Genomic DNA, 99,194 nt, shown 5'->3' with positions numbered 1-99,194 from the left:
AAACGATCGACCATCCGAATCATCCCTCTTCATTCCTTACGCACGGAATCACCAACCCGGTTCCGTGCAAAGGCCTCCTTGTGGGAGAAGGTGGCCTCGCGAAGCGAGGTCGGATGAGGGGTGCGCTTCGGGATGCTCACCTCTCTCGTCTGCCCTAGCGCGTCTTCCCCCTAAGGGCAACGATCGCCGCCGCCGTCTCCTCGATCGAGCGGCGGCTGACGTCGATCATCGGCCAGCCATGGCGGGTGCAGATCTGGCGGGCATAGGCGAGCTCTTCGTTGATGGCGGCGCGGTCGACATAGTCGGTCGGCACGTAGGTGCTCGAATTGCCGAGGATGCGGTTCTGGCGCACATGCGATATGCGCTCGGCGGTGGCGATCAGTCCCACGATCAGCGGTGTCCTGGCGTTGACTAGGCTTTCGGGCACCGGCACGCCGAGCACGATCGGGATGTTGGCGGTCTTGATGCCGCGGTTGGCGAGATAGATGCTGGTCGGCGTCTTCGAGGTGCGCGAAATGCCGATCAGCACGACATCGGCGTCATCCATGTTTGCCGGTAGCTGGCCGTCATCATGGTCCATGGTGAAGTTGAGCGCATCGATGCGCCGGAAATATTCGGCGTCGAGAACATGCTGGGCGCCGACGCGGCGGCCGGCCGGCGTTCCGAGATAGGACTGGAAGACGGTCAGCACGGGCTCCAGCACGGACACGCAAGGCAGGCCCATGGCCGCGCAGCGTTCGTCGATGCCGTGCGCCAGCTTCTGGTCGACCACCGTGTAGAGGATGATGCCCGGCTCCTCCTCTATGTCCTCGAACACCTTGGCTATCTGCTTTTCGGTGCGGATGAGCGGGTAGATGTGCTCGATGGCGCGCGCATCCTTGTACTGCGCCGAAGCGGCGCGGCCGGCGGCGAGCAACGTTTCCCCCGTGGCGTCGGAAATCAGATGCAGGTGAAAGAAGCTTTGGGGTTTGTTCACAGGGTCACCTGGGGCTGTGGGCGGATGTGGATAAGATCGAACGGGCAGGCATGCCGGCGAAAGGCGACTGTATCAGATGCCGGTTTGTCCACAATTCGATGCGCTGTCAGCTTCGCCGGACGGCTGGGGACAAGTCCGTGGACGAAGCGCTTTGCCTTTCGTTCGTCCACAGGGCAGGTCTCGAGGGCGGTCGATCTAGCGCATTGACTCCTCTGCGAGATTCCTGATTGTCCCCAGAACCCTGCAAACCGCGATCGGCAGTGCGCGACAATATGCTTGCTGGCGTTTTGGCGGCCAAAGCGGGACAGGTGACAACCACCACAACCAACAGACTCTTAGAATCAGAAGACTCTTTTAAAATAAGATATTTGATTAAGAGGAAGCCGGGAGAGGCGAGCGTTCGATGCCTGCAAGACGGATCATGCTGGATGTCCTGAAGGGCAAGACGGTGTTTCCTCCTCCGCTCTGGATGATGCGCCAGGCAGGGCGCTATCTGCCGGAATATCGTGAGACGCGAAGGCGTGCCGGTTCGTTCCTTGATCTCTGCTACAGCCCCGACCTTGCCGTCGAAGTGACGCTGCAGCCGATCGAGCGTTTCGGCTTCGACGCTTCGATCGTGTTCTCGGACATCCTTGTCGTTCCCCATGCGCTTGGCCGCGACGTGCGCTTCGAGGAAGGGCGCGGACCGCTGCTGACGCCGATTTCAGCGGCGGAGATCGCGGCGCTGGGAAGCGACATGTTTCACGTGAATCTCGAACCGGTCTACGAGACGCTTCGCCGGCTGCGGGCGAAATTGCCCGACGAGACGACGCTGATCGGCTTTTGCGGCGCGCCTTGGACGGTGGCGACCTATATGATCGCCGGCCACGGTACGCCGGACCAGGCGCCGGCGCGGCTGTTCGCCTACCGCGAGCCGGCGGCGTTTCGACAGCTGCTGAAAGTGCTCGCCGATCATTCGGCTTCCTACCTGATCCGCCAGATCGAGGCCGGCGCGGATGTCGTGCAGATCTTCGATTCCTGGTCGGGGGTACTCGACGATGCTACATTCGAACAGTTCTGCGTCGAGCCGGTCGCAGAGGTCGTCAGGCAAGTTCGGGCCGTCCATCCCGACGTGCCGATCATCGGGTTTCCCAAGGGCGCCGGAGCCCGCTACCAGAGTTATCGCGAGAAGACCGGTGTGACGGGGCTGGGCATCGACTGGACGGTGCCGCTCGAGGCAGCGAAGGCGTTGCAGCGGCAGGGAGCCGTCCAGGGCAATCTCGATCCGTTGCGGCTGGTCGCCGGCGGCCAGGCATTGGCCGACGGGGTCGGGGCGATCCTTCGGGCGTTGGGGAACGGGCCGCTGATCTTCAATCTCGGCCATGGCGTCACGCCCGACACGCCGGTGGCGCATGTCGAGGCGATGGTGAAACAGGTGCGGAGCGCGGCGCGCTGATGACTGACAGAAGTAACACCAATAGCACCGGTCAGGCGATGAAGCGCATGGTCATCGGCATCGCTGTCCTGATCGTTCTCACCGCGGTCTTGTTTTTCTTCGCACCGGAAAGCTTTTATCCCTGGGCAAAGGCGATCCATATTCTCGCCGTCATCTCCTGGATGGCCGGCATGCTTTATCTGCCGCGCCTGTTTGTCTATCACGCCGACGCGGAGAAGGGCTCCGTTCAATCCGAGACGTTCAAGGTGATGGAGCGGCGCCTGCTGCGCGGCATCATCAATCCGGCGATGATCCTCACCTGGGTGTTCGGGCTGTGGCTGGCCTGGAAAATCTTTGCGTTCCAGGGCGGCTGGCTGCATGCCAAGATCGGCCTGGTGCTGATTTTGTCTGGCATTCACGGCTATCTGGCCGGCGCGGTGCGCAAATTCGCCGAGGACCGCAACGAAAAACCGGCAAGGCACTGGCGGATCGTCAACGAGATCCCCACATTGCTGATGATCGCAATCGTGATCCTGGTCGTCGTGAAGCCCTTCTGAGGCTTCATCGGACCCGCTCAAAAGGCGGCTTGCTCTTTCAGCCGACCGACGATACAAGACGGGTCTTCCTTCCCGTCATGCGCCGCCCGTCATTGCTTTCGGCCGCGCCCGGCATTTGTCGCATCCCGCCGATCTTTTCCCCAAAGCCTACCCAGAGTCCGTCTAATGCAAGAAATGAAACTCACCGAGTTCAAGAACAAGAAGCCGCCAGAGCTGATCGCTTATGCCGAATCGCTCGAGGTCGAGAACGCCAGCGTCATGCGCAAGCAGGAGCTGATGTTCGCGATCCTGAAGAAGCTCGCCGCCCAGGACATCGAAATCATCGGTGACGGTGTGGTCGAGGTGCTGCAGGACGGCTTCGGCTTCCTGCGCTCCGCCAATGCCAACTACCTGCCAGGTCCCGACGACATCTACATCTCGCCGTCGCAGATCCGGCGCTTTTCGCTGAAGACCGGCGATACGGTCGAAGGACCGATCCGCAGCCCGAAGGAGGGCGAGCGCTATTTCGCGCTGCTCAAGGTCAACACGATCAATTTCGACGATCCCGAAAAGATCCGCCACAAGATCCACTTCGACAATCTGACGCCGCTCTATCCGACCTCGCGGCTGAAGATGGAGGTCGACAATCCGCCCAGCAAGGACATATCGCCTCGCGTGATCGACCTGGTGGCGCCGATCGGCAAGGGCCAGCGCGCGCTGATCAACGCACAGCCGCGTACCGGCAAGACGGTGCTTTTGCAGAACATCGCGCACTCGATCACCGCCAATCATCCGGAATGCTATCTGATCGTGCTTCTGATCGACGAGCGTCCGGAAGAAGTGACCGACATGCAGCGCTCGGTGAAGGGCGAAGTGGTCTCCTCGACCTTCGACGAACCGGCGGTGCGCCACGTCCAGGTCGCCGAAATGGTCATCGAGAAGGCCAAGCGCCTGGTCGAGCACGGCCGTGATGTGGTGATCCTGCTGGATTCCATCACCCGCCTCGGCCGCGCCTACAACACCGTCGTGCCGTCCTCCGGCAAGGTGCTGACCGGCGGTGTCGACGCCAACGCGCTGCAGCGCCCGAAGCGCTTCTTCGGCGCCGCCCGCAACATCGAGGAAGGCGGCTCGCTCACCATCATCGCCACGGCGCTGATCGACACCGGCAGCCGCATGGACGAAGTCATCTTCGAAGAGTTCAAGGGCACCGGTAACTGCGAAATCCAGCTCGACCGCAAGGTGGCCGACAAGCGCATCTATCCGGCCATCGACATCCTCAAGTCCGGCACTCGCAAGGAAGACCTGCTGGTGTCGCGTCAGGACCTGCAGAAGATCTTCGTGCTGCGCCGTATCCTGGCGCCGATGGGAACCACCGATGCGATCGAGTTCCTGATCGACAAGCTGAAGCAGACCAAGACCAACGGCGATTTCTTCGATTCGATGAATACATAATCGAAGCGAGGCGGGCTTTCTCTTCGTCATCCTCGGGCTTGAGCCGAGGATCCATCCCGTGACGTCCTATGGTCCGCGGTGCGTCGCGTCGCTCCTTGCTGCGCTATAGGATGACGAACTGCGCAACATCCCTTCCAGCTCATCGGGATCCGCAACCACCGGCAGGCAGACCTGGCCGGTGCACAGCCAGGCGCCGCGCCGGTTGGTCGGCGGCAGAATTCCCCCGGGCAGCAAGGGTCGATTCGCCGCCATACCGATCGGCACGACAATATCGACGCGGCGGGGATCAGGGTTTCGATTAACGACCGGAACGAGTTTTTGATCTTCCGGCTCGTCCACGACGACCAGTTTCAGCGGTTCGATGGCAAGCGTGCAGGCATTGACGATGCCCGCCTGGCCGTAGGCCTGGTGCGCGGCTCGGCCGGCAGCGTGCTCGGCGGTTTTCCACGCCTTCTCCTGCAAATCGAGATTGCCGGTGACGGAGGCGAGCCGCACCTGCGCCTCGATGATCTGGCTGGTGGCTGACGGAATGGCCTCGTCGACATCGCCCCTGATGCGGATCGGCACATCGGTGCTGTCCGAGGCGGTCAGATAGTAGCCCGTGCTCTGCGCGTCGGCGTGCCAATGGTCGAGCTGTTCGAGGAACCGGCTGGCCTGGTCGACATAGTTCCAATCGCCTGTGGCTTCAAACAGCGAGATCGCCGCGTTGGTCATGGCGGCATAGTCGCTCGATAGAGCGGGAAACAATTTCCTGACACCAAGCATGGAATGCGGCAAGCGATTGTCGCGGCTGGCGGCGCTGATATGGGCAAACGCCTTTGCCGCGGCCTCGATCCAATCCGGCCGTGCCAGCGAGCGGCCGGCCTCGGCGAGTGCTGCGATCATCAGGCCGTTCCAGTCGGTAAGGGTCTTCGCGTCCAGCCCAGGCCTGACGCGTTCTTCCCGGGCGGCGAGAAGCCTTGCCTTGAGCGGCACCAGCTGTTCGCGGTCGGTCGCCCCAAGCGCTTGCTGGGAAAGGGTTTGATGGACAACCGGCTTGCCCTCCCAGCCGGGTGGGCTGGAAAGCGTGAAGTATTTGAAGAACAATGATGAATCTTTGCCAAGGACAGCTTCGATCTCTTCCCTGCTCCAGGTGTAGAACAGGCCCTCCTCGCCGTCGCTGTCGGCGTCGAGGCTGGCGGCAAAGGCGCCGCCATTGACGCGCATTTCGCGCAGCAGCCAGTCGACCGTGTCTTCGATTCGTACCCGGAACAAATCATCGCCGGTCGCCGCAAGAGCCCAATTGCAGAAGCGGATGAGCTGGGCGTTGTCGTAGAGCATCTTCTCGAAATGCGGCACCAGCCATTCGGCGTCCGTCGAGTAGCGGCTGAGGCCGCCGCCGATGTGATCGTAGATGCCGCCGCTCAACATATGTTCGAGGCTGATGAGCACGTCGTCGCGATGCGCGGCATTGCCGTCGCGCAGCCAGGACAGCCACGGCGTTTGCATGAACGGCGCGTTCGGGAATTTCGGCGCGCCGGCGAGGCCGCCGCGATCGCGGTCGATCATGCCGCTGACGCGGCCGGCGAGGTCGGACAGCGCATCGCGAGCGAGGAGCGCCTTGGAATGCGTGGCGGAGAGCCGCGCCTCGACATGGGAGGTCAGGCCGTCGGCGCTCTGGTGCAGGCTCGCCCTCTTTTCGCGCCAGGCCTTGTCGACCGCCTCCATCACCTGGATGAACCCCGGCCGGCCATAGCGCGGCTCGCGCGGGAAATAGGTGCCGCCCCAGAACGGTTTGCCATCGGGCGTCAGGAACATGGTCAGCGGCCAGCCGCCTTGCTCGCCCATCGAGGACAGTGCGGCCATATAGATCTGGTCGATGTCGGGGCGCTCCTCGCGGTCGACCTTGATATTGACGAACAGACGGTTCATGACGGCGGCGACGTCGTCGTTCTCGAAGCTTTCATGGGCCATGACATGGCACCAATGGCAGGCGGCGTAGCCAATGGAGAGCAAGATAGGCCTGTCCAGCGCCTTTGCCTCTTCCAGCGATGCCGGTGACCATCCCCGCCAATGTACGGGATTGCCGCTGTGCTGCTGCAGATAGGGGCTGGCCTCGTCGGCAAGCAGGTTTTGCGCGGGCAATGTCACAATGGCCAACTTTCGCGGCACTCGGGATGGGTGATGACACGATAGCTAGGGCGGTTCGGTAGAGCGGGCAAATGATTTCAGGCGATTCGATCGTGGCGTTGTCGAGCGGCCGGCTTCCGGCCGGTATCGCCGTGCTGCGTATCTCCGGCCCTCGGACTCGATTCGTTGTCGAAACGATTGCCGGCGGCATGGTTAAGGAGCGCACGGCGGTGCTGCGCAAGCTCAGGGCTCCAGATGGAACGGTTCTCGACACCGGGCTGGTTGTCTTCTTCCCCGGGCCGGCCAGCTTCACCGGTGAGGACGTCTCCGAGTTCCATATTCATGGCGGCCGCGCCGTGGTGGCCAGAATGTTGGAGACAATCGCTGGATTTGACGGCGTCAGGCACGCCGAACCCGGGGAATTCACGCGCCGTGCCTTCCTCAACGGCAAGGTCGACCTGGTCGAGACGGAGGCGCTGGCGGATCTCATCAACGCCGAGACCGAAGCGCAACGGCGCTTCGCCGTCCAGAATGCCGAGGGCGCGCAGAGTGAGCTTTATCTCGGCTGGCGTCGGCGCCTGATCCATGCGCGGGCGATGATCGAAGCCGAGATCGACTTTGCCGACGAGGATGATGTGCCGGGTTCCGTTTCGGATACGGTCTGGTCCGACGTGCGGTCGATGATATTAGAGATTGACCGGCACATAGCCGGATTCCACGCCGCCGAAGTCATTCGCGACGGCTTCGAAGTCGTCATTCTCGGCGCGCCCAATGCCGGCAAGTCCAGCCTGTTCAACGCCTTGGCGCGCCGCGATGCGGCTATTGTAACGGATGAACCCGGCACCACCCGCGACCTGCTGGAGGTCGTGCTGGATCTCCAAGGTCTGCGTGTCAGGTTGAACGACACGGCGGGGTTGCGGGAAGCGCCCGGCAAAATTGAGGCGATCGGCATCGAGAAGGCGAAAGCCAAGGCGGGTCGCGCCGATCTCTTGCTGTTGCTCGAGGACGCCGCGGACCCCAGGAACGCCGGTTCGCTTCCTGCTGCGATACCGGCATTGCGCGTCGGCACCAAGCTCGACCTGCTCGATGGCGGAGCGGCCTACGATGCGGCCCGGCGCTACGAGTTTGGCATATCAGTGGTGGAAGGGACGGGTGTGGATGAATTGCTGGCGGAGATCGGGCACCGCGCCACACAGGCGGCGGGCGGTGCCGGCGATGTGCTGCCGTCACGGCTGCGTCATGTCGAGTTGCTAGGGGCGGCGAACCGGCATCTGCATCGCGCCGCCGACGACGGGACGCCACAGGAGCTACGCGCTGAAGAGCTGCGTCTGGCAGCGGACCGCCTGGGGCGGATCGTGGGCGCGGTCGACGTCGAAGACTTGCTCGACGTAATTTTTTCCCAGTTCTGCATCGGGAAATGACTCACGTGAAACACGCATGGCCGCTGGCAGGGGCCCCGATTGACTCACGTGAAACATCTTTGGCGGTGATTCACGTGAAACGCCGACAGAAGCAGGGTTTCCCTGTTTCACGTGAAACGTCGCGCGGAAGTTTTCTTGACAGTCCCGTCTCGCGGGGACATGTGTCGCTGATCTCTTTTGAGTCCGGGACTTATGTAAGATGACCGATCACTATGATGTGGTTGTGGTGGGCGGCGGCCATGCGGGTTGCGAGGCGGCCAGTGCCGCGGCGCGCGCCGGCGCCAGCACCGCACTGGTGACGCTACGTTTCGACACGATCGGCGTGATGTCGTGCAACCCTGCCATCGGCGGGCTGGGCAAAGGGCATCTTGTGCGCGAGATCGACGCCATGGACGGGCTGATGGGCCGCGTGGCGGACGCCGCCGGCATCCAGTTTCGTCTGCTCAACCGCCGCAAGGGTCCGGCGGTACGCGGTCCGCGCACGCAAGCCGACAGAAAACTCTATCGCCTTGCCATGCAGGAAGCGATTCGGCAGCAGAACGATCTTGAGGTTGTCGAGGGCGAAGTTCTCGATTTCGAGATTTCCGATGGGAAGATAGAAGCGGTTCTCCTGGCGGACGGCCGCCGGCTTGCCTGCGGCGCCGTGGTGCTGACGACTGGGACCTTCCTGCGCGGGCTCATTCACATCGGCGAAAAGAAGATTGTCGCCGGCCGCATGAACGAGAAGGCCAGCATGGGACTGTCGGCGACAATGGACCGCGCCGGCTTCAGGCTCGGGCGGCTCAAGACCGGCACGCCGCCGCGCCTGGACGGGCGGACCATCGACTGGGCTGCGCTGGAAAGCCAGGCGGCGGACGAGCATCCGGTGCCGTTCTCGCTGATGACCGACCGCATCGTGACGCCGCAGATCGATTGCGGCATTACGCGCACGACCACGGCCACACATGAGGTGATTCGCGCCAATCTTGGCCGTTCGGCGATGTATTCCGGCTCGATCGAAGGCGTTGGGCCGCGTTATTGCCCGTCGATCGAGGACAAGATCGTCAAGTTCGGCGACCGCGACGGGCACCAGATCTTTCTCGAACCGGAAGGGCTCGACGACCACACCGTCTATCCCAACGGTATTTCGACCTCGCTGCCGGAAGATGTTCAGCTCGCCATCCTGAAGACCATTCCGGGGCTGGAGCGCGCTGTCATGCTGCAGCCGGGCTATGCCATCGAATATGATCATGTCGATCCGCGCGAACTGCATCAGACGCTGGAGACCAAGCGCGTTGCCGGGCTTTTTCTCGCCGGGCAGATCAACGGTACGACCGGCTATGAAGAGGCCGCCGGGCAGGGCCTGCTCGCCGGCCTCAATGCAGCGCGCCGCGCCGCGGGCGGCGAGCAGGTCGTGCTCAGCCGCACCCAGGCCTATATCGGCGTGATGGTCGACGATTTGACCAGTCGCGGCATCAGCGAGCCCTACCGGATGTTCACCTCGCGGGCCGAGTTCCGGCTGTCGCTGCGCGCCGACAACGCCGATGAGCGGCTGACGCCGGTGGCGCAGACGCTGGGGATCGCTTCGGCGCGGCGGCTGCAGCGCTATGGCGATGTCACCCGTCGGCTTGACGAAGCGCGCCAGTTGGCGCTTTCGCTGACCATGACGCCGAACGAGGCGGCACGGCATGGCCTGGAGATCAATCGCGACGGCGTGCGCCGGTCCGGCTTTGAATTGCTGGCTTATCCCGATGTCGATATTGCCTGGCTAAGCCGGGTCGAGCCTAAATTTGGCGACATCGACGCCAAGACCGCGGAGCGCCTCGAAACGGAAGCGAAATATTCGGTTTATCTTGACCGCCAGAGCACGGATGTCGCGCAGATACGGCATGAGGAGAGCCGGCTGATCCCCGATGCCATTGATTTCGCCGGCGTGCCCGGCCTGTCCAATGAATTGAAGCAGAAGATGCAGGCGCGGCGGCCACGCTCCGTTGCGGATGCACAGCGCATGGAAGGCATGACGCCTGCGGCGCTGGCGATCATTGTCGCGCATGTCCGTCACTGGGAAACAGCGCAGAAGGGGGAAACAGCACAGAAGGGGGAAACCGCTGAAGAGGCCGAGCAGAGGGACGTTGCGTGAGGTCTTTCTCCCGCGAGAGCCTGCAGGAGGCCGCCGGTCCGGTTTCACGTGAAACATTCGATCGCCTGGTGGCGTTCGAAGAGATGTTCCAGAAATGGAACCGCAGCATCAATCTCGTCGCGCAATCGACCTCCGGTGATGTCTGGCAACGCCACATCCTGGACAGTGCGCAGCTTGCACGGATAGAGTCCGAAGCCACGCATTGGGTCGATATCGGTTCCGGCGGCGGATTTCCCGGGCTTGTCATGGCCTTTCTGCTCGCCGAGCGCCCGGGGGCCAGCATCGATCTGGTCGAAAGCAACCGCAAGAAGGCCTCGTTCCTGCAGACCGTCATCGGTCAGTTCGGCTTGCCGGCGCGAGTCGTGGCGCGCCGCATCGAGGACAGCCATGTGCTTGTTTCGAAGCCGCAAATCGTCACGGCGCGGGCGCTGGCCCCGCTTTCGGTCCTGCTGGACCTGTCCGCGCCATGGCTGACCTCGGGGGCGCGGGCGCTGTTCCACAAAGGCCGGGATTACCGCGCCGAAGTGCAAGAAAGCGTTAACCGGTGGACTTTCGATCTGGTAGAACATCCAAGCGTGACCGACGCCAGCGGCGTCATCCTCGAATTGTCCAATGTGCGACCCGTCTGAACCGAGACCGGTCTGATTATTCGGCGACCCAAAGATGAATTTCTGGCATAAACCCATGATGAAGAACGGCCCTCGAATCATCACCGTAGCCAACCAGAAGGGCGGTGTCGGCAAGACCACCACCGCCATCAACCTGGCCACCGCGCTGGCGGCAATCGGCGAAAAAGTGCTGATCGTCGACCTCGATCCGCAAGGCAATGCAAGCACCGGCCTCGGCATCGACCGCAAGGACCGGACGGTCTCCTCCTATGATGTGCTTACGGGCGAACTGGAGCTGGAAGCCGCCGCCATCCCGACCGCGGTGCCCGGCCTGTCGATCGTGCCCTCGACGCTCGACCTGCTCGGCATCGAGATGGAGATCGCTTCGGCGCCGGACCGGGTGCTCAAACTGCGCAATGCACTGCGCGCGGCGACCGAGCGCGGGGCGCCCTTCGGCTACGTGCTGATCGATTGCCCGCCGTCGCTCAATCTTTTGACTTTGAATTCAATGGCGGCAGCTGATTCCGTTCTCGTGCCGCTGCAATGCGAGTTCTTCGCACTGGAGGGTCTTAGCCAGCTGCTCGAAACGGTCGAGCAGGTGCGTCGCTCGATCAATCCGGATCTTACCATCCAGGGCATCGTGCTGACCATGTATGACGGCCGCAACAACCTCGCCAACCAGGTGGTGCAGGATGTGCGCGAGCACATGGGCGACAAGGTCTATGAGACCATCATTCCGCGCAATGTGCGGGTGTCGGAGGCGCCGTCCTATGGCAAGCCGGCGATCCTCTACGACCTGAAATGCTCCGGCAGCCAGGCCTATCTGCAACTGGCCTCCGAAGTGATCCGCCGCGAGCGTAAATTGCGCGCTGCTTGATTAGATCGGCCGCATAATCAACAGCCGATTCGATACCGAAACGATCTGAAATAGACATGGAATAAAGATGAGCGAAGATCTCTCGAGGAAAAGACTGGGACGCGGACTGGCGGCACTGATCGGCGAGATCGATCGTCCTGCCGCACCGGAAAAGCCCGGCATGAGCGCCGACGGCAAGGTGCCGATCGAGTTTCTCAGCCCAAACCCGAGAAATCCGCGCCGGCATTTTGGCGATGCCGAACTGACCGACCTCGCCCAGTCGATCCGCGAGCATGGCGTGGTGCAGCCGGTCGTGGCGCGGCCGTCGCCGACGCAGGCGGGCCGCTACGAGCTCATCGCCGGCGAGCGGCGCTGGCGTGCGGCGCAGCGTGCCGGGCTGACCGAGATCCCGGTCATCATCCGCGAAGTCAACGACCGCACGGCGCTGGAACTGGCGATCATCGAGAACGTCCAGCGCGCCGACCTCAATCCGGTCGAAGAGGCACAGGGTTACCAGCAACTCATCGACGACCATGGCTACACCCAGGCCGATCTCGGCCAGGTGATCGGGAAGAGCCGCAGCCATGTCGCCAACACTTTGAGATTGTTGAAGCTGCCCGACGTGATCCGCGACATGCTGGTCGACGGCGCGCTGTCGGCCGGGCATGCCCGCACGCTGGTCACGGCGGAGGATCCGGCCGGCCTTGCCAAGCGCATTGTCGAGGAGGGTCTTTCCGTGCGCCAGGCCGAGGCGCTGGCGCAGATGCCGGCCGGCACCAGTTCCAACGGCACCAAGTCAGCCGCGCCGGCCGTCGAAAAGGACGCCGACACGCTGGCCCTGGAGAAGCTGCTGACCGATACGACCGGCATGATCGTCACGGTCGACCACAAGGGCAAGGGTGGCGTGCTACGCGTTGCGTATCGGAGCTTGGAGCAGCTGGATGAGCTGTGCCGCCGGTTGAAACAGGATTAGAGCGGCCCGGCGATTGATAGAATCGCGGACCTGCTAAACTCTTGCTTTTGCGCAGTTCGGATGGAAGACTGCGACACACTTTTCTAGGGATTGCTTTTGGTATTTAGCCGGCGAATGTTTCGCGCGGTCTTCCCTTCTCCCACAAGGGGGGAAGGAAGAGGCGCCTACCTTTGCGCCAGCCGCGCGCTTTCCACGGCGATCCCCAGCAGCGCCTGCCTGGCCAGCGCCACCGACAGGTCCGGCCGGCGCCGCGTCTGCAGCACGGCTGATTGCAGGCGGGTCAGCGCGCGGCCGAGCGCTTCGCTGTTCCAGCGCTCCAGCGCTCTCTCCACCAGCTTGCGGCGCGCGAAAAAGACCGGCGGCCGCGCGGCGGCAACGACGGAAGCGGCGTTGCGGCCGCCGGAGTCCATCTGGCCGCGCATGACCTGTATCTGCTGTATCTGCCGCATCGCCGAGGACAGCACCAGGAAGGGCTGGCCGCCGCCCTGGCAGTGGCGCGTGAAGGCGGCGTCGAAGTCGCCGATCTTGCCTTCGAGCAGCGCGTCGACGGCATCGTCATAAGAGGCACCGGACACGTCGCCCGACATGGCTCTCACCTCTTCCAGCCCGATTTCCTTCTGGCCGTGGGCGTAGAGGACGAGTTTTTCGATCTCGCCACGCGAGGCCAGCCGGTCGCCGCCGAGATTGCGGCGCAGCGCCTGTCTGGCCTCCAGCGTCATCGACATGCCGGCCTTGCGCAGCTCGTCGTCGATGACCGTGTCGATGTCGCGGGCCTCATCGGCGTAGCAGGGCAAGGCCATGGCGTTGTCGGCGCCCTCGACCACCGCGCGCAGCCCGACCCCTTTCTTCAAGTCGCCGGCCTCGATCAGGATGATGGCGTCCCGCACCGGCTCCGCCGTCAGCGCCTTGACGTCGTCGGCCAGTGCCTTCTGGCCGCTGGCGTTGCGCACCCAGAGCAGCCGCCGGTCGGAAAACATCGGCACGGTGCGGGCTTCGTCGAGCAGCCGGCCCTCGTCGCGGTCGACCTCCGAACCCTCGAGCCTGACCACGCAGAACGGATCGTCCAGCGGCAGACCGGTCTTTCCGGCAAACGCCTTCGCCCGCTCCGAGACAAGGCCGCGATCGGGGCCATAAAGCAGGACGATCGAGATGCGCGGATCAGGCCGCGCGAGCCAGGAATCGACCTCGAAAGCTTTCTTCTGTGCCATGGAGGGTGGTTAGCATGATGCGTGCGCGGGGTGAACGGCGATCGGCACCGAGCACTCTTTTCCTTCTCCCCCTGCGGGAGAAGGTGTCGCCGAAGGCGACGGAAGGGGTGTTCCAGCGGGGTGAGACGCTGGTTTTGATGCAGCCGATTGGCACGCGCCAAGCTGGAGCACCCCTCATCCGGCCTCGCTTCGCGAGGCCACCGCCCTGGGCGAGTCCCGGGCCTCGCCCGCCCTTCGGGCACCACAAGGGGAGAAGGAAAAGCGGCCACGCTCTGCACCCAATCACCTTATCTGGCGACAAACACGGCGCAACCATGCGCCAAATTGCGTGCCGCCGCCCAACATCGACAAGAAATTTCGCCGACATATCTTCATCTTGAGCGGGGGAGGCGGATCGGCCGGCGCGGCCGGAACCGACCCCGACGCATTCGCACTGGCGGCGCGGATATGCAAATATCCGCACCCAGGCGACATTGGAGGAGTTTTGGTCATGGCCGATGCTGGGATGTTGCGTTTTCACGTTCCGGAGCCGGAAGTGCGGCCGGGCGGCACGCCTGATTTCTCCAACGTGACCATCGCCCAGGCCGGCTCGGTGCCGCGTCCCGATATCGATGTCGATCCGCGCACCATCCGCGACATGGCGTTTTCGATCATCCGCGTGCTGAACCGCAATGGCGAAGCCGTCGGGCCATGGGCCGGGCTGCTTTCCAGCGAGGAATTGCTGGAGGGCCTGCGCAACATGATGACGCTGCGGACCTTCGATGCGCGCATGCAGATGGCGCAGAGGCAAGGCAAGACCTCTTTCTACATGCAGCATCTGGGCGAAGAAGCGGTGAGCTGCGCCTTTCGCAAGGCGCTTGCCCCGGGCGACATGAACTTCCCGACCTATCGGCAGGCCGGCCTGCTGATCGCCGACGGCTATCCGATGGTCACGATGATGAACCAGATCTATTCCAACGAGGCCGATCCGCTGAAAGGCCGGCAGCTGCCGATCATGTATTCGTCGAAAGAGCACGGCTTCTTCTCTATCTCCGGCAATCTGGCGACGCAGTATATCCAGGCGGTCGGCTGGGCGATGGCCTCGGCGATCTCGAACGATTCGCGCATCGCCGCCGGCTGGATCGGCGACGGCTCGACGGCCGAATCCGATTTCCATTCGGCGCTGGTATTCGCTTCCACCTACAAGGCTCCGGTCGTGCTCAACGTCGTCAACAACCAGTGGGCGATCTCGACTTTTCAGGGCATTGCGCGCGGCGGCTCGGGCACTTTTGCAGCACGCGGCCTCGGCTTCGGCATTCCGTCGCTGCGCGTCGACGGCAATGACTATCTGGCGGTCCATGCGGTGGCCAAATGGGCGGCCGAGCGGGCCCGCAACAATCTCGGGCCGACGCTGGTCGAATATGTCACCTACCGCGCCGGCGCCCATTCGAGCTCGGACGATCCCTCCGCCTACCGGCCAAAGACCGAGTCCGACGCCTGGCCACTCGGCGATCCGGTCGTGCGGCTGAAGAACCATCTGATCAAGCTCGGCGTCTGGTCGGACGAGCGGCACGCACAGGCCGAGGCGGAAATCCTCGACACGGTGATCGCGGCGCAGAAGGAGGCGGAAAGCCACGGCACGCTGCATGCCGGCGGCAAGCCGTCGACGCGAGACATGTTCGAGGGCCTCTATGCCGAGATGCCGCCGCATCTCAGACGCCAGCGCCAGCAGGCGGGAGTCTGAGCCATGCCAAGGCGGACCATGATAGAGGCCATCCGGGACGCCATGGACGTTTCGATGGAGCGCGACAGCAAAGTCGTCGTGTTCGGCGAGGATGTCGGTTTCTTCGGCGGCGTTTTTCGCGTCACCCACGGCCTGCAGGCCAAATACGGCAAGAGCCGCTGCTTCGACGCGCCAATCAGCGAATCCGGCATTGTCGGCTCGGCCATCGGGATGGCCGCCTATGGCCTGAAGCCGTGCGTCGAGATTCAGTTTGCCGACTACATGTATCCGGCCTACGACCAGCTGACGCAGGAAGCCGCAAGGCTGCGCTACCGGTCGAACGGTGATTTCACCTGCCCGATCGTGGTGCGCATGCCGACCGGCGGCGGCATCTTCGGCGGCCAGACGCACAGCCAGAGCCCGGAGGCGCTGTTCACCCATGTGTCCGGGCTGAAGACGGTGGTGCCATCCAACCCGCATGACGCCAAGGGGCTTTTGATCGCGGCGATCGAGGATCCCGACCCGGTGATCTTCTTGGAGCCGAAGCGGCTCTATAACGGCCCGTTCGACGGCCATCACGACCGGCCGGTAACGCCGTGGTCGAAGCACGAGCTCGGCGAGGTCGCCGACGGCCATTATACCGTGCCGCTCGGCAAGGCGGCGATCCGCAGGGCGGGTTCCGCCGTCACGGTGCTCGCCTATGGCACCATGGTCTATGTCGCCCAGGCCGCGGCCGAGGAGACCGGCATCGATGCCGAGATCATCGACCTCAGGACGCTGCTGCCGCTCGACCTCGATACGATCGTGGCCTCGGTCAAGAAGACCGGACGTTGCGTGGTCGTACACGAGGCGACGCTGACGTCAGGCTTCGGCGCCGAACTGTCGGCGCTGGTACAGGAAAACTGCTTCTACCATCTGGAAGCGCCGGTGGTCCGCGTCGCCGGCTGGGACACGCCCTATCCGCACGCGCAGGAGTGGGACTATTTCCCCGGCCCGGCCCGTGTCGGCCGTGCGCTCATCGAAACATTGGAAGCTTAGAGAGGCCTGAAATGGGCGAACACATCATCAAGCTGCCCGATGTCGGCGAGGGCGTCGCCGAGGCCGAGCTCGTCGAATGGCATGTGAAGATCGGCGACATCGTGCGCGAGGATACGTTGCTGGCCGCCGTGATGACCGACAAGGCGACGGTCGAAATCCCGTCGCCCGTCGATGGTGAGATCCTGTGGCTGGGCGCCGAGATCGGCGACACGGTGGCGATCGGTTCGCCCATCGTGCGGCTGAAAGTGGCGGGCGAGGGCAATGTGAAGGCCGCCGGGCAAGGGACGGCACCGGCCGCCGAAGCCGAAGCGCTCGCCAAGCCGGCGAGCCCAAAGCCCGAAGCCGCACCGGCCCCCAAGGCAAAGCCCGTCGAGGCACCGGCGAAACCCGCGCCATCGCCGGCTGCCGCCAAGACCATGGCACAGGCCTCGGCCGGCGCACCGCGCCCGGAAGGCGAAAAGCCGCTGGCCTCGCCAGCCGTCCGCTTGCGCGCCAAGGAGGCCGGCATAGATCTCAGGCAAGTCGCAGGCAGCGGCCCGGCCGGCCGCATCGGCCATGAAGACATCGAGACCTTCCTGGCGCGCGGGCCGCAAGTGGCCAAGGCATCGGGCCTCGCCCGCAACGATGCCATCGAGGACATCAAACTGGTTGGCCTGCGGCGCAAGATCGCCGAGAAGATGACGCTGTCCAAATCGCGCATCCCTCACATCACCTATGTCGAGGAGATCGACGTGACGGCGCTCGAGGAATTGCGCGCCGCGCTCAACAAGGAAAAGCGCGCCGCCAAGGGAGGCAAGGAGAGGCCGAAGCTGACCTTGCTGCCGTTCCTGATGCGGGCGATGGTCAAGGCGATCGCGGACCAGCCCCAACTCAATTCGCTGTTCGAGGACGAGGCCGGCATCATCCACCAGCACGGCGGCATCCATATCGGCATCGCCGCGCAGACGCCGTCTGGGCTGGTGGTGCCTGTCGTCAAGCATGCCGAGGCGCGCGACATCTGGGAGTGCGGCGCCGAGGTCGCCAGGCTGGCCGAGGCGGCCAAATCGGGCACGGCGACGCGTGACGAGCTGTCGGGCTCGACCATCACCATCACCTCGCTCGGCGCCATGGGCGGCGTCGCCACCACACCGGTCATCAACCATCCGGAAGTCGCGATCATCGGCGTCAACAAGATGATGGTGCGGCCGCTGTGGGACGGCACGCAGTTCATCCCGCGCAAGATGATGAACCTGTCGTCGAGCTTCGACCACCGCGTCATCGACGGCTGGGATGCCGCGGTGTTCGTCCAGCGGATCAAGGCGCTGCTGGAGACACCTGCGCTGATTTTCGTGGATTGAGAGGATGAGAACGGACGCTGCCCCTTTGCCTTCGTCATCCTCGGGCTTGACCCGAGGATCCATGCCGCGACCTCAGCCTAAGAGCGTTGCGGAGCAGGTTTCTGAACCGTTGCAACGCCTTCCCGTCACGGCATGGATCCTGGGGTCTGCGCGCGTCGCTACGCTCCTTGCTCCGCCCCAGGATGACGACGGCAGGGGCGTCTCGGCCATTCTTCAAGGTTGGCGGTCTGCAGGTGCAATGCCGGAACGAACCAGGGTCCCATCATGAAAGAAATCTCCTGCAAGCTTCTGGTCATCGGCGCCGGGCCCGGGGGGTATGTCTGCGCCATTCGTGCCGGGCAGCTCGGCGTCGATACGGTCATCGTCGAGGCGGGCAAGCCCGGCGGCACCTGCCTCAATGTCGGCTGCATCCCCTCAAAAGCACTGATTCATGCGGCGGAGGAATTCGAGAAGGTGTCTGACATGGCCGGCGGCAAGAGCCCGCTCGGCATTTCGGTCACGGCACCGGTACTCGATCTGGCCAGGACCATCGCCTGGAAGGACGGGATCGTCAGCCGGCTCAACAGTGGCGTCGCCGGCCTGCTCAAGAAGGCCGGGGTGAAGACCGTGCACGGCTGGGCGAGGTTTCGCGACGGCAAGACCGTCGAGGTCGAGACCGAGACGGGAAGCCAGGTGATCCGCGCGGAAACGATCGTGATCGCGACGGGCTCGGCGCCGGTCGAACTCCTGCCCTTCGGCGGACCGGTGATTTCATCCACTGAAGCCCTGGCGCTGAGCGAAGTGCCGAAGAGGCTTGCGGTCGTCGGCGGCGGCTATATCGGCCTCGAACTCGGCATGGCCTTCGCCAAGATGGGCGCCAAGGTGACCGTGGTCGAGGCCCTGCCGCGCGTGCTGGCACAGTATGATGCGGAGTTGACCCGGCCGGTGGTCAAGCGGCTCGCCGCACTTGGCGTCGAAGTGATGCTCGGCGCCAAGGCCAAGGGACTGTCGACAAAAGGCGATGCGCTGCTGGTCGAGACATCCGACGGCAAGAGCGCCAAGGTCGCGGCGGACAAGATCCTGGTGACGGTCGGCCGCAAGCCGGTGACCGAGGGCTGGGGGCTCGAGCAGATCGATCTCGACAGGGCCGGAAAATTCATCAGGATCGATGACCAGTGCCGCACCTCTATGCGCGGCGTCTTCGCCATCGGCGACGTCACCGGCGAGCCGATGCTGGCGCACCGGGCGATGGCACAGGGCGAGATGGTCGCCGAAATCGTCGCCGGCCATAAGCGCAGCTGGGACAAGCGCTCGATCCCCGCCGTCTGCTTCACCGATCCCGAGCTGGTGACGGCGGGTCTGTCGCCTGAAGAGGCCAAGGCCCGGGCCGAGATCAAGATCGGCCTGTTCCCCTTCGCCGCCAATGGCCGCGCCATGACGAAGCTCGGCGAGGATGGCTTCGTCCGCGTCGTGGCGCGCGCGGACAATCACCTGGTGCTCGGCATCCAGGCGGTCGGTCAGGGCGTGTCGGAGCTGTCGGCGGCGTTTGGGCTGGCGCTGGAGATGGGGGCAAGGCTGGAGGACATCGCAGGCACGATCCATTCGCATCCGACGCAAGGCGAAGGGTTCCAGGAAGCCGCGCTAAAGGCGCTCGGGCACGCGCTGCATATTTGAGGTGTCGCGCCGACGCAGATCGGCAATGCCGGCGGGACAGCGCCCCGGGCGCTGTCCCGCCGGCGTATCCGAAAAGCTTACCCCGCCAGCCGGCTTACCATCTCATGTTGGGCATAGGCGCGGCCGAAGCGGTTGGCGAGGAAGGCTTCGAGCGCGATTTCCTCCTGCTTGACGAAGCCGGTCGCCGGCAAGCTGCCATCGGCCAGCATGTCGAGCACGGCGCAGATGCCGGAGGCGGTGGTGATCTGGATGGCGCTGCGCACGGTCTGGCCGACGCGCCTGGAATAGATCTTGTTGGCGTAGGTCTCCTGCAGCAGGCGGCCGTTCTTGCGGCCGGAAACGGTGACGAACACGATGACCACGTCCTGCAGCGTCGCCGGCAGGGCGCTTTCGAAAATGTCCTTCAGCACGTCGCGGCGGTGGCGCAGGCCAAGGTCGTTGAGCAGCGCCTTCATGATCGCGGCATGACCGGGATAGCGGATGGTGCGGTAGTTCAGCGTGCGCACCTTGCCCTTCAGCGTCTCGGCCAAGGTGCCGAGCCCACCCGAGGTGTTGAACGCCTCATAGGTGACGCCGTCGAGCGAGAACTCCTCGCGCTCTTCCAGCGGCGGCACTTCGACCAGCTCGCCCTCGACGATCGCCTCGCAGGGCTCGCAATATTCGTTGATGACGCCGTCGGTGCTCCAGGTCAGATTGTAGTTCAGCGCGTTGGACGGGTATTGCGGCAGCGCGCCGACGCGCATGCGCACGCTTTCCAGCGTGTCGAAGCGGCTGGCGAGATCGTTGGCGACGATCGAGATGAACCCCGGCGCCAGTCCGCATTGCGGGATGAAGGCGCTCTTGGCGGAACGTGCCAGCTCCTTGACGCGCCTGGTCGAGACGACATCCTCGGTGAGATCGAGATAATGCACGCCGGCGCTGGCCGCCGCCTCGGCGATGCGCGTGGTGAGATGGAAGGGGGCGGCGCTCAGCACCGCGAACTTGCCGACGAGTGCGGCTTCAAGCGCACCGACCGCCGCGATGTCGAGTTCGAGTGTCTCGACGCCGTCGGGCACTTCGGCGGCAGTGAGTTGCGCGGCCGAGCGGTCGACGAGGGTGACGTGGTAGTCACCCGTTGCGGCGAGCATTTCGGCGATGGTCGAGCCGATCTTGCCGGCCCCGACGATAACGATGTTGTTCATGGTCAAATACCCCTGCCATTTGCGTTCGCCGGAATCATCGCAGCTTGCCTGTCGAAAGGAAGCGTGAGATCCTGCAAACCGCACCCTATCTTTAGTTAATTTGCCGAAGAGTTTCGTCGAAATGCTCAGTGATGCCGAACAGGCCCTGCTTTCCCTGCTGCGCGCCAACGCGCGCGCCTCGACGGCCGAACTGGCGCGGCAGCTCGGCGTTTCGCGCACCACGGTGCAAAGCCGGATCGAGCGGCTGGAGCAGCGCGGCATCATCACGGGCTATGGCGTCAGGCTGGCGCCGGACTATGAGCAGGGGCTGGTCAGGGCGCATGTGCTGCTCACCGTCACGCCCAAGCTGGCCGATAGGGTGGTGCGCAGCCTGCAGGCATTGCCGTCCGTGCGGACGCTGCATTCGGTCAGCGGCAATTTCGACATGATCGTCATCGTCGACGCACCGTCGATCCGCGACCTCGATACGCTGCTCGACCAGATCGGCGCCATGGACGGGGTGGAGCGGACCGCGTCGTCGATCATCCTGTCGACGCGGATCGACCGCTGAGGAGCGTTCTGAGCATTTACTTCCGCCTAAGAACAATTTTGTCGTTGTGGACAACACATAAATCTACATAAACATACCCGGCTTGCATGTAAGTTGGTATACCGAAAAAGGGGGCGTATACAATGAAGGCGTTTCTGTCTCACTCGACCGTCGATAGGAGTTTCGTATCTGAGGTAGCGAAATCCCTGCATCGGGAATTTGTTACCTATCAGGAGTTCTCATTTGATCACGGTGAAGCTTTCAGGGATGAAATTCTGAGAGGTCTCGACAAAAGCGCAATATTCGTTCTTTTTATCTCTCGGAGCTCGCTCGATAGCTTCTGGGTTAATTTCGAATTGGACCAGGCCGGAGAGAGGTTGCTAGAAAAGAAGCTCGCCAAGGCAGTCGGCGTGAGAATTGACGCTTCCGTTGGATTCGACGAATTACCGTCCTGGTTGCGGTCCGTAAATACACCGCTACTCGAACATCCAGCCGCTGCTGCGAGAATGATCCGAGATCACATAAACAGGGTCAAAAGTGAGTCTGTGCCGGATCTCTTCATTGGCCGAGGGAGAAGCCTTGAACAAGTCGAAGAGCGAATGACGCCCGCGGATCATCGTCCGCCAGGAGTTGTCGCGTTGTGGGGCCTGCCGGGCATCGGTCGACGGACTCTCGCAAGAAGGGTTGTTCAGAACGTCCTCGATTTTCGACGTGCAGTCCAAATAAAGGTCGAGCCAGGTGATACTGCTGCGGATTTGCGTGTAAAAATCGCTGCCCAATATAATGAGGTGAAAAACCCGGAATCTTACGAGCAGGAGCAAACTCAGGCTGACTCCTCCACAGTTGAAGATAATATATCCGCTATTGTTGAATATTTATCAATTGCACAGGCTAACCGTGAGGCGATAATACTTGTGGACCACGGCGGTATGCTGGATGACGAAGGAGCCTTCTATCAAGAAATACAAGATCTGGTACGGGCAGTTTTCCTATCGGTTGATCAACGCATGATATTAATATCTAGGCGCAAACCTGAGCAGATACTACTTGAGCCTGGGCTTCTCCTACCGACGGTTAAACTAGAGCGACTTAGCGAGGATGGTACTAAGACGTTGATACGACAGCTCGCGGGACGCGAGAGGTTTGACATGACTATGCAGGAAATCGACACGCTGTCGTCTCGCGTGAAGGGGTATCCGCCAGCCGCGTACTATGTGGTAGAGCTTGTCAAAGAATATGGCAAAGATATGGTTCTACGAAATGGCCGCTTCTTAATTGAGTACCGAGAGGGCGCGTTTCTCAGATTATTGGAAAAGGACAGTAAGTTTTCTAATATTCAAAAATCCATACTTTCTATACTTCCGCAGTTTGAGGAGCTTCCTTTATCTGTCATCGGTAACGCTCTGGATATAGATCACAATGACTTAGATAGCGAGATGATGAGACTTGTTGATTTGGCGATAGTCTCGGTGAGCATGAATGGCTACTACTCGGTAGCAGATCCTATACAGGAAGTCACTCATAAAGTATTCGGAAAGCTCAATATACCGTTTGCCCGGATAGCTGACGAGATTGACAGCTTTCTGAACGATCGGGCTGCTGGCGACACATACGGTGGGGACATCCCGCTCTCACTGGTGAGAGCACGGTACAAATCATATGTACTCGCGGGCAGGAATAGAGCGGGTCTGTTCCATATGGTGAGCGATCTGACTAACGTACAGCAGGAGCTTTACCACGGCCAAGATTATCAGCGGTCGATAGAAATCGGGCTTCAGGCGCTCGACATGAGGCCGGACCATCTCGATATTCTGAAGTTTCTAGCTCGGGCATATACTCAATTGGAAATGTATACCGATGCGCAGCCGTTAATTGAGCTTGTAAAGAAAAAGAGCATGAAGGAGGCTCGTTTTCTAGAAGGGTTCCTCCAGAGAAAAAGGGGAGATACCAAGGCGGCGGCAGCTAGATACAAGGAGGCTATCGCGCTCGGCATGCGCGGGGCCGCCGTTCACCGCGAGTTGGGCCAATGTTTGTACGAGGAGAACGATTTCAAGGGTGCTGCCGCGCACCTTCAACGTGCACACGAAGCTGATCCCGACAATAAGTATGTCATCGATTTTGAAGTAAAGGTGGCGGTAGCCGAAGAGCGGTTTGAAGACGCTTTGGCGCTGCTGGATAAGTTGAGCAAAGTCGAGGATGAGTCACGAGTTGAGCATCGGCGCTCCACTATTCTTCTAGGTCAGGGCAAATTAGAGGAGGCATTTTTAGCTGCAAGGCAGGCGCTGGATTTGAATAGACATCCGCAGTTCGAGATGATCACTCAATTCATAACGACCGCGATTCGGACTAGAAAATTTGAAGATGCTCAAGCTGGATTTGAGCAACTAAGCCACCGCTTCAAAGGTATACGGTCAGATATTCAGAACGGGTTGTGGGCCAGATATTTTCTGGCAAAGGGCGAGCCTGAAGAAGCGTACAATTTCTGGCAGAAGATTTTGGAAAAGGGTACTTCTGTACATCGAAGAATTGGCGACGATATCCTGCAAGAATTGGTTAGGCTGCCCGGTCTAAAGCTCTCTCGGAAAGAGGAGTTGGAAACCATGTTGAAGCATTTGAGGGGTTAGCTGCAACCCGGAAAACTCACCACCACGGCCAGCCCAGGCCGGCAGTCCTCGAGCGTGATGGTCGCGCCGTGCAGGTCGGCGATGGCCCGGACGAGGCTGAGGCCGAGACCGCTGCCCGGCGTCGACCGGCTGTGGTCCAGCCGGTAGAGCCGCTGAAACACTTTTTCGCGCTCGCCGGCGGGAATGCCGGGGCCATTGTCGGCGACGCTGGCAAGGACGCGGTCACCCTGGCGCGTCACCGACAGTTTGATCGAGGTGCCGGGCGGGCAATGGCGCAGCGTGTTCTCCACCAGATTGGCGACCATCTGCGTCAACAGTTCGCGATCGCCGTGGATCCGGCCCGTCGTCTCCTCCAGCCGCGGCGGCAACAGCGACTTGCCGTCGTCCTCGGCCACGTCGGTGTAGACCTCGGCGATGGTCCGCAGGATCTCGCCGGGATCGACATCGGTGAAGCGCGCCTTGCGCGCACCGGCCTCGATCTGCGCGATCCGCAGCAACGCGTCGAAGGTCTCGTTGATTTGATGGCCTTCCGTGCGGGCGTCGGCCAGATCGTCGGAGACGTCCTGGTGCCGCGCGGCCTTGTCGGCCGCACCCTCCAGGATCATCTGCAGGCGGTTGAGCGGCGTCTTAAGATCGTGCGCGATGTCGGCGCTGACCTGCTTCATGCCTTCGACCAGTGCCGACAGGCGATCGAGCGCCGCGTTGACCTGGCTGGAGACGATGTCGATGTCGTCGCCCTTGCCGGTCAGCGGGATGCGGGTGTCGAGGCGGCCATGCGAAACGTCGACCATCGTGACGGCAATGCCGTCGAGACGGCGCTGGACGCGCGCGGCGAGCAGGGCGCCGCCGGCGACGGCCAGGCCGGTGATGATGAGCGTCGCCCAGCCGAAGCTCATCAGCATGATCGTTTCCAGCTCCTCCGTTTCGGAGAGGCTGAAGGCGATGGTCAGCGTGTTGGCGCCGACCGGACCGGAATAGGCGCGGTATTCGGTGCCCGGCGGCAGGCCAGGCATCTCGGCGCCGAACATCGAGAAACCATCGGGAAGCCCCGCCGCGGTGAAGTTGCCGGCGATATGGTTGCCGGTTGCGTCGGTCAGCGAAAAGAGCTGCTCCTTCCCAGGGCTGCGCGTGGAGTGGCTTTCGACGGTCTCCACCAACTCCCTGAGATCCTTGTCGGCATAGGTCGCGGCGATGACGGAATAGGTTTCCTTGATGGTGTCGTCCAGCTGCTCGGCAAGGTCGGCGCTCATCATCTGGTAGACGATGGCGCCCGCCAGCACAAAGGCCAGCATGAACAGGAAGGCGAACGTCAGGGCAAGCCGGAACGGCGTGCTGCGCAGCAGGCGGGTCCACGTTGCGGTCATGAGAAAGTCGCGGTCATCGGGATGGCGCGATCACTGGGAGAGCGGCGCGTGCAGGCTGTAGCCGGTGTTGCGGATAGTGTGGATGAGCTGGGTACCGAACGGCTTGTCGACCTTGGTCCGCAACCGGCTGATATGGGTTTCGACAACGCTGGTCTTGGGATCGAAATGAAAATCCCAGACGCGTTCCAGCAGCATGGTGCGGGTGATGACGCGGCCCTCGCCGCGCATCAGCACCTCGAGCAGGCTGAACTCCCTCGGCTGCAGGTCGATCGGCTGGCCCTGCCTGACGACGCGCCGCATGATGAGGTCCATTTCGAGGTCGGCGACCCTCAGAACGGTCTTCTGCTCCTGCGCGGCCGGCCGCCGGCCGAGCGCGTTGATGCGGGCAAGCAGCTCGGAAAAGGCGAAGGGCTTGACCAGATAGTCGTCGCCGCCGGCCTCGAGCCCCTCGACGCGGTCGTCTATGCCGCCGACGGAGGTGAGGAAGATCGCCGGCGTGCGCACGCCGGCGGCGCGGACAGCCTTGACCATCGACAGGCCGTCGAGGCCCGGAATCATCCGGTCGGCGACGATCACGTCGTAGCCGCCGCCGGTCGCGGCGAAAAGCCCGTCATGGCCGTTGCGCAGGAGGTCGCAGACATGGCCGGCCTCGGTCAGGCCCCTGACGATGTAGTCCGCCGTCCTGTGGTCGTCCTCGACGAGAAGTAGCCGCATCGCTGTTCCGGTTGATTGCCGATATCGGGGACAGGCTATCACCGGCACGGGTCCGTTCCTAGGATGGTCGCAAGGCCGGCTGCCGCCGCAGGGCCCGGCGGCGGCTCAGTCCGATTCCAGCAGGATCTCGTCGGCATCGCCGGCGGTTTGCCTCAATGTCATGGAGAGGACCAGGGCGATGATGCAGCCGAGGAAGATCAGGCTGGTGAAAATGGTGCCGAAACCCAAACCGCCATGTTCGGCCGGCCGCGACAGCCAATCGCCGAAGGAGGCACCCAGCGGACGCGTCAATATATAGGCCAGCCAGAACGCCAGGATGGCGTCCAGGTGGAACAGGTAATAGGCGAGCGCGATGAGCGCGATGACGCCGCCGAACAGCAGCCCCGTGGTCAGATAGCCCATGTCGAAAGTTTCGGCGACAAGATCGCCGGCGGCGGTGCCGAGCGAGAAGGTGAAGAGGATCGCCAGCCAGTAGAAGATCTCGCGCCTGGTGGTGAAGATGGTGTGGATCGAAAGCGTATGCTCGCTCGCGTACCAGACCGCGAATGTCGCCGCGAGCACAACGGAAAAGGCAATCGTCGTGGTCTGCAGGCGCACGCCGAAATTGTCGACGAGGTTGTCGGTGATCAACGTGCCGACGACGCTGATCAGCACCACCGCCAGCCAGTAGGCCCAGGGCACGTAGCGTTTCCGCGTGAACTGCAGGACGAGGGCGACGATCAGGACGCCGGTCATGATCAGCGAGGTGGCGGTCAGCCCAAGGCCGAGGTTGACGGCGAGATAATCCGCCGCCGTCTCGCCCATGGTCACCGCCATCAGCTTGACCAGCCAGAAGTCGAGGGTGACGTCGGGAACCCGGTTGTGGCTTGGTGCGGCGGGGTGTGTGTTGGGCGCGAGCATGGCAAGTGTCCCGATGTCGATGTTGCGGCGGCGATCCGGCATCCGGACAATAGGCAAGCGACTTCACTCCAGCCTGTCTGGCGGCATACAAATTCGTAAGGATGGCTTTGCCTGGCGCAAAAGGTCTTTACGAATGCCGCGTGGTGCGCTGTTAGAGGATGAATGCCTTGCATCCGCCATCAATGGCGTGCCCCAGTGGCCGGGCTCGTATAGAGCGCCCCAGGAAAACACCAATGACCTACGCCTCCCTCAAGCCGGTTTCGAAGGCTTTCGTCCAGCGCAAGCGGCTGATTTTCATCCGCGTCGCGGCGGCGCCGGCGGTGCTGCTGCTGTTCCTGACCAAACCGGCGCTCAGCGAAGGCTCGAACGGCCACGAAACGCTCGAATTATTCGGCTTCTGCCTGGTGCTCGCCTGCGTCGCCGGCCGGCTGTGGAGCATCCTCTATGTCGGCGGCAAGAAGAATGAGGAGCTGGTTTCGGCGGGTCCATTCTCGATGACCCAGAACCCGCTCTACTTCTTCTCGACGGTCGGTGCGGTCGGTATCGGTCTGCTCTATGGGTCGCTGGTGGCCGCCGCCGCACTCGGCGTCGCCAGCTTCCTGATCTTCCGCGTCACGGCGCGCAAGGAAGCCGAATATCTCCTGGGCAAGTTCGGCCCGGCCTATTCAGCCTATATCAAGGCGACGCCCCGGTTCTGGCCGAACCCGCTGCTCTACCGCGACAGTGACGAGCTGCAGTTCTCGACGCGCGCGTTGAAGCGCACTTTTTTCGACGGGCTCTATTTCCTCGCCATCTTCCCGATCATCGAACTCATCGAGTATCTCCGGGAAAGCGGACTGCTGCCGGCTATCATCACGCTGTACTGATTGCCGTGCGGGCGCACGGCAATCAGCCGGCGCCTCGGCTAGCCGCCCAGTGGATACGGCATGTAGCCGACGAAGCCGGCTATCTTCCAGTTCGCCCCGACCTTCCGGCAGAAATACAGCGTCTGCCATTTCAGCCGGTCGACGCTGCCATCCGCCTTGGCGACGCTGCCGTCGAACTTCTTGTGCAGCACGGCGCGGTCGCCGTCGACATCGATGTCGCGCAGATTGGTGACGCGAAACAGCGCCTCGCGCAACGGCTCGGCGAATTTGGTCGCCGCCGTCTCCTTGGCCTGGCGCAGCCACTCGTCGCGATAGATCTCCAGCCGCGGGAATTGCAGCCGCCAGGCATCGGCGTTGCCGAGGAAATGCGCGTGCATGCCGAAGAAGCTTTCGGCGACGAAGTCGTTCTCGACCATGGACCAGTCCTGACCGATGAAGGCGTCGATGTCGCGCCGCACCAGCATCTCCCACAGCGCGTGGCGGTCGGCGTCGCCGGAAGGAAACGGGTTCTTGTCGAAGGTCATCGTCGGGGTCTCCGGTCTCGCAAGGGCGTCTGTCCGTCGTGGCGTCGAGCCCGTCCGGCAGCGCACGATGCAAGCGCTTCTGTAATAAAGCAACACGGATTTAGAAGGATGTTGCTTTCCAACAAGGGCCCTATCGGGATCACCCCGATCGCGGTAAATCTCGTCCCGAAGCGGGCGCCGCCTCGGTGCCTTGCCATGTCACCGGAGGAGGCCATCCCTTGCCCAAGCAGACTTTTGGAACGTCCCATGTGCCGCTGTCGCCCGCCGTGCGGGCCGGCGATTTCGTCTTTGTCTCGGGCCAGGTTCCGGTCGGCGGCGACGGCATCGTGGTCAAGGGCGGCATTGCGGAACAGACCGAGCAGGTGCTCGCCAATGTGAAGGCCGCGCTGGCGCTAGCCGGCTGTACGATGGAGGACGTGGTCAAGACCACCGTCTGGCTGGAGGACGCGCGCGACTTCGGCGGCTTCAACGCGGTCTATGCCAGGCACTTCCCGAAGAACCCGCCGGCGCGCACCACGGTCGAATCGCGGCTGATGATCGACATCAAGATCGAAGTCGAGGCCGTCGCGTACAGGCCGGTCTGAAAGGCAAAGTAACAAGGCGGAGGCATCTCCATGCAATTCGACCTCCTGCTGAAGGGTGGACGGCTGATCGATCCGGCGTCCGGCATCGACGCGCCACGCGATGTCGCCATCGCCAACCGCCGTGTCGCCGCTGTCGATGCCGACATCCCCGTGACCAGCGCCGCGCAGGTGGTCGACGCGTCCGGCTGCATCGTCGCGCCCGGTCTGGTCGACCTGCACAGCCACGTCTATTGGGGCGGCACCTCGCTCGGCGTCGATGCCGACAGGCTCGCCGCCAAGAGCGGAACCACCACCTTCATCGATGCCGGCAGCGCGGGTGCGGGCAATTTCCTCGGCTTCCGCCGTCATGTCATGGAGCGCTCCAAGGTGCGCATCCTGGCCTATGTCAACATTTCCTTTGCCGGCATTTTCGGCTTCTCGCAGACTGTGTCGGTCGGCGAATGCAGCGATCTCCGGCTTTGCGAACCGCGCGAGGTGGTGGCGGCGGTGCGCGAGCACGCCGACGTCGTCGTCGGCGTCAAGGTGCGCTCCGGCAAGCATGCCGGCGGCACCAGCGGCATCGCGCCGGTCGATCTGGCGCTGGAAGCCGCCGACAAGGCCGGGCTGCCGCTGATGGCGCATATAGACGAGCCGCCGCCCGGCCGCTCCGAAGTGCTGCCGCGCCTGCGCCGGGGCGACATCCTCACCCATTGCTTTCGGCCGTTCCCCAATGCGCCGGTGTTCGCCTCCGGCATGGTGCGGCCCGACATGTGGCTGGCGCGCGAGCGCGGGGTCATCTTCGATCTAGGTCACGGCATGGGCTCGTTCGATTTCGACGTCGCCCGCGCCATGCTCGCAGAAGGTCTGGCGCCCGACGTCATCTCGAGCGATGTGCATCTCTACTGCGTCGACGGGCCGGCCTTCGACATATTGGTGTGCATGTCGAAGCTGATGGCGCTCGGCATGCCGCTGGTCGAGGTTTTGCGCGCCGCGACGCAAGCGCCGGCGCGGGCGATCGCGCGGCCCGATCTCGGCACGCTGGCGGTCGGCACGGCGGGTGATGTCGCCGTGCTGCGGCAGCGTCCGGGCCGCTTCACCTTCGTCGACGCGGTCGGCGTCTCGCTGGTCGCCGACCAGCGGCTGATGTCGGAAGGCATCGTCATTGGCGGCACCTGGTGGCCGAACGAAGCGGCGAATGACCTTGGCGAGACCGAGCGTTTCGAAGCGCATGCCGCGCATACCCATGTCGAGGTGGCGACCCGGCATTTCGGGCATGGGCATGAGTGAGGCTGTGCGGTCTTCCCTTCTCCCCCTGTGGAAGAAGGAAGAAGCTAGAGGCCCGGCGCCCCGTACACCGGCGTCTCGATCCCCTCCATCCGCGCCTTGATCTGCAGCGCCACGTATTTCGAATAGAACCGCGACAGGGCCAGATTGCCGCCGTGGAACCATAATGCTTCCTGCGCCGTCGGTTTCCACATGTTGCGCAATTCGCCTTGCCAGGGGCCGGGGTCGCCCTTGACACCGGAGCCGAGGCCCCAGCACGGGCCGACCTTGTCGGCGACCTCGCGCGAGACGAGAGCCGCCACGTTCTCGTTCATCGACTGGTAGCCGGTGCAGGCGATGATGGCATCGGCCTCGATCTCGCTGCCGTCCTCGAACAGGATGCCTTTGGCTGCCAGCGATTTTACCGCGACGCCGCTGCGGATGCCGATCTTGCCGTCGATGATCAGGTCGGACGCGCCGACATCGATGTAATAGCCCGAGCCGGTGCGGTAGGCCTTCATCAAAAGGCCGGTCTCGTCGTCGCCGAAATCCAGCGCGAAGCCGGACGCGGCGAGACGCTCGTAGAATGCGGCGTCGCGCGCGCGGATGACGTCGTAGAGCGCGCGCTGGCCCTTGGGCACCAGCGCGAACGGCGTCGAGGCGACGATCATGTCGGCCTTTTCCGTGGTGATGCCGCGCGCCAGCGCATCCTCGGAGAAGATTTCGAAGCCGACCTGCATCAGCGTGTCCGACTTCACCACCGTGGTCGGCGAACGCTGGATCATGGTGACGTCGGCGCCGCTTTCCCAGAGGTCGACGCAGACATCGTGCCCGGAACTGGCCGCGCCGATGACGGCGACCTTTTTGCCGCGGAATTTCTCGCCGCTCGAATACTGGCTGGAATGCAGCAGCTCGCCCTCGAACCGGTCCGCGCCCAGCAGCTCGATCTTGCGCGGCGGACCATAGGCGCCGGTGGCGAAGACGATGTGCTTGGGCTTCAGCGTGAGGCGCTGGCCGGCGCGGTCGACCACCACGGTCCATTCTTTCTCCGCCTCGTCGTAACTGGCGCTGAGGCACCTTGTGGCGCCCCAGTAATTCAGCTCCATGACGCGCGTGTACATTTCCAGCCAGTCGCCCATCTTGTCCTTGGGCGTGAAGACGGGCCAATTGTCGGGGAACGGAATGTAGGGCAGATGATCGTACCAGACCGGATCGTGCAGCACGAGCGTGCGGTAGCGGTTGCGCCAGGAATCGCCTGGCCGTTCGTTCTTCTCGATGACGATGGTGGGCACGCCGAGCTGACGCAGCCGTGCGCCGAGCATGATGCCGCCCTGGCCGCCGCCGATGACCAGGCAATAGGGTTGCTCGGAGGCGCCAAGCTCGCGCGTCTCGCGCGCCCGCGCCTCCGACCAGGTCTCGCGTTCCGGGTCCGCCTTGTGGCGCACGCCGAGCGGCCGCGTCGCGCCCTTGCGCTCCTCGAACCCTTTCAGGTCGGTCATCGCCGTGAACAGCGTGCGGCAGCGGCCATCGCGCAGGCGCATGATGCCTTGTCCCGTGGCCACCGCCGTTTCGAAGGTGAACCAGGCCTCGATCGTGCCTTCATCCGAGGTCGCCTCGCCGGTGATCTGCCACGAGGCCGGCCTGGTCGTCGCCAGCGTCGACTTCAGCATATCGGCGATGGCGTCGCGGCCTTCCATGGTGGTGATGTTCCAGGTGAAGGTCAGCAGGTCGCGCCAGTAGCAATCGTCGACGAACAGGTTGCTTGCGGCCGACACGTCGCCGGATTCAAGCGCGTGCGCCAGGGATTCGAGCCATGCGGCCGCCTGTTTGGATGGTGACATTTCGAGCATTTCTTCCCTCTTGTATAAGTCCAATCCGTGTATTGGGACGGTCGAAGTCGGCGCTGCCCCTCTTCCGCCTGCCGGCACCTTCTCCCGGCATAGTGACGGGGAGAGCGACTAGTCTCCCAACGGCTCCATTTCCTTCCCCGTACGGTGGATCTGGGCGTTGTATTTGATGCGGCGGACCGTCTCGTGGGCCGAGCCGTCGAGCTTGTAGGCCGAGGCTACCGCCAAGACGTCGATCATTGCCAGGAAGGCGAAGCGCGAGGCGGTCGGCTTCAACGTGTCGGCATATTCGGGCATGGCAATCGGATGTCTGGCAGCTCCGGTCATGAAGTCGATCTTCCCTAGCCCGCTTTCGACCCGATTTCTTATCATGTCTGTACGCTGTCGTTCCATGCACCCGGCACCGTTGCAGCCGATGCGTGCCCAGGCATCGCCGCCGAGTTCCGCCGTAGAGTGCTGCCTCGCAATGGGCAACGCAAGCGCGCCAACCCCTGCCTCCCTATCCAATCACCTCTAGCCGCCTCGGCAGCCGGTTCATCACTATCGGTCCATCCGGCGTGATCAGGAACTGATCCTCGAGATTGAAGCTGGCGAGGCCGTCGATGTAGAGCGGGATCTCGAAGGCCAGCACCATGCCGGCCTCGATCGCGATATCGCTGTCGGCGGCGATGAACGGCCATTGTTCGGAAAAGACCGACTGGCCGACGCCGTGGCCGAAATGGCCGCGACGGTAGGAGCGCAGGCCTTGCCGCGCCAGGCTTTCGGTGGCGACGCGGTGGACATGGGCGAGCGTGTTTCCGGGGACAAGCTCGGCCAGGCCATCCTCGAAGGCGCGCTCGGCAATGGCGTGCAGCTCCGCTTGATCCGCCGGGGGCGGGCCGAAGGTGAAGTTGCGCGACATATCGGAGGCGTAGCCGCCGACCGTGCAGACCATGTCGCATTTCAGCGGATCGCCAGCCACGGCCCTGGCGTCGGCGCCTTTGGCCCGGGCACCGAGCGTTATATATTCGGCCGTGATGACCGGATGAGACAAGCCGGCCGCCGCAGTGGCGACGCCTTGCCGGTAGAGCGCGACGAGGTCGCCCTGGCGCATGCCGGCCATGGCGTCGACCTGCAGCCGCTCCAGCCCGGCTTCGGACAAGATGATGCCTTGCCGCAGGAGGTCGATCTCGCGCTGCGACTTGACGGCGCGCAGCCGGTCCAGCACGGACGACCCGTCGACAACAGGGCAATCCGGCAGCAGCGCCTGGATGGCCGCAAAATCGGCGGCGGGAATGAAGTCGAGGTCGAGGCCGAGCGTGGCGCGCTCCAGCCCGAAATCGATGAGCATGGCTTGCAACTGGCGCACCGAGCCGGCGAGGTCGAAGGTGGCGGGACGCGAAAAATCGGGCGCGCGACCGAGCGAGGCCAGCCCGGCCTCGATGCGCTCCGCCAGCCCGGCAGGTCCTGTCCCGACCGGCGCGGACTCGATCCAGATCGGGTGCGAACGCACAACCATCTCGGGCGCGGCGGTCCGCAACTGCGCGGGGTTGAAGTCCGCGACCACGAGGCCGATCGGCAGGTCCTGTCTGGCCGGGATGACGACGAAGCCGGCGCCGGCGCGCCGGAACAGGCCGGCCGGGCCGATCGACGCGCCGGTCGCATAGTGGAAGGCCTCGGGCGCGCAGAGCACCAGCGCCGCCATGCCGGCGCGTTGCATCAAATGCGTGGCGCGCTGGCGGTCGACAAAACCCGTCATGAAAGTCTCCATATGCCTCAATCGGCAACGGAGCACTGCGGGTGCAGACAATCAAGCTGGTTGCTCGATGATATTGATCCCTGCGCACGGCCTGTTTTCGCCGCGCGAGAGCAAAGTGACGCTGGAAGGCGGCGAAGTGCTCAACCTCACCGAATTCCAGGTGATCGACGAGGCGGCCTTCAACACATTGAGCGACGAGGCCTTCTCGACCTCAGGAAGTCAGATGCGCTCGGCCTGCTCTATTGCCACCTCGCCTCGACCAACAGCTGGACCTCGCTGGCGCACAGTGCGCAAGGGGGAGCGGGCGAAGAGCGCCTGAAGGCAAGAAGCGTATCGAATCGCGGTCTTGGATGAAGTGTTCGACTTGGCCGAGTTTGACGACATCCGGGTTGGAACATTTCAGGCGCTGTCCGGTTGCTTCCTCAGGAAATCCAGAGGAATACGGCCATGGTGATCAGCCAAGAAGAACGTGTCGCGCATATCAGGAAGCGGGCCCACGAACTTTGGGAACGGGAAGGCCTGATGCCCGACCGTGAAAAGGCCTGCTGGGACAAGGCGGTCGAGGAGTTCGAGTCCGGTAAACTGACCGCCGGACGAAAGCAGGCTGGCGCGGATGCCGCCGGCGACACGTCGGGTGCCAAACACTGACACGCGGCTGCCTGGCGGGAGGCGAGCTTCCTGCGATTCCATGTTATTCCCGGGGGATTGTCGGGCTGGGTTTGGGCCGCAGCATCTCCTCCGCCTATGAAATGTGGCGTCAAGTATCCGAAGGCCGCGAACGGGAGACGCGCGGGAAAGCATTATCACGTTAAGCATCAGATAAAGAACGTTCATTGCTTTGCCATGGCTCTATGGTGGCCAGCGTTTGCCCGTTCTGCCTGGAGGTACTGCACTGCCGCACACCTTCGACGCTACGATTGCGCGCTGCGCCGAATCCGCAAATTGGTAACCGGGCGGTGACCACGGCCTTTTCGCAGGCCCTGAGGTAGCTGTGGTTCCGGTGCCCTAGGAAATGAAAAAGCCGCGGCGAACCGCGGCTTTTCGATGCTTGATTCCCCGGAGGAAACTGGAGCGGGTGAAGCGATTCGAACGCTCGACCCCAACCTTGGCAAGCGAGAAATTACGCCGTCCAAGGGGTTCACGGTAGTATGCTCGATACCCTCCCAATGCGCGCCAGAACGCGATCCCTGCTCATTCCATTTTCAACTCGGAACAACTCCGATGGACTCAGGTGAATTTCAGTGCACGCCAGAGACGGTAACCGCGCGGTGACCTTAGACGGTTTATGCTTTTGGACATGTTGCACAAACTCCGGCAGGTTGCAGATGGGAACCCCAATTCACTACAGCGTGGAAATACCACAACGGTGCTTGCAGCTGATCGAGCAGTTGTGGCCAGAAGTGGAGCGAACGCGCCAGCTGGACGCTCCTCACTTGGGGCCACTTTCAACAACGTTTCTGATTTCCATGTCTATGCCGATCATCAATCTTCCGATTGAGCGCATTGAGCGCCGCAGAAGCAACGAGGCGGGGGCGTATGCGGACGACCGCCACATAGATGCCGAGGTATCTGCAGCCGTCGATAGGGAATTGGGCGGACAGGCCTTCAGCACGGCCCGTTTTTACAGAGAGGGTGAATGGCGATTTGTCACAACCTCCCGATCACCCCTCCCAAACCTGGCAAATGCGCTTCCGGACGAGATTGTAGATCAACTCGAAAGCGATGAAGCTGCATCGGCGGCAAGTAAAATGTCTACCTCGCAATGGTGCGGAATTCTACGCAATGCGTTAGCGCACGGCGGAATAGCTTATCTTGATGTGTACGGAAGGAGTTCTTATGGCAGCCCTGTTGCGATGCTGCTCTTTGGTAGTGGGAGATATGATCGCGAGACTGGTGAGTTAGTCGGCGTCAATTTACTTCGAATCAAACAATCGGACTATCGAGCGTTTCTCCACCGTTGGGTTGCGTGGCTTTCAGATTCGGGCCTGTCGGCTCTGTTCGCCGCCGCGTAGCCGGCACTACCAGATGAACTTGTGTCCTAGCCTGTCGAGCCTTCTCAACTGCTCTTCGAAGTCCGGTATAATCGTTTCGAGCGCTCGCCAGAAGCGCCGAGAATGGTTGTGTTCAAGGATGTGGCAGGTTTCGTGCGCAATGACGTAGTCGATGAGCGGTACTGGTGCCATGACCAACCGCCAATTCAGGCGGATATGTCCTCGCGCGTCACAGCTCCCCCACCGCTTGGATTGGTCCACTATGTGGATCGGTGGTCGACTGATTCCCAAAGCTTCGGCCACGAGGCGCACGCGCTCAGGGAAATGCTTCTTCGCTTTATCGCGGTACCAGTGCCTCAGCGCGCTTCGAACAGCGGAGCACTGTATGGCGGCCTGCATGTCCGGCAGGGCCGGCGCTATTAACGTCGACCCGCGTGCCACGATCCGCGATACGATGGCGTCTGCATCATGCACAATGCGCAGGCGATATGGGCGGCCGAGACGGTGGTATGAATGATCGAGTTGCTCGTGCAGGCTCGCAAAGATGCGGGCATGACCCAGGTGGAACTCGGGAAGCGGCTCGGTCAGCGCCAGACGTTTGTGTCGAAGTTTGAATTAGGTGAGCGTCGGCTGGAGGTGGCGGAATTTATTGCTGTGGCAAAGGCGATAGGGGCCGATCCGTACGAGATAATGCGGGCGGCGGCGGGACGGTAGACATACTTTGATGTCTTGTGTGCTATCCCCGCCAGTGTATGAGTATGCTCGCATTCGAAGGGGGTGGCCGAATGGCTGTTGTGGGATTCGTCAGTGAAAAGGGAGGCGTCGGAAAGACGACGGCTTGCTATCATATTGCAGTTGGACTGCACCGCTTTCATAAGAAATCAGTTCTCGTGATCGACGCTGATTACCAGCGCGGCGGAATTACCGGTCGGCTCTTTCCGGATCTTATCGAGCAATTCCGTCAGGGCACACTGCCCGACGTAACGCTATTCGCCAAGTTCCAGCAACTATATAGCGCCAGCACGTTTGATCCGAGCGTGACCATCCGCACAGCATCAGTTGGTGTGGATGCAATCGTTGCAGATACCCGGCTGGCGAACGTCACGACAGACAAGCTGCCTTCAACAAACAACATAGTTGAGAACAATTTATCCTTGCTTCGGCACCTAAAGGTAATCCGTGAGGTCATCAACCACCTCGGACAATCTTACGACTATGTATTGATTGATTCTCACCCGGAGATTTCAGATGTTCTTCGGTCTATAATATATGCGTCAGACTATTGCGTGTCTCCCGTTAAGCTGGATTTGCAGTCTTCCGTCGGTGTTCCAACCGTTGTGGCGGAAATTGGTACCGTAAACAATGATGTAGCGTTGATGAAAGCGACCATCGACAAATCCTTAGTCTATAATCCTACCGTGTTCGCGGGAGCGATGGGTATGATGGCTAGAGAATATGGCGGCGCTCCAAAGCAGACGGAGGCCGACGAAATCCGCCGACTGCGTCGTGCTGGCACCGTGTTCACCGAATATGTTACTGAGGGCGACGGAATCCGTCGCGCAGCGCAGGAGCGGTTGCCAGTGTATGACATCGGCGGCGCTAATGCGGCAAAACAGTCTGCGCAGTTCCGCAGTCTGACATCGGAGTTTTTGACAAAATGCCCCTGAGTCGAGAGCAAATCCACACACTGATCGAATGGCTCGGCGAGGACGGAGCAAAGGGTGGGCTGGACCGAAGCCATTACACGGTGAAGGACCTCCGCACGCTCGCGAGTGAACTTAACGCTGATGTGCCAGCAAAGGCCGCTCGCAAAGACGTCGTTTCTGCGATCGTTTCTAAGGTAGATCAGCGTATTGATAAGCCAGTGCAGGAACTCCTCACGATGTCGGTGAGCGATTTGCTGGAGTACTTCGAGAGGGTTCGTCCAAACAAAGCGGAGTTGCTCACCATTCTGGGTGATTTGGATTTTCACCCCGGCAGTGAGGCTCAAAAAAGTCTCTATAAGTACGCGGCTCGCCAAATTTCGGAGACAGGCATGTTTCAGCGGGTTGCGTCGAGGAGTTAGGGCGCCAACTACGCCTAGTGGCACAACGCATGGACACGTTCGATCCGGCCGTCTTTGTTGGGACGCCAAATTTCAACGCGTTTGGTCGATCAAGCTCAAAGCCACCGTATGGAAGCAGCGGATTTAGATCTCGATTGGCCACCCTTCTGGAGTCATCGATTCGCAGGTGCGCGAAGGGGCCCGGCAGTCCTAGGCGGCGAGTTGCGAGCACTTGTCTTCTGACTTCCCGACAGGATTGAGCGAACTGTACTGCACTCCGGCGGCGCCGCGATTTCATGCTGCGTCGAATCCGCGAACTGGTAACCCGCGTGTAACCCTGATCTGAGGCCCATCAGTCGGCTGCGATCTCCATTAGGCCCAGAATTGCGAAAAAGCCGCGGCGAACCGCGGCTTTTCGATGCTTGATTCCCCTGGAGGAAACTGGAGCGGGTGAAGCGATTCGAACGCTCGACCCCAACCTTGGCAAGGTTGTGCTCTACCCCTGAGCTACACCCGCTCACACGGCGTCTTGGCCGCAAGCCGGGCCTATATGGCTGAAGAGCGCGGCGATTGCAACAGGGAAATAGCAGGCTTTTTGCAACTCTCGAACGATGCCGGCAAACCGTCCGCGACGCGCCGATTTCATCGCTCCTTGCGCGACGGTCTTGTGTCGGCCGCCGCATTGGCCGTAAACGGCAAGGCCAAGAAACGGACGAGAAGAAGATCGATGCCGAAGACCGAAGCTGAACTGATGGCCTTTCTTGCCGAACTCGGCATCGCCGTTTCGACAATACGCCATCCGCCGCTCTATACGGTGGCTGATTCGCAGGCGCTGCGCGGCGAAATCGCCGGCGGACACACCAAGAACCTGTTCCTGAAGGACAAGAAGGACAATTTCTTCCTGGTCACCGTCGGCGAGGATGCGATCGTCGATCTCAAGCAGATCCACCAGTCGATCGGCGCCGCCGGCCGGGTTTCCTTCGGCAAGCCGGAGATGCTGATGGAGCTTTTGGGCGTCACGCCGGGCGCGGTCACCGTCTTCGGCGTCATCAACGACGGGGAAAATAGGGTCAAGCTGGTGCTCGACAAGGATCTGATGGACCATGCCGTGATCAACGCGCATCCACTGACCAACGAGGCGACGACATCGATCGCGGCGGCCGACCTCATCAGATTCGTCGAGGCAACCGGGCACGATGCTGCTATCTTGAAAGTCTCGGCATGATCGCCACATGGATGGCGAAGCCGAGTTCCAATTGAGACATGGCGCCGAGCCGCGGGCCGGGGGCGCGACCGAAAGGGTGACGAGATGAGCGACAACAATCCGTTTGGCGGATCATTCGGAAACACTGGCGGCCAGTATGCCACCACGGTCCAGTATGGCGGAACGGCGCCGGCGCCGGCGAAGGCCGCGCTTGGCGATGCGCCCGCGGGCCCTGCCGGCGGCGATGTCATCAAGGACACGACGACCGCCGCCTTCGCCGCCGACGTCATCCAGGAATCGCGGCGTCAGCCGGTGCTGGTCGATTTCTGGGCGCCATGGTGCGGACCTTGCAAGCAGCTCACCCCGCAGCTGGAAAAGGCGGTCAAGGCCGCCGGCGGCAGGGTCAAGCTGGTCAAGATGAACATCGACGACCACCCCTCGATCGCCGGCCAGCTCGGCATTCAGTCGATTCCGGCTGTGATCGCCTTCAAGGACGGCCAGCCGGTCGACGGCTTCATGGGCGCCATCCCCGAGAGCCAGATCAACGAGTTCATCACCAAGGTGGGCGGCAAGGGCAATGGCGCGCCGCCGGTGGCCGAGGCCCTGGCCGCGGCAACCGAGGCCCGCGATGCCGGCGACATGCAGGCAGCCGCCGACATCTATGACGCCATCCTGGCGCAGGCGCCGGAGACGGTCGAGGCTATTGGCGGGCTGGGCGACCTGTTGTTCGAGACCGGCGACACCGAGGGTGCCGAGGCGCTCCTGGCAACGGCGCCGGAGGCCAAGAAGGATGCACCGCCGCTGGCTGCCCTGCGTGCCAAGATCGCGCTGGCCGCGCAGGCGGCGGCGTTGGGCAATCCGGCCGAGCTCGAACGGCGCTTGGCCGAAAACCCCGCCGACCATCAGGCGCGTTTCGATCTGGCCATGATCCAGAACGCCAAGGGTGATCGCACGGCAGCCGCCGACAACCTGCTGGCCATCATCAAGGCCGACCGGAGTTGGAACGAGGATGGCGCCAGGACGCAGTTGCTGCAGCTGTTCGAGGCCTGGGGCATGACCGACGAGGCGACGCTTGCCGCGCGCCGCAAATTGTCGGCGTTGCTGTTTTCCTGAGCCGGTTATCGGTTGTTTTGTCGCACGGGCTTGTGGTGTCGGGCCTGAGCGCCAGATAGGACAGGGCAGGTTGACGCTTCACAAAGGAAGCGATCGGGAGGAACGAGGTGCAAGCGGGAAACGCGCATTACCGGCTCGCCAAGGATTTGCCGCCGACGATCCCGCTTTTTCCGCTCGAGGGCGCGCTCCTGCTGCCGGGCGGCCGCATGCCGCTCAACATCTTCGAGCCGCGCTACCTGCAGATGGTGGACGAGGCGGTCGCCGGCTCGCGCGTCATCGGCATCATCCAGCCCGGCCTCAATGGCGCCTTGCGCGAGGATGGCGAGCCGGAACTTTGCAATGTCGGCTGCATCGGCCGCATCATCGCTTTTTCGGAGACCGGCGACGGCCGCTACCTGATCTCGCTGCAAGGCGTGTGCCGGTTCCGCATCACCCACGAGCTGACGGTCAAGACGCCGTTCCGCCAGTGCAAACCGGCGCCCTTCCTCGCCGATCTCGACGAGGAGCAGGCGGCTGATGAAATCGACCGGCCGGCGCTGCTGCGGGCCTTTCGCGCCTATCTGCAGGCCAATGATCTGGAAGCCGACTGGGAAAGCGTCAGCCGCGCCGAAAACGCCATGCTGGTCAACGCGCTGTCGATGATGGCGCCCTACGGACCAGCCGAGAAGCAGGCATTGCTCGAGGCCGCGGACCTGAAAACCAGGGCCGAGACGCTGATCGCCATCACCGAGATGACGCTGGCGCGCGAGAATGAGGATTTTGGCTCGAGCCTGCAGTGAGGTGAACGCAGGCCTGAAAGCTGGAAAGGGGACGCAATGGCGGATGGGCGTGATGGAAAGAAAGCCAAGGTCGACCCGAAGCTGCTGGAACTCTTGGCCTGCCCGCTGACCAAGGGGCCGCTGGCCTGGGACCCCGAACGTGGCGAGCTGGTCTCGCGGGTCGCCAAGCTCGCTTATCCCGTGCGCGACGGCATCCCGATCATGCTTCCCTCGGAAGCGCGGACCATCTCGGCCGAGGATGTGCTGTCGCCGCCAAAGCTGGGCGGGCCGGGCAGTTCGGCGTCATAGAGTGTGGCCGGACATTGAGGTTGGTGTTCTACGGCGCTGTCCCGCCAGCGCTTGATGGTGAGGGGCCACGCCTACTGAAAATTACGCCCCTTGGGCATGACCCTTTCCGCTTCTTCCGACAGCGTTGCGAGGTTCTGACCGACCGGCGCGTTGCGGGGCACAGGTAGGGCATCGCGATCCGGACCCTCTGCCGTGGCGGCCAGCGGTGCGGCCGCACTGACCTTTTCCAGGAGCACGGTCAGCCAGGGCGTCAGGTCCTCGATCTTCTCGGCGACGATGTGGACGACACCTGATTCCGACTGAAGTTTTCCGCTGACCTTGACGAAGCGCGCACCCATGACGATGGGCCGGAAGCGGGTAAAAGTTCTTTCCCAGAAGATGACATTGGCGACGGCCTTGTCGTCTTCCAGCGTGAGAAAGATCGCGTTGCCCTTGCCGGGGCGCTGGCGCACCAGCACCAGACCGGCAACGGAGACCCGCCTGCCGTCGCGCACGGACGGCAGGCTGGCATTGGGGGTGACGCCGGCGCGGTCGAGCCGTTCGCGCAGGAAGGCGACCGGATGCGCCTTCAGCGACAGGCCGAGCGAGCGGTAATCGTGGATGACATGCTCGCCGAGCGGCATTTTCGGCAGCTTCGTCTGCGGCTCCAGCTCGCGCAGGCCGAGCGCCGGCTGGTCGAACAGCGGCAGCTTCTCGGCGGCACTCTTGCCGTCGAGCGCGCGCACCTCCCAAAGTGCCGCGCGGCGGTCGAGGCCGATGGACCGAAAGGCATCGGCCTGCGCCAGCTTCTCGATCTCGTCGACATTGAGGCCGGAGCGCAGCCAGACATCCCTGACGGTCGAGTAGCCGGCGCCGCGCCGCTCGACGAAAGCCTCGATGCGTTCCTTGGAAAGTCCCTTGACCTGCCTGAAGCCGAGCCGCAGCGCATGACTTGTCTCGATGACACCGCGCATGTCGGCATGGCGCGGCAGGATACGGGCCGGGTCGAAAGACGCCTTTTCCAAAGTGCAGTCCCAGACGGAGAAATTGACGTCGACCTCGCGGATGTCGACGCCATGGTCGCGGGCGTCGCGCACCAGCTGCGCCGGCTGATAGAAGCCCATCGGCTGCGAGTTCAGGATCGCGGCGCAGAACACGTCGGGATAGAAGGTCTTGAACCAGCAGGAGGCGTAGACGAGCAGCGCGAAGGAGGCGGCATGGCTTTCGGGAAAGCCGTATTCGCCAAAACCCTCGATCTGCTTGAAGCAGCGCTCGGCGAAGTCCTTCGTGTAGCCCTTGCCGACCATGCCGTCTATCATGCGCTGGCGGTAATTGCCGATGGTGCCGGTACGCTTGAAGGTGGCCATGGCGCGGCGCAATTCGTCGGCCTCGCCCGGTTTGAAACCGCCGGCGACGATCGCGATATTCATCGCCTGTTCCTGAAACAGGGGCACGCCAAGCGTCTTGCCGAGGATCGCTTCCAGCTCCGGTTTTTGATACTCGGCCGCTTCCTTGCCTTGCCGGCGACGCAGATAAGGGTGGACCATGTCGCCCTGGATAGGGCCGGGGCGTACGATCGCCACCTCGATGACGAGGTCGTAGAATTCGCGTGGCTTGAGACGCGGCAGCATCGACATCTGCGCGCGCGATTCGATCTGGAAGACGCCGAGCGTATCGGCACGGCAGATCATGTCGTAGACACGTTGGTTCTCCGCCGGGAGAGTGGCCAGCACATAGGGCCGGCCAAATTCGTCCCGCGCCTTCGGATAATGGTCCGTGAGCAGGGTGAAGGCGCGTTGCAGGCAGGTCAGCATACCGAGCGCCAGCACATCCACTTTCAGGATCTTCACCGAGTCCAGATCGTCCTTGTCCCATTCGACCATCTTGCGCTCGTCCATCGCCGTCTTGACGATGGGCACGATCTCGTCGAGCCGGTCCCTGGTGATGACGAAGCCGCCGACATGCTGGGAGAGGTGACGGGGGAAGCCCATGATCTCGTTGGCGCGTTCCATCACATGCCGCGATATGGGGTCGCTGCGGTCGAGGCCGCCGGCCCTCGCCTCCTTCTCGCCGAGTTCCGAGGTCGACCAGCCCCAGATCGAGCCGGAAAGCGATGCCCGGACATCCTCCGACAGGCCCATCGCCTTCGACACTTCGCGCAGCGCCGAACGGCCGCGATAGCTGATGACGGCGGCGGCAAGGGCGGTACGCTTGGAGCTGTATTTCTCGTAGATGTACTGGATGACGGTTTCGCGCTTTTCGTGCTCGAAATCGACGTCGATATCAGGCGGTTCGTTCCTTTCCTCGGAAATGAAGCGCTCGAAAAGCGAATTGATCTTTTCCGGCCCCACTTCGGTGATGCCGATGCAGAAACAGACGACCGAGTTGGCGGCCGACCCACGCCCCTGGCAGAGAATATCCTTGCTGCGCGCGAATTTGACAATGTCGTAGACGGTCAGGAAGTAACGGGCATAGTTGAGGCGCTCGATCAGAGCGAGCTCTTCCTCGATGCGCTTGGTCACGGATTCAGGCACACCTGCCGGGTAGCGGTTGACTGCTCCCTCCCTTGCCAACCTTTCCAGCTCCGCCTGCGGACCGAGGCCCGATTCCGTCGGCTCGTCCGGATAATTGTACTGGAGGTCGCTGAGCGAGAAGGTCAGCTCTTCCCCGAAACGCAGTGTCTCCGCCAGCGCTTGCGGGTGCCTGCGGAACAGGCGCGCCATTTCCAGCGGCGGCTTCAAATGGCGTTCGGCATTGGCGGTCAGTTCCAGCCCCACCTCGGCGACCGGAACATTGAGGCGGATCGCGGTCAGCACGTCCTGCAGCGGGCGGCGTTCGGCCGTGTGATAGAGCACATCGTTGGTCGCCATCAGCGGTATGCCGGCGCTCTCGGCAAACGCCGCCGCCTGCTCGATCCGGAAGCGATCATGGCCGGCATAACAGGGTGAGACGCCGAGCCGCAGGGCCCTGCCGAAGCGGTCCTGGAGTTGGCGGAGCAAAGCCAGGCTGTCCTGCGCGCCGGCCGCCAGATCGGGCAGGACCGCCAGCGACATCCGGTCGCCCCATTCGAGCAGGTCGTCGCGCCGGAGCAGGGTGGCGCCCTTTTCGGTCTCGTCACGCAGATTGGCCTGGGTGAGCATGCGGCACAGATGCCCCCAGCCCTTGCGGTCCCTTGGATAGGCGAGAATGTCCGGCGTGCCGTCACCAAAAACCAGCCGGCAGCCGGGGTGATAGGCAAGCTTTTCGACCTTGGCCTGCTGCCAGGCGCGCACCACGCCGGCCACGCTGTTGCGGTCGGCGAGCCCGATCGCGGAGAAGCCCATGAGCTTGGCCGCGACCACCAGTTCCTCGGGTTTGGAGGCGCCGCGCAGGAAGGAGAAGTTCGACTGGATGCCGAACTCGGCATAGGGAATGACGGTCAGCGCGTTCATGCGAAGACCCCGTGCATGAACCAGCGCGGCGGGATCTGCGAGACGCCGTACAGGCCTTGCCGGTAGAGCCAGTAGCGGCGGCCATCGGCATCCTCGATACGGAAATAGTCGCGTGTCGATGCCGCCGGATCACCTGGCGCCTCGCGCCACCATTCGGCGGCGATGCGCTCCGGACCTTCGGCACGGGTAACGCGGTAAAGTGCACGGCGCCAACGAAAATGCAGCGGCGGTCCCTCCGGCATTTCGGTGGCCGGCACATCGATGGGCTCGGGCGCGCGGAACAGCCGGATCGGCCGTTCCGGCGGGAAGATGGTCATCGGCACCTGCATCCTGTCCGGCTTCTTCGGCGGCGTGGTCCGGCGCGGCGCCTCGCTGAAGGGGACGATGGCGACGGCGCGTTCGGGCAGATGGCTTTCCACGGGAACCGGCTGCAGAACCGCGCCCTCGCCGAGGCGGGCGCGGATACGGTCGGCGAACAGGGCGATGTCGGCGCCATCATCCACCGCCTCGCCGGTCAGATCGGTCTGCTGCGTGTCGAAAGCGGCGACGGCCAGCACCGAGAGGCGCACCAGGTCGAAGCCAAAGCCGGCATCGATATGCTGCTCGAGTGCTGCCAGCCTTTCATGGAACAATTTCCGGATCAACGAGGGTTCGCGCATCGGCCGCGAGGTGCCGAGCGCGATGCGGCTGACGGCGCCGTCGACGCGAAAGAGCAGCAGCGCCAGCGTCCGAGCACCTTCGCCGCGGCGTTCGAGGTCGGTCTTCAAGGTCGTCGCCAGCATGCCCACCAGCCGTTCTATCTCCTCCGTCAGCGTGACGGGCTCGGCGAGATGGCGTTCGACGGAAAGCGGCGCGACGGGAAGGCGCGGTGAGATCGCTTCGTCGAGACGGCCAAGCGCCTGGTCGAGGCGCTGGAGCAGCAAAGCGCCGAAGCGGCGGGCGAGCGGCGCGCGCGGCGCGGCCATGACGGCGCCCGCCGTGCGCAGCCCCACACTTTCCAGGCTGGTCCGGGTTTCCGGCGCTATGCGGAGGGCGGCCAGCGGCAAGGGGGCAAGCAAGGCTTCCTCCTCGCCCGATACAACGATGCGGCCGCCGCAAAAGCGTGCCGCCGCCCAGGCCGCCCCGGGCGTACCGGCAAGCCCGGCGCGGACGTCGAACCCCTGGTGGAAGAAGCGCGACAGGATCTCGTCCAGCATGGCGCGTTCACCGCCGAACAGATGGGTGCAGCCGGTGACGTCGAGGAACAGGCCGTCGATGCTGTCCAACGCGACCAGCGGCGTGTAGCGGTCGCACCAGTCGGCAAGGCCCGCGAGCAGGCGCCGGTCGGCCTCCGGATCGGCTTCGACGATGTCGATCGACGGATGCATGGCGCGCGCATCGGCAATCCCCATGTCCCGCTTCAGGTGCAGCGCCTCAGCTCGCTCGTCGAGGGCCGAGATGCGCTGCGCGTTGCCCTGGCGGTGGCTGATCACGAGCGGTGGGTGAGATGGCCGCGGATGATCCGGCGGCCGGGAACGCCAGGATTTCCCCAGACGCTGCCGCAGGATTCTTTCGGTCGCCAGATAGGGAAACCACAGGGACAGGATTCTCTGCCCATTCGCTGCCTCCACCGTGTCTTTCCTCGCCCCTTCTTTCCTCGAATCTGCATTCATCGGGGTTCCACTCCAGTGTGAATTGTCCAGGCAGGGCCGTGCGGCTCTTGCCGATGCTGATGGTGAAGGCGGGATAGCCGATCGAGCCGGCGAGCGGCCCGGCGACCGTGGCGCGCGGCACGGCCGGCGCCGACGCGGCGATCAGACGGACAGGCGCCGCCGTCGGTTCCGGCTCGGCCGCCTGCCGCAGCAGGAACACCGGCCGGCCGGTAGCTTGCGCCCGCGCATGCAGGCGGCGTGTCGCGGTCAGGTCGAGCCGCTGCGGATTGCCGCGGATTTCCAGGATAACGGCGGCAAGCGCGGTCATGCGGGCCGCTTCCTCGGCGACCCACAGCGCATCGACAAGCCTGGGCGCCTCGGAAAACAGCAATTGCCCGGGTTCAATGCCAAAGCAGCCATGCAGCCCCCTGGCGTAGGGAAAGCCGGCCTCGTGGAAAATTTCCGATGTCCCGATCCATAGGATGGGCAGCCCCTGCGCCCGGTTGAGGATCAGGCTGACGAGCGACAGAGCGAAGCCGGCGACGGCTCCCGCATCGCGGGTCTCCAGGCCATGGATTTCGGTCAGGGCGGCTTTCGGCAGGCCGCCGCTGAGCGCGGCATCGAGCCGCTCGATGCCGATGGGCAGGAAAGCATCCGGCAAGGCCGCGGCAAGGCCGCGCCGGACGATCGTCAGATCGCTGCCGGCGCCGGCATCAAGGGTTGCCGCCGCCGGCGCCTGCAGACGCTCGGGCAGCGTTCCCTCTATTTTCGCGATCTGGCGGCGCAAGGAAAAAACAGTCTCCCGCGCCACGGCGGTCATCGCCATGACGGTCAGCTTCCACTCACAATTGTTCCTGTTATGTTCTCTAGGATTCCAGAGGCGATCCGAAGAGTCAAGCAGAGTCATGAGGAATTTATTCCTCCCCTGGGCGACACCGGCCTATAGGCGTCATTTGCCTCGATCAGTGCGAAAGCCTATATGCCGGGATCAAAGGACAAAGCATGGCCCGCATTTACAAGACCCGCACCTGGCATGGCGAACTTGCGCCCTCGATGGAGGAACTGGAGTTCCTGGCGCTGGAGGCCTACGCCCATCTGCCGGAGGAATTTCGCAAGCTGACCGGCGAGATCATCATCCAGATCGCCGAATTCCCGACCGACGAGATCATGGACGATTTGTCGCTGGAGACGCCGTTCGACCTGCTCGGCCTGTTCGAGGGGCGCGGCATCGCCGAACGCTGGAACCCGCAAACCGGCGAAGGCCCGAACCGCATCACCCTCTATCGCCGCGCCATGCTCGACTACTGGGCCGAGAACGAGGAATCGCTGGGCGACATCGTCACCCACGTGCTGATCCACGAGATCGGCCACCATTTCGGCCTGTCGGACGATGATATGGAGAAGATCGAAGAGGCTGCTGAGTAGACCACTTTCGTCACCCTAGGGGTCTGCGCCGCCTCGCTTGGCTCCTTGCTTTACCCTAGGATGACGAAAAGAGAGGAGCCTCCGCGCTTTCCACCTACCAGTCGCTGAGCTTGGTATCCGGCCCGTATTCCTGGCCGTCGACATCCTTCACCACGGCCTGGCCGCAGCGCATGGTCTTGGCTTTCTTGTCATAGGCGTAGGTCGGCGAGCCGAACAGATGCCAGCCTTTGTTCAGCGCCGCCGTCACCTTATGGCAGAAGCTGGCGTCGTCCGGGGCGGTGAGAAAGCGGTAGAGTTTCATCGTCCAATTCCTGTCATGTATCCCAAGTCGACGAATATCATGCGCCGATGGCGGCGGCCTTCGCCAGCAGTTTTTCGGCCTGCGCCAGGTGCAGTCGCTCGACCATCCTGCCATTCAGCGCGATGACGCCCTTGCCGCTGTTTTGCGCCAGCGCGAAGGCATCCTTCACCGCGCGCGCCTCGGCCAGCGCCTGCGCCGACGGGGCGAAGGCACGGTTGGCGGCCTCGATCTGCGATGGATGGATCAGCGTCTTGCCGTCAAAGCCCATGGCGGCGGCCTGAGCGCACTCGCGCGCAAACGCATCCGGATCGCGAAAGTCGTTGAACACCCCGTCGAGCATGTCGAGGCCGCCGGCGCGCGCCGCCAGCAGCATCTGCATCAGCCATGGCAGGAGATAGGCGCGGTCCGGCGTTGCCAGCACGCCGGTATCCTTGATCAGGTCATTGGTCCCGGCAATGAAACAATCCAGCCGCGAGGCGGGGTCACGGCCGAGTTCGGCGATGGCGCCGATGTTGAGCATGGCCTTGGGGGTCTCGATCATCGCCCATAGTTTCACGGTGTCGGGAGCAAAATTGTCGTCCAGCACATCGCCGACCTCGAGCACGTCGCGCGGTGTGTCGACCTTTGGCAGCAGGATGCCGTCCGGTTCCGCCTTGGCGACGGCCGCAAGATCGTCAGTGCCCCATTCGCTGGACAGCGCATTGACGCGCACCACCATCTCGCAGCGCCGGCCATTGTGGTCGGCATCAGGACGATTGGCGAAAATGCCAGCCAGTTTTTCGCGCGCGGCGATCTTGTCGGCGGGGGCAACGGCGTCCTCCAGATCGATGATGACGGCGTCGCAGGCAAGCTGGGCGATCTTGGCCAGCGCCTTCTCGTTGGAGGCCGGGACATAGAGCACGGAGCGGCGCGGGCGGTAGGGTTCCATGTCCGATCTATGCCGCGTGTGGTTGGTCGAGGCAAGCGTCCGCCCGGTACCTGACACGCGCCAACCGCGAAAGCTTGCGCTGCGACCCTTTGGGCGCAAGGCGATGCGAGGCTTGCGCCTAGTGCCCTATGTCCGTTTGCGGCGGTTACCAGGTGGTTCCCCGCTCCGTCTCGGCTTCGCCGAGCCACCTCTGCTCCCTCCGGAGGGAGAGGGAAAGGAGCCTGGCTGGGGCGGCGCCAACGTCTGGAACCGATGGCGGGCAGCGCACCAGCCCTGCACGAAAACTGCACTCGCCTGCGGAAAACCTCCTCCGATCCGCCGCATCGCTTCCCTGCCAGCTTGCGAGACAGGCGGCATGCACAAGCGAGCAAAACCCGTCTGCCCTATCGGCTGCGCAGTGAAGGCTGGTGGCTGGTCGACCCGCCACGCGCCAAGCCCGCCGCAATTGTCATCCCCTTTGTCCGCCCGCATCGCGCTCGGAAAATCCATGGCCGCGGTCCGCCAATCTTCCGACGTTATCCCTAGCGCTTATGCCTGCTGTTTCATCAACTTCGCCGTGCTGATCGCCAACTACAATGTCGACCATTCCGTTGAAATGACCGGCCAGGGCATTCCCCTCGACGCCTGGTATCTGCGCTCGCTCGGTCCGGGCGCGTTTCCGGCACTCGATCGCTTCTTCGATCATCAGAACAAGACCCCGGACGCGGGCGCTGTCCGCGAACTTGAAGGATTGCGGGCCAGCGACAGCGTCCAGCGGAACTGGCGTGGCTGGAGCTTTCGTGACTGGCGCCTGCTTCGATATCTCGACAGCAAGGGGTCGCTCGTGCTTCCTCAGCCTTCGCTACCTTCCTTGCCGGACCGCTGACCGATGCCGCATCACATTCTTGTCGCCGACGATGACCCGCATATCCGCGAAGTGATCTGTTTCGCGCTGGAAAAGGCCGGCATGAAGACGGCTGCCGTGTCCGATGGCGCCGCCGCCCTGCAGGCGATCGAACGGCGCACGCCCGACCTTGTCGTGCTCGACATCGGCATGCCGGAGATGGACGGGCTGGAGGTCTGCCGGCGGCTGCGCCAGCGATCAGACGTGCCGGTGCTGTTCCTGTCCGCGCGCGACGAAGAGATCGACCGCATCCTCGGGCTCGAAATGGGCGGCGACGATTATGTGACAAAGCCGTTCAGCCCGCGCGAACTGGTCGCCCGCGTCAACGTCATCCTGCGGCGCGCCCGCCCGGCAGGGCCCGAACCGGTTAACGACAGGCAGTTTACCCATGGCAAGCTCACGCTAGTGCCGGCCAGCCATAGCGCCGGCTTCGACGGCCGGCCGCTTGCCCTGACCGGAATAGAATTCTCGATCCTGAAAGGGTTTCTGGCGCGGCCCACCCACGTGCTCGATCGCGACGCGGTGATGGCCAGTGCCTATGCCGGCAAGATCCATGTCGCCGACCGCACCGTCGACAGCCATATCCGCAACATCCGCGCCAAGCTGGCGGCGGTCGGATGCCTGGATGCCATCGAGACGGTACACGGCGTCGGCTTCCGGCTCGGCCGATGCGGCTGACGACCTCAAGCAAGTGGAGCGGCCGCAAATGGCGGCCGCGCCTCGCCACGGTCGTCGTCGCCATCCTGATCCTGGTCATGGCCTTGCCGCTGGTCGGCCTGTTCTTCTTCCGCCTCTACGAAAACCAGTTGATCCGCCAGACCGAGGCGGAGCTGATTGCGCAGGGTGCGGCCATCGCCGCCATCTATGCGCAGGAGGTGCGCGACGCCGGCATTTCACCGGAGAAGCTCGGCGTGCCAATGCCTGGGGCCAATGGCAGCGCGAGCCGAGGCGCCGATTCGCCTTATCGGCCGATCGAGCCGCAGCTCGATCTCGCCTCGGATTACGTGCTTGCGACCCGGCCGGCGGGGACGCCCGCGACGGCCGATCCAGCCTTCGCCGCGATCGGCGCGCGGCTGACCGGCATTCTCGACGCGACGCAGAAAACCACGCTGGCCGGCTTCCGGCTGCTTGATCCCACAGGTGTCGTCATTGCCGGGCGCGACGAGATCGGGCAGTCGCTTGCCGAGGTCGAGGAGGTGCGTGAGGCGCTCGCCGGGCGCTATGCCAGCGCGCTCAGGCTGCGCATCCCCAACCAACCGCCGCCGTCGCTCTATTCGGTCAGTCGCGGCACCAGGGTGCGCGTCTTCGTCGCGCTGCCGGTTGCCGTCGCCGGCAAGGTCGCCGGCGTGGTCTATGTCTCGCGGACGCCCAACAACATCATAAAACATCTCTATGGCGAACGCGGCAAGGTGACAGCGGCGGCGATCGCCATCCTCGGCGGCACGCTGCTCATCGGCCTCGTCTTCCTGCGCACCGTCAGCCGGCCGATCTATGCGCTGATCGACCGCACCCAGCGCATTGCCGCCGGCGAGCGCGGCGCGATCCGGCCGCTCGACCATCATGGCACGCGCGAAATGGCCGAATTGTCCGCCGCCTTCCTCGACATGGCCGAAAAACTGCAGGCGCGCTCGGACTCGATCCAGACCTTCGCCACCCATGTCTCGCATGAACTCAAGTCGCCGCTGACGGCGATCCAGGGCGCTGCCGAACTGCTGCGCGATTCCGGCTCGGCGATGGACGATGACGAGCGGCGGCGCTTCTCCAACAACATCGTCACCGATGCCGGACGGCTTAATTTGCTGGTGCGGCGGCTGCTTGACCTGGCACGGGCCGAAAACCTTGCACCGAGCGGCGAAAGCACCTCGGTCGGTGCAGCGCTGGCGCTGCTCCCCGTCGACACCAGGCTCGCGGTTCGCGTCGAGGCCGGCGGCGATCTGGCCTTACGCATCTCGGCCGAGAACGGAGCAATCGTATTTGGCAATCTCATCGATAATTCGGCCAGGCACGGCGCGACGCAAGTTTCGATCACTGCCGCAAGCGCCGGTGGCAAGGCGACGCTGCTGGTCAGCGACGATGGCGCCGGCATTTCGCCAAGCAATCGGGCGCGCATTTTCGAGCCGTTCTTCACCACGCGCCGCTCTACCGGCGGCACCGGCATGGGGCTGGGCATCGTGCTGGCCCTCCTGAAAGCGCATGATGGTACGATCCGGCTGGTTGACACCGAGCGCGGCACGCGCTTCGAGATCACTTTGCCGGTCGCGTAAGACGGACGGCGGATCGGAGAAAAAATGCGCTACGACATCGTCATCATCGGCGGAGCCATCGTCGGATCCTCGGTCGCCTACTATCTGCGCGAGGAAGGGTTTTCCGGCTCGATCGCCCTGATCGAACGCGACCCGCAATTCGCCCATGCGGCGACGACGCTGTCCATGGCCTCGATCCGCCAGCAATTCTCCATTCCGGAAAATATCCGCCTGTCGCAATTCACGCTGAAACTGTTCCGGCGGCTGAAGGAAGAATTCGGCGCCGAGGCCGATATCGGTTTTCGCGAGGGTGGCTATCTCATCCTTGCCGGCGAGGCCGGGCTGCCGATCCTGAAGGCCAATCACGCGGCGCAGGTCGCCGAGGGCGCAGACATCCTGCTCGAGAACGCCGACCAGCTGACGCGCCGCTTCCCCTGGCTGTCGGCCGAAGGCATCACCGCCGGCGCCTATGGCCGAAGCGGCGAAGGCTGGTTCGACGCCCATGCGATGCTGATGCTGTTCCGCAAGGCGTTGCGGGAGAAGAAGATCGACTTCATCAGCGCTTCGGTCTCCGGCATCGAGCGGCAGGGCGACCGCATCACCGGCGTCAGCCTCGACAATGGCGATCGGCTGGAGGCCGGCACCGTCATCAATGCCGCAGGGCCGAATGCCGGCAAGGTCGCCGCCCTTGCCGGGCTGGCGCTGCCGGTCGAGCCGCGCAAGCGCAACGTCTTCGTCTTCGAGGCGCGCGAGAAATATGCCGACATGCCGCTGCTGGTCGATCCCTCCGGCATCTATGTCAGGCCGGAAGGCTCGGTCTACCTCACCGGCGGCGCCGAGCCGGAAGAGGGTGACGGCCCGGCCAATGCCGGGGATTTCGAGGTCGACTGGCCGCTGTTCGAGGAGGTGATCTGGCCGGTGCTGGCGACCCGCATCCCGGCCTTCGAGGCCATCAAGCCGACGCGCGCCTGGGCCGGGCACTATGACTACAACACGCTCGACCAGAACGCGGTGATTGGCCCGCACCCCGAGGTGGCGAATTTCCTCTTCGCCAACGGATTCTCCGGCCACGGCCTGCAGCAGGCGCCGGCGGTCGGCAAGGCGCTGGCCGAGTTGATCGTACATGGCGGCTACCGGACGATCGACTGCTCGACGTTTGGGTATAGCCGGGTTGCCGAGGGAAGGGCGTTCCGGGAATTGAACGTGATTTGAGGCGGGGCGGGCATGCCTCTCCCTTCTCCCCTTGTTGTGGGAGAAGGTGGCCTCGCGAAGCGAGGTCGGATGAGGGGCGTTCCAGCTTGGCAAGGACGGCGATCCGTCACCCACCCCTCAACCGTCTCGGCGCTGCGCGCCGATCCACCGCCCTGGGCGAGTCACGGGCCTCGCCCGCCCTTCGGGCCCCACAAGGGGAGAAGGAAGAAGCGTCTACGCCATCATCGCATCAACCTTAAGGGCATCGCCAAGCGCATTGCCTCCGGCCGTGTTGTCGAAGATGCCCCAGACCTCGGCACCCGCAGCGGCCGCTGCCTCCAATTGTCGGCTAAATCGGGCGAGATTTTCGGCGTCGTAATCGGAGTAATAGACGCGCGGCGCGCCATGCCAGCGGAAGTAGGCGAGGCCAGGCCAGCCGCCCGGCACCGCGGCAGATGGCACCGGAGCGGGGTCGGCGGCGACACGCGCAATCCGGCGATCGGCCAGAAGCGCTTCAGCGTCCGGTTCGAACCAGCCGGGATGCCGCGGCTCGCAGACCAGCCTGGCCTTTGTTCGCCTGCTGTCGAAGAAGCGGCGCGCGACAACCGGCTCGAAGGGCAGGCTCGGCGGCAGCTGCACCAGAAGCACGCTCAGCTTTGCGCCGAGACCTTCGACCTGCTGGAGAAAGCTTTCCAAAAGCTCGTCGCAGTCGACGAGACGGCGCTCATGGGTGATCGCCTTCGGCAGCTTGACGGCGAAGCGAAAGTGCTCCGGCACGGCGCGCGCCCAGCGCTCGTAGGTCTCGCGGCGATGCGGCTTGTAGAAGGACGTGTCGATCTCGACGATCGGAAAATGCCGGCCGTAGCGTTCGAGATGCGATCCGGGTTGCGGAAAATCTTGCTGGTATCGTGTCGGAATGCCCCAGCCGGCCGTGCCTATGAAACATGCCTGTTTTGCCAGGCATTGGATGTGGACCGGACGAGGTCCGGGTCAAGGCGGACAAAGGATGCAAAGCAGCGACCCGCGGCTCACGCAGCAACCCGCCTTCCGGCCTCGACGTGCGCTTGAAGCCAGGCCAGCACCTGTGCCCAGCCCTCGGCATGTTCGGTCGCCGCCTCATGCAGCCCGGCAAAGCCGCCATGGCAGATGGTGACGCGCGTGCCATTGGCGACGGGCTGCAGCAGCCAGGCGGCCGTGGTTTGCCGCCGGCCAAGCGTAGGATGGTCCCACTCATAGGCCCGCGTCTGCACGATCCGGCGCGGCGCTTCGATTTCGAGGAACTCGCCGCTGGCCGGCAGGTCCATGCCGTCAGCCGTGCGGACAATAACGGTCCAACGGCCGCCGACGCGCGGGTCGGCCGACCAGTCTACCATCCGGTAGGTCTCGGCTGACCCCCACCATTGCTCTACCTCCTTGCCGATCAGCGCCTCGAAGATGCGTTCCGGAGGTGCTTTCATCTCGGCGGACGTCATGACAGTCTCGCCATTGGTCATGCTCCGTACCCTGAGAGCGTGCATCATGGATGTCTCCACGGATTTGTTTCGCTAGCGAAACGAGCCCTCACCCTTTCGATGGCGGGCGCTCGAACCCCTTGCCGGTCTCGAGCAGGCTCTTGAGGCTGGCCAGCACCAGCGGCCAGCCCATGGCAACGTTGCCGATCAGCTTGTGCGGCCCGTCCGCTTCATGGGTGACGGCAAGCTTCATCAACTCGCCTTCCTGTTCGATGGTGAAGGTGCAGCGCGTATAGCCGTCTTCCCTGATCTCGGGCATCCATTCATTACGCCATTTTATGACCAGGCGTCGCGGCGGGTCGATCTCGAGGATCTCGCCGCTGTCGGCGACTCGCCCGTCAGGGAAGATCAGCTTCCAGCTGGAGCCCACTTTCCAATCGCTCTCCTGATAGGAGCAGAGGAAAAACTGCCGGTTGAACTCCGGGTCGGTCAACGCTTCCCAGAGCTTTTCGGGCGTGGTTCGGATATAAGTCACATAAACGAAGCTGTTGCTCATCAGTCTTCCCTTTCGAGGCGTTTCTTCAGCTCGCTGAGGGCTGTCAGCCGCCCCCGCTCGAATTTGCCGATCCAGCGTTCGGCGATCTCATTGATCGGAACCGGATTGAGGTAGTGCTCCTTCTCTCGGCCCCGGCGGATGGTGGTGACGAGGTTTGCTTCCTCCAGGATCGCCAGGTGCTTGGCCACCGCCTGGCGGGTCATGGCCATCTCAGCGCACAGCGCATTCAGCGTCTGCCCATTCCTGGCATGGAGGCTGTCCAGCAATTGCCGGCGTGTCGGGTCCGCCAGGGCGCGAAAGGCTGCATCCATGCTCATGGCTTTAATATGCAACCAAATGGTTGCATGTCAAGCGGCAAGATGCCCGTTGTTGGCCGTAGGCGGGAGAAGAAATCAGCGCTTGCGGGAGATCCAGAAGGCGTCGGGCATACGTTTCATGCCGACGCGTTCGTAGAAGCCGACAGCGTCGGGCATCGAGATCAGGCTGATGGCGACCGACGGTCCGAGCTGCCGGGCAACCTCGTCCATCAGCCCCTTGCCGATGCCCAGGCCTTGCGCCTTGGCCGAGACGGCGAGATCGGATATGTAGCAGACCCAGGAAAAGTCGGTCAGGCAGCGGGCAACGCCAATCAGCGGCTTGGCTTCCCTGTCGAGAGGGGCCATGTCGAGAGGGGCCATGTCGAGACGGGCGGTCACGATCAGGTTGGCGCCTTCCATCATCGCCTTCAGCCTTGCCTCGTCATCGACGGGCCTGACTTCGCCGAGACCGGATTCCACCAGCACGCGGCGGAATTCGGGAATGCCGAGCGTCGGTTCGCGCGCGTAGAGGACGTGGGCGTTTTCTGCCATGGGACCAGACTGCACCATCGGGCGGCGATTTCGAAGCCGTTTTTGTGCGGCACCCTCTTGCCGGCACCCACAAACAGTTGCCTTTTATTTGCGCGCGGCTTTGTGTAAACCGGGCCTCAGCAAATCCCCCGCAACGAAAAACACGGGCCAAAGCCATGGAAAAATTCACCAAGCTCACCGGCGTCGCCGCTCCCATGCCGATCGTCAATGTCGACACCGACATGATCATCCCGAAGGATTATCTCAAGACGATCAAGCGCACCGGGCTTGGCACCGGCCTGTTCGCCGAGATGCGCTACAATGACGACGGTTCGGAAAATCCGGATTTCGTGCTCAACAAGCCGGCCTACCGCAAGGCGCAGATCCTGGTCGCCGGCGACAATTTCGGCTGCGGCTCGAGCCGGGAACACGCGCCATGGGCGCTGCTCGATTTCGGCATACGCTGCGTCATCTCGACCTCGTTCGCCGACATCTTCTACAACAACTGCTTCAAGAACGGCGTGCTGCCGATCACCGTCAGCCCCGAGGACCTGGAGAAGCTGATGGACGACGCCTCGCGCGGCTCCAACGCCACTCTGTCGGTCGATCTCGAAGCCAAGGAAATCCGTGGTCCGGACGGCGGCGTGGTCACATTCGACCTCGACGATTTCAAGCGGCACTGCCTGCTCAACGGGCTCGACGATATCGGCCTGACCATGGAAAAGGCCGGCGCCATCGCCTCGTTCGAGAAGAAGAACGCCGAACTGCGCCCCTGGGCCTGAGCGGCGAATAGACCGGTCCTTTCGGGCCGAGCGGCGACCGAGGGAGGGACAGTCATGACACGTTTGCTTCTGGCCGGCGTTTGCGCTTCGGCGGTGATGTTTCTGACGATCGCGGGCGCGCATGCACAGACCGGCACTGACGATGCGTCCGGCGCCGCTGACCAGGGCGCGTCAAGCACGGGCAACGTGGCGCTGGCCGAGGATGACAAGCAGGCGCCGATCCCGTTCGAGGGCGGTCAGCTGACCATCACGCAGCCGGAGCAGGACGGCGAAAAGGTGCTGGCCTATGACGGCAAGCAACTGGCCAGCAACTACGATGTCTTCTTCAACAAGATCGTGGAGGTCGGCGGCATCAAGGTGGCGCTGTTCAATGTCGGCGATGGCGGCAATCAATGCGGCCCGGCGACGGTGATCGTCTGGAAGCCAGAAGGCGGCGAGATCCAGGGCACCACGGTCGAGCAGGACGAGTGCGGCGCGCCGCCCTCCGCGGTGTCCGACAACGCCATTTATTTCGTGCCGTATCTCCTGCCGGGGGACCAGAAGCCGGCGCTGCAGTGGTCGCCGACGGATGGGCTGACGATTTCGGGCAATCTCACCTACATGCCGGAACCCGGCACCGACTGGAAAGACATTGATCCGGAAAAGTACCAGAACATCATCGACGCCTTCCACAATGAGGCCGTCTACAAGGAAGCCGAAAAACTGCTCGGCAAGGACATGCCCGACATGGCGACCAGCCTGCTGGTCGGCGGCGGCACGGAAAAGACTGCGTCCGGCGCCTTTTACGCCAGCGGCTGCGTGCCGCATGATTGCGGCGGCAATGACGGTTTCATGGCGGTCGACCCGGCCAAGCATCAGCTCTATTTCGCCCGCCGCGGCGACAATGGCCAGCCGAACGCCTGGCCGGCGGTGGCGACATGGCCGGCCGACGTGAAGGAGGCGCTGGACAAGGCGCTGGGGTCGGCGAATTAGCTAGAGCATTTCCGGCGAAAACAGGGCGAGGCGAATTTCCTCCGGCTTACGCGCGACAACCGTCCATTGTTGCCGACGCCCGCAGGACTGCGGTTTATACGCCGTTCTTCCTATGAGTGCCGCCGATCGCCGGCGCGGAGATCGAGGATCGCCTTCTGCCCAACCCGCGTCAACGGCGATATTCGCTGGGACAAATGGAACCAGATCGGCCGCGCGGCGTCATAGAAGCAGCTTCGCGCTGCAGTGCCTGGAGTAAATTGATGGTCAGGCTCATTCTTCTGGCGCTTGTTTTGTTCGCCTTCGCAGCTGGCGCCACGGAGGCGGCAAAGCTGGACGCAGCCGCCGTCAACAATGCTCAATTCGGCGACGCCGCAACGAACGGCGTCGATGCGACCGCGCTGAAGGCGCAGATCCTTTTGGATCGCGCGCGGTTCTCGCCTGGCCTCATTGACGGCCACCAGGCGGAGAACTTCACCAAGGCGGTTCGGGCATTTCAGGCGGCCAACGCTCTGCCCGCCGATGGCAAGCTCAACCGGGAGACCTGGGACAAGCTGGTCGCAACCTCACCAGGCCCGGTTCTTGTGAATTACGAGCTGACGCGCAAGGACGTGCGTGGACCGTTTACCAAGCGCATTCCGGCCGGTATGGAAAGAATGGCTCGCCTGCGCAGGCTCGGCTATCGCAGTTCGCTGGAACGGATCGCAGAGCACTTCCACATCAGCGAACAATTGCTGCGAAGGCTCAACCCGGGCATCAGCTTCAGGGGGGCGGGCGCAAAGTTGCTGGTGCCGGCTATCGCCCGAGGCGATCCGCCCTCAGCCGTTGCGAACGTCGAAGTCGACAAGGCCGCGCGCGAAGTTCGCGTTCTCGACAATTCCGGCAAAGTGGTTTCGGTCTACCCCGCCTCGATTGGAAGCGAAGAGAAGCCGGCGCCGAGCGGCGAGGCACAAGTCACACGCGTGGTCCACAATCCCACCTATCACTATGATCCCAACTTCGCCTTCAAGGGGGTCAAAACCAAAAGACCCTTCACCATCGCTGCCGGGCCTAACAATCCTGTCGGATCGGTCTGGATCGATCTGTCCATTGAAAGTTACGGGATTCACGGCACGCCCGAACCAGGCAAGATCGGGAAGACTTTTTCGCATGGTTGCATCAGACTGACCAATTGGGATGCCGAAGACCTGGCCCTTGAGGTGCACAAAGGCACAAGGGTTGTCTTCACCGGAGAAACGGCTGAATCGGCCAACGACCAACCGGGCTGACGCATGACGGGCAATGCGGACCCCTGAGCCGGTGCCGGGGCCGCACGGAGAGCACCTCACGTTAGCCGGCGCACGAGCTGGCACATCGACGTCACAGGTCCTGCACCGTCGATCCATTCGTCTTGGCCCTTGGCGGGATCGCGTTTTCCCCACAGAGTAGCTGCAACCATGCGAGGTCCTTCATGCGCAAGCTCATCTCCACCGGTTCGCCGTTCGAAAAGACCGCCGGCTATTCGCGTGCGGTGGTACAGGGCGACTGGTGTTTCGTCTCCGGCACCACCGGCTATGACTATGCGACCATGACGATGCCGGACACGCTTGAGGCGCAGACGCGCAACTGCCTGGCGACGATCGGCAAGGCGCTGAAGGACGGCGGCTTTGACATGGCCGATGTGGTGCGGGCGCATTACTACGTCACCGACCAGGCTTTCGTGGACGTGGTCTTCCCGATCCTCGGCGAGACGTTCGGCGACATCAGGCCGGCGGCGACCATGATCGTGTGCCAGCTCAACAAGCCGGAAATGAAGATCGAGATCGAGGTGACGGCGCTACGGCGTACGGCCTGAGGAGACCTACGCCATGAAGGTCAGGCGCATCGTGGCCAATATCGAGACACTGAAGGCGACGGCAGCCAACCGTTTCTATCATGACGTGCTTGGCCTCGACATCCTGATGGATCAGGGCTGGATCGTAACCTACGGTTCCGAGGAAACGATGCAGGTGCAGGTCAGTTTCATGGCGCAAGGCGGGTCCGGTACGCCGGTGCCGGACCTGTCGATCGAGGTCGATGACGTCGATGCGACGCTCGAGGCCATGAAGGCCGCCGGTTTCGCCATCGAATACGGACCGGCCGACGAACCCTGGGGCGTCCGGCGCTTCTATGTGCGAGATCCCCTTGGCCAGCTGATCAACATTCTCTCGCATCGGTGAGGGCATGTTCCGTGGGGCTATGGCTTGGATTCCGTGACATGTCGGCGGGACAGAGGGGGGCGCGAAGGATCGCTGCTTGGCCACTGTTCAGCACCGCTGCGTCCTTACGGCTTGCGCTGCAACCGCTGGGCGTTTAGCAAGGCCGCGGTCGCACAGCGCCGCGCGCCTCCTTGGCGCGCAAAGAACGCTGTGCAAAATCGAAACGCAATCTTTCTGGGACGGCTCTCCATGGCAACGAAGCATCTTTTCCTGCTCCCCGGCGACGGCATCGGCCCCGAGGCCATGGACGAGGTCAAGAAGCTGATCGCGGCCATGAACGCAAAGCTCGGCAGCGGCTTCGTCACCGATGAGGGCCTGGTCGGCGGCTGTGCCTACGATGCGCACGGCGCGGCGATTTCCGATGCCGATATGGAAAAAGCGATGGCCGCGGACGCGGTGCTGTTCGGTGCCGTCGGCGGGCCGAAGTGGGATGCCGTGGCTTACGAGGTGCGGCCCGAGGCCGGCCTGCTTCGGCTGCGCAAGGACATGGAGCTGTTCGCCAATCTGCGCCCGGCAATCTGCTACCCGGCGCTGGCCGCCTCTTCCTCGCTGAAGCAGGAAGTGGTCGAAGGCCTCGACATCCTGATCGTGCGCGAGCTGACCGGCGGCGTCTATTTCGGCGAGCCCAAGCAGATCATCGATCTCGGCAACGGCCAGAAGCGCGGCATCGACACGCAGGTCTACGACACGTTCGAGATCGAGCGCATTTCGGGCGTCGCTTTCGAGCTCGCGCGGACCCGCAAGAACCATGTCACCTCGATGGAAAAGCGCAACGTCATGAAGTCGGGCGTGCTGTGGAACGAGGTCGTCACCCAGACCCACAAGGCACGCTATTCCGACGTCAAGCTCGACCACATGCTGGCCGATGCCGGCGGCATGCAGCTGGTGCGCTGGCCAAAGCAGTTCGACGTCATCGTCACCGACAATCTGTTCGGCGACATGCTGTCCGACATCGCCGCCATGCTGACCGGCTCGATCGGCATGCTGCCGTCGGCCTCGCTCGGCGCGCCGGATGCCAAGACCAAGAAGCGCAAGGCGCTGTACGAGCCGGTGCACGGCTCGGCACCCGACATTGCCGGCAAGGGCATCGCCAACCCGATCGCCATGATCGCCTCCTTCGCCATGTGCCTGCGCTATTCCTTCGGCATGGTCGATGAAGCCGACAAGCTCGAAGCTTCAATCGCCGCCGTGCTCGACCAGGGCTGGCGCACCAAGGATATTTTCTCACCCGGCATGACCGAGGTTGGTACCGTCGAGATGGGCGACGCGATTATCGCAAAATTCCTGGGATAATCAGCGGATCTCGCCGGCAAGCTGCTGCAGCAGGCCGACGAGCTGCGCCTCCTCCACAGGTTCGAAGAAGGCCGCGTCGGCGGTCTCGACGGCGACGATCGCTTGCTGTGCCGCAGCCACCCCGGCGGCGGTGACGCGGATCACCTTGGCTCGGGAATCCCGGGGGTCGGCCTCGCGTGCAATCAATCCCTTGACTTCCAGCCGGGCGACGACGTCCGAGGTCATCTTGACCTCGGTGCCGGCCTGGGCGGCGAGCTGCACCTGGTTGGGCGGCTCGCCATTGCGGCCAAGCCACATCGCCGAGGCGAGCAGCACGAACTGGACATGTGTCAGGTCGAGCGGCGCCAGCGCCGCCGTCATGACACGCTGCCAGCGCATTGTGGTCCGCCAGAGCAGCAATCCGGGGCTCTCCGATGGTCCACCCTTGAAGCGCGTGTCCAGTTCAGCCACGGTTCGCCAACGCCTCCGCCTGCTCGAACAGCCTGGCCATCGAGACGTCGAAATCGCCACTAATCTTGGGCCCGAGTTCCGGGCCGACCTCGGCGGCCGAAGGGCCCGAGATATCAAGCCGGTGCGTCACCTGCGTGCCGCCTTCGACGGGCACCAGCGTGTGCCGGAACAGCAGCGTGGTGTCACCGAACGAGGTTTCATCGGCATAGGTCAAATTGTCGACGAGATCGACGATGGTCGATTCGAACGTGTCCTGTCCAACCGGTGTCACCGAGACGCGGGTGCCCTTGGCGAACGGCCCGTGCAGCACGAAAGTGTCGGACCCCTCATAGGTCAGGCGGCCTTCATGCAAGGCCTTGAGCGCGTTCCAGATGGCTCGCGCCGGAAGCGGGGAAGTCGCGGTGTATTCATTGGTCCACATCGTCTTGCTCCACTGGTTTATTTAATCTGCACACAGACTATCTGTGCGCGGATTAAATTGCAAGCGGAATCTTCATCTGTGACGAAGATCGGCTGAACCGTCGTTTTTGGAGTGACTTTTCTCGGGACCTGACCGCTAAATCCTGACCCCAGCAGGCACCGGTCCCCACTGGTTTTCATGCGCCTGGGTCGGGATCAGCGCGAACACCAGGATGATCAGGCTGCCGATGCTGGGGATCAGGATCACCAGATAGAGCCAGCCCGAAAGGCCGATATCATGCAGCCGGCGTACGGTCATGCCGAGACCGGGCAGGAGCGTCACCAGGAGGAAGGTGCCGCAGAGGCCGACCGTCACCGCCGCCGAGACATCTGTGTCGAAATTGCCCATTTCGATATCGGTGAAGATGCCGATGCCGCCGGTGATGAGCAGGCAGACCACCCAGAACAGGCAGTAGCCCCAATATTCCTTGCGGCGGGCGCGGCCGGCGAAGTTGAAGTAGTTCCGCGTCAGGCCACGCCAGAAATAGCCCCAGAGATCACTGGGTTCGGCGGTTGCGCTCTCGCTGGATCGGCCGAAATGCTGTGCCTGCGGTGCGCGGGCCGCGGGTGCGGTGCCGGCTGGAGCCGGAGCGGCGTTTATGCCGGCGGCCACGGTCGAGCTCGCGGTGGTTTGGCCGGCGATCGAAAAGACGTCTCGCGCCTGGCCGCCGCCCGCCTGGAACTCCACCACTGTCCCATTGGGCATCGCGGTTTGCCGGCGCAGGTTCTCGCGGGTGAAGGTGTAGCGGCTGCCATCGGCGCCGGTGATGAAGCCGAAGCCCTGACCCTCGTCATAGTGAAGCACTTCGCCGCGCATCGCCCGCTCCCTTGTCGCCACGTCCCTGCCAAGATGTGGCACAGGGCCGAACAGATGGGCAAGCCGCCCATAAGCTACCGCCTTCGCGGCAAATGACGCAAAAATCAGCAGCGAGGCTTTCGCGTCGGTCTTACGACGGCCGCTTCTTCGTCTTCTTGTGCTTAGGCGCGCCGGTATTTTCGAATTTCGGCTTGCCCGGCTTTTTCGCCCACGGCTTTGCCTCATGCGCGGCTGCCGGGCGCTGGTCGGCGGAAGCCGGTGCACGCTTCTCGAACTTGCGCTTCGGCGCGTTCGGGTCGAACGGCGCCTTGCCGCGATGCGGTTTCTTGTCGGGGCTGGGCGGCTGATAGCCGGCCCGCGACAAGTCAGGCGTGCCGTCCAGCCGCCTCACCACGATGTTGCCCTGCAATTTGCGGTCGGGGCCGATCGCGGCGAGAAAACGCTCGGCCCAGTCGGCGGCGATCTGCACGAACGTCTCTTCCGGCTGCATCTTGATGGCGCCGATCTCACGCTTGCTGATGCTGCCGGCACGGCACAGCATCGGGATCAGCCAGCGCGGCTCGGCATTTTGCCGGCGTCCGACCGACAGCGAGACCCAGACGCTGTCGCCGAAATCGTCGCGGCGGCTGGGCGCCTCGTCGCGGTGCGCAAACTTCTCGCCCGCCAGCCTTTCGCGCGAAGGTGTGAAAGGCGCGACGTCCATCAGATCCTCGGGCGCGGAGCGGCTGGCGCGGCACTGGCGCACAAAGGCGGCCGCCACCTGTTCGGCACCATGCCGGCTAAGAAGCGCGTCGATGAACGCACGCTCGTCGTCCTTCACCGGTTCGTCGAAAGCCGGATCGGCAAGGATGCGCTCGTCGTCGCGCCGCATCACGTCGTCGGCCGAGGGCGGGCTCGCCCATGTCGCCGTCAGCTTGGCGCTTTGCAGCAGCCGCTCGGTGCGCCTGCGGGCGCTATTGGGCACGATCAGCGCACTGACGCCCTTGCGTCCGGCACGTCCGGTGCGGCCGCTGCGGTGCAGCAGCGTTTCCGGATTGGTCGGCAGGTCGGCGTGGATCACCAGTTCGAGGTTGGGCAGGTCGATGCCGCGCGCTGCCACGTCGGTGGCGATGCAGACTTTCGCGCGGCCGTCGCGCATCGCCTGCAGCGCATGGCTGCGTTCGTTCTGGCTGAGTTCGCCCGAGAGCGCGACGACGGAAAAATTGCGGTTGTTGAAGCGGGCCGTGAGATGATTGACGGCGGCACGGGTGTTGCAGAACACCAGCGCGTTCTTGGCCTCATAGAAACGCAGCACGTTGATAATGGCGTTCTCGCGGTCGGCCTGGGCGACATTCAGCGCCCTGTATTCGATGTCGAGATGCTGCTTTTCCTCGCCGGCGGCCGAGATGCGCACGGCATCGCGCTGATAGCCCTGGGCGAGCGTGGCGATGGAGCGCGGCACGGTGGCGGAAAACATCAGCGTGCGACGGTCGGCCGGTGCGGCATCGAGAATGAATTCGAGGTCCTCGCGAAAGCCGAGATCGAGCATCTCGTCGGCCTCGTCCAGCACCACGGCCTTGAGCGTCGACATGTCGAGTGAATTACGGGTGATGTGGTCGCGCAGCCGGCCGGGCGTGCCGACGACGATATGGGCGCCGCGCTCCAGCGTCCGCCGTTCGGTGCGCATGTCCATGCCGCCGACGCAGGATGCCACCGTGGCGCCGGTCGGCTCGTAGAGCCATTCGAGCTCGCGCGTCACCTGCAGCGCCAGTTCGCGCGTCGGCGCCACCGCCAACGCCAGCGGCGCCGCTGCCGGGCCGAAACGTTCCGCGCCGTCGAGCAGCGTCGGCGCCAGGGCAAGGCCGAAGGCGACGGTTTTGCCCGAGCCGGTCTGTGCCGACACCAGAGCGTCGGCCTGCCCGAGCTCCAGCACCGCCTTCTGCACCGGTGTCAGGTCGGAATAACCGCGTTTCTCCAGCGCTTGTGCCAGCGCGGGAACAATACCTTCGAAGTTGGACATCTCATTCTTTCGGAATTCAGGGTTCTGCGCTCATCATGGAGCACAAGCCGGGGCTGGCGCCGTGCCAGCCAAACAATCTTGGCCGTTCGTACTTCCTGCCGCCCTTTTTGTACAGGGCAGGCGCGCAGCGCCAAGACGGTTGAGGGGTGTTCCAGCGGAGTGAGGCGTTGGTGTTCCCTGGAGCACCCCCATCCGACCTCGCTTCGCTTCGCGAGGCCACCTTCTCCCACAAGGGAGAAGGGAGAACCGCATTGCGCCCCGCGATTGACTCCTGCCGCAAACCGCGTAAAAGCCGGCATCGAACGGGATCAATCTCGATGCGCGGCCTTTTGATGGCTCTTCTTGCCTTCGACGTCCCCGGCCACATCAGTGGGGCCGGACGCGTTGGTGCATCTTACCGTTCGACCAAAACTATGGCCAAAACCACCACCAAAACGGTGTGATTCCCTTGGCCTAACCACCCTCTCCCGGGTCCGGCCCGGGGGACGGAACCCGCACTTGGCCGGCGGGTTTTCTCCAAGAACCAAGCGGAGAGGGACAGGAGATTTCTATGAGTTTCAAGGTTGCAGTCGTCGGCGCCACGGGCAATGTGGGCCGGGAAATGCTCAACATTCTGGAAGAGCGCGGCTTTCCGGTCAGCGAAGTCGTGGCGCTCGCCTCGCGGCGCAGCATGGGCACGGAAGTGTCGTTCGGCGACCGCACGCTGAAGGTCAGGCCGCTCGACCAGTATGATTTTTCCGACACCGACATCTGCATCATGTCGGCCGGCGGCAACGTCTCCAAGGAGTGGTCGCCGAAGATCGGCAAGCAGGGCTGCGTCGTCATCGATAATTCATCGGCCTTCCGCTACGACCAGGACGTGCCGCTGATCGTGCCCGAGGTGAACCCGGACGCGATCTCGCTGTTCACGCGCAAGAACATCATCGCCAACCCGAACTGCTCGACGGCGCAGCTCGTCGTGGCGTTGAAGCCGCTGCATGATGCCGCCACCATCAAGCGCGTCGTCGTCGCCACCTACCAGTCTGTATCCGGCGCCGGCAAGGAAGGCATGGACGAACTGTTCACGCAGACGCGCGCCGTGTTCGTCGCCGACCAGGTCGACGTCAAGAAGTTCACCAAACGCATCGCCTTCAACGTCATCCCGCATATCGATGTCTTCCTCGACGACGGCTTCACCAAAGAAGAGTGGAAGATGGTTGCCGAGACCAAGAAGATGCTCGACCCCAAGATCAAGCTGACGGCGACCTGCGTGCGCGTGCCGGTGTTCATCGGCCATTCGGAAGCGGTCAACATCGAGTTCGAGAAGCCGATCACCGCCGACGAGGCGCGCGACATCCTGCGTGAAGCGCCTGGCTGCCAGGTCTTGGACAAGCGCGAGGATGGCGGCTACATCACGCCGCTGGAATCAGCCGGCGAGGATGCCACCTTCATCTCGCGCATCCGCGAGGATTCGACCGTCGACAACGGCCTGTCGATGTGGATCGTCTCCGACAACCTGCGCAAGGGCGCGGCGTTGAACGCGGTGCAGATCGCCGAACTGCTGGTCGAACGCGGGTTGATCCAGCCGAAGAAGAAGGCGGCTTAGTTTTCGCTCACGGGCCGTATCGCCGCTGCCGCGGCGGGCCCTCCGCGAGGGCGCCGGACGACCGGCGGCCCGCCGTCGCGGGCTTGGCCTTTCGGCCGGATGCCTTTCCTTCTCCCCGTTTACGGGGAGAAGGTGCCCGAAGGGCGGATGAGGGGCAGCGCCGGCCATACCGATTTGGCACTGCCGAGTCATGAGATTAGCCGTCAAAGCCGCTCTGCGCCGATTTCAACTCGCGCTATCCATACTCAGTTCGCGCAGCACCGCCATCGCCTCCTCCGCCCGCCCGGCCGGCACAAACAGATGGTCGTGGTAAAACCCCGAGACTGGATTGACGCCCATGCCGGCGGCGGCGAGGCGTGCGGTGATGGCGGCGAGGAAGCCGACGGCTTCGAGCGATGAGTGGATGTTCAGCGTGATCATCCGGCAGCGGAACGAAGCCTCCAGCCCCGTGGTCCGGGCGGCTTCCTCGGTCACGATCAGCGTCGTACCCTCGCGCTCGCGAAACACCATCACCGGCTCCAGGCCTTCGGGCTGCGGCACGTGCGGCGCCAGCGTGGCAAAGACATAGGTGCCATCAAGCAATTCCGGCGTCATCGACGCCAACAATGTCCTCAGATCGGTCTCGCCGGTCATTTGTCGTCTCGCCTGGTGCACTGCCCGCTCCTCAATAGCCCGCCATGGACGAATGCCGATAGCTCTGCTGGCAGCAGAGTCGCAGCATGGTGGAAATCGGCGCCAAGACAAATCCAGACACGTGTCGGATCGCCGCCTCACGGCACGTCCTTGGTTCGATCCCGCTGAACACGGGGCTAACCATCAGGAGGGACCACCAATGAGCATTTCTCAAACCGCGCCTGTCTCGTCCGGCGCCCTGTGGACCGGCCGCGTGCTCAGCGGCCTCATCATCCTGTTCATGATCTTCGACGGCGCCATCAAGCTGCCACCGCTCGATATCGTCACCCAGACGATGGTGCCGCTCGGCTGGCCGGCCGACGCCAATGTCGCGCGCATGCTGGGCATCATCGGCCTGGTCTCGACCGCGCTCTACACCCTGCCGCGCACCTCCGCGCTCGGCGCCATCCTGCTCACCGCCTATATGGGCGGCGCCATCGCCACCAATGCGCGTATCGGCAGTCCGCTGTTTTCGCACACGCTGTTCGGCGTCTATCTCGGCATCATCCTTTGGGGCGGCCTCTATCTGCGTGACCCCAAAGTGCGCGCTCTGATCCCGTTCAGCCGGTAGCCGTTCCGCGCCAATCGCTGCCAGGTGTCGTCGCGATCTTCATTCTTCTCGGGATCAAATTAGCCGTCTGAGAGTTAGGGATTTGGCGGCGAGACGGCGATCCGCATGTGAGAGGAACGACAAATGAAGAGAATCCTGACTATTCTGGTACTGACGACGGCGCTCGGCGCCTGTTCGCAAACGGAAAAAGGTGCTGCCGTCGGTGGCCTCGGCGGTGCCGCGGTTGGCGCGGCGGTCGCCAATAATCCGGTGCAAGGCGCGGTTGTCGGCGGTGCCGTCGGGGCCGTAGCCGGTGCGCTGATCGGCCGGGCCAGCGAACCGGGCCGTTGCCGCTATCGCGACCGCAATGGCCATACCTATGTCGATCGCTGCCCAAGCGGTTATTGAACGACCGCATGCCAAAAATGAAGAGCAAACGGCGGGCTTTTGACCCGCCGTTTTCGATCGATGAATTGGCTGCAACTCGTTTGAGGCACTATCACGGCGCGCGCTACAGGAGCTCCCGGACGTATCGCCAGGCGTCCCGCCCCAAACCCGCGTCGGCGCGGTCATTGCCGCCATGGGCATGCGAGCTTGAGCGCGGCGTGTTTTCACCCGGCAGGAGAATGCGGTGGCCGGCGTCGGGAGCCGAAACGAGGCGCGTGGCCTTTCCGGCGTCTTTTCGACGCCGGACGATCGATCGAGCAAAATCCAGGGATGGCCACAGGGCGTCGCCGCCGCCCGCGACCAGCACGATCTCCGCCGAAATAACCTCGACGGGAATGGCGGCCCTGTCCGCTTCCTGTTTGAATCTTGCCAGGCAGTGTTCGAAAAGCCCTCGATAGGACACAAGGCCATCGAGGTAGCATGCCTTCCAATCCGGGTCGGTTGGAACAAACGGGCATGGAACCCCGTTCAGCGTCCATGACGACCGCTCGGGCCAACTGATGCCGTCGCGGCCCGGCCCGATGTTGCCCCAGACCACCGATGTCGGGCTGATCGCGACCACGGCATCGATGCGCGGGTCATGCGCTGCCGCGAGCAAGGATGCCTCGGCGCCCTTGGATGTGCCGACATAGACGATGCGCCGGCACCCCAATCCGACAAGCCAGTCGGTCGCGGCGAAAAACGTCTCCAGGGGGATTTCGCATATGCCTGGGACCTGGCCTTCGCCGCCGAACCAGCGGAGGGCAAGGGCAGAGACGCCCACATCGGCAAACAGTCGTGCGCGCTCGACATCGACGCGGCCGCTCGATCCGCTCAACACCACGACACCTGTCGTGGCATCGACGCATCGCAACAGGGTTCCGGCGACGCCGCCGGACAGGATTTCCTCCGCGACTGCTCGTTCGTCCATCCGATCCTCAGCCGGAAATCAGAAGCTTTCCCAAGGAAAAATCAGAAGCTTTCCCAAGGAAACAGCAAAGGGCAGGTGAGTGACAATTGCAAACAGCAAAACGGCGGGCACAGGCCCGCCGTTCTGTTTGCGCAAGGAATAGGAAGCGATTACTCGGCGGTGGCGGCTTCCGCTTCGGCTGGTGCGGCAGCGGCCGCGGCGACGGCGGCAGCGGCGTCGTCCTGGGCCTTCTTCAGCAGGGCGGCGCGTTCTTGCGCCTTCTTGCCGGGCTCGGCCTTCTTCGGGTTGGAGCGGGCTTCGCGCTTGGCAAGGCCGGCTTCATCGAGGAAGCGCAGAACGCGGTCGGTCGGCTGGGCGCCGTGCGACAGCCAATGCTTGACGCGGTCGGCGTCAACCTTGATGCGTTCGCCGTCCTTCGGCAGCAGCGGGTTCCACGAGCCGAGCGACTCGATGAACCGGCCGTCGCGGGGCGAACGGGCGTCGGCGACGACGACGTGGTAGTAAGGACGCTTCTTCGAGCCCGCACGGGCCAGTCTGATCTTCAGTGCCATTTTCTTTTCTCCTAAAAGCTCTGATTTCGTTGATTGTTCAGGCTGGTTGTCAGCCGGTTTTCGTCACGCCGTTGGCAGCGGCGATCTGTTCGTGGTGCCGGATCACTTCGCGGACGACGAAGTTGAGGAATTTTTCCGCGAAATCCGGGTCGAGATGCGCATCTTTCGCAAGCTGGCGAAGACGGGCGATCTGCTGCTGCTCGCGCGCCGGGTCGGCCGGCGGCAGGCCATGCTCGGCCTTGAGCATGCCGACCGCTTTGGTGCAGCGGAAGCGCTCGGCCAGCATATGGATGAGGGCGGCATCGATGTTGTCGATCGAGGCGCGATAGCCGGCCAGGATGGTGCGGGCGTCGGCCATGTCCTTTTCTTCGTTCATAGCGTCCTCACTTTTTCTTGCCGAGACCGGGCAGGCCGCCACCACCGCCAAGGCCGGGAAGCTTCATGCCGCCAGGCAGGCCGGGCAAGCCGCCGCCTGGGGCGGGCAAGCCCTTCATGCCACCGAGGCCGGCGGCCTGCGCCTGTTTCTGCAAGGCTTCGAGCTGCTTGGGATCCATCTTCGACAGGTCGGGCATGCCACCGCCCATCATGCCGCCCCCGGGCACCATGCCGCCAAGGCCCATCTTGGAGGCGAGGCCGCCCATCATGCCGCGCATCAGCCCGCCGCCTTTGCCCTTGCCACCCATCGCCTTCATCATGTCGGCCATGCCGCGATGCATCTTCAAGAGCTTGTTGATCTCGGCCGCATCGGTGCCGGAGCCGGCGGCGATGCGCTTCTTGCGCGAGTGTTTCAGTATATCGGGATTGGCGCGCTCGGCCTTGGTCATCGAGGAGATGATGGCGAGCTGGCGGCCGAACATCTTGTCGTCGAGGCCGGCGGCGGCCATCTGGTCCTTCATCTTGCCCATGCCGGGCATCATGCCCATGATGCCGCCCATGCCGCCCATCTTCGACATCTGCTGAAGCTGCTGGGCGAGGTCGTTCAGGTCGAACTTGCCCGACTGCATCTTCTTGGCCATCGCCGCCGCCTGCTCGGCGTCGATGTTTTCCGCCGCCTTCTCGACGAGCGAGACGATGTCGCCCATGCCCAGGATGCGGTCGGCGATGCGCTTGGGGTGGAATTCCTCCAGCCCGTCCATCTTTTCGCCGGTGCCGATCAGCTTGATCGGCTTGCCGGTGACGGCGCGCATCGATAGCGCGGCACCGCCACGGCCGTCGCCGTCCATGCGGGTCAGCACCAGGCCGGTGATGCCGACGCGCTCGTCGAAGCTTTTCGCCAGGTTGACGGCGTCCTGGCCGGTCAGCGAATCCGCGACCAGCAGGATCTCGTGCGGGCTCGACACCTTCTTGATTTCGGCCATCTCGACCATCAGCGGCTCGTCGATATGGGTGCGGCCGGCGGTGTCGAGGATGACGACGTCATGGCCGCCGAGCTTGGCCGCCTGCACGGCGCGCCTAGCGATATCGACCGGGTTCTGGCCTGCTATCACAGGCAGCGTCGCGACCTTGACCTGCTCGCCGAGCTGGCGCAACTGCTCCTGCGCGGCGGGGCGCCGCGTGTCGAGCGAGGCCATCAGGACCTTCTTGTTCTGCCGCTCGGTCAGGCGCTTGGCGATCTTGGCCGAAGTCGTCGTCTTTCCGGAGCCCTGCAGGCCGACCATCATGACGACGACCGGAGCAGGCGCGTTGAGGTCGATGGCGACGCCCTCGGCGCCCAGCATGTCGACCAGCTCGTCATGGACGATCTTGACGACCATCTGTCCGGGCTTGATCGACTTCAGCACGGCGGCGCCGACGGCCTTCTCGCGCACCTTGTCGGTGAAGGAACGCACGACCTCCAGCGCCACGTCGGCCTCGAGCAGCGCACGGCGCACCTCACGCAACGCCGCCGAGACATCAGCCTCGGAAAGCGCGCCGCGGCCGGTCAGGCCGTTCAGGATGGAGCCAAGGCGCTCTTGCAGGGACTCAAACATTGATCAACCCACCGCGCGAGAGCGCCTTGGAATCATAGTGATCCCTGTCGGGCCGATGGCCCTCCACGCCTCTTGTGCGCTGCTGCAGCGATTCAAACATTCGTTTTCCTTTCCCTGGCACCCGGATGGTGCCCGAGAGGTAATGCGTTCGCGCCCAGTCTCCAAGCAAAAGCCAGTCCAAGCAAAAGCCCAAAACCAAAAAGCACCCGGGGGCGCACAGCGCTGCCGGGTGTTGGCCTCCAGGATCTGTTTACAGCACTTGGCCTCAAGAGGCTTCGGCGTCCTGGTCGGCTTGCTCGGAGGGATACTCGTCGCGGAATTGGTGGGCTGTAGACAGGAAATCGACGCGAGAGTCAAGGCAAGGCCGGTGTCGCGCCGTTTCCCGGACCGCGATCAGGCCGTACCCACGGCGTTCGGGACCTCGGCCGAGACCCTGAGCGGCGAGCGTGGGTGCAGCAATAGAGCAATCGTCAGCAAGCTGCAGGCGATGCCGATGAGGGCGATGAGAATTGCATCCGACATCATCCATCCCGACCCTTCGAGCGGCTTGGCGGTGAACAAGGCGAAGGAATTGTAGCTCTGCTGATGCGAGATCAGCAGGAAGCCGGTGAGGTTGTTGCCGAGATGGGCGCCAAGTGCTGCGCCGAGATTGCCGGTGGCGTAGACCATGAGTGTCAGAAGCAGCGCGAAAGCGGCGATCGAAACCAGCACGCAGGCATTGATGGCGGCCGACGAACCGCCGCTCCAGTGCAGCGAGGTGAACAGCAGGCCGGGCAGCAGCGCCCAGATGAAAGGGCTGCGGAACCGGCTGGCGAGGCCGCGCAGCAGATAGCCGCGAAACAGCACCTCTTCCGACGAGGTCTGCAGCAAGGTGAGCGCGACGATCGGGATCGCGAACAGCAGCCAGGACGACAGGCTGATCGTGCCGCGAGCGATCCCCGGCGCTAGCAAATAGAGCAGGATTTCGGACAAAGCCGAGGTGATCAGCACCGCGATCAGACCCTTGAGGAAGTCCGGTCGCGATACGCGGCGGCCGGTGCCGAGGAGGGCCGACAGCGGCTCGTCATGCACCCAGCGCATCGCGATCCACAGACCGATCCAGATCCCGGCGAAGGAGGTGAGCGCGCAGACGATGCCAATGGGCGAGGCGAGAAAACCCTCCATGCCATATGGCGAAGCCGTCACCTGCCAGGCGAAGTAGACATGTGTGCCACCCAACAGCACGGCCGCGGTGGTGGCGCCCCAGAGCAGGACGACGATCAGCGTCCCCAGAAATAGACGCAACAAAGTCGTCCTGGCGTTCGGCGTGTTGCGATAGCGCTCGAAGGCAGTGTCGTCGATTGTCACGCTTGTCCTCGATCCGAATCCATCGCTGCTTGATCCAGCTGTCCTTGATCTAGCCGATGGCCTCGGGAATCGGAATCGATATCGCAAACGGATCGTGCGGCACCCAAGCGCCGTCCGGTGCCGGCACGGTCTTCCTAGTGTCGTCAGCCGCCGCTTCGGCGACCTCTGGCCTCTGTCAACGCACCACGTACATGATGCGCCGGGTCTGCGGGTCGACCAGCGTCGGCTGACCGTTCACGTAGACATAGCGATACTTGTAGTCGGGAATTTCGCGCAACTCCACGGTGTCGGGCAGGGTTGCGCCGGTCACCACCTCGCCTTCGAGATAGACGGGGTCGAGGCGATGGGTGTCGACGTAGGTCCTGACCTCGGCCGGAGGCCGGACGACGGTGTCGATCGGCTCGCCGGTGACGATCGCTCCGGTGTACTCGGTGGAATAGTTGCCGATGTCGTCCGGCGGCGAGACGACGGCAACGGCGGAGCGACGCTGCGTCAGCACCACGCGGCTGCCGCCGAAATCGGCGGTGACGTAGTCGGAATAGACCCAGCCCTGGCCGCCGGCTTCTGCGATCGTGCACCATTTGCTGTTTTCGATGCAGCCATTGAGCGTCGCCGACTGGCCGGCGGCCAGCACGCCGATCACCGGATATTGCGGACCCGGGCCAGCGCGCACGTTGAGATCGGTGACCGCCGATACGGCGGTGTCCGCCAATGCGGCGCCCGACATCATGGTGAACACTCCGGCGATTGCGGGAAACAATACGGATTTCATGGTTTCTCTCCGTTTTCGTGATCCCTCGGCTGTGAAAACGGGGCAGCGGCGCATGCGTTCCGGTTAAAACGCGCGAGCCAACTCACGATTTCCCGTGTCTTTCGGCAAGCTGGTCACAAGATCGTGAACAAAGGCCAGTTTCTGCGCCGTCACGTCCGAAATGACGAAGGGGTAGAGGTCGGGCAGGCCCATGCAGCGGTTGATCGAATTGGAGGCTTCCGACAGCACCAGCCAGCGGGCAAGAATCTTGTCGAAGGGCTCGGGCGTCTTTGCAGGCTCCGACGGCGCTGCCTGCAGCCCGCCACCAGTATCGCCCCGGGGCAGTTCGGCCGCCTCCACCGTCTCCAGCCGGCCGAGCGGGAAGTTCAACGCATGGACCATCTCCAGCGTGTCGGTGATGTGCAGATGGTGAGCCCAGGTCTCGGCCCAGTCCTCCCACGGATGCGAGGTGGCGTAGGCCGAGATGTGGTCTTGCTGCCAGTCGGGCGCGGCGCCATTGGCGTAGTAGGCCTTCAGCGCCTGTTCGTAGTCGGCGCGTTCGTCGCCGAACAAAGCGCGGAACGCTTCCAGCCCTTGCGGATCGTCGCGGATCAGGCGGTCCCAGTAATAATGGCCGAGCTCGTGGCGGAAATGGCCGAGCAGCGTGCGGTAGTTCTCGCCCATCTCGACGCGACGTTTTTCGCGCTCGGCTGAATCGGCCTCGGCGACGTTCAGCGTGATCAGGCCATTGTCGTGGCCGGTGAGAATCCGTTCGCCGCCCGGGCCACCGCCGATCGGATCGGCGAGGAAGTCGAAGGCCAGCCCGATCTCGTCCGTCGGGCTTTGCTTGGGCGCCACCGGAAGGCCGAAGGCGAGCAGCGAATAGATGGCGCGCTTCTTCGCCGCCTCGACGCGGATCCAGCGGCGGCGGTTGCCGTCGACCGAGAGGTCGGGGATCAGCTGGTTCAGCACGCAGGCACGGCAGAAGACCTGCCCCGGCTCGGCCATCCAGTTGCAGGCGCATTCGTCGGCATTGGTGCACTGGATGGCGCCGTCGACGCCGGACAGGACAAAGCGCGCGCGCTCAGGATCATAGAGCACGAGACTGCTGCAGTTCAGGCACTGGGCGTTCTCGAAATAGAGACGGTGGCCGCAATGCGGGCAGTCGAAAAGTTTCATCTCGGTCTCAATTCATCAGAAGGGCACAGGATGCATGGCGGCCCGTGCCCAAACGCGAGCCACCGGCCGGTGTTCCGCGGTCCGGCGAGACTATCTCGCTTCGCTGGTCCAGGCGCTCCGATGCGGTCCACGGCCGGCATCAACGTCTTTCATGCATGGCCTCGCCATAATAATCACTTGATCGTAGGCAAATTCCCCGGCATTCGCCAGCATCGCGCCACAGACGGTGACAAATGTGCCTTTCGCTGGCAAATTCGCAATCGGGACGTGAATCAGGCAACCAGGAGAACAACATGGCATTTCTTGCCAAGGGTAGGATTTTAGCAGCCGCGGTGGTGGCGGTGCTGGGGCTGGCAACGGGCGCGCAAGCGGCGGCCAGCTGCGGCAAGACCGGCGCCGGCTTCGATGCCTGGAAACAGGATTTCGCCGCCGAGGCCAAGTCCGAAGGTGTCGGGTCGAGGGGGCTGGCCGCTCTGGCCGGCGCGACCTATGCAACAAGGACCATCTCCGCCGACCGCGCTATCCACAAGGCGTTCAGCGGCTCGGTGGACGATTTCATGAAGCGCCGTGGCGGGTCCGCTATTATTTCCAAGGGCCGTTCGCTGAAGAAGTCGAACGCGGCGCTGTTCAACCAGATCGAACAGAACTACGGCGTGTCGCCGGGCGTGCTGCTCGCCATCTGGGGCATGGAGACCGGCTTCGGCGCCTCGATGGGCAACCAGAACACGGTCTCCGCCATTTTGACGCTTGCCTATGATTGCCGCCGCCCCGACTATTTTCACCCGCACGCCATCGCGGCCCTGAAGCTGGTTGATCGCGGCGCGTTGACCGCCTCGTCGGTCGGCGCCATGCATGGTGAGATCGGCCACACGCAGTTCCTGCCCGGAAACGTCCTGAAATATGCGGTCGGCAGCGGAAACCTGCGCGACAAGGCCACCGCTTTGGCCTCCACCGCCAACTTCCTCAAGGGTCACGGCTGGCGGGCTGGCGCCAGCGCGCAGTCGAATATAGGCGCGATCGCCGGCTGGAATTCCGCAAGCGTCTATCAGCAGGCCATCGCCCGCATCGCCACCGCGATCGACGCCGACTGATCGAAATCTCTCAACAATTCCAGGGAAGGTGTGAAACGATTTCCGTCAGGAGTTGTGTCTAAGCAACATCTCGATGGCGAGCCCGGTCACGGGCTCTCTTCGAGCGTTTGCGCTGCCCCTCATCCGCCTGCCGGCACCTTCTCCCCGTATAGTGACGGGGAGAAGGGATTTGCGGCGATGTTGGCGCTCGTTCTGCAGCGCTGGCGATTGACGAAAGCGTTGATTATGGCGTTTTTCTCCCCGTCACTATACGGGGAGAAATGCCCGGCAGGGCAATGAGGGGCGGCGCCAACATCGACAATTAACGAGTTGGCGGGACGCGGTTCCTGCCGCCCAGCGGCACCAGGCATCGACCGGGACAGCGCATTCCGTCTAGCTGTTGCGGTTGCGCGCGGCCAATGTCCGCAGCCTCAGCGCATTGAGGCGGATGAAGCCGGCAGCGTCCTTCTGGTCGTAGGCGCCACGGTCATCCTCGAAGGTGACCAGCGCGTCGGAATAGAGCGTCTTCCCAGACTTGCGGCCGGTGACCATGACATTGCCCTTGTAGAGCTTCAGCCGCACCATGCCTTCGACGTCTTCCTGGCTCTTGTCGATCATCGCCTGCAGCATCAGGCGCTCGGGCGAGAACCAGAAGCCGTTGTAGATGAGCTCGGCATAGCGCGGCATGAACTCGTCCTTGAGGTGCGCGGCACCGCGGTCGAGCGTGATCGATTCGATGGCGCGATGGGCCACGATCAGGATGGCGCCGCCGGGCGTCTCATACACGCCCCGCGATTTCATGCCGACGAAACGGTTCTCGACAAGGTCGAGCCGGCCGATGCCATTATCACGGCCGAGATCGTTGAGGGCGGCCAGCATGGTCGCCGGCGACAGTTTCTTGCCGTTGAGAGCGACCGGGTCGCCCTTCAGGAACTCGATCTCGATCTCGGTGACGGCATCCGGCGCGTCCATTGGCGACACGGTGCGCTGATGCACGAATTCCGGCGGTTCCACCCATGGATCCTCCAGCACCTTGCCCTCGGACGAGGAGTGCAGCAGATTTGCGTCGACCGAGAACGGCGCATCGCCCTTCTTGTCCTTCGGCACCGGGATCTGGTGCTGTTCGGCGAAGTTCATCAGGTCGGTGCGCGACTTGAACGACCAGTCGCGCCACGGCGCGATGACCTTGATGTCGGGGTTGAGCGCGTAGGCGGAAAGCTCGAAGCGAACCTGGTCGTTGCCCTTGCCGGTGGCGCCATGGGCAATCGCGTCGGCGCCGGTCTCCCTGGCGATCTCGACCAGGTGCTTGGAAATCAGCGGCCGTGCGATCGAGGTTCCCAGCAGATAGGTGCCTTCATAGACGGTGTTGGCGCGGAACATCGGGAAGACGAAGTCGGATACGAATTCCTCGCGCACGTCGACGACGCGGATGTCCTTGATGCCCATCATCTCGGCCTTGCGGCGCGCCGGCTCCAGCTCGCCGCCCTGGCCGAGATCGGCGGTGAAGGTCACGACTTCGGCGCCGAGTTCGGTCTGTAGCCATTTCAGGATGATGGATGTGTCGAGGCCGCCGGAATAAGCGAGCACGACCTTCTTGACGTCTTTGATCTTGGACATTTGGCAGTTCCACGACAGGAGTTCTAGGCGCGCGAGGTATCACGCCGCTTCCAGGCTGCGCAAGGGATGAACACGAGGCAGGTGGGTGACCCAGGATCGAGCAGGGCTGGATCAGCACGCTTGCCGTTCGGCCGCTGGCAAGAAGGGGCGGCATCCTCTATAGCCTGACGTCCCCAACCCAAAGGCCTGCCCATGTCCTTCATTCCCGACACCGCCACGCTGGTCCAGTTCGCCATCGCCACCGTGATCCTGGCGATCACGCCAGGCCCTGACATGACGCTGTTCGTGTCGCGCACGCTGAGCCAGGGTCGGGCCACCGGCTTTGCCTCGATGGCCGGCGCGCTGTGCGGCACGCTGATCCACACCACGCTGGTGGTGGTCGGCGTCTCGGCGCTGATCGTCGCCTCGCCTATGGCTTTCTTCGTGCTGAAGATCTTTGGCGCCGGCTATCTCGTCTTCCTGGCCTGGCAGGCGATCGCCAAGGGCTCGGCCTTTTCGCCGGAAAAGAAGACGGGCCCGCAGATCTCGCTGCTGCGCAGTTGGGCCGCGGGGCTTGGCGTCAACTTGCTCAATCCGAAGATCATCCTGTTCTTCATGACCTTCCTGCCGCAATTCGTGTCCGCGCACGATCCGAATGCGCCCGGGAAGCTGTTCTTCCTTGGCTCCATGTTCATTGTGCTGTCGATCCCGGTGACGGCACCCATGGTGCTGGCGGCGGAAAAATTCTCGGCGGCGATGAAGGCCAGCCCACGCGTGACGCGGGTGGTCGACTATCTCTTCGCCGGCGTGTTCTCGGCCTTCGCGCTCAAGATCCTGACGGCCCAGGCGAAGTAGGAGCTTTCTCGTCCTTCCACCAGCTTCCGGCCCAGCGGCCGGCGCTGAGCCAATAGAAGATGCCGCCGACCATGCCACCACCGAGCACCGCCATGATCGCGCTGGTCTCGGTGACGGCAAAAGCGGAATCGCGGATATTGTCGACGAGGCCCAGGAAAACCCCCGACACCAGCGCGCCCGCCAGCGCGTAGAACAGCCAGTCGCGCCGGCCGAGGATTTCGGCAATCAGGATGACGACCGCGGCCGGCATGAAGCCGAAATAAGCGACAAACAGGGCGACGAAAGGAATTGAAAAATAGAGCGATGCCGTCGCCGCCGGATGGGCTTGCGCCGGCGCGTAACCGAGCGAGGCCAGGAACAGGATGTTGAGGAAGGCGCTCGCCGCCAGCGAGGCGATGGTGTAGCCGAATAGGATGACGGCGAAGCGCACGATATAGGCGACGAGACGGTTCATCAGGGATCACGGCCCGTGAGATGACCGGACTTGTGTCCAGCCAGAAGCCAGTAGACCCAGCCGGCGGCAATACCGGCCGCGGCCAGAAAACCGAGGAAGCCCGGATTGAAAACGAAGCCGCCGGCGGAGCCTGGGACAAAAACACCGAAGGCGATCGACGTGACCGCGCCCGTGACGGCAAAGTAGAACCATCCTCGCAGCGCCAGCCGTTCGGCGACGAAGATCGCTGGGCCGACGATCAGCAGCGCGCAGATCGCCACGGTCAACACGGCGAGCGGGAAGGAGGCCAGCCAGTCGAATGTGAAAATGATCGACCAGTTGCCGTCCTCGATCCCGGCCAGAAGAACGATCAGCAGCACCGGCACCAGGATGGAGGTGAGCACAGCGGCGACGTAGCCGACTGTTATGATGGCGAAGCGCTTCGAGCAGGCGACGAGACGGCTCACACCTCGCCGTGCCCCGCGATCATCATGGCTTCCAGCGCCAGCCGGTCGACCTTGCGCATGCGCTCCGATTCCGACTTCAGCTGGCCGCAGGCGGCCAGGATGTCGCGGCCGCGCGGCGTGCGGATCGGCGAGGCATAGCCGGCATTGTTGATATAGTCGGCGAACTTCTCGATCGTCTCCCAGTCCGAGCACTGGTAGTTGGTGCCAGGCCACGGGTTGAACGGGATCAGGTTGATCTTGGCCGGAATGCCCTTGAGCAGCTTGATCAGCCCCTTGGCGTCCTCGATGGAATCGTTGACGTCCTTCAGCATCACATATTCGAAGGTGATGCGCCTAGCGTTGGACAGGCCGGGATAGGCGCGGCAGGCGGCGATCAGCTCCTTGAGCGGATACTTCTTGTTGATCGGCACCAAGAGGTCGCGCAGGTCGTCATTGGTGGCATGCAGCGAGATCGCCAGCATGACGCCGATCTCCTCGCCGGTGCGGAAAATCTCCGGCACGACGCCGGAGGTCGACAGCGTGATGCGGCGCTTCGACAGGGAAAGTCCGTCGCCGTCGGAGGCGATCAGCAGCGCCTTCTTGACCGCCTCGAAATTATAGAGCGGCTCGCCCATGCCCATCATGACGACGTTGGATACTTTCCGGCCCTCGGCGGGCACGATGGCGCCATCCGGCGTGCCGCGGTCGGGGAAGTCGCCAAGCCGGTCGCGGGCGGTGAGCAACTGGGCGAGGATTTCCTCAGCCGTCAAATTGCGCACCAGCTTCTGCGTGCCGGTGTGGCAGAACGAGCAGGTCAGCGTGCAGCCGACCTGCGAGGAGATGCAGAGCGTGCCGCGGCCTTCCTCGGGGATATAGACGGTTTCGATCTCGACCGGCCGGCCGGCGCCGCGCGGCGGAAAGCGGAACAGCCACTTTCGCGTGCCGTCGGCGGAAATCTGCTCCTCTACAATCTCGGGCCGGGCGACGGTGAAATGCCTGTCGAGCTCGGCGCGTAGGTCCTTGGAGATGTTGAACATGCCGGCGAAGTCGGAAACGCCGCGTACATACATCCAGTGCCAGAGCTGCTGTGCGCGCATTTTTGCCTGACGCTCCGGCACGATGCCTGCAGCGACCAGGGCCTCCGCGAGCTCGGCCCGTGTCAGGCCAATCAGCGACGGTTTTTCGGCCGGCATGGCGCGGGTACGCAAGGCGTCACGGGCACCTTCGGCGGTGAGGTCGAGTGAAAGGGTCATGGTTGCACAGATATAAGCGGTTTACGGCCGATTTCATCCATCGTGCCTGATCTCAAGCGGGGCGCATAGCACAGCTTGGCGGCAGAGTCATGCCGCGGGCGATCGGGCGGCCTGTCCCGCCGCCGGGCAGTGGTGCTCCCCCAGTGCGCGATCGATCACATATTCGTGTCAGCGTAACGGCCGGCGCGCCATCCGCGAACCCAGAGTGGGGCAACTGTGCCCCTGCACAATGGGAGTATGCGGAATGAAATCGATCAAGCTCGCCGTCATTGCCGGCCTCGCCGCCCTGTGCGCCTCGCAGGCGTTCGCCGAGGACACGATGGGCACCATGACCATGATGAAAGGTGGGCAAGTAACGGCGATCATGCCGGACGGGCACATGGGCACCATGATGCCGGACGCGAAGATGGGCGCCGATATGATGAAGATGGCCAAGCCGATCAAGCACTGCATGATGATAATGACCGACGCCAAGGGCAAGGCGTATATGATCGACACGTCGACCAAGAAGGCCCAGGCCGAATGTGAAAAAATGGCCATGTGACGATCTCGCAACGATTGCCCGCCGGCCTGGAGGTCGGCGGGTCGCGGAGCTTTCACTTCGATTGACGGAGGCGCTCTCTGGATCATCCTCACGAGCGGACGCCCAACACCGCGGCCCGTTGATCCCGGCCGATCGTCAGACTCTTGCTTGATCGGTGTCATGCCTGTGTTAGGGCTGGGTTTTCCCCGCGAGGACAGACATGGCCGGCCAATCGCGAAGACATCCCATGCTGCGGCGTTCGCGCGCCATGTGGGCCTCGCGCCGCGTCTGGCAGCCGCGCCTGGTGTTCTGGGCCGGTGCGATCTCGATCGGCCTGATCAGCGTGTTGTTTGCCGTGCTGGCCGACAAGGCACAGGCGCTGTTTCATGTGGTGATCGGCAATGATGGCGGCTGGCGCTTCTATCTGCCACTGGCGATCACGCCGCTCGGCTTTGTCCTGTGCGCGTGGCTGGCGCACGCCTTCTTTCCGGGCTCGCAAGGCAGCGGCATTCCGCAAGCGATCGCCGCCCGGCACCTGCGCGACGACGACGACCGCAGCCATATCCTGTCGCTCAGGCTGGTGGCGGGCAAGATAGCGCTCACCCTTGTCGGCCTGTTCTGCGGTGCGTCCATCGGCCGCGAGGGGCCGACCGTGCAGGTCGGCGCGTCGCTGATGCTGCAGGCGGCGCGCTGGGGCGGCATGGCGCAGGCGCGGGGCCTGATCCTGGCGGGATCGGCCGCCGGCATCGCCGCCGCCTTCAACACGCCGCTTGCCGGCATCGTCTTTGCCATCGAGGAAATGGGCCGCACCTATGAGGCGCGCACCAACGGGCTGGTGCTGACGGCGGTCATCCTGGCCGGCCTCGCCTCGCTCGGCGTGCTCGGCAACTACACCTATTTCGGCCTGTCCAAGGAGACGATCTCGTTTGCCGTCGACTGGCCGCTGGTGATCGCCTGCGGCGTCATCGGCGGCGGCTTTGGCGCCTTGTTCTCGTTGCTGGCGTTGAAGGCGACGCGGCGTATCCGGCGCTGGAGCGCACTGCAGCCGCTGTGGCGCGCGCTGCTGGTGGCGGCGGTCTGCGGACTGGTGGTGGCGGTGATCGGCATCGCGTCGGGCGGGCTGACCTTCGGCACCGGCTACGCGCAGGCGCGCAGCGCGGTCGAAGGCACGCCGCTGCCCTGGTTCTTCTTCGCCGAGAAATTCGCGGCCGGGCTGCTGTCGATGATTTCAGGCATACCCGGGGGCATCTTCGCGCCCTCGCTGGCGGTCGGCGCCGGTATCGGCAGTTCGCTCGGCCTGGTGTTCGGCAGCGGCGCCGGCGTCGCGGCGCTGCTCGGCATGGCCGGCTATTTCGCCGGCGTGGTACAGGCGCCGATGACGGCCTTCGTCATCATCCTCGAAATGACCGGCAATCACGACAATGTCATCGGCCTGATGCTGGCCTCGATGCTGGGTTACGGCACGGCGCGCCTGATTTCGCACGAGCCGCTCTATCACGCCCTGTCGCGGGTCTTCATCGCCGAAGCGATCCGGCGGCGGCGGGCGGAAGCCGCACCGGAATCAGGCCACGGCTGAAAAAGCAAAAGGCCGGGGTTGCGGCCCGGCCTTTGGTTCAAAAACGAAGATAGCCTATTTGCACTTGGCGATCGAGGACAGCGCCGCCGAAATGCCCTTCAGCGAAAAGACATAATTCGTGGGATTGCCGCGGCCCGACTTCGCCGACACCTTCATGTCGGTGCCGGTCTTCATCGCCGCGATCAGCACCGGTTCCTCGGCGGCGTTCTCGACCCAGGCCGATTTTCCGCGCGTGAACATCGAGAAGCTCTTCTTGTCGATGGTGACGGTGGCCTTGGAGCCTTCCTGGAAATTGTAGCCGGCGATGAACTGCGGCTCATAGGATACCTGTTGGCCGGGCCGCTGGCTGACGAAGAAGAACATGTCGCCATGGTCGAGCGTCGGCGGCTGCTTGTCGGTCGGCACGGTCAGCACGTAGCAGACCTTGCCGCCCGACGCCTGGTAACTGTAGGTGCCCCAGGCATTGTGCTGGCCGATCTTGGTCGCCTGCTGCGCCAGCGCCGGCGCTACCGAGGCCGCCAGGACCAGGCTCGAAACTAGTGCAATCAATCCGCGCATCGTTTTTCCCGTATTCCAAATGGTGCGGAGGCGGGCCGCGTGGCGTCCTGCCGTCGCTTCATTTTGATTTAATCTGGGTTACCAAACGGTGAAGTTCCCAAGAGAAAAGGACCTTCACCCCAGGAAACCGCCGCCATTTCCGCGCCGCCGCCTTGTCAGCGGCCGGCACGGCGTCCCTTTGGCGACTTGGAGGCCACGAAAACGGCAAGAGTTTGACTTTTGACCCGCCGCTGAACGCCCCTGTCCAGGGGCTGAGCCGACGTGGCGGGTTCGGCGGGCGGGACTTTAGCCCTTGTCGGCGATGGCGTCCTTGGCGGCCTGCCGGTGCGCCGGCGTGATATGGGCGCTGACGGCGGTGATCGCGGCGGTCAGCACGGCGATGTCGTCGGTGAAGCCGAGGCCGAAGATGAAGTCGGGGATGAGGTCGACCGGCAGGACGAAGTAGCCGAGCGCGGCCACCAATATGCCCTTGGCGCGCAGCGGCGTTTTCTTGTCCATGGCGCAGTAATAGGCGGCGACGACGTCTTCCATGAACGGAATCTGCCGCGCGGCCTTCTTGGCAGTGCGCCAGAACTTTTCGCGCACTTCGCCCTCGCCGCCCAGTCTGTCGCCAAAGCCGAAGAAGTCAAAACCGGATTCTTGCGCCATCAATCTCTCCCGGCGGGTCCCATGCCCATACTGGCGCATGCCCGCGGATCAAAATGTGGTGAAAGCCGAACCCGGCTGCAAGATGCGGGCGCCGATTTGGCGGGTCCGCGCCGGGCCCGTGAGCATGGCCAGTCCGCGCTCAGCCGCCGAAATAGCGGTTCATCTTCTTGGCCAGTTCGATATCGAGCGCCGTGACGCCGCCGGCGTCATGCGTGTTCAACGTCACGTCGACGGTCTTGTAGACATTCGACCAGTCGGGATGATGGTCCATCTTCTCGGCGGCCAGCGCGACACGGGTCATGAAGGCGAAGGCTTCGGAGAAATTCTTGAAGGTGAAGGTGCGGGCGATCGAGGCGCCGTCCTTTGCCAGCGCCCAGCCGTCAAGCGCCGCAAGCGCTGCTTCGGCGGCTTCCCTGCCCAGTTTCTCTCTCGTCATGTCCGCTTCCCGTGCTATTGCGCTGGAGTAGCCAGCATAGCGCCGGATCCATGATAGCGAAGCCCATAAATTCCATTCTTTTCGTCTGTCTCGGCAACATCTGTCGATCGCCGCTGGCGGAAGGCGTCCTTCGCGCCGTGCTTTCGGAGCGCGGATATGGCGGGGATATCGTGCTCGATTCGGCCGCGACCGGTGGCTGGGAGGTCGGCTCCGCTCCCGATCCGCGCTCGATTGCGATCGCGTCGCGCCACGGCATCGACATCTCGCGGCAGCGGGCGCGCAAGATCGTGCCGGAGGATTTTCACCGCTTCGACCTGATCTTCGGCATGGACCGGTCCAACGTCCACGACCTGAAGGCGCTGGCGCCGGCGGCAGTGCGCGATCGCATCCACCTGTTCCTGGACTTCGCCGAGGGAAGGCCACGCGATGTGCCGGACCCCTATTATGGGGACCGGGAAGCGTTTGCTTCGGTTTATCGCATGATCCGCGAGGCGTCGGAGGCGCTGGCGACACGGCTTGCGGCGCGCGTATCGACGCCGGACAGCGGCCAGGCTTCCTCGACGACATAAGGGCCGCCGCCGACCGAATCACGCGACGACATCAGGACGAAGCGGCCGATGCGGAACGGCAGCGTCGAGAAATTGCCGCGCGCCGACAGATATTGGGCGACGTCGAGCGGGCTCGAATTGCGCAGGCGCGCCAGCGTCACATGCGGCATGAACTTGCGCGGATCGGCGGGAATGCCGAGCCGTTGGCAAATGCGCTCGATCTCGGCCTGAAGGGCGGCCAGATCGGGCGAGGGGGAAGCGCCCGCCCACACCGCATGCGGCTTCTTCTGGCCGAAAGCGCCGACACCCGACAGGGCCAGCGAGAAGGACGGTCGCTGCACCCGGTCGAGCGCATTGGCGATCTCGTCGGCGACATGGCCTTCGACATCGCCGATGAAGCGCAGCGTCAGATGGTAATTTTCGACGTCGATCCAGCGGGCCCCGGGCAGGCCGCCCCGGAGCAGGGACAGCGAAAGGGCGGCATCACGCGGAATTTCGAGGGCGGTGAAAAGACGCGGCATGAAGAGCCTCCCTTCCTCGAATCGAACTGTCATCCCTAGCGAATCATCGATAATCAAATGGAGCAAGTGGTTTGTTGGTCGCAGACCTTCGCTAAACGTTTCCCCAACGGAAAGCGGCTTTATCGGACGTTATGAATCTCCCGGCACCGCCGCGATGGCCTTCTCCACCGTCGGCAGGATGCGCTCGACCATCTGATCGACCCCTCTGGCGTTCGGATGCAGGCCGTCTCCGAGTTGCAAACTGGGCTGGCCGGCGACGCCGTCGAGAAAGAACGGATACAGCGTAACGCCGTATTTCGCGGCGAGTTCCGGAAAGACGGCGTCGAAGGCGCTCTGGTAGTCGGCGCCGAGATTGGGCGCGGCGCGCATGCCGGCCAGGAGCACGGCGATCTTGCGCCCTTTGAGCTTGCCCAGCATCGCGTCAAGGTTCTTCCGGGTGATGTCGGGTGAAACGCCGCGCAGCATGTCGTTGGCGCCGAGTTCGAGGATGACAAGCTGCGTCCCGTCCGGCACCGACCAATCGAGCCGCGCCAGGCCGCCGCTGGAGGTATCGCCCGACACCCCGGCATCGGCGACGGCGACGTCATGGCCCCTGGCGCGAAGGGCGGCCTGCAATTTGTCGGTAAAGCCCTCACCCGGCCCAAGACCGAACCCCGCCATCAGGCTGTCACCGAAGCCGACGATCTTGAATGGCTCGGCGCGCGCCGACGAAATGGCGCCGCAAATGGCGAGGAAAACGATCAGGCCTGCGGCAAAGCGGCGTTTGAAAGACATGCGGCAGGCCCCATATGACAGAGAATTCTTCCGGCGATGGCTTCCGACAGGCAGAGCCTCCCTTTCCATATAGGACGCTTTCATTTTGACAGAAGCCGTCATCGCGCTGAAAGACGTATCCCTGACACTCGGCGAAGGGGCTTCCTCCGTCCATGTGCTGAAGGGCGTCAGCCTCGAAGTGGCGCGCGGCGAGGCGACGGGCATCGTCGGTCCGTCGGGGTCCGGCAAGTCGACATTGCTGATGGTGCTGGCCGGGCTGGAGCGGGTCGACTCGGGTACGGTACGAATCGCCGGCGAGCTGCTCAACGACAAAACCGAGGATCAGACCGCTTCGTTTCGTGGCCGAAACATTGGCATCGTGTTCCAGTCCTTCCACCTGATCCCCAACATGACCGCGCTCGAAAATGTCGCGGTGCCGCTGGAACTGGCCGGCCACGCCGATCCGTTTTCGGTGGCGGAGCGGGAACTGGCGGCCGTGGGCCTTAGCGACCGCGTCACCCATTACCCCGGCGAACTCTCGGGTGGCGAGCAGCAGCGCGTGGCGATCGCCCGGGCGCTGGCACCGTCGCCGCGCATCCTGATCGCCGACGAGCCGACCGGCAATCTCGACCAGGCGACGGGGCGGCAGGTCGCCGATCTTCTATTCGCGAAGGCCGCCGAGCGCGGCATGACGCTGGTGCTGGTCACCCATGATCCGGCGCTCGCGGCGCGCTGCTCGCGCCAGGTATCGATGCGCTCCGGGCGGATCGAAGCGCCGGCGCCGGTCAAGGTCACCGCCTGATGCCGCTGGCGCGGACCTTGAAGCTTGCGATCCGCTTCTCTGTGCGCGAGATGCGTGGCGGCCTGTCCGGCTTCCTTATTTTCCTCGCCTGCATAGCGCTCGGCGTCGCGGCCATCGGCGGCGTCAATTCGGTGGCCCGCTCCATTACCGCCGGTGTCGCCGATCAGGGCCAGACGCTGCTCGGGGGCGACCTTCGCTTCCAGATCAACCAGCGCGACGCCAACCAGGCTGAGCTTGGCTTTCTCGACGGGCTGGGCGTCGTTTCGCATACCGCAGGCATGCGCTCGATGGCGCGCCTGGCCGACGGATCCGACCAGGCGCTGGTCGAGGCCAAGGCGGTCGACGAGGCCTATCCGCTCTATGGCGCGCTGGAAACCGAACCGGCGCTGACGAAGCAGGAACTGTTCGGCGGGCAGTTCAGCGTTTTCGGCGCCGCTGCACCCGACCTCTTGTTCGAACGGCTGCATCTCAAGATCGGCGACCGGCTGAAACTCGGCACCGCCATCTTCGAACTGCGCGCCAAGCTGGTGAGCGAGCCCGACGCTGTTTCCGACGGGTTCGGCTTCGCGCCAAGGCTGATGATCTCGACCGAGGGCCTCGCGGCCAGCGGGCTGATCCAGCCGGGCAGCCTGGTCGAGAACGCCTACAAGGTCCGGCTGCCCGCCGGTGCCGACGAGGCGCGGCTCAAGGCCGTCCAGGACCAGGCGACCAAGGATTTCCCGGAGGCCGGCTGGTCGATCCGCACGCGCAGCAACGCAGCACCGGCGCTGTCTTCCAACATCGAACGCTTCTCGCAATTCCTGACGCTGGTCGGGCTTACCGCGCTGGTGGTCGGCGGCGTCGGCGTCGCCAATGCGGTGCGGGCCTATCTCGACGGCAAGCGCGGCGTCATCGCCACCTTCAAGAGCCTGGGGGCGTCCGGCGGCTTCGTCTTTGCCGTCTACCTCGTGCAGATCCTGATCATCGCCCTGCTCGGCATCGGCGCCGGCCTGGTGCTGGGCGCGCTGATGCCGTTTGTCGCAAGTGCCGCCCTGCAGTCCGTCATTCCGGTGCCGGCGCAAGGCGGCTTCTATCCCGGCGCGCTCGCCATGGCGGCGCTGTTCGGCCTGCTTGTGACGCTCGCCTTCGCGCTGCTGCCGCTCGGCCGCGCCCGTGACGTGCCGGCGACCGCGCTGTTCCGGGAGATGGGGCTGGAAGGCCGCGGACTGCCGCGCCCCGTCTATGTCGTTTGCGCGCTCGGCATCGTGCTTTTCCTGGCGGCGCTGGCGATCCTGTTTTCGGGCGACCAGCGCATCGCCTCGATCTTCGTCGGCGCCACGATTTTTGCTTTCCTGGTGCTGCGTCTCGTTGGCGGACTGGTGCAATGGGCAGCCAGGAAAAGCCCGCGCGTGCGCTTTGTCGCGCTCAGGCTCGCCATCGGCAACATCCACAGGCCCGGCGCGCTGACGCCGTCGGTGGTGTTGTCGCTGGGGCTTGGACTGACTCTCCTGGTGACGCTGGCGCTGATCGACGGGAATCTCCGGCGCCAGATCTCCGGCAACCTGTCGGAGCGGGCGCCGAACTTCTTCTTCGTCGACATCCAGGGCAGCGAAGTCGATGCCTTCTCATCGCTGATCGCAAAGGAGGCGCCGCAGGGAACGCTGGCCAAGGTGCCGATGCTGCGGGGCCGGGTGATGGCGCTCAACGACGTCGATGTCGACAAGGTCAACGTGCCGGCCGAAGGCGCCTGGGTGCTGAAGGGAGATCGCGGCCTGACCTATGATATCAGGCAGCCGGAAAACGCGACGCTGACCGAGGGCAAATGGTGGCCGGACAATTATGCCGGCGAGCCGCTGGTTTCGTTTTCCGACAAGGAGGGCAAGGAAATCGGGCTGAAGCTCGGCGACACCGTCACCGTCAATGTGCTCGGCCGCAACGTCACGGCGCGGATCGCCAATTTCCGCCAGGTCGAATGGGAGACGATGGGCATCAATTTCGTCATGGTGTTCTCGCCCAACACATTCGCTGGCGCCCCGCATGGCTGGATCGCGACGCTCACCGAAAAGAGTGCTTCGAGCGCCGACGACGCGCGCGTCCTCAATGCCGTGACCCGCGCTTTCCCGGCGGTGACGACGGTGCGGGTCAAGGACGCGCTCGACATCGTCAACCGGTTGGTCGGCCAGCTCGGCACGGCGATCCGGGCGGCGGCCGGCGTGGCGCTGATTGCCTCGGTCCTGGTGCTTGCCGGCGCGCTTGCCGCCGGCAATCGGGCGCGCATCCACGACGCGGTGGTGCTGAAGACGCTGGGCGCGACGCGCACCACGCTTATAACGGCCTTCTCGCTGGAATACATGCTGATCGGGCTCGCCACCGCGATCTTCGCGCTTGCCGCAGGCAGCGCCGCAGCCTTGTTCGTCGTCGCGCGCATCATGACCTTGCCGTCGCATTTTATGCCGGAAGTCGCGGTCGCCACGATTGCCTTTTCGCTGGTGATCACGGTCGGCATCGGCCTTGCCGGCACCTGGCGGGTGCTTGGCCACAAAGCGGCGCCCGTGCTGCGAAACCTCTGATTCGCCGCCTTGCGCCGCCTGCCCGGGTTAAATCTTTGTAAGAATGCCGTCTAAAACGGCCGGCGGAGCGGCATTTTTAGCCTGTCACGAACCGTTACAACAGGTTACGGTCTTGTTCTCGACGCGAATAACCATCATATTTCGGCGCAGGCATGCTGGAGCCCCGCCAGCGGCGCCTGGGTCCGCAAGAGGCCCGACACCGGACGGGGCAGAAGCAACAGAGGATTTCCAATGGCTGATCCCATTCGCAATTATCAGACGTCGGCGGTGCCCGGCGTCCGCGCCGACATCGACCAGGGTCTGCGCGCGTACATGATCAAGGTCTACAATCTGATGGGGCTTGGCTTGCTCATCACCGGCCTTGCCGCCATCGGCACGATCATGCTGGCCACCACCGCCGACCCGGCCTCGGCCGTCGCGACGCTGCCGAGCGGCGAGATGCTGACCTCGTTCGGCTATGCGATCTTCGGTTCGCCGCTGCGCTGGGTTGTCATGCTGGCGCCGCTGGCCGCCGTGTTCTTCCTGTCGTTCAGGATTCAGTCGATGAGCGTCGCCGCCGCGCAGACGACCTTCTGGGTCTATGCCGGCCTGGTCGGCCTGTCGCTGTCGTCGATCTTCCTGGTCTACACCACGGCAAGCATCTCGCAGACCTTCTTCGCCACCGCCGCCGCTTTCGGCGCGCTGTCGCTGTTCGGCTACACCACCAAGCGCGACCTGTCGGCGATGGGCTCGTTCCTGATCATGGGCGTGTTCGGCATTATCATCGCGTCGGTGATCAACATCTTCCTGCAGTCGTCGGCGCTGACCTTCGCCGTCTCGGCGATCGGCGTGCTGGTGTTCGCCGGCCTCACCGCTTACGACACGCAGAAGATCAAGGAGATGTATTTCGAGGGCGACGCATCCGATGTCGCCGGCCGCAAGGCCATCATGGGCGCGCTGTCGCTCTACCTCGACTTCATCAACCTGTTCATGTTCCTGCTCCAGTTCATGGGCGACCGCCGCTAAGCGGTATTGGACCATCAACTCTTGGAAGGGCGGCCCAATGGCCGCCCTTTTCTTTTATGTGGGCCTCTGCTGTTGTCGAGGGCACATAAGAGGGCTGCATTGAGAATGAGCAATATCGTGATCAGGCCGGCAACCCCGATCGACCTCGACATAATCACGGAAATCTATGCCGACGCGGTGACCAACGGCACGGCGAGCTATGAACTGGAGCCGCCCAGCCGCGCCGAGATGGGGACGCGATTCGCCACGCTCGCGGCCGGCGGCTTTCCCTATCTGGTGGCCGAGAAGGACGGCGCCGTGCTCGGCTATGCCTATGCCGGCCCCTTCCGGCCGCGCCCGGCCTATCGCTTCATCGTCGAGGATTCGGTCTATGTCGCGCCCAATGCCAAGGGTCAGGGCGTCGGCCTCAAGCTGATGCAAAGCCTGGTTGCGGCGGTGCAGGCGGCAGGCTTTCGCCAGATCGTCGCGGTCATCGGCGATGGCCACGCCCACAGCGCCTCGGTCAGGCTGCACGAGAAGCTCGGCTTTCGCCATTCCGGCCGCCTCGAAGGCTCCGGCTACAAGCATGGGCGCTGGCTGGACACGGTGTTCATGCAGCTATCGCTGAACGGCGGGGCATCGGTGCCACCCGATCCGGATTCGTTGCCGGAGCGGAAATTCCGGAAGGGGGAATTGAAGAATTGAGGAATTGAGGAACTGAAGAATGAAAGAAAAATGGCGCTTACGTCAGACGCCGAGTGTTTTATTCCTCAATTCCTCAATTCCTCAATTCCTCAATTCCTCAATTCCTCAATTCCTCAATTCCTCGTTCAAACCTGGACCAGCTTCAGCTTGCTGTCGAAGACGCCAAGCACGCGGCCAAGCTCCTGGCCGCGTTTGAGGATGCGCCCGCCCGCCGCGATGACGGCGAAGGCGCCCTGCTTGCGCGCCAGTTTCGGATCCTTGACGATCTGGAACAGCGGTACTTCGCTGGCGCGACGAAAAACGGAAAAGACAGCGCGGTCGGCGAGATGATCGATGGCGTAGTCGCGCCATTCATTGGCGGCGACCATGCGTCCATAGAGCCTCAGGATCTGGTCCAGTTCACGCCGGTCGAAGCGGACCGGCTGGTCGAGGCGTTCACGTCGCGCCTCGTGTAGCGGGATCAATATTGCGGATGCGTCTCCATCCCCCATCCCGCCGCCGTCATCAGTCATGCCTCGATCCTTCAAAATGAATCTTTGCCAACCAAAGTTGGCCCCTTCGCAACCCAATTGCAAGAGCCGGCGAAGCGAAGCCGGCGGCGAGCCGTTTCCGTCGCGTCCAGTCACGTTTGTGAAACGCATGTTGGAATTGGTGATGCTTCGCCACATTTCTGCCTTTTTTTATCCGCGCTCATGCCCCAATGTCCGACGAATTTACCGGCGTTGCCTGAGACGGTTCGGTCCGGCACCGGCTCGTAAACCCCAAGCCCCCCGCCCACGGGTCTGCGTCGGATCGAACCAACCTCGGCCTTTTCCATGGAAAAGCGCCAGGTGCGACGATCCCAAAACCTAAATGACCGGCGTCAGAAGCAAGCTGACGTCGGTTTTTTCGTTTTTGCACCTTTTTACGCAACTAAGGCGACCCGTGGAACTCGGCGTAAAGCCCCGAGGCGGCCATATCGACTCAATCCGCCGACGTGCTTGCCATTTGCCGCCTCACTTAATAGGGTGTTAAGTGAAACGGAGACGGCAATGCCAGGCGCATCGGACTCCACGGCAAAACAGGTGAATGGTGGGACGGTCGCGCCAGAGACCGGCGGCGTCGGCCCTCGCATCAAGGCATTGCGCACGGCGCGGCGCGTCTCGCTGCGCCAACTCGCAGACATGGCCGGCACGACGGCGAGCTTCATCAGCCAGCTCGAGCGCAATCTGTGCGGCGCCAACACCGGCACGCTGCTCAAGATCGCCGCCGCTCTCGACCTCGGCATCAACGATCTGTTCGAGGACAATGCCCGCCCCCTGCACAAGGTGCTGCGGCGCGAGGAGCGGCCGGTCGTTCCGGTCGGCGTGCAAGGCCGCAAGATGCTCCTGTCGCGGCGGCCGATCCACCAGTTCGAGGTCTATGCCGGACATTTCGAGGTCGGCGGGTCGACCGGCGACGAGACCTATGTCCATAGCGGCGAACACGAAATGTTCATGGTGCTCAAGGGGACGGTCGAGCTGACGCTTGCCGACGAGCGCCATGTGATGCGCGAAGGCGACAGTGTCGAATACGCAACATCGGTGCCGCATCGCACGGTCAATGTCGGCGACACGCCGGCTGAGGTGCTGTGGATCATCGCGCCGCCAACCGCCGGCGCGCTTGAACTCGATCAATACAGGCCCGGAAACCGCTCGCATCCGGGTGAATGAAAACAAATGCGAGTTCAGCAATGGGAGAGTTGATCATGAGACTGAGATTTGGACATGCGGCGTGCGTCGCCGTGCTTATGGCTGCTACCGCCGCGCTCGCACAATCCAAGCCGGTGGCGGGAGAGGTGGCTGAAGGCTCGCTGAAGGGCAAGACGCTGACCTTCGTGTCCTATGGCGGAATCTACCAGGACGGCCAGGTGGCCGCGCTCAAGGAGTTCGTCGACAAATCCGGCGTCAAGCTGCTCAATGACGGCCCGACGGAGATCGCCAAACTGCAGGCGCAGGTCGAGTCGGGCAATGTCACCTGGGACGTCGTCGATACCGACGACCTGCCGCCCTATGTATATTGCGGCAAGCTGTTCCAGAAGCTCGATCTGACGAAGCTCGACGTCTCGAAAATCCCGGAAGGTCAAGTCGGCGAATGCTCGGTGCCGGCGATGAACTACGGTGTCGTGCTGATGTACAACAAGGAAAAGTACGGGGATAATCCGCCCAAGAGCTGGGCCGACTTCTTCGATACCCAAAGATTCCCAGGCGTGCGTGGGATCGACGGCTCCGGCAGCCCGACCGGCGGTTTGCTGGAACAGGCGTTCAAGGTCGCCGGCGGCGACCCGAAGGCGATGACGGTGGCCGACATCGACAAGGCCATCGATGTGGTCCGCAAGCTCGGCCCCGACACCATTTTCTGGAAGACCGGCGCCGAATCGCAGCAGCTCGCCGAATCCGGCGAGGCCGACATGCTGATGATGTGGACGGGCCGCGCCATGACGGCAGTCAAGAACGGTGCCAAATATGCACCCGCCTGGCAGGACTGGCTGGTGGTGATGGATCAGATGACGATCCCGGTCGGCGTCAAGGATACGGATGCATCCTACGCGTTGCTCAATGCCTATCTCGGCAAGCATGCCCAGGAAATATTGGCGGAGAAGACCTCCTACACGCCGATCAACAACGACGCGCAGCCCAAGGTCGACGCTTCCGTATCCGCCTACCTGACCAACACGCCTGAACGCCAGAAGCAGGGCTACAAACAGAATTTCAAGTTCTGGGTGCCGAACTTCGCGGTGGCGCAGGAGAAGTGGTCGGCGCTGATGGCCGGCAACTGACCGGCTGACGGGAATACAGACCGTGAGCGCGTCCAAGCCAACCATTCCTGCTGCCGAAAGGCGCCGGGCATGGCGGCCGTACGCGCTCGCGCTGCCGGCGCTGGTCCTGCTCCTGGCGGTGATCGGCTATCCGCTGCTCACCATCATCCTGCGCAGCCTGTCGGAGCCGGAGTGGGGCCTGCAGAACTATATCTGGTTCTTCAGCATGCCCATCAATCTCACCGTGCTCCAGCGGACCTTCGTCATTTCGATGTGGGTCACGCTGGTGTGCGTGGTCTCGGCCTATCCCTACGCTTATCTGATGACCGCGGTCGGGCCGCGCGTTCGGCTGGTGCTGATGCTGTGTGTGCTGATCCCGTTTTGGGTGAGCGGCGTGGTGCGCACCCTGTCGTGGGTGATCCTGCTCCAGGATTCAGGGGTCATCAACTCGATCCTGCGGTCGCTCGGGCTCGGCGGCGTCAGGCTGATCCGTACCCAGACGGGCGTGGTCATCGGCATGGCGCAGGTTCTTTTGCCCTTCATGATCCTGCCGCTCTATTCGGTCATGAAAGGCATCGACCTCAGGCTGATGCGCGCCGCGCAAAGTCTTGGCGCCCGACCGTCCCGCGCCTTCTTCACCATCTACCTGCCGCTGTCGCTGCCGGGCGTCTATGCCGGGGCGATCATCGTCTTCATCCTGGCGCTCGGCTTCTACATCACACCGGCTCTGCTCGGCGGTCCTCGTTCGACCATGCTGTCCACCCTGGTGCAGACGCAGGTGCTCAGTCTGCTGCAATGGGGCAGGGGCGGCGCGATGGGCGTGGTGCTGCTGGTCACGACCTTCGTGCTGCTGGCGCTTGCCGCGCCGGTGATGCGATCCCGGTACCGGGAAGCGGAGCGGCGCTGATGGAGATGAAGCCGCTCACGCGCGTCGTCCTGGGTCTTGTCTGCCTGCTGGTGGCCATATGGCTGGTGGCGCCGACGCTGGTGGTGGTGCCGATGTCGTTCAACGAGAACAAGTCGCTGGCGTTTCCGCCGCAGGGCTTCTCCTGGCAGTGGTACCAGAATTTTGTCACCAACCCCGATTGGTCGAACAGCTTCCTGAATTCGCTGAAGGTCGCCTCGATCGTCGCGGTGCTGGCAACGGTGCTCGGCACGCTTGCAGCCTTCGGTCTCGACTGCATGAAAGCGCGGCCGGCAAACCTGCTGCGCATGCTGATGTTGACACCGATGGTCGTGCCCGGCGTGGTGCTGGCCATCGGCATCTACGCTGTCTATCTCGATACGCGGCTTGTCGGCACGCTGCTCGGCTTCGTGCTCGCCCACACCATCCTTGCGCTGCCCTTCGTGCTGATTGCCGTCTCGGCCAATCTCGAAGTGTTCGACAGGCGCCTCGAGACGGCCGCGGCGAGCCTGGGCGCGAACGCGCTCACCACGTTCCGCACGGTGACGCTGCCGTTGATTGCGCCCGGCGTGCTGTCAGGGCTGCTGTTCGCCTTTGCCACCTCCTTCGACGAGATTGTCGTGTCGCTGTTCATCACCAATCCCTACCTCAAGACATTGCCGGTGCAGATCTTCGCTTCCATCACGCGCGACGCCGACCCCACGGTAGCGGCCGTCGGCACGATCCTGTTGTTTGCCACCACGATCCTGATCGGCAGCGGCATGCTTCTTCTTGGCCGTGAGCGGAAAGGACGCCAATGAATCCGGGGCAAGAGAGCAGGGGCGCGGCGATCGATCTCAAGTCGATCAGCAAGGCCTATGGCAGCTTCAAGGCGCTGGACGGCGTATCGCTGCACATCAAGGCCGGCGAGTTCATGACGCTGCTCGGGCCGAGCGGCTCCGGCAAGACGACGACGCTCAATGTCGTTGCCGGTTTCACCGAGGCCAGTTCGGGCGCGCTGGAAGTGGGCGGCAAGAGCGTCGTCGGCGTCCCGGCGCACAAGCGCAACATCGGCGTGGTGTTCCAGCATTACGCGCTGTTCCCGCACATGACCGTGAGCCGCAACGTGGCCTATCCGCTCGCCCTGCGCGGTGTGGCCGGAGCCGAGCGCGAACGCCGCGTGCGCCAAGCGCTCGACATGGTCAAGATGGCGGATTTCGGCCACCGCTTTCCCAGCGAACTTTCGGGCGGCCAGCAGCAGCGCGTGGCGCTGGCGCGCGCCATCGTCTTCGATCCGCCGCTGCTGTTGATGGACGAGCCGCTCGGCGCGCTCGACAAGAAACTGCGCGAATGGCTGCAGCTCGAAATCAAGCGCATCCACCGCGAACTCGGCACCACCTTCGTCTATGTGACGCACGACCAGGAAGAGGCGCTGGTTCTGTCGGACCGCATAGCCGTGTTCAACCGGGGCCGCATCGAACAGATCGGCACCGGGCGCGAGCTGTATGACGAGCCGGCGACGCTGTTCGTCGGCAAATTCATCGGCGATTCCACCGTGCTGCGCGGGGCCGCCGCCACCTCCGGCGGGGAGACGGCGATCGACATTGCGGGCCAGAAGGTAGCGACAGCCAAGCGTCTCGCAATGGCGGCAGGCCGGTCATGCTGCTGCGGCCCGAAAAGCTGGCGCTTGCCCGCCGTGGTGCCGGCGGCGATGGCCGCAACCGGCTCACGGGGCGCATAGGCGAAGCGATCTATCTCGGCTCCGGCTCCAAATACGAGGTCGATCTGGCCGACGGCTCCAAAGCCATCGTGCGCTCGACCCTGGAAGCAGACAGTTTTGCCATCGGAGACGAGGTTGACGTGCTGTTCGCCGGCGCCGACGTGAAGCTGCTCGCCGACGACGACAAGGCCGACCTGACGCTTACCTGAATTTCGGAACGGATTTCAAAAAATGCAAGCCAAGCATAATGGCGACGTGTCGTTCTGGTATGCCGATATCGGCGGCGTTCCCGCTTATCGGCCGCCCTTGCCCGGCGACATCGAGGCCGATGTCTGCGTCGTCGGCGCCGGCTACACCGGCCTGTGGACCGCCTACTATTTGAAGAAGGCACAGCCTGCGCTGCGCGTCGCCATCGTCGAAAAGGAGTTCGCCGGCTTCGGCGCCTCGGGCCGCAATGGCGGCTGGCTGTCGGGCGGTTTCAGCTGGTCGCGCGAGAAATACGCAAAAACCTCGTCGCGCGGCGCCGTGATCGACATGCAACGCGCCATGTTCGGCACGGTCGATGAGGTGATCGCGGTGACGGAAGCCGAGGGCATCGATGCCGATATCCGCCGTGTCGACAACATCACCGTCGCCACCAACGCCGCGCAACTACAGCGCGCCAGGGCAGAATACGAGGAGCTGCTGGGCTGGGAGATGCCGCCGGAGCGGCTGGCCTTCCTCGACGCGCGGGAGGCGCGCCAGCGCATCGCCATCGACAAGGTGCTGGGCGCCTTGGTCGTGCGCAACGTCACGCGTGTGCAGCCGGCCAAGCTGGTCCAGGGTCTGGCGGCCGCGGTCGCGCGGCTCGGCGTGCCGATCTACGAGCAGACGCAGGTGCTGGCGATCGAGAAGGGGAAGGTCACCACCACCAGAGGTATCGTGCGGGCGCAAAAGATCATCCGCGCCACCGAGGGGTTCACGGCGGGCATTCCCGGCTATGAGCGTCTCTGGCTGCCGCTGAACAGCGCCATCGTGGTGACCGAGAAGCTGCCGCAGGAACTCTGGGACGCGATCGGCTGGAATGGTTACGAGGTGCTGGGCGACGCCGCGCACACCTATTGCTACGCTCAGCGCACGCGCGAAGGCCGCATCGCCATGGGCGGCCGCGGCGTGCCCTATCGCTTCGGCTCGCGCACCGATGTGCGCGGCCGGACCCAGCAGGCAACCATCGACCAGTTGCACGAGGTGCTGATCAAGCTGTTGCCGCAGACCAAAGGCGTGCGCCTTGACCATGCCTGGTGCGGCACGCTCGGTGTGCCGCGCGACTGGTGCACGACTTCGGGTTTCGACCGTGAGAGCGGCATCGGCTGGGCCGGCGGCTATGTCGGGCTAGGCGTGTCGAGTTCCAACCTGTCGGGCCGCACCTTGCGCGACCTGGTGCTCGGCCACGACACCGAACTGACCCGGCTGCCCTGGGTCAACCGCACGGTCAAGAAATGGGAACCGGAACCGCTGCGCTGGCTCGGCGTGCATACCATGTACCAGCTCTATCGCATCGCCGACCGGCGTGAAGCAAACGGCTTGGGCCGTACCTCACGCCTTGCGGCCTTTGCCGATCGCCTGACCGGACATTGAAACCATTCGAAGATGTGTAACGGTTTGCGTCTGGAATTGCGCCGAACCCGTGACGCTACAGGTTTCGATCAATGGAGGTCTCGGATCCGGGCTTGTGGATGAAAGCCGCGCCCAGGATGGGACCCGGGAGGCCATCCTTGCCGACCGATTGCAAAAGCACGGCGCAGCCGCCCTTCTTGGTGATCTCGCTCAGCGGCAATTCGTAGCGCTGCGCCTTGCCGTGCCACATGCCGGCGGTCTGGATGCCGGTGACCGCGTTCCAATAGGTCATCTTGCGGCCAGAGTTCTCGCCCTGGCCGATCTTGACCGTCTGCGGTGCGTCGAAATAGACGATGACGACATGGGCGTCGTTCGGGCCGGCGCCGGCATCGCCGGTGTCGATGATGACACGGTCGCCGGTGCGGCTGACCTTGACGGGCACACGCATGCCTTCGCCGGCACGGGCCATGCGGGCAAGCGCGCCATCGACCTCGCCGCGATTGGCGCCGTTGACATGCATGCGGCCGTTCAGGACGGCCTGCGGCGTATAGACGGAACGGCTGCTGAAATAGCGCATGTAGTCATATTGCCGCTCGGTGTTTTCCTTGTGGCTCAGCGTGTCCTTCCAGCCGAGATAATCCCAGTAGTCGACGTGGTAAGCGAGCGCGACAAGGTCTTGCCTGGTGGCGAGTTCGGCGAAGAACGCGTCCGCCGGCGGGCAGGAACTGCAGCCCTGGCTGGTGAACAGTTCGACCACACCAAGCGGCCGGTCGGGCTGGGATTTTTCGGCCTGGACTGTTTCGGGCTCGCTGCCTTGGCCAGCACCGGCAAAAACCGAAAAGGCCAGCGCGAAGGCTGCCAGCCATAATGATCGTCGCGAGGCCATGACCATTCCAATTCCCGCCGGTGATGCCGGCTTTGTTCTGCTTGGCCGAAATATGTGGCAGAACGGGAAGTCAACGGGAAGTCACGTTGCGGTGAAATTTTATCGCTGCAATCGTGAGGTAAGGCCGCAATAGGAGAAGCCACTGCATTTCACGGTGTGGTTCGATCCGGCGGCGGCATCATCCCTATGTGGCAGGTTCTCCTCACCCCCGCCGATCTCTATTGCGATCGAACCGGCCCTGGACTTTGGTCCGGGCCGGTCAGTGCTTTGACGAACCCTGCCTTCATCGCTGCAGGACTGTGGGGCGTGCGGGAGGGGAGTAGGGGAGT

At 63.5% G+C, this 99,194-nt stretch carries 99 protein-coding genes, 1 tRNA gene and 2 pseudogenes; 56 read left to right on the top strand and 46 right to left on the bottom strand.

The window, feature by feature from the left end; genetic code table 11:
• Window positions 1-154: 154 nt before the first annotated feature.
• Window positions 155-976 carry a pyruvate, water dikinase regulatory protein gene (locus FJ492_RS22780; RefSeq protein WP_140772377.1) on the bottom strand — a complete coding sequence of 274 codons (822 nt, stop codon included), beginning with the start codon at window positions 974-976 and terminating at the stop codon, window positions 155-157.
• 403 nt (window positions 977-1,379) lie between these two features.
• Here FJ492_RS22780 and hemE point away from each other — a divergent pair, with 403 nt between their 5' ends.
• The 3 genes from hemE to rho all read left to right on the top strand — a co-directional run bounded on the left by hemE (window position 1,380) and on the right by rho (window position 4,378).
• Window positions 1,380-2,411 carry a uroporphyrinogen decarboxylase gene (gene hemE, locus FJ492_RS22775; RefSeq protein ID WP_140772375.1) on the top strand — a complete coding sequence of 344 codons (1,032 nt, stop codon included), beginning with the start codon at window positions 1,380-1,382 and terminating at the stop codon, window positions 2,409-2,411.
• Window positions 2,411-2,947, top strand: coding sequence for a protoporphyrinogen oxidase HemJ (hemJ, locus tag FJ492_RS22770; RefSeq protein WP_140772373.1), 537 nt, complete (start codon window positions 2,411-2,413; stop codon window positions 2,945-2,947). Before hemE ends, hemJ begins: the two co-directional genes overlap by 1 nt.
• Before the next feature lie 165 nt (window positions 2,948-3,112).
• The gene (rho, locus tag FJ492_RS22765) at window positions 3,113-4,378 is read left to right on the top strand and encodes a transcription termination factor Rho (RefSeq protein ID WP_140507185.1); all 1,266 of its coding nucleotides are present in this window, start codon (window positions 3,113-3,115) and stop codon (window positions 4,376-4,378) included.
• Window positions 4,379-4,444: 66 nt separating this feature from the next.
• Here the strand turns inward: rho and FJ492_RS22760 are convergent, their stop codons facing one another.
• A complete protein-coding gene (locus FJ492_RS22760) occupies window positions 4,445-6,508 on the bottom strand; it encodes a thioredoxin domain-containing protein (protein WP_140772386.1) in 2,064 nt (687 codons plus the stop codon).
• 71 nt (window positions 6,509-6,579) lie between these two features.
• Between FJ492_RS22760 and mnmE the strand changes: the two genes are divergently transcribed.
• From mnmE to FJ492_RS22735, 5 genes are all read left to right on the top strand, one after another.
• Window positions 6,580-7,908 (top strand): tRNA uridine-5-carboxymethylaminomethyl(34) synthesis GTPase MnmE, encoded by a 1,329-nt coding sequence (mnmE, locus tag FJ492_RS22755; RefSeq protein WP_140772371.1) that lies wholly within the window; start codon window positions 6,580-6,582, stop codon window positions 7,906-7,908.
• Window positions 7,909-8,107: 199 nt separating this feature from the next.
• Entirely contained in the window at window positions 8,108-10,027 is a 1,920-nt protein-coding gene (mnmG, locus tag FJ492_RS22750; protein WP_140772369.1) for a tRNA uridine-5-carboxymethylaminomethyl(34) synthesis enzyme MnmG, read from the top strand.
• Window positions 10,024-10,656: a 16S rRNA (guanine(527)-N(7))-methyltransferase RsmG gene (gene rsmG, locus FJ492_RS22745; RefSeq protein WP_027145743.1), complete on the top strand. Its 633-nt coding sequence runs from the start codon at window positions 10,024-10,026 to the stop codon at window positions 10,654-10,656. Before mnmG ends, rsmG begins: the two co-directional genes overlap by 4 nt.
• Before the next feature lie 55 nt (window positions 10,657-10,711).
• Window positions 10,712-11,512, top strand: a complete 801-nt coding sequence (locus tag FJ492_RS22740) for a ParA family protein (RefSeq protein ID WP_031240355.1) — start codon at window positions 10,712-10,714, stop codon at window positions 11,510-11,512.
• A gap of 67 nt (window positions 11,513-11,579) precedes the next feature.
• The gene (locus tag FJ492_RS22735; protein ID WP_140507191.1) at window positions 11,580-12,464 is read left to right on the top strand and encodes a ParB/RepB/Spo0J family partition protein; all 885 of its coding nucleotides are present in this window, start codon (window positions 11,580-11,582) and stop codon (window positions 12,462-12,464) included.
• Between the two features lie 164 nt (window positions 12,465-12,628).
• On the opposite strand, the gene holA is transcribed toward FJ492_RS22735, so the two are convergent.
• Window positions 12,629-13,672, bottom strand: coding sequence for a DNA polymerase III subunit delta (gene holA, locus FJ492_RS22730; protein ID WP_140507192.1), 1,044 nt, complete (start codon window positions 13,670-13,672; stop codon window positions 12,629-12,631).
• A gap of 490 nt (window positions 13,673-14,162) precedes the next feature.
• Between holA and FJ492_RS22725 the strand changes: the two genes are divergently transcribed.
• From FJ492_RS22725 to lpdA, 4 genes are all read left to right on the top strand, one after another.
• Window positions 14,163-15,395 carry a 3-methyl-2-oxobutanoate dehydrogenase (2-methylpropanoyl-transferring) subunit alpha gene (locus FJ492_RS22725; protein ID WP_140717824.1) on the top strand — a complete coding sequence of 411 codons (1,233 nt, stop codon included), beginning with the start codon at window positions 14,163-14,165 and terminating at the stop codon, window positions 15,393-15,395.
• Between the two features lie 3 nt (window positions 15,396-15,398).
• On the top strand, window positions 15,399-16,412 hold the full coding sequence (locus tag FJ492_RS22720; protein WP_140717826.1) for an alpha-ketoacid dehydrogenase subunit beta: 1,014 nt from the start codon (window positions 15,399-15,401) through the stop codon (window positions 16,410-16,412).
• Between the two features lie 11 nt (window positions 16,413-16,423).
• Complete coding sequence (locus FJ492_RS22715; RefSeq protein WP_140772367.1) at window positions 16,424-17,749, top strand: dihydrolipoamide acetyltransferase family protein; 1,326 nt, start codon at window positions 16,424-16,426, stop codon at window positions 17,747-17,749.
• Window positions 17,750-18,013: 264 nt separating this feature from the next.
• Window positions 18,014-19,402, top strand: a complete 1,389-nt coding sequence (gene lpdA / locus FJ492_RS22710; RefSeq protein ID WP_140772365.1) for a dihydrolipoyl dehydrogenase — start codon at window positions 18,014-18,016, stop codon at window positions 19,400-19,402.
• 77 nt (window positions 19,403-19,479) lie between these two features.
• Here lpdA and FJ492_RS22705 read toward each other — a convergent pair whose 3' ends face one another.
• A complete protein-coding gene (locus tag FJ492_RS22705; protein WP_140752927.1) occupies window positions 19,480-20,583 on the bottom strand; it encodes a saccharopine dehydrogenase family protein in 1,104 nt (367 codons plus the stop codon).
• A gap of 121 nt (window positions 20,584-20,704) precedes the next feature.
• Here FJ492_RS22705 and FJ492_RS22700 point away from each other — a divergent pair, with 121 nt between their 5' ends.
• Complete coding sequence (locus FJ492_RS22700) at window positions 20,705-21,133, top strand: Lrp/AsnC family transcriptional regulator (RefSeq protein ID WP_140752925.1); 429 nt, start codon at window positions 20,705-20,707, stop codon at window positions 21,131-21,133.
• Between the two features lie 122 nt (window positions 21,134-21,255).
• Window positions 21,256-23,736, top strand: coding sequence for a toll/interleukin-1 receptor domain-containing protein (locus tag FJ492_RS22695; RefSeq protein ID WP_140772363.1), 2,481 nt, complete (start codon window positions 21,256-21,258; stop codon window positions 23,734-23,736).
• Here the strand turns inward: FJ492_RS22695 and FJ492_RS22690 are convergent.
• The 3 genes from FJ492_RS22690 to FJ492_RS22680 form a co-directional block, all read right to left on the bottom strand.
• The gene (locus FJ492_RS22690) at window positions 23,733-25,100 is read right to left on the bottom strand and encodes a HAMP domain-containing sensor histidine kinase (RefSeq protein WP_140772361.1); all 1,368 of its coding nucleotides are present in this window, start codon (window positions 25,098-25,100) and stop codon (window positions 23,733-23,735) included. The two genes, FJ492_RS22695 and FJ492_RS22690, sit on opposite strands and share 4 nt — an antisense overlap.
• A 30-nt stretch (window positions 25,101-25,130) precedes the next feature.
• On the bottom strand, window positions 25,131-25,814 hold the full coding sequence (locus tag FJ492_RS22685; protein ID WP_140660379.1) for a winged helix-turn-helix domain-containing protein: 684 nt from the start codon (window positions 25,812-25,814) through the stop codon (window positions 25,131-25,133).
• A gap of 105 nt (window positions 25,815-25,919) precedes the next feature.
• On the bottom strand, window positions 25,920-26,714 hold the full coding sequence (locus FJ492_RS22680; RefSeq protein WP_140772384.1) for a hypothetical protein: 795 nt from the start codon (window positions 26,712-26,714) through the stop codon (window positions 25,920-25,922).
• Between the two features lie 233 nt (window positions 26,715-26,947).
• Here FJ492_RS22680 and FJ492_RS22675 point away from each other — a divergent pair, with 233 nt between their 5' ends.
• Complete coding sequence (locus FJ492_RS22675; RefSeq protein ID WP_140772359.1) at window positions 26,948-27,580, top strand: isoprenylcysteine carboxylmethyltransferase family protein; 633 nt, start codon at window positions 26,948-26,950, stop codon at window positions 27,578-27,580.
• 38 nt (window positions 27,581-27,618) lie between these two features.
• On the opposite strand, the gene FJ492_RS22670 is transcribed toward FJ492_RS22675, so the two are convergent.
• Window positions 27,619-28,104, bottom strand: coding sequence for a hypothetical protein (locus FJ492_RS22670; protein WP_140510965.1), 486 nt, complete (start codon window positions 28,102-28,104; stop codon window positions 27,619-27,621).
• A 218-nt stretch (window positions 28,105-28,322) separates the two neighbouring features.
• Here FJ492_RS22670 and FJ492_RS22665 point away from each other — a divergent pair, with 218 nt between their 5' ends.
• The gene (locus FJ492_RS22665; RefSeq protein ID WP_140510966.1) at window positions 28,323-28,688 is read left to right on the top strand and encodes a RidA family protein; all 366 of its coding nucleotides are present in this window, start codon (window positions 28,323-28,325) and stop codon (window positions 28,686-28,688) included.
• Window positions 28,689-28,718: 30 nt separating this feature from the next.
• Window positions 28,719-29,954 (top strand): amidohydrolase/deacetylase family metallohydrolase, encoded by a 1,236-nt coding sequence (locus FJ492_RS22660; protein WP_140510968.1) that lies wholly within the window; start codon window positions 28,719-28,721, stop codon window positions 29,952-29,954.
• A 44-nt stretch (window positions 29,955-29,998) separates the two neighbouring features.
• On the opposite strand, the gene FJ492_RS22655 is transcribed toward FJ492_RS22660, so the two are convergent.
• The 3 genes from FJ492_RS22655 to FJ492_RS22645 all read right to left on the bottom strand — a co-directional run bounded on the left by FJ492_RS22655 (window position 29,999) and on the right by FJ492_RS22645 (window position 33,515).
• The gene (locus FJ492_RS22655) at window positions 29,999-31,780 is read right to left on the bottom strand and encodes an NAD(P)/FAD-dependent oxidoreductase (protein ID WP_140772357.1); all 1,782 of its coding nucleotides are present in this window, start codon (window positions 31,778-31,780) and stop codon (window positions 29,999-30,001) included.
• 108 nt (window positions 31,781-31,888) lie between these two features.
• Complete coding sequence (locus FJ492_RS22650) at window positions 31,889-32,104, bottom strand: hypothetical protein (protein WP_246676089.1); 216 nt, start codon at window positions 32,102-32,104, stop codon at window positions 31,889-31,891.
• 172 nt (window positions 32,105-32,276) lie between these two features.
• On the bottom strand, window positions 32,277-33,515 hold the full coding sequence (locus tag FJ492_RS22645; protein ID WP_140772354.1) for a Xaa-Pro peptidase family protein: 1,239 nt from the start codon (window positions 33,513-33,515) through the stop codon (window positions 32,277-32,279).
• Window positions 33,516-33,582: 67 nt separating this feature from the next.
• Between FJ492_RS22645 and FJ492_RS22640 the strand changes: the two genes are divergently transcribed.
• The 3 genes from FJ492_RS22640 to FJ492_RS22630 all read left to right on the top strand — a co-directional run bounded on the left by FJ492_RS22640 (window position 33,583) and on the right by FJ492_RS22630 (window position 35,527).
• Window positions 33,583-33,834: a SapC family protein gene (locus tag FJ492_RS22640; RefSeq protein ID WP_246676088.1), complete on the top strand. Its 252-nt coding sequence runs from the start codon at window positions 33,583-33,585 to the stop codon at window positions 33,832-33,834.
• Between the two features lie 128 nt (window positions 33,835-33,962).
• Window positions 33,963-34,163: a DUF2934 domain-containing protein gene (locus FJ492_RS22635; RefSeq protein ID WP_140751975.1), complete on the top strand. Its 201-nt coding sequence runs from the start codon at window positions 33,963-33,965 to the stop codon at window positions 34,161-34,163.
• Between the two features lie 722 nt (window positions 34,164-34,885).
• A complete protein-coding gene (locus FJ492_RS22630) occupies window positions 34,886-35,527 on the top strand; it encodes a hypothetical protein (protein ID WP_140772352.1) in 642 nt (213 codons plus the stop codon).
• Between the two features lie 6 nt (window positions 35,528-35,533).
• Here FJ492_RS22630 and FJ492_RS22625 read toward each other — a convergent pair.
• Window positions 35,534-36,019: pseudogene (locus FJ492_RS22625) on the bottom strand (SprT family zinc-dependent metalloprotease); the annotation flags it as partial.
• Here FJ492_RS22625 and FJ492_RS22620 point away from each other — a divergent pair.
• From FJ492_RS22620 to FJ492_RS22610, 3 genes are all read left to right on the top strand, one after another.
• A complete protein-coding gene (locus FJ492_RS22620) occupies window positions 36,020-36,220 on the top strand; it encodes a helix-turn-helix transcriptional regulator (protein ID WP_140772350.1) in 201 nt (66 codons plus the stop codon). It abuts the pseudogene before it with no gap.
• A 71-nt stretch (window positions 36,221-36,291) separates the two neighbouring features.
• Window positions 36,292-37,173, top strand: coding sequence for a ParA family protein (locus tag FJ492_RS22615; RefSeq protein WP_140772348.1), 882 nt, complete (start codon window positions 36,292-36,294; stop codon window positions 37,171-37,173).
• The gene (locus tag FJ492_RS22610) at window positions 37,164-37,571 is read left to right on the top strand and encodes a hypothetical protein (RefSeq protein ID WP_140772346.1); all 408 of its coding nucleotides are present in this window, start codon (window positions 37,164-37,166) and stop codon (window positions 37,569-37,571) included. The genes FJ492_RS22615 and FJ492_RS22610 overlap by 10 nt, the downstream gene beginning before the upstream one ends.
• A 421-nt stretch (window positions 37,572-37,992) precedes the next feature.
• On the opposite strand, the gene FJ492_RS22605 is transcribed toward FJ492_RS22610, so the two are convergent.
• Window positions 37,993-38,067, bottom strand: a tRNA-Gly gene (locus tag FJ492_RS22605).
• 210 nt (window positions 38,068-38,277) lie between these two features.
• Between FJ492_RS22605 and FJ492_RS22600 the strand changes: the two genes are divergently transcribed.
• The 4 genes from FJ492_RS22600 to FJ492_RS22585 all read left to right on the top strand — a co-directional run bounded on the left by FJ492_RS22600 (window position 38,278) and on the right by FJ492_RS22585 (window position 40,934).
• Window positions 38,278-38,775 carry a prolyl-tRNA synthetase associated domain-containing protein gene (locus FJ492_RS22600; RefSeq protein WP_140772345.1) on the top strand — a complete coding sequence of 166 codons (498 nt, stop codon included), beginning with the start codon at window positions 38,278-38,280 and terminating at the stop codon, window positions 38,773-38,775.
• Window positions 38,776-38,859: 84 nt separating this feature from the next.
• The gene (gene trxA, locus FJ492_RS22595) at window positions 38,860-39,867 is read left to right on the top strand and encodes a thioredoxin (protein ID WP_140717898.1); all 1,008 of its coding nucleotides are present in this window, start codon (window positions 38,860-38,862) and stop codon (window positions 39,865-39,867) included.
• A 107-nt stretch (window positions 39,868-39,974) separates the two neighbouring features.
• Window positions 39,975-40,646, top strand: coding sequence for an LON peptidase substrate-binding domain-containing protein (locus tag FJ492_RS22590; RefSeq protein WP_140510553.1), 672 nt, complete (start codon window positions 39,975-39,977; stop codon window positions 40,644-40,646).
• Between the two features lie 36 nt (window positions 40,647-40,682).
• Window positions 40,683-40,934: a Trm112 family protein gene (locus FJ492_RS22585; protein WP_140717900.1), complete on the top strand. Its 252-nt coding sequence runs from the start codon at window positions 40,683-40,685 to the stop codon at window positions 40,932-40,934.
• Between the two features lie 71 nt (window positions 40,935-41,005).
• On the opposite strand, the gene FJ492_RS22580 is transcribed toward FJ492_RS22585, so the two are convergent.
• From FJ492_RS22580 to FJ492_RS29295, 3 genes are read right to left on the bottom strand one after another with little or no spacing between them, the layout of a single operon-like run.
• Complete coding sequence (locus tag FJ492_RS22580; RefSeq protein ID WP_140772343.1) at window positions 41,006-44,344, bottom strand: error-prone DNA polymerase; 3,339 nt, start codon at window positions 44,342-44,344, stop codon at window positions 41,006-41,008.
• The gene (locus FJ492_RS22575) at window positions 44,341-45,816 is read right to left on the bottom strand and encodes a DUF6504 family protein (protein WP_140772341.1); all 1,476 of its coding nucleotides are present in this window, start codon (window positions 45,814-45,816) and stop codon (window positions 44,341-44,343) included. Before FJ492_RS22575 ends, FJ492_RS22580 begins: the two co-directional genes overlap by 4 nt.
• Window positions 45,758-46,801: a hypothetical protein gene (locus FJ492_RS29295; RefSeq protein ID WP_140772339.1), complete on the bottom strand. Its 1,044-nt coding sequence runs from the start codon at window positions 46,799-46,801 to the stop codon at window positions 45,758-45,760. The genes FJ492_RS22575 and FJ492_RS29295 overlap by 59 nt, the downstream gene beginning before the upstream one ends.
• A gap of 176 nt (window positions 46,802-46,977) precedes the next feature.
• Here FJ492_RS29295 and FJ492_RS22565 point away from each other — a divergent pair, with 176 nt between their 5' ends.
• Entirely contained in the window at window positions 46,978-47,400 is a 423-nt protein-coding gene (locus FJ492_RS22565) for a metallopeptidase family protein (RefSeq protein ID WP_140510548.1), read from the top strand.
• Window positions 47,401-47,494: 94 nt separating this feature from the next.
• Here FJ492_RS22565 and FJ492_RS22560 read toward each other — a convergent pair whose 3' ends face one another.
• Window positions 47,495-47,701 (bottom strand): DUF1737 domain-containing protein, encoded by a 207-nt coding sequence (locus FJ492_RS22560; protein WP_027145959.1) that lies wholly within the window; start codon window positions 47,699-47,701, stop codon window positions 47,495-47,497.
• A gap of 37 nt (window positions 47,702-47,738) precedes the next feature.
• Window positions 47,739-48,629 (bottom strand): CoA ester lyase, encoded by an 891-nt coding sequence (locus tag FJ492_RS22555; RefSeq protein WP_140751965.1) that lies wholly within the window; start codon window positions 48,627-48,629, stop codon window positions 47,739-47,741.
• 487 nt (window positions 48,630-49,116) lie between these two features.
• Here FJ492_RS22555 and FJ492_RS22545 point away from each other — a divergent pair, with 487 nt between their 5' ends.
• From FJ492_RS22545 to FJ492_RS22530, 4 genes are read left to right on the top strand one after another with little or no spacing between them, the layout of a single operon-like run.
• The gene (locus tag FJ492_RS22545) at window positions 49,117-49,494 is read left to right on the top strand and encodes a DUF4173 domain-containing protein (protein WP_246676087.1); all 378 of its coding nucleotides are present in this window, start codon (window positions 49,117-49,119) and stop codon (window positions 49,492-49,494) included.
• A gap of 3 nt (window positions 49,495-49,497) precedes the next feature.
• Complete coding sequence (locus FJ492_RS22540; RefSeq protein ID WP_140772335.1) at window positions 49,498-50,190, top strand: response regulator transcription factor; 693 nt, start codon at window positions 49,498-49,500, stop codon at window positions 50,188-50,190.
• Window positions 50,181-51,776: an ATP-binding protein gene (locus FJ492_RS22535; RefSeq protein ID WP_140772333.1), complete on the top strand. Its 1,596-nt coding sequence runs from the start codon at window positions 50,181-50,183 to the stop codon at window positions 51,774-51,776. Before FJ492_RS22540 ends, FJ492_RS22535 begins: the two co-directional genes overlap by 10 nt.
• 24 nt (window positions 51,777-51,800) lie before the next feature.
• A complete protein-coding gene (locus FJ492_RS22530; protein WP_140772331.1) occupies window positions 51,801-52,967 on the top strand; it encodes an FAD-binding oxidoreductase in 1,167 nt (388 codons plus the stop codon).
• Between the two features lie 213 nt (window positions 52,968-53,180).
• On the opposite strand, the gene FJ492_RS22525 is transcribed toward FJ492_RS22530, so the two are convergent.
• The 5 genes from FJ492_RS22525 to FJ492_RS22505 all read right to left on the bottom strand — a co-directional run bounded on the left by FJ492_RS22525 (window position 53,181) and on the right by FJ492_RS22505 (window position 55,801).
• Window positions 53,181-53,864 carry a DUF72 domain-containing protein gene (locus FJ492_RS22525; RefSeq protein WP_348641915.1) on the bottom strand — a complete coding sequence of 228 codons (684 nt, stop codon included), beginning with the start codon at window positions 53,862-53,864 and terminating at the stop codon, window positions 53,181-53,183.
• Between the two features lie 110 nt (window positions 53,865-53,974).
• On the bottom strand, window positions 53,975-54,466 hold the full coding sequence (locus FJ492_RS22520) for an SRPBCC domain-containing protein (RefSeq protein WP_140772329.1): 492 nt from the start codon (window positions 54,464-54,466) through the stop codon (window positions 53,975-53,977).
• 40 nt (window positions 54,467-54,506) lie between these two features.
• Window positions 54,507-54,953 (bottom strand): SRPBCC family protein, encoded by a 447-nt coding sequence (locus FJ492_RS22515; protein WP_140717916.1) that lies wholly within the window; start codon window positions 54,951-54,953, stop codon window positions 54,507-54,509.
• Window positions 54,953-55,270, bottom strand: a complete 318-nt coding sequence (locus FJ492_RS22510; protein ID WP_140772326.1) for a metalloregulator ArsR/SmtB family transcription factor — start codon at window positions 55,268-55,270, stop codon at window positions 54,953-54,955. Before FJ492_RS22510 ends, FJ492_RS22515 begins: the two co-directional genes overlap by 1 nt.
• 75 nt (window positions 55,271-55,345) lie before the next feature.
• Window positions 55,346-55,801 carry a GNAT family N-acetyltransferase gene (locus FJ492_RS22505; RefSeq protein ID WP_140772324.1) on the bottom strand — a complete coding sequence of 152 codons (456 nt, stop codon included), beginning with the start codon at window positions 55,799-55,801 and terminating at the stop codon, window positions 55,346-55,348.
• 155 nt (window positions 55,802-55,956) lie between these two features.
• Between FJ492_RS22505 and leuD the strand changes: the two genes are divergently transcribed.
• The 6 genes from leuD (at window position 55,957) to leuB (ending at window position 61,061) form a co-directional block, all read left to right on the top strand.
• Window positions 55,957-56,562 (top strand): 3-isopropylmalate dehydratase small subunit, encoded by a 606-nt coding sequence (gene leuD, locus FJ492_RS22500; RefSeq protein WP_027145969.1) that lies wholly within the window; start codon window positions 55,957-55,959, stop codon window positions 56,560-56,562.
• A 54-nt stretch (window positions 56,563-56,616) separates the two neighbouring features.
• On the top strand, window positions 56,617-57,534 hold the full coding sequence (locus FJ492_RS22495) for a hypothetical protein (RefSeq protein WP_140751953.1): 918 nt from the start codon (window positions 56,617-56,619) through the stop codon (window positions 57,532-57,534).
• A gap of 116 nt (window positions 57,535-57,650) precedes the next feature.
• Window positions 57,651-58,799 (top strand): L,D-transpeptidase, encoded by a 1,149-nt coding sequence (locus FJ492_RS22490; RefSeq protein ID WP_246676086.1) that lies wholly within the window; start codon window positions 57,651-57,653, stop codon window positions 58,797-58,799.
• Between the two features lie 182 nt (window positions 58,800-58,981).
• A complete protein-coding gene (locus FJ492_RS22485; RefSeq protein ID WP_140510531.1) occupies window positions 58,982-59,365 on the top strand; it encodes a RidA family protein in 384 nt (127 codons plus the stop codon).
• 13 nt (window positions 59,366-59,378) lie between these two features.
• Window positions 59,379-59,729 carry a VOC family protein gene (locus tag FJ492_RS22480; protein ID WP_140772322.1) on the top strand — a complete coding sequence of 117 codons (351 nt, stop codon included), beginning with the start codon at window positions 59,379-59,381 and terminating at the stop codon, window positions 59,727-59,729.
• A gap of 228 nt (window positions 59,730-59,957) precedes the next feature.
• Window positions 59,958-61,061 carry a 3-isopropylmalate dehydrogenase gene (leuB, locus tag FJ492_RS22475; protein WP_140772320.1) on the top strand — a complete coding sequence of 368 codons (1,104 nt, stop codon included), beginning with the start codon at window positions 59,958-59,960 and terminating at the stop codon, window positions 61,059-61,061.
• Here leuB and FJ492_RS22470 read toward each other — a convergent pair whose 3' ends face one another.
• The 4 genes from FJ492_RS22470 to FJ492_RS22455 all read right to left on the bottom strand — a co-directional run bounded on the left by FJ492_RS22470 (window position 61,062) and on the right by FJ492_RS22455 (window position 64,786).
• On the bottom strand, window positions 61,062-61,511 hold the full coding sequence (locus FJ492_RS22470) for a MarR family winged helix-turn-helix transcriptional regulator (protein ID WP_140772318.1): 450 nt from the start codon (window positions 61,509-61,511) through the stop codon (window positions 61,062-61,064).
• Window positions 61,504-61,932, bottom strand: coding sequence for a polyketide cyclase (locus tag FJ492_RS22465; protein WP_140772316.1), 429 nt, complete (start codon window positions 61,930-61,932; stop codon window positions 61,504-61,506). Before FJ492_RS22465 ends, FJ492_RS22470 begins: the two co-directional genes overlap by 8 nt.
• A 135-nt stretch (window positions 61,933-62,067) precedes the next feature.
• On the bottom strand, window positions 62,068-62,787 hold the full coding sequence (locus tag FJ492_RS22460) for a DUF805 domain-containing protein (protein WP_140772314.1): 720 nt from the start codon (window positions 62,785-62,787) through the stop codon (window positions 62,068-62,070).
• A gap of 130 nt (window positions 62,788-62,917) precedes the next feature.
• Window positions 62,918-64,786: a DEAD/DEAH box helicase gene (locus tag FJ492_RS22455; protein WP_140772312.1), complete on the bottom strand. Its 1,869-nt coding sequence runs from the start codon at window positions 64,784-64,786 to the stop codon at window positions 62,918-62,920.
• 550 nt (window positions 64,787-65,336) lie between these two features.
• Here FJ492_RS22455 and FJ492_RS22450 point away from each other — a divergent pair.
• Window positions 65,337-66,371, top strand: coding sequence for an aspartate-semialdehyde dehydrogenase (locus FJ492_RS22450; protein ID WP_140510518.1), 1,035 nt, complete (start codon window positions 65,337-65,339; stop codon window positions 66,369-66,371).
• 225 nt (window positions 66,372-66,596) lie between these two features.
• On the opposite strand, the gene FJ492_RS22445 is transcribed toward FJ492_RS22450, so the two are convergent.
• Window positions 66,597-67,004: an ACT domain-containing protein gene (locus FJ492_RS22445; RefSeq protein WP_140510516.1), complete on the bottom strand. Its 408-nt coding sequence runs from the start codon at window positions 67,002-67,004 to the stop codon at window positions 66,597-66,599.
• Between the two features lie 199 nt (window positions 67,005-67,203).
• Here FJ492_RS22445 and FJ492_RS22440 point away from each other — a divergent pair, with 199 nt between their 5' ends.
• Window positions 67,204-67,614, top strand: coding sequence for a DoxX family protein (locus FJ492_RS22440; protein ID WP_140718494.1), 411 nt, complete (start codon window positions 67,204-67,206; stop codon window positions 67,612-67,614).
• Window positions 67,615-67,737: 123 nt separating this feature from the next.
• The gene (locus FJ492_RS22435) at window positions 67,738-68,001 is read left to right on the top strand and encodes a YMGG-like glycine zipper-containing protein (RefSeq protein ID WP_027146224.1); all 264 of its coding nucleotides are present in this window, start codon (window positions 67,738-67,740) and stop codon (window positions 67,999-68,001) included.
• 103 nt (window positions 68,002-68,104) lie between these two features.
• On the opposite strand, the gene FJ492_RS22430 is transcribed toward FJ492_RS22435, so the two are convergent.
• From FJ492_RS22430 to FJ492_RS22395, 7 genes are all read right to left on the bottom strand, one after another.
• Window positions 68,105-68,950 (bottom strand): acyl-CoA thioester hydrolase/BAAT C-terminal domain-containing protein, encoded by an 846-nt coding sequence (locus FJ492_RS22430; protein WP_140718495.1) that lies wholly within the window; start codon window positions 68,948-68,950, stop codon window positions 68,105-68,107.
• A gap of 149 nt (window positions 68,951-69,099) precedes the next feature.
• Window positions 69,100-69,501, bottom strand: a complete 402-nt coding sequence (gene rpsP, locus FJ492_RS22425; RefSeq protein ID WP_027146222.1) for a 30S ribosomal protein S16 — start codon at window positions 69,499-69,501, stop codon at window positions 69,100-69,102.
• Window positions 69,502-69,550: 49 nt separating this feature from the next.
• The gene (locus tag FJ492_RS22420; protein WP_027146221.1) at window positions 69,551-69,877 is read right to left on the bottom strand and encodes a chorismate mutase; all 327 of its coding nucleotides are present in this window, start codon (window positions 69,875-69,877) and stop codon (window positions 69,551-69,553) included.
• A 7-nt stretch (window positions 69,878-69,884) separates the two neighbouring features.
• Entirely contained in the window at window positions 69,885-71,471 is a 1,587-nt protein-coding gene (ffh, locus tag FJ492_RS22415; RefSeq protein ID WP_140718496.1) for a signal recognition particle protein, read from the bottom strand.
• A 393-nt stretch (window positions 71,472-71,864) separates the two neighbouring features.
• Window positions 71,865-72,818, bottom strand: coding sequence for a type II CAAX endopeptidase family protein (locus tag FJ492_RS22405; RefSeq protein ID WP_140718497.1), 954 nt, complete (start codon window positions 72,816-72,818; stop codon window positions 71,865-71,867).
• A gap of 175 nt (window positions 72,819-72,993) precedes the next feature.
• The gene (locus tag FJ492_RS22400) at window positions 72,994-73,590 is read right to left on the bottom strand and encodes a DUF1236 domain-containing protein (protein ID WP_140510507.1); all 597 of its coding nucleotides are present in this window, start codon (window positions 73,588-73,590) and stop codon (window positions 72,994-72,996) included.
• Window positions 73,591-73,653: 63 nt separating this feature from the next.
• Window positions 73,654-74,748, bottom strand: a complete 1,095-nt coding sequence (locus FJ492_RS22395) for a putative zinc-binding metallopeptidase (RefSeq protein ID WP_140718498.1) — start codon at window positions 74,746-74,748, stop codon at window positions 73,654-73,656.
• 293 nt (window positions 74,749-75,041) lie between these two features.
• Between FJ492_RS22395 and FJ492_RS22390 the strand changes: the two genes are divergently transcribed.
• Window positions 75,042-75,839: a lytic transglycosylase domain-containing protein gene (locus FJ492_RS22390; protein ID WP_140718499.1), complete on the top strand. Its 798-nt coding sequence runs from the start codon at window positions 75,042-75,044 to the stop codon at window positions 75,837-75,839.
• Between the two features lie 372 nt (window positions 75,840-76,211).
• Here the strand turns inward: FJ492_RS22390 and FJ492_RS22380 are convergent, their stop codons facing one another.
• Window positions 76,212-77,435, bottom strand: a complete 1,224-nt coding sequence (locus FJ492_RS22380; RefSeq protein ID WP_140718500.1) for an argininosuccinate synthase — start codon at window positions 77,433-77,435, stop codon at window positions 76,212-76,214.
• Between the two features lie 192 nt (window positions 77,436-77,627).
• Between FJ492_RS22380 and FJ492_RS22375 the strand changes: the two genes are divergently transcribed.
• Window positions 77,628-78,269 (top strand): LysE family translocator, encoded by a 642-nt coding sequence (locus FJ492_RS22375; RefSeq protein WP_140718501.1) that lies wholly within the window; start codon window positions 77,628-77,630, stop codon window positions 78,267-78,269.
• Here FJ492_RS22375 and FJ492_RS22370 read toward each other — a convergent pair.
• Genes FJ492_RS22370 through rlmN form a run of 3 tightly spaced genes read right to left on the bottom strand, consistent with a single transcriptional unit; the run spans window position 78,241 to window position 80,401 of the window.
• Window positions 78,241-78,723 (bottom strand): hypothetical protein, encoded by a 483-nt coding sequence (locus FJ492_RS22370; protein WP_140510499.1) that lies wholly within the window; start codon window positions 78,721-78,723, stop codon window positions 78,241-78,243. The genes FJ492_RS22375 and FJ492_RS22370 overlap by 29 nt on opposite strands.
• Complete coding sequence (locus FJ492_RS22365) at window positions 78,723-79,169, bottom strand: hypothetical protein (protein ID WP_140510497.1); 447 nt, start codon at window positions 79,167-79,169, stop codon at window positions 78,723-78,725. The genes FJ492_RS22370 and FJ492_RS22365 overlap by 1 nt, the downstream gene beginning before the upstream one ends.
• A complete protein-coding gene (gene rlmN, locus FJ492_RS22360) occupies window positions 79,166-80,401 on the bottom strand; it encodes a 23S rRNA (adenine(2503)-C(2))-methyltransferase RlmN (protein ID WP_140718502.1) in 1,236 nt (411 codons plus the stop codon). The genes FJ492_RS22365 and rlmN overlap by 4 nt, the downstream gene beginning before the upstream one ends.
• Before the next feature lie 244 nt (window positions 80,402-80,645).
• Between rlmN and FJ492_RS22355 the strand changes: the two genes are divergently transcribed.
• Both FJ492_RS22355 and FJ492_RS22350 read left to right on the top strand, forming a co-directional pair.
• Window positions 80,646-80,945 (top strand): hypothetical protein, encoded by a 300-nt coding sequence (locus FJ492_RS22355; RefSeq protein ID WP_140510494.1) that lies wholly within the window; start codon window positions 80,646-80,648, stop codon window positions 80,943-80,945.
• A gap of 199 nt (window positions 80,946-81,144) precedes the next feature.
• Entirely contained in the window at window positions 81,145-82,500 is a 1,356-nt protein-coding gene (locus FJ492_RS22350; protein ID WP_140772310.1) for a chloride channel protein, read from the top strand.
• Window positions 82,501-82,554: 54 nt separating this feature from the next.
• Here FJ492_RS22350 and FJ492_RS22345 read toward each other — a convergent pair whose 3' ends face one another.
• From FJ492_RS22345 to FJ492_RS22335, 3 genes are all read right to left on the bottom strand, one after another.
• Window positions 82,555-83,058: an invasion associated locus B family protein gene (locus tag FJ492_RS22345; protein WP_140510920.1), complete on the bottom strand. Its 504-nt coding sequence runs from the start codon at window positions 83,056-83,058 to the stop codon at window positions 82,555-82,557.
• A 285-nt stretch (window positions 83,059-83,343) separates the two neighbouring features.
• Window positions 83,344-83,706: a YkvA family protein gene (locus FJ492_RS22340; RefSeq protein ID WP_027146206.1), complete on the bottom strand. Its 363-nt coding sequence runs from the start codon at window positions 83,704-83,706 to the stop codon at window positions 83,344-83,346.
• 139 nt (window positions 83,707-83,845) lie between these two features.
• Window positions 83,846-84,142 (bottom strand): 4a-hydroxytetrahydrobiopterin dehydratase, encoded by a 297-nt coding sequence (locus tag FJ492_RS22335; RefSeq protein ID WP_140510918.1) that lies wholly within the window; start codon window positions 84,140-84,142, stop codon window positions 83,846-83,848.
• A gap of 50 nt (window positions 84,143-84,192) precedes the next feature.
• Here FJ492_RS22335 and FJ492_RS22330 point away from each other — a divergent pair, with 50 nt between their 5' ends.
• On the top strand, window positions 84,193-84,711 hold the full coding sequence (locus FJ492_RS22330; protein ID WP_140510916.1) for a low molecular weight protein-tyrosine-phosphatase: 519 nt from the start codon (window positions 84,193-84,195) through the stop codon (window positions 84,709-84,711).
• On the opposite strand, the gene thpR is transcribed toward FJ492_RS22330, so the two are convergent.
• Entirely contained in the window at window positions 84,615-85,211 is a 597-nt protein-coding gene (thpR, locus tag FJ492_RS22325) for an RNA 2',3'-cyclic phosphodiesterase (protein ID WP_140510914.1), read from the bottom strand. The two genes, FJ492_RS22330 and thpR, sit on opposite strands and share 97 nt — an antisense overlap.
• A gap of 129 nt (window positions 85,212-85,340) precedes the next feature.
• Window positions 85,341-85,985 carry an arylesterase gene (locus tag FJ492_RS22320; RefSeq protein ID WP_140772308.1) on the bottom strand — a complete coding sequence of 215 codons (645 nt, stop codon included), beginning with the start codon at window positions 85,983-85,985 and terminating at the stop codon, window positions 85,341-85,343.
• A gap of 85 nt (window positions 85,986-86,070) precedes the next feature.
• Here FJ492_RS22320 and FJ492_RS22315 point away from each other — a divergent pair, with 85 nt between their 5' ends.
• The 4 genes from FJ492_RS22315 to FJ492_RS22300 all read left to right on the top strand — a co-directional run bounded on the left by FJ492_RS22315 (window position 86,071) and on the right by FJ492_RS22300 (window position 91,004).
• Window positions 86,071-86,766 carry an ABC transporter ATP-binding protein gene (locus FJ492_RS22315; RefSeq protein WP_140718506.1) on the top strand — a complete coding sequence of 232 codons (696 nt, stop codon included), beginning with the start codon at window positions 86,071-86,073 and terminating at the stop codon, window positions 86,764-86,766.
• Window positions 86,766-89,315 (top strand): ABC transporter permease, encoded by a 2,550-nt coding sequence (locus FJ492_RS22310; RefSeq protein WP_140718507.1) that lies wholly within the window; start codon window positions 86,766-86,768, stop codon window positions 89,313-89,315. The genes FJ492_RS22315 and FJ492_RS22310 overlap by 1 nt, the downstream gene beginning before the upstream one ends.
• 231 nt (window positions 89,316-89,546) lie before the next feature.
• A complete protein-coding gene (locus tag FJ492_RS22305) occupies window positions 89,547-90,320 on the top strand; it encodes a Bax inhibitor-1/YccA family protein (RefSeq protein ID WP_140510906.1) in 774 nt (257 codons plus the stop codon).
• Between the two features lie 105 nt (window positions 90,321-90,425).
• On the top strand, window positions 90,426-91,004 hold the full coding sequence (locus tag FJ492_RS22300) for a GNAT family N-acetyltransferase (RefSeq protein WP_140718508.1): 579 nt from the start codon (window positions 90,426-90,428) through the stop codon (window positions 91,002-91,004).
• A gap of 125 nt (window positions 91,005-91,129) precedes the next feature.
• Here FJ492_RS22300 and FJ492_RS22295 read toward each other — a convergent pair whose 3' ends face one another.
• Complete coding sequence (locus FJ492_RS22295; RefSeq protein ID WP_140510902.1) at window positions 91,130-91,516, bottom strand: DUF2794 domain-containing protein; 387 nt, start codon at window positions 91,514-91,516, stop codon at window positions 91,130-91,132.
• Window positions 91,517-92,035: 519 nt separating this feature from the next.
• Between FJ492_RS22295 and FJ492_RS22290 the strand changes: the two genes are divergently transcribed.
• The 6 genes and pseudogenes from FJ492_RS22290 (at window position 92,036) to FJ492_RS22265 (ending at window position 98,000) form a co-directional block, all read left to right on the top strand.
• Window positions 92,036-92,695: an XRE family transcriptional regulator gene (locus FJ492_RS22290; RefSeq protein WP_140718509.1), complete on the top strand. Its 660-nt coding sequence runs from the start codon at window positions 92,036-92,038 to the stop codon at window positions 92,693-92,695.
• A 35-nt stretch (window positions 92,696-92,730) separates the two neighbouring features.
• Window positions 92,731-93,801: a PotD/PotF family extracellular solute-binding protein gene (locus tag FJ492_RS22285; protein WP_181166723.1), complete on the top strand. Its 1,071-nt coding sequence runs from the start codon at window positions 92,731-92,733 to the stop codon at window positions 93,799-93,801.
• 22 nt (window positions 93,802-93,823) lie between these two features.
• A complete protein-coding gene (locus FJ492_RS22280; RefSeq protein WP_140510896.1) occupies window positions 93,824-94,687 on the top strand; it encodes an ABC transporter permease in 864 nt (287 codons plus the stop codon).
• Window positions 94,687-95,484, top strand: coding sequence for an ABC transporter permease (locus tag FJ492_RS22275; protein WP_140718511.1), 798 nt, complete (start codon window positions 94,687-94,689; stop codon window positions 95,482-95,484). Before FJ492_RS22280 ends, FJ492_RS22275 begins: the two co-directional genes overlap by 1 nt.
• Window positions 95,481-96,592 (top strand): annotated as a pseudogene (locus FJ492_RS22270) (ABC transporter ATP-binding protein). The gene FJ492_RS22275 and the pseudogene FJ492_RS22270 overlap by 4 nt, the downstream one beginning before the upstream one ends.
• Before the next feature lie 22 nt (window positions 96,593-96,614).
• A complete protein-coding gene (locus tag FJ492_RS22265; protein ID WP_140718512.1) occupies window positions 96,615-98,000 on the top strand; it encodes an FAD-binding oxidoreductase in 1,386 nt (461 codons plus the stop codon).
• Between the two features lie 55 nt (window positions 98,001-98,055).
• Here FJ492_RS22265 and FJ492_RS22260 read toward each other — a convergent pair whose 3' ends face one another.
• Window positions 98,056-98,871, bottom strand: a complete 816-nt coding sequence (locus FJ492_RS22260) for a thioredoxin family protein (RefSeq protein ID WP_140510889.1) — start codon at window positions 98,869-98,871, stop codon at window positions 98,056-98,058.
• Between the last annotated feature and the right edge of the window lie 323 nt (window positions 98,872-99,194).

This window comes from Mesorhizobium sp. B2-5-4 (genome assembly GCF_006441095.1).
Classification (GTDB): domain Bacteria; phylum Pseudomonadota; class Alphaproteobacteria; order Rhizobiales; family Rhizobiaceae; genus Mesorhizobium; species Mesorhizobium salmacidum.
The sequence above is the reverse complement of the archived record's forward strand: the minus strand, read 5'-3'. Positions and strand labels throughout refer to the sequence as shown.

Bases quoted from the DNA above. Each gene is read 5' to 3' on its own strand.
- FJ492_RS22445 (WP_140510516.1), bottom strand. From the start codon at position 67,004: ATGACCGGCGAGACCGATCTGAGGACATTGTTGGCGTCGATGACGCCG.
- FJ492_RS22680 (WP_140772384.1), bottom strand. From the start codon at position 26,714: ATGCTCGCGCCCAACACACACCCCGCCGCACCAAGCCACAACCGGGTT.
- FJ492_RS22585 (WP_140717900.1), top strand. From the start codon at position 40,683: ATGGCGGATGGGCGTGATGGAAAGAAAGCCAAGGTCGACCCGAAGCTG.
- FJ492_RS22540 (WP_140772335.1), top strand. From the start codon at position 49,498: ATGCCGCATCACATTCTTGTCGCCGACGATGACCCGCATATCCGCGAA.
- rho (WP_140507185.1), top strand. From the start codon at position 3,113: ATGCAAGAAATGAAACTCACCGAGTTCAAGAACAAGAAGCCGCCAGAG.
- FJ492_RS22480 (WP_140772322.1), top strand. From the start codon at position 59,379: ATGAAGGTCAGGCGCATCGTGGCCAATATCGAGACACTGAAGGCGACG.
- ffh (WP_140718496.1), bottom strand. From the start codon at position 71,471: ATGTTTGAGTCCCTGCAAGAGCGCCTTGGCTCCATCCTGAACGGCCTG.
- FJ492_RS22530 (WP_140772331.1), top strand. From the start codon at position 51,801: ATGCGCTACGACATCGTCATCATCGGCGGAGCCATCGTCGGATCCTCG.
- mnmG (WP_140772369.1), top strand. From the start codon at position 8,108: ATGACCGATCACTATGATGTGGTTGTGGTGGGCGGCGGCCATGCGGGT.
- FJ492_RS22370 (WP_140510499.1), bottom strand. From the start codon at position 78,723: ATGAACCGTCTCGTCGCCTATATCGTGCGCTTCGCCGTCATCCTATTC.
- FJ492_RS22690 (WP_140772361.1), bottom strand. From the start codon at position 25,100: ATGACCGCAACGTGGACCCGCCTGCTGCGCAGCACGCCGTTCCGGCTT.
- FJ492_RS22610 (WP_140772346.1), top strand. From the start codon at position 37,164: ATGCCCCTGAGTCGAGAGCAAATCCACACACTGATCGAATGGCTCGGC.
- hemJ (WP_140772373.1), top strand. From the start codon at position 2,411: ATGACTGACAGAAGTAACACCAATAGCACCGGTCAGGCGATGAAGCGC.
- FJ492_RS22285 (WP_181166723.1), top strand. From the start codon at position 92,731: ATGAGACTGAGATTTGGACATGCGGCGTGCGTCGCCGTGCTTATGGCT.
- FJ492_RS22435 (WP_027146224.1), top strand. From the start codon at position 67,738: ATGAAGAGAATCCTGACTATTCTGGTACTGACGACGGCGCTCGGCGCC.
- hemE (WP_140772375.1), top strand. From the start codon at position 1,380: ATGCCTGCAAGACGGATCATGCTGGATGTCCTGAAGGGCAAGACGGTG.
- FJ492_RS22390 (WP_140718499.1), top strand. From the start codon at position 75,042: ATGGCATTTCTTGCCAAGGGTAGGATTTTAGCAGCCGCGGTGGTGGCG.
- FJ492_RS22740 (WP_031240355.1), top strand. From the start codon at position 10,712: ATGATGAAGAACGGCCCTCGAATCATCACCGTAGCCAACCAGAAGGGC.
- thpR (WP_140510914.1), bottom strand. From the start codon at position 85,211: ATGCCGCGTCTTTTCACCGCCCTCGAAATTCCGCGTGATGCCGCCCTT.
- FJ492_RS22440 (WP_140718494.1), top strand. From the start codon at position 67,204: ATGAGCATTTCTCAAACCGCGCCTGTCTCGTCCGGCGCCCTGTGGACC.
- FJ492_RS22615 (WP_140772348.1), top strand. From the start codon at position 36,292: ATGGCTGTTGTGGGATTCGTCAGTGAAAAGGGAGGCGTCGGAAAGACG.
- FJ492_RS22430 (WP_140718495.1), bottom strand. From the start codon at position 68,950: ATGGACGAACGAGCAGTCGCGGAGGAAATCCTGTCCGGCGGCGTCGCC.
- FJ492_RS22380 (WP_140718500.1), bottom strand. From the start codon at position 77,435: ATGTCCAAGATCAAAGACGTCAAGAAGGTCGTGCTCGCTTATTCCGGC.
- leuD (WP_027145969.1), top strand. From the start codon at position 55,957: ATGGAAAAATTCACCAAGCTCACCGGCGTCGCCGCTCCCATGCCGATC.
- FJ492_RS22635 (WP_140751975.1), top strand. From the start codon at position 33,963: ATGGTGATCAGCCAAGAAGAACGTGTCGCGCATATCAGGAAGCGGGCC.
- FJ492_RS22735 (WP_140507191.1), top strand. From the start codon at position 11,580: ATGAGCGAAGATCTCTCGAGGAAAAGACTGGGACGCGGACTGGCGGCA.
- FJ492_RS22715 (WP_140772367.1), top strand. From the start codon at position 16,424: ATGGGCGAACACATCATCAAGCTGCCCGATGTCGGCGAGGGCGTCGCC.
- rpsP (WP_027146222.1), bottom strand. From the start codon at position 69,501: ATGGCACTGAAGATCAGACTGGCCCGTGCGGGCTCGAAGAAGCGTCCT.
- FJ492_RS22705 (WP_140752927.1), bottom strand. From the start codon at position 20,583: ATGAACAACATCGTTATCGTCGGGGCCGGCAAGATCGGCTCGACCATC.
- FJ492_RS22660 (WP_140510968.1), top strand. From the start codon at position 28,719: ATGCAATTCGACCTCCTGCTGAAGGGTGGACGGCTGATCGATCCGGCG.
- FJ492_RS22670 (WP_140510965.1), bottom strand. From the start codon at position 28,104: ATGACCTTCGACAAGAACCCGTTTCCTTCCGGCGACGCCGACCGCCAC.
- FJ492_RS22725 (WP_140717824.1), top strand. From the start codon at position 14,163: ATGGCCGATGCTGGGATGTTGCGTTTTCACGTTCCGGAGCCGGAAGTG.
- leuB (WP_140772320.1), top strand. From the start codon at position 59,958: ATGGCAACGAAGCATCTTTTCCTGCTCCCCGGCGACGGCATCGGCCCC.
- trxA (WP_140717898.1), top strand. From the start codon at position 38,860: ATGAGCGACAACAATCCGTTTGGCGGATCATTCGGAAACACTGGCGGC.
- FJ492_RS22350 (WP_140772310.1), top strand. From the start codon at position 81,145: ATGGCCGGCCAATCGCGAAGACATCCCATGCTGCGGCGTTCGCGCGCC.
- FJ492_RS29295 (WP_140772339.1), bottom strand. From the start codon at position 46,801: ATGGCGATGACCGCCGTGGCGCGGGAGACTGTTTTTTCCTTGCGCCGC.
- FJ492_RS22355 (WP_140510494.1), top strand. From the start codon at position 80,646: ATGAAATCGATCAAGCTCGCCGTCATTGCCGGCCTCGCCGCCCTGTGC.
- FJ492_RS22520 (WP_140772329.1), bottom strand. From the start codon at position 54,466: ATGATGCACGCTCTCAGGGTACGGAGCATGACCAATGGCGAGACTGTC.
- FJ492_RS22685 (WP_140660379.1), bottom strand. From the start codon at position 25,814: ATGCGGCTACTTCTCGTCGAGGACGACCACAGGACGGCGGACTACATC.
- FJ492_RS22560 (WP_027145959.1), bottom strand. From the start codon at position 47,701: ATGAAACTCTACCGCTTTCTCACCGCCCCGGACGACGCCAGCTTCTGC.
- FJ492_RS22655 (WP_140772357.1), bottom strand. From the start codon at position 31,780: ATGCTCGAAATGTCACCATCCAAACAGGCGGCCGCATGGCTCGAATCC.
- FJ492_RS22535 (WP_140772333.1), top strand. From the start codon at position 50,181: ATGCGGCTGACGACCTCAAGCAAGTGGAGCGGCCGCAAATGGCGGCCG.
- FJ492_RS22375 (WP_140718501.1), top strand. From the start codon at position 77,628: ATGTCCTTCATTCCCGACACCGCCACGCTGGTCCAGTTCGCCATCGCC.
- FJ492_RS22675 (WP_140772359.1), top strand. From the start codon at position 26,948: ATGACCTACGCCTCCCTCAAGCCGGTTTCGAAGGCTTTCGTCCAGCGC.
- FJ492_RS22340 (WP_027146206.1), bottom strand. From the start codon at position 83,706: ATGGCGCAAGAATCCGGTTTTGACTTCTTCGGCTTTGGCGACAGACTG.
- FJ492_RS22465 (WP_140772316.1), bottom strand. From the start codon at position 61,932: ATGTGGACCAATGAATACACCGCGACTTCCCCGCTTCCGGCGCGAGCC.
- FJ492_RS22720 (WP_140717826.1), top strand. From the start codon at position 15,399: ATGCCAAGGCGGACCATGATAGAGGCCATCCGGGACGCCATGGACGTT.
- FJ492_RS22580 (WP_140772343.1), bottom strand. From the start codon at position 44,344: ATGAACGCGCTGACCGTCATTCCCTATGCCGAGTTCGGCATCCAGTCG.
- FJ492_RS22510 (WP_140772326.1), bottom strand. From the start codon at position 55,270: ATGAGCATGGATGCAGCCTTTCGCGCCCTGGCGGACCCGACACGCCGG.
- FJ492_RS22305 (WP_140510906.1), top strand. From the start codon at position 89,547: ATGGCTGATCCCATTCGCAATTATCAGACGTCGGCGGTGCCCGGCGTC.
- FJ492_RS22695 (WP_140772363.1), top strand. From the start codon at position 21,256: ATGAAGGCGTTTCTGTCTCACTCGACCGTCGATAGGAGTTTCGTATCT.
- FJ492_RS22485 (WP_140510531.1), top strand. From the start codon at position 58,982: ATGCGCAAGCTCATCTCCACCGGTTCGCCGTTCGAAAAGACCGCCGGC.
- FJ492_RS22645 (WP_140772354.1), bottom strand. From the start codon at position 33,515: ATGACGGGTTTTGTCGACCGCCAGCGCGCCACGCATTTGATGCAACGC.
- FJ492_RS22460 (WP_140772314.1), bottom strand. From the start codon at position 62,787: ATGCGCGGCGAAGTGCTTCACTATGACGAGGGTCAGGGCTTCGGCTTC.
- FJ492_RS22290 (WP_140718509.1), top strand. From the start codon at position 92,036: ATGCCAGGCGCATCGGACTCCACGGCAAAACAGGTGAATGGTGGGACG.
- FJ492_RS22495 (WP_140751953.1), top strand. From the start codon at position 56,617: ATGACACGTTTGCTTCTGGCCGGCGTTTGCGCTTCGGCGGTGATGTTT.
- FJ492_RS22260 (WP_140510889.1), bottom strand. From the start codon at position 98,871: ATGGTCATGGCCTCGCGACGATCATTATGGCTGGCAGCCTTCGCGCTG.
- rlmN (WP_140718502.1), bottom strand. From the start codon at position 80,401: ATGACCCTTTCACTCGACCTCACCGCCGAAGGTGCCCGTGACGCCTTG.
- mnmE (WP_140772371.1), top strand. From the start codon at position 6,580: ATGATTTCAGGCGATTCGATCGTGGCGTTGTCGAGCGGCCGGCTTCCG.
- FJ492_RS22505 (WP_140772324.1), bottom strand. From the start codon at position 55,801: ATGGCAGAAAACGCCCACGTCCTCTACGCGCGCGAACCGACGCTCGGC.
- FJ492_RS22600 (WP_140772345.1), top strand. From the start codon at position 38,278: ATGCCGAAGACCGAAGCTGAACTGATGGCCTTTCTTGCCGAACTCGGC.
- FJ492_RS22565 (WP_140510548.1), top strand. From the start codon at position 46,978: ATGGCCCGCATTTACAAGACCCGCACCTGGCATGGCGAACTTGCGCCC.
- FJ492_RS22395 (WP_140718498.1), bottom strand. From the start codon at position 74,748: ATGAAACTTTTCGACTGCCCGCATTGCGGCCACCGTCTCTATTTCGAG.
- lpdA (WP_140772365.1), top strand. From the start codon at position 18,014: ATGAAAGAAATCTCCTGCAAGCTTCTGGTCATCGGCGCCGGGCCCGGG.
- FJ492_RS22275 (WP_140718511.1), top strand. From the start codon at position 94,687: ATGGAGATGAAGCCGCTCACGCGCGTCGTCCTGGGTCTTGTCTGCCTG.
- FJ492_RS22620 (WP_140772350.1), top strand. From the start codon at position 36,020: ATGATCGAGTTGCTCGTGCAGGCTCGCAAAGATGCGGGCATGACCCAG.
- FJ492_RS22295 (WP_140510902.1), bottom strand. From the start codon at position 91,516: ATGACTGATGACGGCGGCGGGATGGGGGATGGAGACGCATCCGCAATA.
- FJ492_RS22400 (WP_140510507.1), bottom strand. From the start codon at position 73,590: ATGAAATCCGTATTGTTTCCCGCAATCGCCGGAGTGTTCACCATGATG.
- FJ492_RS22515 (WP_140717916.1), bottom strand. From the start codon at position 54,953: ATGAGCAACAGCTTCGTTTATGTGACTTATATCCGAACCACGCCCGAA.
- FJ492_RS22640 (WP_246676088.1), top strand. From the start codon at position 33,583: ATGATATTGATCCCTGCGCACGGCCTGTTTTCGCCGCGCGAGAGCAAA.
- FJ492_RS22545 (WP_246676087.1), top strand. From the start codon at position 49,117: ATGGCCGCGGTCCGCCAATCTTCCGACGTTATCCCTAGCGCTTATGCC.
- FJ492_RS22555 (WP_140751965.1), bottom strand. From the start codon at position 48,629: ATGGAACCCTACCGCCCGCGCCGCTCCGTGCTCTATGTCCCGGCCTCC.
- FJ492_RS22650 (WP_246676089.1), bottom strand. From the start codon at position 32,104: ATGACCGGAGCTGCCAGACATCCGATTGCCATGCCCGAATATGCCGAC.
- FJ492_RS22330 (WP_140510916.1), top strand. From the start codon at position 84,193: ATGATAGCGAAGCCCATAAATTCCATTCTTTTCGTCTGTCTCGGCAAC.
- FJ492_RS22300 (WP_140718508.1), top strand. From the start codon at position 90,426: ATGAGCAATATCGTGATCAGGCCGGCAACCCCGATCGACCTCGACATA.
- FJ492_RS22320 (WP_140772308.1), bottom strand. From the start codon at position 85,985: ATGTCTTTCAAACGCCGCTTTGCCGCAGGCCTGATCGTTTTCCTCGCC.
- FJ492_RS22450 (WP_140510518.1), top strand. From the start codon at position 65,337: ATGAGTTTCAAGGTTGCAGTCGTCGGCGCCACGGGCAATGTGGGCCGG.
- holA (WP_140507192.1), bottom strand. From the start codon at position 13,672: ATGGCACAGAAGAAAGCTTTCGAGGTCGATTCCTGGCTCGCGCGGCCT.
- FJ492_RS22420 (WP_027146221.1), bottom strand. From the start codon at position 69,877: ATGAACGAAGAAAAGGACATGGCCGACGCCCGCACCATCCTGGCCGGC.
- FJ492_RS22455 (WP_140772312.1), bottom strand. From the start codon at position 64,786: ATGTCCAACTTCGAAGGTATTGTTCCCGCGCTGGCACAAGCGCTGGAG.
- FJ492_RS22345 (WP_140510920.1), bottom strand. From the start codon at position 83,058: ATGCGCGGATTGATTGCACTAGTTTCGAGCCTGGTCCTGGCGGCCTCG.
- FJ492_RS22310 (WP_140718507.1), top strand. From the start codon at position 86,766: ATGCCGCTGGCGCGGACCTTGAAGCTTGCGATCCGCTTCTCTGTGCGC.
- FJ492_RS22700 (WP_140752925.1), top strand. From the start codon at position 20,705: ATGCTCAGTGATGCCGAACAGGCCCTGCTTTCCCTGCTGCGCGCCAAC.
- FJ492_RS22265 (WP_140718512.1), top strand. From the start codon at position 96,615: ATGCAAGCCAAGCATAATGGCGACGTGTCGTTCTGGTATGCCGATATC.
- FJ492_RS22335 (WP_140510918.1), bottom strand. From the start codon at position 84,142: ATGACGAGAGAGAAACTGGGCAGGGAAGCCGCCGAAGCAGCGCTTGCG.